This is a genomic window from Streptomyces sp. NPDC050121, from assembly GCF_044460385.1.
Classification (GTDB): domain Bacteria; phylum Actinomycetota; class Actinomycetes; order Streptomycetales; family Streptomycetaceae; genus Streptomyces; species Streptomyces soliscabiei.
In genome coordinates this window covers 57,672-173,014 of record NZ_JBITJV010000021.1, presented here as the reverse complement: position 1 = coordinate 173,014, position 115,343 = coordinate 57,672, and the positions used below count along the sequence as shown (strand labels likewise).

The 115,343-nt window shown below is 70.5% G+C and carries 87 protein-coding genes, 4 pseudogenes and 1 riboswitch; of the genes and pseudogenes, 34 read left to right on the top strand and 57 right to left on the bottom strand.

The genetic code is table 11. The annotated features are described in order from the left end of the window. Positions 1-170 precede the first annotated feature (170 nt). The 13 genes from ACIBTS_RS29090 to ACIBTS_RS29030 all read left to right on the top strand — a co-directional run bounded on the left by ACIBTS_RS29090 (position 171) and on the right by ACIBTS_RS29030 (position 14,145). Complete coding sequence (locus ACIBTS_RS29090) at positions 171-1,400, top strand: MFS transporter (protein WP_399323247.1); 1,230 nt, start codon at positions 171-173, stop codon at positions 1,398-1,400. A gap of 198 nt (positions 1,401-1,598) precedes the next feature. Continuing rightward, positions 1,599-1,967: a cupin domain-containing protein gene (locus ACIBTS_RS29085; RefSeq protein ID WP_361705623.1), complete on the top strand. Its 369-nt coding sequence runs from the start codon at positions 1,599-1,601 to the stop codon at positions 1,965-1,967. 54 nt (positions 1,968-2,021) lie between these two features. Continuing rightward, positions 2,022-3,557 carry an amino acid adenylation domain-containing protein gene (locus tag ACIBTS_RS29080; RefSeq protein WP_399323244.1) on the top strand — a complete coding sequence of 512 codons (1,536 nt, stop codon included), beginning with the start codon at positions 2,022-2,024 and terminating at the stop codon, positions 3,555-3,557. Between the two features lie 63 nt (positions 3,558-3,620). After that, entirely contained in the window at positions 3,621-4,091 is a 471-nt protein-coding gene (locus ACIBTS_RS29075) for a hypothetical protein (RefSeq protein WP_399323242.1), read from the top strand. Further along, positions 4,079-5,236: a cytochrome P450 gene (locus tag ACIBTS_RS29070; RefSeq protein WP_399323241.1), complete on the top strand. Its 1,158-nt coding sequence runs from the start codon at positions 4,079-4,081 to the stop codon at positions 5,234-5,236. Before ACIBTS_RS29075 ends, ACIBTS_RS29070 begins: the two co-directional genes overlap by 13 nt. Positions 5,237-5,251: 15 nt before the next feature. After that, on the top strand, positions 5,252-5,488 hold the full coding sequence (locus ACIBTS_RS29065) for a phosphopantetheine-binding protein (RefSeq protein WP_319677676.1): 237 nt from the start codon (positions 5,252-5,254) through the stop codon (positions 5,486-5,488). After that, positions 5,488-6,228 (top strand): SDR family NAD(P)-dependent oxidoreductase, encoded by a 741-nt coding sequence (locus ACIBTS_RS29060; protein ID WP_399323239.1) that lies wholly within the window; start codon positions 5,488-5,490, stop codon positions 6,226-6,228. The genes ACIBTS_RS29065 and ACIBTS_RS29060 overlap by 1 nt, the downstream gene beginning before the upstream one ends. A gap of 24 nt (positions 6,229-6,252) precedes the next feature. After that, a complete protein-coding gene (locus tag ACIBTS_RS29055) occupies positions 6,253-7,074 on the top strand; it encodes a PAS domain-containing protein (protein ID WP_399323237.1) in 822 nt (273 codons plus the stop codon). 144 nt (positions 7,075-7,218) lie between these two features. Beyond that, the gene (locus ACIBTS_RS29050) at positions 7,219-8,598 is read left to right on the top strand and encodes an MFS transporter (RefSeq protein WP_399323236.1); all 1,380 of its coding nucleotides are present in this window, start codon (positions 7,219-7,221) and stop codon (positions 8,596-8,598) included. Continuing rightward, positions 8,591-10,678: a molybdopterin oxidoreductase family protein gene (locus tag ACIBTS_RS29045; RefSeq protein WP_399323234.1), complete on the top strand. Its 2,088-nt coding sequence runs from the start codon at positions 8,591-8,593 to the stop codon at positions 10,676-10,678. The genes ACIBTS_RS29050 and ACIBTS_RS29045 overlap by 8 nt, the downstream gene beginning before the upstream one ends. A gap of 4 nt (positions 10,679-10,682) precedes the next feature. Next, on the top strand, positions 10,683-12,008 hold the full coding sequence (locus ACIBTS_RS29040; protein WP_399323232.1) for an FAD-dependent oxidoreductase: 1,326 nt from the start codon (positions 10,683-10,685) through the stop codon (positions 12,006-12,008). Then, complete coding sequence (locus ACIBTS_RS29035; protein ID WP_399323230.1) at positions 12,005-13,207, top strand: NAD(P)/FAD-dependent oxidoreductase; 1,203 nt, start codon at positions 12,005-12,007, stop codon at positions 13,205-13,207. Before ACIBTS_RS29040 ends, ACIBTS_RS29035 begins: the two co-directional genes overlap by 4 nt. Beyond that, on the top strand, positions 13,204-14,145 hold the full coding sequence (locus tag ACIBTS_RS29030; protein ID WP_399323273.1) for a 2-hydroxy-3-oxopropionate reductase: 942 nt from the start codon (positions 13,204-13,206) through the stop codon (positions 14,143-14,145). The genes ACIBTS_RS29035 and ACIBTS_RS29030 overlap by 4 nt, the downstream gene beginning before the upstream one ends. A gap of 8 nt (positions 14,146-14,153) precedes the next feature. On the opposite strand, the pseudogene ACIBTS_RS29025 reads toward ACIBTS_RS29030, so the two are convergent. Continuing rightward, positions 14,154-14,471: pseudogene (locus ACIBTS_RS29025) on the bottom strand (hypothetical protein); the annotation flags it as partial. Positions 14,472-14,693: 222 nt separating this feature from the next. Here ACIBTS_RS29025 and ACIBTS_RS29020 point away from each other — a divergent pair. After that, complete coding sequence (locus ACIBTS_RS29020; protein WP_399323228.1) at positions 14,694-17,285, top strand: NACHT domain-containing protein; 2,592 nt, start codon at positions 14,694-14,696, stop codon at positions 17,283-17,285. A 5-nt stretch (positions 17,286-17,290) separates the two neighbouring features. Here the strand turns inward: ACIBTS_RS29020 and ACIBTS_RS29015 are convergent, their stop codons facing one another. After that, the gene (locus tag ACIBTS_RS29015; RefSeq protein ID WP_399323227.1) at positions 17,291-19,492 is read right to left on the bottom strand and encodes a hypothetical protein; all 2,202 of its coding nucleotides are present in this window, start codon (positions 19,490-19,492) and stop codon (positions 17,291-17,293) included. A 170-nt stretch (positions 19,493-19,662) separates the two neighbouring features. Between ACIBTS_RS29015 and ACIBTS_RS29010 the strand changes: the two genes are divergently transcribed. Further along, a complete protein-coding gene (locus ACIBTS_RS29010; protein WP_399323225.1) occupies positions 19,663-20,580 on the top strand; it encodes a hypothetical protein in 918 nt (305 codons plus the stop codon). Between the two features lie 38 nt (positions 20,581-20,618). Here the strand turns inward: ACIBTS_RS29010 and ACIBTS_RS29005 are convergent, their stop codons facing one another. The 8 genes from ACIBTS_RS29005 to ACIBTS_RS28970 all read right to left on the bottom strand — a co-directional run bounded on the left by ACIBTS_RS29005 (position 20,619) and on the right by ACIBTS_RS28970 (position 31,342). Further along, entirely contained in the window at positions 20,619-22,868 is a 2,250-nt protein-coding gene (locus ACIBTS_RS29005; protein WP_399323223.1) for a hypothetical protein, read from the bottom strand. Between the two features lie 3 nt (positions 22,869-22,871). Beyond that, positions 22,872-24,308, bottom strand: a complete 1,437-nt coding sequence (locus ACIBTS_RS29000; protein ID WP_399323221.1) for a hypothetical protein — start codon at positions 24,306-24,308, stop codon at positions 22,872-22,874. Between the two features lie 5 nt (positions 24,309-24,313). Next, positions 24,314-25,393, bottom strand: a complete 1,080-nt coding sequence (locus tag ACIBTS_RS28995) for a hypothetical protein (RefSeq protein ID WP_399323270.1) — start codon at positions 25,391-25,393, stop codon at positions 24,314-24,316. 17 nt (positions 25,394-25,410) lie between these two features. Continuing rightward, positions 25,411-28,038, bottom strand: a complete 2,628-nt coding sequence (locus ACIBTS_RS28990; RefSeq protein WP_399323219.1) for a hypothetical protein — start codon at positions 28,036-28,038, stop codon at positions 25,411-25,413. 27 nt (positions 28,039-28,065) lie between these two features. Further along, positions 28,066-29,640: an Hsp70 family protein gene (locus ACIBTS_RS28985; protein ID WP_399323218.1), complete on the bottom strand. Its 1,575-nt coding sequence runs from the start codon at positions 29,638-29,640 to the stop codon at positions 28,066-28,068. A 108-nt stretch (positions 29,641-29,748) separates the two neighbouring features. Next, positions 29,749-30,243 carry a nucleotide exchange factor GrpE gene (locus ACIBTS_RS28980; RefSeq protein WP_399323216.1) on the bottom strand — a complete coding sequence of 165 codons (495 nt, stop codon included), beginning with the start codon at positions 30,241-30,243 and terminating at the stop codon, positions 29,749-29,751. Positions 30,244-30,373: 130 nt separating this feature from the next. After that, entirely contained in the window at positions 30,374-30,757 is a 384-nt protein-coding gene (locus ACIBTS_RS28975; protein WP_399323215.1) for a hypothetical protein, read from the bottom strand. 111 nt (positions 30,758-30,868) lie between these two features. Beyond that, a complete protein-coding gene (locus tag ACIBTS_RS28970; RefSeq protein ID WP_352379130.1) occupies positions 30,869-31,342 on the bottom strand; it encodes a hypothetical protein in 474 nt (157 codons plus the stop codon). Between the two features lie 102 nt (positions 31,343-31,444). Here ACIBTS_RS28970 and ACIBTS_RS28965 point away from each other — a divergent pair. Continuing rightward, positions 31,445-31,633 (top strand): annotated as a pseudogene (locus tag ACIBTS_RS28965) (IS5/IS1182 family transposase); the annotation flags it as partial. An 83-nt stretch (positions 31,634-31,716) separates the two neighbouring features. Further along, positions 31,717-32,421, top strand: a complete 705-nt coding sequence (locus ACIBTS_RS28960; protein ID WP_399323213.1) for a hypothetical protein — start codon at positions 31,717-31,719, stop codon at positions 32,419-32,421. Positions 32,422-32,475: 54 nt separating this feature from the next. Here ACIBTS_RS28960 and ACIBTS_RS28955 read toward each other — a convergent pair whose 3' ends face one another. After that, a complete protein-coding gene (locus ACIBTS_RS28955) occupies positions 32,476-33,006 on the bottom strand; it encodes a hypothetical protein (RefSeq protein WP_399323212.1) in 531 nt (176 codons plus the stop codon). A gap of 170 nt (positions 33,007-33,176) precedes the next feature. Between ACIBTS_RS28955 and ACIBTS_RS28950 the strand changes: the two genes are divergently transcribed. Continuing rightward, positions 33,177-34,427, top strand: a complete 1,251-nt coding sequence (locus tag ACIBTS_RS28950; RefSeq protein ID WP_399323269.1) for an IS701 family transposase — start codon at positions 33,177-33,179, stop codon at positions 34,425-34,427. On the opposite strand, the gene ACIBTS_RS28945 is transcribed toward ACIBTS_RS28950, so the two are convergent. The 6 genes from ACIBTS_RS28945 to ACIBTS_RS28920 form a co-directional block, all read right to left on the bottom strand. Next, on the bottom strand, positions 34,411-34,785 hold the full coding sequence (locus ACIBTS_RS28945) for a hypothetical protein (RefSeq protein ID WP_399323210.1): 375 nt from the start codon (positions 34,783-34,785) through the stop codon (positions 34,411-34,413). The two genes, ACIBTS_RS28950 and ACIBTS_RS28945, sit on opposite strands and share 17 nt — an antisense overlap. Positions 34,786-35,140: 355 nt before the next feature. Beyond that, on the bottom strand, positions 35,141-35,875 hold the full coding sequence (locus ACIBTS_RS28940; RefSeq protein ID WP_399323209.1) for an alpha/beta hydrolase: 735 nt from the start codon (positions 35,873-35,875) through the stop codon (positions 35,141-35,143). Between the two features lie 419 nt (positions 35,876-36,294). Further along, the gene (locus ACIBTS_RS28935) at positions 36,295-36,945 is read right to left on the bottom strand and encodes a thymidine kinase (protein ID WP_319672433.1); all 651 of its coding nucleotides are present in this window, start codon (positions 36,943-36,945) and stop codon (positions 36,295-36,297) included. 65 nt (positions 36,946-37,010) lie between these two features. Continuing rightward, positions 37,011-38,201, bottom strand: a complete 1,191-nt coding sequence (locus tag ACIBTS_RS28930; RefSeq protein ID WP_319672434.1) for an alkaline phosphatase family protein — start codon at positions 38,199-38,201, stop codon at positions 37,011-37,013. After that, positions 38,201-38,797, bottom strand: coding sequence for a DUF5998 family protein (locus ACIBTS_RS28925; RefSeq protein WP_079659033.1), 597 nt, complete (start codon positions 38,795-38,797; stop codon positions 38,201-38,203). Before ACIBTS_RS28925 ends, ACIBTS_RS28930 begins: the two co-directional genes overlap by 1 nt. 107 nt (positions 38,798-38,904) lie before the next feature. Beyond that, on the bottom strand, positions 38,905-41,718 hold the full coding sequence (locus ACIBTS_RS28920; protein WP_399323207.1) for a GNAT family N-acetyltransferase: 2,814 nt from the start codon (positions 41,716-41,718) through the stop codon (positions 38,905-38,907). Between the two features lie 177 nt (positions 41,719-41,895). On the opposite strand from ACIBTS_RS28920, the gene ACIBTS_RS28915 reads away from it, so the two are divergent. Next, positions 41,896-42,177: an HPr family phosphocarrier protein gene (locus ACIBTS_RS28915; protein WP_079659035.1), complete on the top strand. Its 282-nt coding sequence runs from the start codon at positions 41,896-41,898 to the stop codon at positions 42,175-42,177. Positions 42,178-42,303: 126 nt separating this feature from the next. Here the strand turns inward: ACIBTS_RS28915 and ACIBTS_RS28910 are convergent, their stop codons facing one another. From ACIBTS_RS28910 to ACIBTS_RS28895, 4 genes are all read right to left on the bottom strand, one after another. Further along, positions 42,304-42,999, bottom strand: a complete 696-nt coding sequence (locus tag ACIBTS_RS28910; protein WP_399323205.1) for a GntR family transcriptional regulator — start codon at positions 42,997-42,999, stop codon at positions 42,304-42,306. Between the two features lie 188 nt (positions 43,000-43,187). Continuing rightward, positions 43,188-43,931, bottom strand: coding sequence for a M23 family metallopeptidase (locus ACIBTS_RS28905; protein ID WP_399323203.1), 744 nt, complete (start codon positions 43,929-43,931; stop codon positions 43,188-43,190). A 14-nt stretch (positions 43,932-43,945) separates the two neighbouring features. Next, a riboswitch (cyclic di-AMP (ydaO/yuaA leader) is annotated at positions 43,946-44,111 on the bottom strand. A gap of 222 nt (positions 44,112-44,333) precedes the next feature. Next, positions 44,334-45,722 carry a M16 family metallopeptidase gene (locus ACIBTS_RS28900; RefSeq protein WP_399323202.1) on the bottom strand — a complete coding sequence of 463 codons (1,389 nt, stop codon included), beginning with the start codon at positions 45,720-45,722 and terminating at the stop codon, positions 44,334-44,336. After that, positions 45,719-47,068 carry a pitrilysin family protein gene (locus tag ACIBTS_RS28895; protein ID WP_319672439.1) on the bottom strand — a complete coding sequence of 450 codons (1,350 nt, stop codon included), beginning with the start codon at positions 47,066-47,068 and terminating at the stop codon, positions 45,719-45,721. The genes ACIBTS_RS28900 and ACIBTS_RS28895 overlap by 4 nt, the downstream gene beginning before the upstream one ends. Positions 47,069-47,338: 270 nt before the next feature. Between ACIBTS_RS28895 and ACIBTS_RS28890 the strand changes: the two genes are divergently transcribed. After that, entirely contained in the window at positions 47,339-49,804 is a 2,466-nt protein-coding gene (locus ACIBTS_RS28890) for a DNA topoisomerase (ATP-hydrolyzing) subunit A (RefSeq protein WP_399323200.1), read from the top strand. Positions 49,805-49,807: 3 nt separating this feature from the next. Here ACIBTS_RS28890 and ACIBTS_RS28885 read toward each other — a convergent pair whose 3' ends face one another. Next, complete coding sequence (locus tag ACIBTS_RS28885; protein ID WP_399323198.1) at positions 49,808-50,896, bottom strand: CobW family GTP-binding protein; 1,089 nt, start codon at positions 50,894-50,896, stop codon at positions 49,808-49,810. Positions 50,897-51,174: 278 nt separating this feature from the next. Here ACIBTS_RS28885 and ACIBTS_RS28880 point away from each other — a divergent pair, with 278 nt between their 5' ends. From ACIBTS_RS28880 to ACIBTS_RS28870, 3 genes are read left to right on the top strand one after another with little or no spacing between them, the layout of a single operon-like run. Further along, positions 51,175-52,131 carry a sucrase ferredoxin gene (locus ACIBTS_RS28880; RefSeq protein ID WP_399323196.1) on the top strand — a complete coding sequence of 319 codons (957 nt, stop codon included), beginning with the start codon at positions 51,175-51,177 and terminating at the stop codon, positions 52,129-52,131. A 56-nt stretch (positions 52,132-52,187) separates the two neighbouring features. Beyond that, positions 52,188-53,930, top strand: a complete 1,743-nt coding sequence (locus ACIBTS_RS28875; protein ID WP_399323195.1) for an ATP-binding protein — start codon at positions 52,188-52,190, stop codon at positions 53,928-53,930. Beyond that, a complete protein-coding gene (locus ACIBTS_RS28870; protein WP_079659044.1) occupies positions 53,927-54,607 on the top strand; it encodes a response regulator in 681 nt (226 codons plus the stop codon). The genes ACIBTS_RS28875 and ACIBTS_RS28870 overlap by 4 nt, the downstream gene beginning before the upstream one ends. Positions 54,608-54,684: 77 nt before the next feature. On the opposite strand, the gene ACIBTS_RS28865 is transcribed toward ACIBTS_RS28870, so the two are convergent. The 3 genes from ACIBTS_RS28865 to ACIBTS_RS28855 form a co-directional block, all read right to left on the bottom strand. Then, positions 54,685-55,746, bottom strand: coding sequence for an ABC transporter substrate-binding protein (locus ACIBTS_RS28865; RefSeq protein ID WP_399323267.1), 1,062 nt, complete (start codon positions 55,744-55,746; stop codon positions 54,685-54,687). A 132-nt stretch (positions 55,747-55,878) separates the two neighbouring features. Next, positions 55,879-56,742 carry an ABC transporter permease gene (locus ACIBTS_RS28860; RefSeq protein ID WP_319343500.1) on the bottom strand — a complete coding sequence of 288 codons (864 nt, stop codon included), beginning with the start codon at positions 56,740-56,742 and terminating at the stop codon, positions 55,879-55,881. Then, a complete protein-coding gene (locus ACIBTS_RS28855; protein WP_079659046.1) occupies positions 56,732-57,547 on the bottom strand; it encodes an ABC transporter ATP-binding protein in 816 nt (271 codons plus the stop codon). Before ACIBTS_RS28855 ends, ACIBTS_RS28860 begins: the two co-directional genes overlap by 11 nt. A gap of 161 nt (positions 57,548-57,708) precedes the next feature. Between ACIBTS_RS28855 and ACIBTS_RS28850 the strand changes: the two genes are divergently transcribed. After that, complete coding sequence (locus ACIBTS_RS28850) at positions 57,709-58,401, top strand: response regulator (protein ID WP_319343504.1); 693 nt, start codon at positions 57,709-57,711, stop codon at positions 58,399-58,401. Positions 58,402-58,541: 140 nt separating this feature from the next. On the opposite strand, the gene ACIBTS_RS28845 is transcribed toward ACIBTS_RS28850, so the two are convergent. The 6 genes from ACIBTS_RS28845 to ACIBTS_RS28820 all read right to left on the bottom strand — a co-directional run bounded on the left by ACIBTS_RS28845 (position 58,542) and on the right by ACIBTS_RS28820 (position 65,466). Next, complete coding sequence (locus ACIBTS_RS28845; RefSeq protein ID WP_399323192.1) at positions 58,542-60,134, bottom strand: cation acetate symporter; 1,593 nt, start codon at positions 60,132-60,134, stop codon at positions 58,542-58,544. Further along, positions 60,131-60,706, bottom strand: a complete 576-nt coding sequence (locus ACIBTS_RS28840) for a DUF485 domain-containing protein (RefSeq protein ID WP_399323190.1) — start codon at positions 60,704-60,706, stop codon at positions 60,131-60,133. The genes ACIBTS_RS28845 and ACIBTS_RS28840 overlap by 4 nt, the downstream gene beginning before the upstream one ends. Before the next feature lie 80 nt (positions 60,707-60,786). Next, positions 60,787-61,470: a response regulator gene (locus ACIBTS_RS28835; RefSeq protein WP_399323188.1), complete on the bottom strand. Its 684-nt coding sequence runs from the start codon at positions 61,468-61,470 to the stop codon at positions 60,787-60,789. Beyond that, positions 61,467-62,618 carry a sensor histidine kinase gene (locus ACIBTS_RS28830; RefSeq protein ID WP_399323186.1) on the bottom strand — a complete coding sequence of 384 codons (1,152 nt, stop codon included), beginning with the start codon at positions 62,616-62,618 and terminating at the stop codon, positions 61,467-61,469. Before ACIBTS_RS28830 ends, ACIBTS_RS28835 begins: the two co-directional genes overlap by 4 nt. Beyond that, the gene (locus ACIBTS_RS28825; RefSeq protein WP_399323184.1) at positions 62,615-63,136 is read right to left on the bottom strand and encodes a DUF1453 domain-containing protein; all 522 of its coding nucleotides are present in this window, start codon (positions 63,134-63,136) and stop codon (positions 62,615-62,617) included. The genes ACIBTS_RS28830 and ACIBTS_RS28825 overlap by 4 nt, the downstream gene beginning before the upstream one ends. 209 nt (positions 63,137-63,345) lie before the next feature. Next, entirely contained in the window at positions 63,346-65,466 is a 2,121-nt protein-coding gene (locus tag ACIBTS_RS28820; RefSeq protein WP_399323183.1) for a type IIA DNA topoisomerase subunit B, read from the bottom strand. A 445-nt stretch (positions 65,467-65,911) separates the two neighbouring features. Here ACIBTS_RS28820 and ACIBTS_RS28815 point away from each other — a divergent pair, with 445 nt between their 5' ends. Then, positions 65,912-66,142, top strand: a complete 231-nt coding sequence (locus ACIBTS_RS28815; protein ID WP_079659053.1) for a hypothetical protein — start codon at positions 65,912-65,914, stop codon at positions 66,140-66,142. Between the two features lie 123 nt (positions 66,143-66,265). On the opposite strand, the gene ACIBTS_RS28810 is transcribed toward ACIBTS_RS28815, so the two are convergent. The 7 genes from ACIBTS_RS28810 to ACIBTS_RS28780 form a co-directional block, all read right to left on the bottom strand. Next, complete coding sequence (locus tag ACIBTS_RS28810; RefSeq protein WP_399323180.1) at positions 66,266-67,132, bottom strand: serine protease; 867 nt, start codon at positions 67,130-67,132, stop codon at positions 66,266-66,268. A 132-nt stretch (positions 67,133-67,264) separates the two neighbouring features. After that, complete coding sequence (locus tag ACIBTS_RS28805) at positions 67,265-68,806, bottom strand: RNA polymerase sigma factor (RefSeq protein WP_079664729.1); 1,542 nt, start codon at positions 68,804-68,806, stop codon at positions 67,265-67,267. A gap of 429 nt (positions 68,807-69,235) precedes the next feature. Continuing rightward, positions 69,236-70,123 carry an FCD domain-containing protein gene (locus tag ACIBTS_RS28800; RefSeq protein WP_319677799.1) on the bottom strand — a complete coding sequence of 296 codons (888 nt, stop codon included), beginning with the start codon at positions 70,121-70,123 and terminating at the stop codon, positions 69,236-69,238. A gap of 162 nt (positions 70,124-70,285) precedes the next feature. Then, positions 70,286-72,415, bottom strand: a complete 2,130-nt coding sequence (locus ACIBTS_RS28795; RefSeq protein ID WP_399323179.1) for an ATP-binding cassette domain-containing protein — start codon at positions 72,413-72,415, stop codon at positions 70,286-70,288. A 115-nt stretch (positions 72,416-72,530) separates the two neighbouring features. Further along, on the bottom strand, positions 72,531-73,289 hold the full coding sequence (locus tag ACIBTS_RS28790; protein ID WP_079659056.1) for an NUDIX domain-containing protein: 759 nt from the start codon (positions 73,287-73,289) through the stop codon (positions 72,531-72,533). A 129-nt stretch (positions 73,290-73,418) separates the two neighbouring features. Beyond that, positions 73,419-75,338, bottom strand: coding sequence for a glycogen debranching N-terminal domain-containing protein (locus ACIBTS_RS28785; protein ID WP_399323265.1), 1,920 nt, complete (start codon positions 75,336-75,338; stop codon positions 73,419-73,421). A gap of 611 nt (positions 75,339-75,949) precedes the next feature. Next, positions 75,950-77,890, bottom strand: a complete 1,941-nt coding sequence (locus ACIBTS_RS28780; protein ID WP_399323177.1) for a DUF4192 domain-containing protein — start codon at positions 77,888-77,890, stop codon at positions 75,950-75,952. A 303-nt stretch (positions 77,891-78,193) separates the two neighbouring features. On the opposite strand from ACIBTS_RS28780, the gene ACIBTS_RS28775 reads away from it, so the two are divergent. Further along, the gene (locus ACIBTS_RS28775; protein WP_399323175.1) at positions 78,194-79,750 is read left to right on the top strand and encodes a M28 family peptidase; all 1,557 of its coding nucleotides are present in this window, start codon (positions 78,194-78,196) and stop codon (positions 79,748-79,750) included. A 100-nt stretch (positions 79,751-79,850) separates the two neighbouring features. Here the strand turns inward: ACIBTS_RS28775 and ACIBTS_RS28770 are convergent, their stop codons facing one another. Then, complete coding sequence (locus ACIBTS_RS28770) at positions 79,851-82,010, bottom strand: RecQ family ATP-dependent DNA helicase (RefSeq protein WP_399323173.1); 2,160 nt, start codon at positions 82,008-82,010, stop codon at positions 79,851-79,853. Between the two features lie 337 nt (positions 82,011-82,347). Here ACIBTS_RS28770 and ACIBTS_RS28765 point away from each other — a divergent pair, with 337 nt between their 5' ends. Next, complete coding sequence (locus tag ACIBTS_RS28765; protein WP_079659060.1) at positions 82,348-82,968, top strand: hypothetical protein; 621 nt, start codon at positions 82,348-82,350, stop codon at positions 82,966-82,968. A 382-nt stretch (positions 82,969-83,350) separates the two neighbouring features. On the opposite strand, the gene ACIBTS_RS28760 is transcribed toward ACIBTS_RS28765, so the two are convergent. From ACIBTS_RS28760 to ACIBTS_RS28750, 3 genes are all read right to left on the bottom strand, one after another. Next, entirely contained in the window at positions 83,351-83,989 is a 639-nt protein-coding gene (locus tag ACIBTS_RS28760; RefSeq protein ID WP_399323171.1) for a hypothetical protein, read from the bottom strand. A 68-nt stretch (positions 83,990-84,057) separates the two neighbouring features. Next, a complete protein-coding gene (locus ACIBTS_RS28755) occupies positions 84,058-84,759 on the bottom strand; it encodes a ribonuclease HII (RefSeq protein WP_079659062.1) in 702 nt (233 codons plus the stop codon). A 93-nt stretch (positions 84,760-84,852) separates the two neighbouring features. After that, positions 84,853-85,476 (bottom strand): TetR/AcrR family transcriptional regulator, encoded by a 624-nt coding sequence (locus ACIBTS_RS28750; RefSeq protein ID WP_399323169.1) that lies wholly within the window; start codon positions 85,474-85,476, stop codon positions 84,853-84,855. A gap of 187 nt (positions 85,477-85,663) precedes the next feature. Here ACIBTS_RS28750 and ACIBTS_RS28745 point away from each other — a divergent pair, with 187 nt between their 5' ends. Beyond that, entirely contained in the window at positions 85,664-87,211 is a 1,548-nt protein-coding gene (locus ACIBTS_RS28745; protein ID WP_399323168.1) for an MFS transporter, read from the top strand. Positions 87,212-87,516: 305 nt separating this feature from the next. On the opposite strand, the gene ACIBTS_RS28740 is transcribed toward ACIBTS_RS28745, so the two are convergent. The 3 genes from ACIBTS_RS28740 to ACIBTS_RS28730 all read right to left on the bottom strand — a co-directional run bounded on the left by ACIBTS_RS28740 (position 87,517) and on the right by ACIBTS_RS28730 (position 89,810). Continuing rightward, entirely contained in the window at positions 87,517-88,428 is a 912-nt protein-coding gene (locus ACIBTS_RS28740) for an ADP-ribosylglycohydrolase family protein (protein ID WP_399323167.1), read from the bottom strand. Beyond that, positions 88,425-89,099 (bottom strand): histidine phosphatase family protein, encoded by a 675-nt coding sequence (locus ACIBTS_RS28735; RefSeq protein ID WP_399323165.1) that lies wholly within the window; start codon positions 89,097-89,099, stop codon positions 88,425-88,427. The genes ACIBTS_RS28740 and ACIBTS_RS28735 overlap by 4 nt, the downstream gene beginning before the upstream one ends. A gap of 105 nt (positions 89,100-89,204) precedes the next feature. Continuing rightward, positions 89,205-89,810, bottom strand: a complete 606-nt coding sequence (locus ACIBTS_RS28730) for a YdbC family protein (RefSeq protein ID WP_079659067.1) — start codon at positions 89,808-89,810, stop codon at positions 89,205-89,207. A 154-nt stretch (positions 89,811-89,964) separates the two neighbouring features. Here ACIBTS_RS28730 and ACIBTS_RS28725 point away from each other — a divergent pair, with 154 nt between their 5' ends. Beyond that, positions 89,965-90,495, top strand: a complete 531-nt coding sequence (locus ACIBTS_RS28725) for a TerD family protein (protein WP_319676697.1) — start codon at positions 89,965-89,967, stop codon at positions 90,493-90,495. A 104-nt stretch (positions 90,496-90,599) separates the two neighbouring features. On the opposite strand, the gene ACIBTS_RS28720 is transcribed toward ACIBTS_RS28725, so the two are convergent. Together ACIBTS_RS28720 and nrdR are read right to left on the bottom strand one after the other, a co-directional pair. Further along, positions 90,600-93,500 (bottom strand): vitamin B12-dependent ribonucleotide reductase, encoded by a 2,901-nt coding sequence (locus tag ACIBTS_RS28720; RefSeq protein ID WP_399323164.1) that lies wholly within the window; start codon positions 93,498-93,500, stop codon positions 90,600-90,602. Between the two features lie 169 nt (positions 93,501-93,669). Next, positions 93,670-94,239 carry a transcriptional regulator NrdR gene (gene nrdR / locus ACIBTS_RS28715; protein ID WP_319676698.1) on the bottom strand — a complete coding sequence of 190 codons (570 nt, stop codon included), beginning with the start codon at positions 94,237-94,239 and terminating at the stop codon, positions 93,670-93,672. 582 nt (positions 94,240-94,821) lie between these two features. On the opposite strand from nrdR, the gene lexA reads away from it, so the two are divergent. Next, positions 94,822-95,601 carry a transcriptional repressor LexA gene (gene lexA / locus ACIBTS_RS28710; protein ID WP_079659071.1) on the top strand — a complete coding sequence of 260 codons (780 nt, stop codon included), beginning with the start codon at positions 94,822-94,824 and terminating at the stop codon, positions 95,599-95,601. A 192-nt stretch (positions 95,602-95,793) separates the two neighbouring features. Here lexA and ACIBTS_RS28705 read toward each other — a convergent pair whose 3' ends face one another. The 4 genes and pseudogenes from ACIBTS_RS28705 to ACIBTS_RS28690 form a co-directional block, all read right to left on the bottom strand. After that, positions 95,794-97,770, bottom strand: a complete 1,977-nt coding sequence (locus ACIBTS_RS28705; protein ID WP_399323162.1) for an ATP-dependent DNA helicase — start codon at positions 97,768-97,770, stop codon at positions 95,794-95,796. 190 nt (positions 97,771-97,960) lie between these two features. Continuing rightward, positions 97,961-98,515: pseudogene (locus tag ACIBTS_RS28700) on the bottom strand (GNAT family N-acetyltransferase); the annotation flags it as partial. Between the two features lie 72 nt (positions 98,516-98,587). Then, entirely contained in the window at positions 98,588-100,600 is a 2,013-nt protein-coding gene (locus ACIBTS_RS28695; protein WP_399323161.1) for an IucA/IucC family protein, read from the bottom strand. A 35-nt stretch (positions 100,601-100,635) separates the two neighbouring features. Continuing rightward, positions 100,636-102,240 (bottom strand): diaminobutyrate--2-oxoglutarate transaminase family protein, encoded by a 1,605-nt coding sequence (locus tag ACIBTS_RS28690; RefSeq protein WP_399323263.1) that lies wholly within the window; start codon positions 102,238-102,240, stop codon positions 100,636-100,638. A 357-nt stretch (positions 102,241-102,597) separates the two neighbouring features. Here ACIBTS_RS28690 and ACIBTS_RS28685 point away from each other — a divergent pair, with 357 nt between their 5' ends. Both ACIBTS_RS28685 and ACIBTS_RS28680 read left to right on the top strand, forming a co-directional pair. Further along, on the top strand, positions 102,598-103,821 hold the full coding sequence (locus ACIBTS_RS28685; RefSeq protein WP_399323159.1) for a trypsin-like serine peptidase: 1,224 nt from the start codon (positions 102,598-102,600) through the stop codon (positions 103,819-103,821). A gap of 228 nt (positions 103,822-104,049) precedes the next feature. Continuing rightward, positions 104,050-104,274, top strand: a complete 225-nt coding sequence (locus ACIBTS_RS28680) for a hypothetical protein (RefSeq protein ID WP_399323157.1) — start codon at positions 104,050-104,052, stop codon at positions 104,272-104,274. 48 nt (positions 104,275-104,322) lie between these two features. Here ACIBTS_RS28680 and ACIBTS_RS28675 read toward each other — a convergent pair whose 3' ends face one another. The 5 genes from ACIBTS_RS28675 to ACIBTS_RS28655 all read right to left on the bottom strand — a co-directional run bounded on the left by ACIBTS_RS28675 (position 104,323) and on the right by ACIBTS_RS28655 (position 109,463). Next, positions 104,323-104,919, bottom strand: coding sequence for a recombinase family protein (locus tag ACIBTS_RS28675; protein WP_399323155.1), 597 nt, complete (start codon positions 104,917-104,919; stop codon positions 104,323-104,325). A 422-nt stretch (positions 104,920-105,341) separates the two neighbouring features. Beyond that, positions 105,342-105,893: a hypothetical protein gene (locus tag ACIBTS_RS28670; protein WP_399323154.1), complete on the bottom strand. Its 552-nt coding sequence runs from the start codon at positions 105,891-105,893 to the stop codon at positions 105,342-105,344. Positions 105,894-105,959: 66 nt separating this feature from the next. Further along, the gene (locus ACIBTS_RS28665; protein ID WP_399323152.1) at positions 105,960-107,873 is read right to left on the bottom strand and encodes a trypsin-like serine peptidase; all 1,914 of its coding nucleotides are present in this window, start codon (positions 107,871-107,873) and stop codon (positions 105,960-105,962) included. Between the two features lie 1,141 nt (positions 107,874-109,014). Further along, on the bottom strand, positions 109,015-109,155 hold the full coding sequence (locus ACIBTS_RS28660) for a hypothetical protein (RefSeq protein WP_399323151.1): 141 nt from the start codon (positions 109,153-109,155) through the stop codon (positions 109,015-109,017). Between the two features lie 50 nt (positions 109,156-109,205). Beyond that, positions 109,206-109,463: a hypothetical protein gene (locus tag ACIBTS_RS28655; RefSeq protein ID WP_399323149.1), complete on the bottom strand. Its 258-nt coding sequence runs from the start codon at positions 109,461-109,463 to the stop codon at positions 109,206-109,208. 17 nt (positions 109,464-109,480) lie between these two features. Between ACIBTS_RS28655 and ACIBTS_RS28650 the strand changes: the two genes are divergently transcribed. Beyond that, the gene (locus tag ACIBTS_RS28650; protein WP_399323147.1) at positions 109,481-112,507 is read left to right on the top strand and encodes a Tn3 family transposase; all 3,027 of its coding nucleotides are present in this window, start codon (positions 109,481-109,483) and stop codon (positions 112,505-112,507) included. 256 nt (positions 112,508-112,763) lie between these two features. Next, positions 112,764-113,759: pseudogene (locus ACIBTS_RS28645) on the top strand (trypsin-like serine peptidase); the annotation flags it as partial. Positions 113,760-113,845: 86 nt separating this feature from the next. On the opposite strand, the gene hflX reads toward ACIBTS_RS28645, so the two are convergent. Beyond that, positions 113,846-115,339 (bottom strand): GTPase HflX, encoded by a 1,494-nt coding sequence (hflX, locus tag ACIBTS_RS28640; RefSeq protein WP_399323145.1) that lies wholly within the window; start codon positions 115,337-115,339, stop codon positions 113,846-113,848. Positions 115,340-115,343 lie beyond the last annotated feature (4 nt).

Here is a 115,343-nt window from a genome sequence, read left to right as displayed (position 1 = left end):
GTGTGTGAATGCCTCATCCGGCAGGACGAACTCCGAGGCCAACACCTTTGACGGGGCGGGGTTTTCGCGCCTCGCGGCACTCGGTAAGGTAACACCTCAGAGGACCTGAGGACCTGAGAACCTGATGATTATAGATCTTTACTCCCATGGAGAACAGGACAGACTTTTCAATGAAAAAAGGGCAACTCGGCTTTCTGACCGGCACGCACGCGGTCAATGACCTGTATCAGGGCGCGATCCCCGCGATGCTGCCGTTCCTGATGTCCGAGCGTCACTACAGCTATGCCGCGGTCTCCGGCCTGGCGTTCGCGGCGAGCGGCGTCTCCAGCCTGTTCCAGCCGCTGTTCGGCGTGCTCTCCGACCGCAGGCCGCAGAGCTGGCTGGTGCCGGCCGGGTTCGTCACGGCCGCCCTGGGCGTGGTCGCGGCCGGACTGGCCGGCAACTACGCGGTCACCTGGCTGTGTGTCGCGGTGGCCGGGATCGGCATCGCGGCCTACCACCCGCCCGCGACCAGCCAGGCCCGTGCCGCCGGCGGCTCCTCACAGAAGGCGATGAGCGTCTTCTCCGTCGGCGGGACGGTCGGCGGCGCCGTCGCGCCGTCGCTGGTCACCCTGGTAATCGGGTCGGCGGGGTTCGACGCGAGCTATCTGCTGGCCGTCCCCGCGGTGATCATGGCGATCCTGTGGGGGCTCAAGGGGCCGTGGATGCGCCGGCGGGGCTACACGGAGACGGCTTCCCTGGTGACCGCCGCATCGGCGACGAAGTCCGGGGCCGGCACGGCACAGGCTGACGACTGGCGCGCCTTCGGCCGCCTGGTGGTCGTCATCGTCGGCTGGTCCATCCCCTTCGTCACCGTCACCTCCCTGGTGTCCCTGCACGCCCAGCGCGATCTGGGGCAATCCGCGGCGGCGGGCGCCGCCGCGCTCACCGTCTACACCGCGGCCGGCGCCGTCGGCACCCTGCTGGGCGGCCTGGTCGGCGACCGGTACGGCCGGATGACCTCGCTGCGCGTCGGATACCTGACGGCGCTTCCGGCCCTGCTGGGCATCGCGTGGGCCCCGGCGTTCTGGGTGCTGGTCGCCAGTGCCGCACTGTTCGGCGCCGCCATGTTCCTGCCCTTCGCCGCCCAGGTGACGCTGGCACAGGACTACCTGCCCCACCGCCCCGGCACGGCCAGCGGGCTGACGCTGGGGCTGGCCATGGCGGCGGGCGGCCTGTGCTCTCCCGCGTTCGGCTGGTTGGCCGATTCCAGCGGTCTGCGCGCGACCTTCTACGCGCTGCTGTTCGTCTTCGCCGTCCCTGTCGCCCTGGCGATGCGCCTTCCCGATCGCGTCCTGGAGCGGCCCGACGCGCCGTCTGCGGAGTCCGTCGAGGCGGCGAAGACCGGCAGCGCGCAATAGACATCTCGGCCACTTTGCAACAGGGAATACTCTCCCCGCCCTCGGCCGGCTATCCGGAATGTGAGATGCCCATTGAAAGTAACTTCGCGGTTACGTACCGTCTGGTCTGGGTCGTAAAGCGTTCCACCAAAGCAACGACCCCCAGGGACCCAAAAGGTCCCGGGCCGTGCACCACGTGTATCAACCAGGAGAAATCCGATGAAGATAAACTGGGACGACCACGAGGAACTGAAGGCCGAAGGGATCGCACTGTCGCGTCGCTTCGCGTTCGGCCAGGAAATGTCCTGCCTCAAGGTGGTGGCCGATCAGTCCGGAGAACTGAACATGCCTCCGCACTGGCACGAGAACGAGCAGTGGGTCGTGGTCACGGAGGGGTCCATCCGCTTCGTCTGCGAGGGCACCGAGTACGAACTCAACGCCGGTGACGTGGCCTACATCCCCTCGCGCCAGCGCCACACGGCGACCTTCGTGGGAAAGGAAGGCGCCGTGCTCATGGAGTTCTCCGCTCCCCCGCGGCTCGACCTCGCACCCGGCTCGATCCTCCCCTCCTCGATGAAATTCGACTGACGCCCGCCGAAAGACTCGCCGCTTGTCAGCGACCGCGCCGATGGGGGATCAATCGTGCGTAGCACCATGTACGACAGGGCAGAATTCGAGTCAACCATTCATGAGGCATTCGAGCGGATCGCCCGGGAATTACCGGACCGCAATGCCATCGTCACCGCCGGGGAGGCGGTGACCTATGCGGAGCTGGCGGCCAGGTCCCGTCGAATCGCTCACCGGCTGATCGGGCACGGTGTGCGGCCCGGCAGCGTCGTTCCCGTGGTGGCCCGCAGGTCACCGGACCTGGCCGCAGTCCTGCTCGGCGTCCTGATGGCCGGCGGCGCCTACGGCGTCCTGGACGTGCGCTGGCCGACCCCCCGCATCGCCGAACTGCTGGGCACCATGCGCTCCCCCGTCGTCCTGGCGGATGCCGCGGGTTCCACCCGGCTCGACCAGGCAGGGACCGACCACACCACCTTCGACGACCTGCTGCGGACGGACCCGGCCGTCCCGGCGTTGGACGGCCTGCCGGACGTACCGCCGGACGCCTGCGCCACCCTGTTCTGGACGTCGGGGAGCACCGGCAGCCCCAAGGGGGTGCTGTCCCCGCACCGAGCCACCACGAGACTGTTCGCCCCGAAGGGCTTCATGGACTTCGGCGAGCACCCGGTGATGATCCACGCGGCGGCCGTCGCCTGGGACGCCTTCACTCTGGAGCTGTGGGGCACCCTGCTCAGCCGCGGCACCGTGGTCGTGCACGAGGACGACCTGCTGCTGCCCCCCGCGATCCGCTCCTACGTCCACGACCTGGGCGCCACCCATCTCTTCCTCACGCCCTCGCTCTTCGACGTGATCGCGGGCGGCGACATCGAGTGCCTGGGCGGTCTGCGGGCCGTACTCCTGGGCGGGGACAAACCGTCTCCGGCGAACTGCCGGAAACTGCTCGACACCCACCCCGGCATCGAGCTGTACAACGGTTACGGGCCCGTGGAGTCCTGCGTGTTCGCCACGGTCCATCGCATCACCGAGGACGACACCGCGGCGGCGCCCGGCATCCCGGCCGGCCTTCCCGTGCCCGGCACACAGCTGTACATCGTCCGCGACGGCGTCCCCGTCCGGCCGGGTGAGACGGGCGAGGTCGCCATCGGCGGGACGGGACTCGCTCTCGGCTATCTGAACGCCCCCGCCCAGACCGCCGCCGTGTTCCGGCACGTCACGGCCGGCGGGAAGCGGATCCCGGTCTATCTCACCGGTGACCAGGGCCGGCTGGACGAATCCGGCGTCCTGCATTTCGTGGGCCGCAAGGACGCCCAGATCAAAATCGCCGGTCATCGAATCGAACCGGCGGAAATCGAGTCGGCCGCCCGAACCCTGGGCAGTACGCGATCGGTCGTCATGCCGATCCCCGATCGCACCGGAACACCCCGCATCATCCTGTTCGCCGAGCAGCCCTACAAGGCCATGACCGAGCAGGAAATGCAGGGACACCTCAGGGAGCGGCTCCCGGCCTACATGGTGCCCTCCAAGGTGCACTTCGTCTCCTCGATGCCACTCCTGGAGAACACGAAAATCAACAAGCGGGAACTGTCGGCGCGCTTCGGCTACACCTCCTGAACGCCCGCACGAATTTCTGCTCCACAAGTGCCAGACCCCGTGCAACAGGCAAGGACTCGACACTTGAGTACACAGAACACCGAAGAAAAATTCTCCCTCGCCCTAGAATCCATCCAAGGCAAACGCCGAATAGAACGAGTGCTGGAAGCGGCGAACGCTCTCCTTGAGCGATATGCGACCCAGCACGATCCCAAAGAACGTCTCAGGCTCGTCTTCGAGCTCGTCCGGCGAAACTTCACACCGGAAACAGCCATCACCTTCGGCGACTTTTCCCTGGGCACCGACGGACTGGTCGGCGTAGCCGGACCGGAGGCCGTACCTCCCGCCCCTTCCGCCCCCAACGGGGATATTCGCGGCCGAACAGTTTTCCACTGCAAATTAGATGTACCTGGTGGAGAGACCGGATCGATCACCGCGTTCTACACGGAACCCGGGTCTCTGGGCCTGACCGACGCCGAATGGCTCGCGGCGATGCGACTGCTGGCCGGCATCGCCGGTCTGGGCATCGGGGGGCATGCGACATGCCCTTCGTAGCGACCGCGGAGTCTCCGGCGAGCCTGCTCGCACGGCCCTACTGGTACCGGCATCTCAGGGCGCAGGCGGACGTGCACCGGCTGGACGAGGGACTGTTCGCCGTGACCGGCAACGCGGCGGTGCAGGAGGCGCTCGCCCATCCCGCGATCGTGGCCGACCATCCGCTCAAGGCCAGCGCGCGCGCCTTCGGCCCCAACGTGCTCGACGCCGACGGGCCGAGTCACCGGGCCTTCCGTGCCCTGTTGGCGCCGATCCTGTCCGCCGGCCGTATCGCCGAGTACAAACAGGCGCTGATGCCGGGGCTGATCCACAGCCTGGTCGACAGCATCGCGGGCATCGAGACCGACGACTTCTACAACTCCTTCGCGCACCGGGTGCCGTACGGAATCGTGTGCACGATCCTCGGTGTCGACACCTCGCTGGAGAGTCGGTTCCACCGCCTGACCCGTCCGCTGGCTCGGCTTCTGGACTATCCCACCGAGGAAACCGACGAGACCCACGCCAATGTCAGCGAGTTGCTGCGGCTGATCGAGGAACAGCGGCCCGCCAGGGCCACCGGCGCGCGGTCCCTGCTGGAGACGATCGAGCGGACCCGGGACCGCAAGGGGATCTCACTGACCGACAGCGAGGTGCGCTCGACGGCACTGCTGTTCTTCCTGGCCGGCACGGAGACCAGCAGCGCGTTCATCACCTCGCTCGTGTACTGCATGGGACGCGGCGTCTTCGACCTGGACGAGCTTCGCGACGAGGCGGTCCGGGACGACTACATCGAAGAGACCCTCAGGCTGTACCCGCCCGTGCAGACCATCGTTCGGTTCGCCGCCGAGGACCTGACCGTTCAGGGCGTGCGGGTGCCGCGGCACTCGGCGGTGCTGGCCTCGGTCGCCGGAGCCAACCGTGACCCGCGGGTCTTCGACCACCCCGACCGGTTCGAGACCGGCAGGAGCCGCAAGGGCTCGATCCCGTTCGCGGTCGGAGCGCACGCCTGCCCGGGGGCCATGCTCGCCAAGACCGAGTTCTCACTGCTCATCGAGGAGATCGTCCGGCGCTGCTCGGACGTGGTCGTCACCCGCGACCGCCTCGGCATGGAGAGCCAGTCGTTCTCCCATCCCACCGACTTCTCCGTGGAGTTCAGGACAAAGTAAGAGGAAGAGGGCACAGTGGAAAGCAAGATAACCTCGCTGCGCAAGTGGCTCGACGGCCTCCACGAGAAGCCGCTCGACATCCAGGAAGACACCGACCTCATCCAGTCGGGCGCGGTGACAAGTCTCCAGTTCGTCCAGATGGTCATCGAGATCGAGCGCCTGCACGGTCAAAAGCTGGACCCGGGCGTCATCACCATCGAGTCGATGCGCACCCTGAAGGCCATCGACACGACCGTCTTCCAGGCCGCCTGATGGGGCAGGACGCTTCCCGGGTGGCGGTGGTCTCCGGCACCTCGTCCGGGATCGGCGCGGCCGTCGCGACGGAGTTCCTGCGCAGGCAGTACACCGTCGTCGGACTGTCCCGGCGTGGCAACCCCGCCCTCAACGAGGAGAGCGGCTACGTCGACCTCGTCGCCGATGTGCGGGACGGCGAGGCAGTGCGCGCCGCTCTCGCCTCGACGGGCGCCGCCCTCGCCGAGGGGGTCGGGGCGGTGGTGCTCAACGCCGGCCTCTCACCGGATCCGGTCGACCTCGTCAAGGTCGAGTGGCAGGTGGCGGCGGACACCTACGAGACGAACGTACGCACGGCGCTGAACCTCGTACAGGCGACGGCTCCGCTGCTCAAGCAGGCCGGCGGCGGCTCCCTGACGTTCGTCGGGGCGAGCCTGGCCAACGGCTACCGGCCCGAACGCTGGGCGTACGCGGCCAGCAAGGCCGCGATGACCACCCTGATGCGAGCGTGCTCGGTCGAGTTCGCCGACGACGGTGTCGTGGCGAACGAGGTACGTCCCGGCCCCGTGGCGACCGCCATGACGATGGCCGGGCTGGACGGCGAGATGAACGAGCAGATCCTTCGCGCCATCAACGCGGGATTCGGAACGGACTGGCTCAAGTCGCCGCGCACCGTGGCGGAGTGGATCGTCGCCATCGCCGAGTTCCCGTCGAACGGACCCACCGGTCAGGTCTTCAACTACAGCCGCAAGGTTCTGTAACCCAGAGAAAGGCAGACAGACACCATGTCGAAGCACCCTTCTTCCGAGCAGCTTCTCGACCTGTTCAACTGGGCCTCTCCCGGCATGCTGGTCACCGACGCCGACGGCACGGTGGTGCTGGCCAACAAGGCCGCCACGGAGCTTCTGCGGGACGGGGCCACGGCCGGCAGCAGGCTCGCCGACGTCCTGGGCATCGACGGCCACGACGCCTTGGTGAAGGCCCAGACGCCGGTGGAGAACCTGGAGGTGGCCTTCACCAACCCCGAGTTCCCCTCCGGGTACGCCAACGTCGGCTTCGGGACGGTCGACGGCGCCACCTACGGCTTCTGGGCCCTGCGCCCGGTCACCACCCACCCGAGCCCCTCCCCCGCGCCGGGCGAGGGCTCCTCCACCGCCCAGGCGTGGATCGACCAGGTCGACCGGTCCAGCGAGTCCTACACGCCGGCCGGTGAGGACGCCGTCGCGTTCATCCAGGCCTACTACGACAACTGCCCCGTCGCCATCCACCTCATCGAGGAGGACGGCACGGTCGCCCACGCGAACTGGAAGGACATCGCGATCGTCGGGGCGAGCGAACAGCCGGACACCTACGTCGGTCACCACATCCGGCACATCTACGCCGACCAGGACGTCGTGGACGACTTCCTGGGCCGCTGGGGCGAGGACGCACCGATCATCGACTTCCGCGCGGACTTCCTCAACAAGGGCGAGCGGGTCCCGGTGGTGATCTTCTCCACGGCCAAGGTCGAGAACAACAAGCTCAAGAACACCCGTTGCTTCGTCTTCCCCGACAGCCACCCGGACCGTGACCGGGACAAGGTGAAGGCGCTGGACCTCAGCTTCTGAGGTCTTTGACCCGTCGCGCGTCACCGCGTCACCGCGTCACCGCACCACCGCACCACCATGCAAGCCGAAACGCCGGGCCCCGGCGAGCAACCCTCGCCGGGGCCTGTCCGTGCCCACGAAGCCCGTCACGCACTCGGAGTGAACATGGCTCACACATCTGCCCGACAGGGCAGTTGGCTCATCGGCTGGGATCCCGAGGACGAGGACGCCTGGCAGGCGGGAGGCCGTCTGATCGCCCGCCGCAACCTCGTCCTGTCCGTCCTGTCCGAGCACGTCGGATTCTCGGTGTGGACCCTGTGGTCCGTCCTCGTCCTGTTCATGTCCCCGGAGATCGGTCTCGGTTTCGGCTCCGGCGAGAAGTTCCTCCTGGTGGCCACGCCGACCGTCGTCGGCGCCCTGCTGAGGCTGCCCTACAGCCGTGCCGTGACCCGGTTCGGCGGCCGGAACTGGACGGTGTTCGCGACGAGCATCCTGCTGGTGCCGGCGTTCTCGGCGCTGTACTTCGTGCAGCGGCCCGGCACCCCGCTGTGGGTGTTCCTGCTGGTCGGCGCCCTGGCAGGGGTGGGAGGCGGCAACTTCGCCTCCTCGATGACCAACATCACCGCCTTCTACCCGCGGCGCCACCAGGGCTGGGCGCTCGGCCTCAACGCGGGCGGCGGAAACCTCGGCGTGGCGGCGGTCCAGCTCATCGGACTCCTGGTGATCTCCGTCGCGGGCGACACCCACCCCTCCTATGTCGCCGCCGTGTACCTGCCGGTGATCGTGCTGGTCGCGCTGCTGGCAGCGTGGAAGATGGACAACGTCGACGCCGTACGCTCCGAGCCCGGCACCCGGCGCGAGGCGGCGCGGGACCGCGACACCTGGTTGATCTCGCTGCTCTACATCGGCACGTTCGGCTCGTTCATCGGCTACGGCTTCGCCTTCGGCCTGGTCCTGCAGAACGAGTTCGGCGCCTCGCCACGGGAAGCCGTCGGCTACACCTTCCTCGGGCCGCTGCTGGGATCCTTCACCCGTCCGCTGGGCGGCCTGCTGGCCGACCGCATGGGCGGCGCGCGGGTGACGTTCTGGAACTTCCTCGGCATGGGCGCCGCCACCGCCGTGCTCATCGTGGCAGCCGAGGCGAACTCCTTCGCACTGTTCGTCGCCGGCTTCACCGCCCTGTTCGTCCTCAGCGGCCTCGGCAACGGCTCGACGTACAAGATGATCCCGGCGCTGTTCGCGAAGAAGGCCGAGGACGAGGTCACCTCCGGCCGCGACGCCCGTGACGCCTTCGCCCGGGCGCGGCGCCTGTCCGGCGCGGTCATCGCCATCGCCGGCGCCGTCGGCGCGCTCGGCGGGGCCGCCATCAACCTCGCGTTCAAGCTGTCCTACACCGACGGATCCGGCTCCGGCATCCCCGCCTTCGTCGCCTTCCTCGCCTACTACGCGCTGTGCCTGGCCGTGCTCAGGTCCGTCTACCTCCGCCGCGTCCCGAGCGCACGCAGGCGGGCCACGGGCGCAGTGAAGGAAGCCAGCCGTGTCTGACCTGCCCGCGCCGATACCCGAGGCGAACACCCACTGCCCGTACTGCGCGCTGCAGTGCGCCACCCAACTGCACGGTGACCTCGACGTCGGGGTCAAGGTGCGGCCGCGGGACTTCCCGGTCAACCGGGGCCGGCTGTGCCAGAAGGGCTGGACGGCCCCCGAGGTCCTGCACACCGCCGACCGGCTGACCCGGCCCCTCGTGCGCGGCGCGGACGGCCGTCTTCGGGAGGCCTCCTGGGAGAGGGCGCTGGACACCGTGGCGCGGGGCCTGCGCGGCATCCGCGCCCAGCACGGCCCGGACGCCGTGGCGGTGTTCGGCGGCGGTGGCCTGACCAACGAGAAGGCGTACCTGCTGGGCAAGTTCGCCCGCCTCACCCTGCGCACCAGCCAGATCGACTACAACGGCCGCTTCTGCATGTCGTCCGCGGCGGCCGCCGGCAACGCGGCGTTCGGGCTGGACCGGGGCCTGCCCTTCCCCGTCGCCGACCTCAGGGGAGCGCAGACCGTGCTGCTGGCGGGGGCGAACGTCGCCGAGACCATGCCGCCCCTGATGCAGCACCTCGACCAGGCCCGACTGATCGTCATGGATCCCCGGCGTACCGCCACGGCCCGGCGCGCGGCACTGCACCTTCAGCCGACGCCCGGCACCGACCTCGCGCTCGCCCTCGGTCTCCTGCACGTCGCGGTGGCGGAGGGGCTGGTGGACCAGGACTACGTCCACGAGCGCACCCACGGCTTCGGCTCGGCGGCGCGACGGGCCATGGCATGGTGGCCGGAGCGGGTCGAGGAGGTCACCGGTGTGCCGGCGAGCGCGCAGCGCCGGGCGGTCCGGATGCTCGCCGAGGCCGACAGCGCCTACGTCCTGACCGGTCGGGGCGTCGAGCAGCACAGCAACGGCACCGACACCGTCGCGGGGTTCGTCAACCTCGCGCTCGCCCTCGGCCTGCCGGGGCGGCCAGGCAACGGTTACGGATGCCTGACCGGGCAGGGCAACGGCCAGGGCGGCCGGGAACACGGTCAGAAGGCCGACCAGTTGCCCGGCTACCGCGCCCTCACCGATCCGGCCGCGCGCGCCCATGTCGCCCGGGTGTGGGGGGTGTCGCCGGACGAGCTGCCGGGCCCCGGGCGCAGCGCCTACGAACTGCTGGACGCGCTGGGCGGCGAGCACGGGCCACGGGCACTGCTGGTCTTCGGCTCCAACCCGGCGGTCTCGGCCCCGCACGCCTCGCACGTGAGCGAACGGCTCGCGTCACTGGATCTCCTGGTCGTGGCCGACTTCGTCCCCTCGGAGACGGCCCGTATGGCCGATGTGGTGCTGCCGGTCACGCAGTGGGCCGAGGAGGAGGGAACCCTGACCAACCTCGAAGGCCGGGTACTGCGCCGCCGTTCGCTGCTGCCGCCCCCGCCGCAGGTGCGCAGTGACCTTCGGGTCCTGCACGATCTCGCCGTACGGCTGGGCGAACCGGCGGGCCGTTACCCGACCGAGCCCCGAGAGGTGTTCGAGGAGTTGCGTGCCGCGTCCCGTGGCGGCAGGGCCGACTACTCCGGCATCTCCTACGAGCGGCTGGACGCCGGGGAGAGCCTGCACTGGCCCTGCCCCGACACCGAGGGCGCTCACCCGGGGACGCCGCGGCTCTTCCTGGACCGGTTCGCACACCCCGACGGCAGGGCCCGGTTCGCGGACGTGGACCATCGGGGGCCGGCCGAGGAGATCAGTTCCGCCTACCCCCTCTACGCCACGACCGGCCGGGTTCTGGCGCACTATCAGTCGGGTTCCCAGACCCGTCGCGTCGCGGAGCTGCGCGAGGCGGTTCCCGAGCCGTTCCTCGAAGTCCACCCCGACACCGCGGCCCACTGCGGGCTGACCGAACACGGCCTCGCGATGGTCGTCTCCGCGCGCGGCAGCATGACGGCCCGGGTCCGGCTGGACGCGACGATGCGCCTGGACACCGTGTTCGTGCCCTTCCACTTTCCGGCCGCGGGCCGGGCCAACCTGTTCACCCACCCGGCTCTGGACCCGCGCAGCGGCATGCCCGAGTTCAAGGTGTGCGCCGTGCGGATAACCCCCCACCAGGAGTGACACGTTGAGCAATGTACTTGTCGTCGGCGACGGTCCGGCAGCCCAGCGGCTCGTGGACCGCCTGCGGCACCACGGTTTCGACGGCGCGGTCACCGTACTGGGGGCCGGACCGGCCACGGTGGTGACTTCCGTCGACCGGGCACGGCGCAGGGTCCTCGCGCAGGTGAACGGCGCGCCCGCCACATATTCCTACGACGCCCTCGTCCTCGCTGTCGAAGCCCGCCCCCTGATCCCCGGCATTCCCGGTCTGGTCGACTCCGCGGGACGCCTGACGGACGGCGTCGTCGCCCCGGGTCCGGCCTCGGGCACACCGCCGGTCACCGGAGAGAGCGCGGCCGTCCTCGGTGAGGGCCCCCTCGCGGTGGAGACCGCGGCCTCGCTCGCCGCTCGCGGCGTCGACGCCACCCTGGTCTGCGCCACCCCTCATCCCCTGTACACACGGCTGGGCGAGACGTGCAGCGGCATGCTCTCCGAGCGGCTGGAGCGGGCCGGGGTCACCGTGCTCGGCGGGAGAACGGCCGTGGGCCGTCTGCCGGGCCGACTCCGGCTGGACGACGGAACGACACTGCGCGCCGAGACGGTCGTCCTGTGCGCCGGGACCGCCCCCGACACACGGCTCGCCCGCGCCTGCGGTCTGGACGTCCGCGTCGGCACCGTGGTCGACGACCGGCTGCGCACCAGCGACCCCCACGTGCACGCCATCGGTGACAGCACCGCCCACGACGGCCGGCTCGCCGACGGTCCCCAGGTCGCCTGGGAGCAGGCCGAGGCCCTCGCCGAGATCCTCGCCGGACATGCTGTGACCTATCGGCCGCGCCCGTCCGCGCTGCGGCTGCGCACCGATGTCGCGGACGTGGCCGCCATCGGCTCGCCCGCCGATCTGCACCGGCCCGGCACCCGGCAGATCGGCCTCACCGACCGGGCCAACCGGAGGTACGTCCGTCTCGCCCTGCGGGACGAACGTGTCGTGGCCGCCGTGCTGTTCGGCCTGCCGCAGGCCATCGCGACCATCGGGTTCCTCCACAGACGCGGACAGCGGCTTCCCTCCGACCGGCTCGGGCTGCTGCTGGACCTGCCTGCCGGCCCGGCGTCGGGCAGTGCCGCGGGCGGCGGGAACGCTCCGGTCTGCCTGTGCGGCAACGTGTCGGAGCAGACGCTGCTGGCGGCGTGGCGGGCGGGCTCCCGCACCGTCACGGAACTCGCGAAGACGACCCGCGCCACCACGGGCTGCGGCGGCTGCACCGGGCCGGTGGAGGAACTGTGCCGCGTCTGGGCGCGCGCATCCCGGCAGGAAAGGGAGAAGGAAAGGGAAAGGGAGAAGGCATCATGACGCGGACACTCCTCGTCGTCGGACACGGCATGGTCGGCCACCGACTCGTCGAGCAGCTCAGGGTCCTGGACACCGAGCGGACCTGGCGCGTCGTCGTCGTGGCCGAAGAGCACCATCCCGCTTACGACCGGGTCAGCCTGTCCTCGTACCTGGACGGCAAGAGCAAGTCCGACCTCACTCTGGTGGCAGCGGACTTCCTGAGCGACCCTCGGACGGACCTTCTTCTGGGCTGCCCCGTCGTCTCGGTGGACCGGACCGCCCGCAGCGTCGAGACCGTCCACGGCGAGCGGATCTCCTACGACGCGCTGGTCCTGGCCACCGGTTCACGCCCGTTCGTCCCGCCGGTTCCCGGCCACGACCTGCCGGGTTGTTTCACATACCGCACCTTCGACGACCTCGACGCCCTGCGCGCCGCCGCCTCCCCCGGGCGGCCGGGCGTCGTCGTGGGGGGCGGGCTGCTCGGTCTGGAGGCGGCGAACGCCCTGCGCCTGCTGGGGATGCGCCCCCATGTCGTCGAGACGGCCCCGCATCTGATGCCGGCGCAGCTCGACGCGGGCGCCGCGCGCGTGCTGCACCGGCGGGTCGCCGAGCTCGGCCTGCGCGTGCACTGCGCCACGGCCACGGCGTCGATCGAGGCCGGGGCGGACGGGGCGGTGCGGGCGGTGACGCTCTCGGACGGGACGGTGCTGGAAGCCGACGTGGTGGTGTTCGCCGCGGGCGTGCGGCCGCGTGACGAACTGGCCGACGCCGCCGGGCTCGAGCGGGGCGAGCGGGGTGGCTTCGTCGTCGACGATCTCTGCCGCACCGCCGACGAGCGGGTGTGGGCCGTCGGCGAGTGCGCCTGCGTGCGAGGACGCTGCCACGGCCTGGTCGCTCCCGGGTACCGCATGGCCGACAGCGTCGCGCGCCAGCTGACGGGGCGGACCCCGGAGCCGTTCGACGGCACCGACACATCGACCGCGCTCAAGCTGCTCGGCGTGCGGATCGCCACCTTCGGCGCCACGCGTCTCGACCACGGACAGACGCTCGAAGCGGTCTTCGCCGAGGACACCGACCGCTACGCCAAGATCCTGCTCCGCCAGGACAGCGGTGATCTGCTGGGCGGGATCCTCGCCGGCGACACCGGCTCCTGGACGGCGCTGCGTTCCCTCGTGGGCCGCAGGCCGCCCGCCGACCTGGAGCGGCTGCTCCTGCCCTGAAACCCGCTCCGCCTGCGCTTTCACCCGCTGTCACCAAGGAGTTCACGTTGAAGACGATCGCTTTCCTCGGCCTTGGCACCATGGGCAGCCCGATGGCTGTCAACCTGTGCCGAGCCGGCCACACCGTGTACGGATGGAACCGCAGTGACGGCAGGGACGGGCCGCTGCGGGCGGCGGGCGGCCGGCCCATGGCGTCGATCCGCGAGGCGGTCCGCGAGGCCGACGTGGTGATCACCATGCTGCCGGACGCTCCGCAGGTCGAGGAGGTCGCTCTCGGCGCCGACGGCATCCTGGCCAACGCCCGCCCGGGGACGCTGCTGATCGACATGTCCACCATCGCCCCGCAGCACGCGATCACGCTGGCGGGCAAAGCCGCCGAGCACCGGATCCGGGTTCTGGACGCGCCCGTGGCGGGCGGGGAGCCCGGTGCGGTCGACGGCATCCTGTCGATCATGGTCGGCGGGGACGCGGAGGACTTCGCGGCGGCGAAGCCCGTCTTCGAGGCCCTCGGCAGGACCATCACGCACTGCGGTCCGAACGGCCGCGGCCAGACGGTGAAGGCCGCCGGCCAGCTGGTCCTCGCGATCAACCTGCAGGCGTGCGCGGAAGCGGTGGTCTTCCTCGAGAAGTCGGGGGTGGACCTCGAAGCCGCCCTCGACGTCATCGGCGGCGGCATGGCGGGCTCCACCGCCCTCGCCCGCAAGAAGGCCAACTTCCTCGAGCGCGACTACACACCCAGCTTCCGGATGGGCCTGCACCACAAGGACCTGGGCATCGTCACCGACACCGCCCGCGCGATCGGCGCCGCCATCCCCCTGGGCAGCCTCGCCGCCCAGTTCGTGGCATCGGCCGTGGCCCGTGGAGAGGCGGACCTCGACCACTCCGCCCTGCTCCGCGGCGTCGAACTCCTCAGCGGATACGACCACGAGGAGCGGTGACAGGTCACTCAACCCCCGTGTGGGCGGGGACAGTTCCGGGTTTCAGGTCTCCCGCGTGGGCTGAGTGCGCGCTCAGTCGGAGGCCATCGGCGCAGATGGTGCCGTCGGCACAACACCCCGTAGCCGACCTCCAGCTCGATCAGCCGCCGCGAGCCCGGCAAGAGCTCGGTGCGGAAGTCGGTGGTGATACCGAAGGCGAAGACATCAAGGTCCAGCTCGTCCACGACCCGCGCGGACCCGCGCCAACCGATCGAGCTGCTCCGGCGCCAGGAACTGCGCCTCGTCCACGATCAGTAGTCGACCTTGCCGCCCTGAGACACCCGGTCGGCAGAAGGCCGACCACCAGGACGGACCCGACGATCATCAAGACCCTCAGCACGGTACGCCTCCACGGGGACCCGAGCGGAATTCCGCGCCGGCAGCGGAAGTCCCCTGGCGAGGCGCCGTGTTCGCGGCGGGCCCGGCCGAACCGGAGCGTGTGGTTCTGGGCTCCGGCCGGGGGCGGCGGATGAGTACAGTGGGAAGGCCGACAACGGGGGCGGACATACATGACGAGGGACTCCGGCGGTGGGCCGCACATCACCAACACCGCGGTCGACTGCACAGCCGATTATCTGATCCAGATCGGGATCCTCGAAGGCGATCTCAATCTGACGCTGCGCATGGAGCCCCCGCCTCACGATGACGACGCTCCGCTGGCCGCGGCCGAGCGCAGGCTCGCACGGAGTCTCCTGTTCCGGTGGCGTGCCGAGGCCGACGCCTGGGACATGACCGATCCCGAGCCGCTGCCCGTGCGCTGGACGCCCAGCCGACGAGTCGCGTCCGCGGGGAACTACGTGCCCGTGGGCTCCGGGGCCGACACCATCGCCGGGACCTTCCTCAGGCTCCAGCCCCGGCGGCGGCTGGTCGTGCTGGGCAACGCCGGGTCAGGCAAGACCGTGCTCTCCGTACTGCTCACCCTCGAACTCCTCGCCCGGCGGCTCACTCAGGGCGAGGACGACGTGCCGATCCCGCTCGTGCTGTCGCTGGAGTCCTGGGACACCCGTCGGCAGCCGCTGGCCGAGTGGCTTGTGGACCGGCTGCGGCAGGACCACCCCGGTCTGCCGCCCGTGGACGGCGTCCATCCCGCCCGACGGCTCGTCCGGGAGCGGCGTGTGCTGCCCGTCCTCGACGGCCTCGACGAACTGCCCAGGCACCGCCGCGCCGAGGCCCTCGACGCCCTCAACGCCGGCCTCGGCAGTCAAGGGGACGTCGTACTGGTCTCCCGCACGGCCGAATACGCCGGCCTCGACCAGGAGGGCAAAGGGCTGCGGCACGCCACGGTCATCGAATCGCTGCCGCTGCGCCCCGACGAGGTCGCGGAATACCTGCGCCAGGCCAGGCCCCGGGCTCGCGCCGCCGCCTGGGCCCCTCTGCTGGAGACCCTTCGGAAGGAACCCTCCGCGCCGGTCGCGTGGGCTCTGAACAGTCCGCTGATGGTGTGGCTGGTGCGCCGCGCCTACGAGCGACATCCGGCCGATCCCGGTGAGTTGGCGGACCAGGAGCGGTTTCCGGACCGGGACGCGGTCGAGGCGCATCTGCTCGACCGCATCGTGCCCGCCGCGTTTCCGGCCCGTCCGCCCGACCCCGGCCGTCTGCACCCGCCCCGCGCCTGGGAGGCCGATCGGGCCGACGCCTGGCTGTCGTACCTCGCGCTGCTGCTGAGCCGCCGCGAGGAGTCCGAACTGGCCTGGTGGCGGCTGTACGCAGCACCGCTGCCCCTGCTGCTGGCGCTGCCCGCGCTCCTCACGACCGGCATTCTGATCTCCGTCGGTATCAGGGCGCTCATGTCCGGCTACGCCGAGAGCAATCCGCTGGGCGGTCTCGGCGTGACGTACGACGTGACGGGCGGCGTCATCCTCGCCGCCCTCGCCCGGACCGTGACCTATGGCTGGTTCGGCCAGCGGCTCGCCGAGCCGCGCCGCAGCGTGAACCCGCTGTTGTTCATCCATGCCCTGCGCTCCGTGGACCGGCATGCGCGGGTGGGCCCGCGGGCGCGCCTGGCGGCACTCGCCGGTGGGCCCGCCCTGGTCGTGCTGCTCCTCGTCCTGTACGTCTTCGTGACGCCTGACTTCCTCCTGATCACACTCGGGATCGGCGGTGTGCTGCCCGCCCTGCTCATGATCGTGTACGCGGCTCCCGCCGACACTGTCGACGCCGCCACCCCCGGCGAACTCCTGCGCGGCGAACAGAGCGCGCTCGTCACCACACTGACGCTGGTGGCCCCGCTGATCGGCCTCGGTGCCGGCGCGGACTTCGCGTTCGACGCACACGGGTCGGGCAGTTGGTGGCCGGCCATCGCCGCCTGGGCGGGCGCCTCGGCGATGTTCGTGCTGCTCAGTCCGTGGAGCCGCTGGATCCTCGCAAAATGCTCGCTGGCCGCGGCCGGACGGGTGCCCTGGTCGCTGATGAGGTTCCTCGGGGACGCCCGTACGGCGGGCCTGCTGCAGTTGTCCGGGGGCACTTACCGCTTCCGTAACCGGCGGCTCCAGGAGCATCTCGCCGCCCACAGCGCGCGGCGGCGGGGAAGCGCCATGCCCGTCTTCGTGAAGCCGCGCGTACCAGTACTCGCGGACTCCCGCGACTTCACCGTGGAACGGACCGCGGGCAGCTACCACGTCCGTGGCCGGTCCCGGAGGCTGCCGCTGGCGCACTGGGCGGCGGTGGGACCCATCACCGGCGTCTTCCTCGTCCGCTTCACCGTGAGCGGCCAATGGCAGGAGCCCGTGAACTGGCTGGTCGTGGTGTTCTGGCCGTTCGCCGGTGCTCTGGTCACCGTGGTCGGCTTCCTCATGCCGCGCCGGCCGGTGGAGCTGGAGCTGACACGGGACGCGATCACCTCGGTGATCGGGCGTAGACGCCGCTCCTACGCGTGGCACGGTATCGAGGAGATCACCGCACGCCGCGCCGTCATTCGGGGTCGGGACATGCGCTTCTACGCGCTCCAGGTACGTCTGCTGCCCACAGCTCCGCGCCCGCCACGCCGCGCCCGGATGGGCGAAGGCTGGTACTTCGTCCTGTCGCTCGGCACGACCTCGCAGGTCGGTCCCCAACTCGCCGCGGCACTCGAGGACTTCGCCGGCCCACGCTGGCGGCCGTGACGCGGTCAGCAGAGCGGCCGGGTCCGGCCGGCCGCTGTGAGCAGGGCCAGGCAGCGTGACGTGACCGTGTGACCGTCCTCGGTGGCATCGACGGCGTACGCGATCGGAGCCCGGCCCGAGGTCCCCTGCGGCGCCGTGATCCGCCAGCGGGCCTCGTACGTGTCGTGCGCCCCAAGCACCCGGGGCGGGTGCCCGACGAGGGTGGCGTGCCAGCCCGCGGGCAGCAGCGGTGCCCGCACGTCGATGGCGAGAGAGCGGCCCGTGACGTTCTCGATGCCGAGCCGGCCGCCGTCCGCCGGGTGCAGGCGCAGCGCGTCCGAGCTGATCCAGCGAACGTTGAACTCGCGCATGCGGAACTGCTTTTCGTCACCGCCCTCCACCAGAGGGCTGATGCCGATACGAAGGGAGTCGACGGTTGTGGCGAAGGGGAAGTCCAGGCCGCTGAACTGACCGTCCTCGTCCTTGTAGTGAGCGTATTCGAACGGAGCCGGGACCGCGCGGGTGCCGACCTGGCCGTCCACGCTGAGGCTCGGTGGGAAGAACCGCTTGACGCTGTCCGGGTCGAAGTCCACCGTGACCTCGCTCAGCGGCAGTGGAAGGCCGAAGTCCACGCGCAGCCAGTTGTAGTCTCGTGGAGATCCCTTGATCGACCAGTACCCCGGGTGGCCCGGGAGCGCCGCGGAGGGCGGGTGCCCCGGAGCCGAATAACCGGCGCCGAGCTTGGGCCAGTCCCAGGTGGTGGCGGCCATGAGGTCGACTTGACGGACCGAACCCCGCAGCGGATGCCGCCACTTGTCGTACGCGCCGGGCACGCCGAAGACTGCGTCCGACGGTACCTCGTCCGCCACCAGGAGGACCAGGACCAGCGGTATCACCAGGTATCCGGCGAGGTGGGTGAGCAGCAGGGTGCGGCGGGCGACGCGGTGGCGGGGGAAGCGGAGCAGGGCGTTCTCCGGACGGCGCACGGGCGGTGGCGTGATGCTCGCGCCGGGGCCCGGGAGCCCTCCGTCGCCGGCCAGCCACCACAGCGTTCCCGCGAGAACCGAGGCGGGGACGCAGCGCAGCGGGATGCCGGTGGCGTCGAGGGCACGCAGCAGATGACCGCCGCCGGCCGCCGCCAGCTCGGCGCGGACGGCGGTGTCGTCGCCCCGTGCGGCACGGGTGTGCAGCAGCGCGAGACGGCGCGGACGGCGGCGCGCGGGCAGGGCGGCCACGACGTGCAGGACACGGGTGACGGCGTGCACGGCGGCGCTGTGCACGGCGGGGTCGTCCACCACCAGCAGCAGTCCGTCGGCCTGGCGCAGGACGTCCAGTACGGCGACCGACTCCTGGCTGCCGTACGCATCCCCAGGCGGGTCGAACAGGAGCAGGGACCGCCCGTCGGCGCGCACGAGCGGCGGCTCGCTCCCGGGCGTGGCGCCCAGTTCGGCCAGTCCCTGCCGGTACACGCCGCCGCGCTGTGCGGCCGGGCTGCCGACGAGCACCACGACCCGCGCCCGGTCGTATCCGGCGGGCAGCGGTTTCGCGCAGTGCGGGCAGCGTGCGGCCAGGCGGCGGACGCCGATCACGGCGGGGAGGCGGGTGCCGCACCAGCAACGGCGGTACAGGGCGCCGTACCGGTCGGGTGCCAGCCGGTGGTGTGCGGCGCCGCAAGTGAGGCACAGGCGCACCGGACGGTCGATGACGCGCCCGCAATCTGTGTGCGGGCAGGGCGCGGGCCCGCGCAGCACCCTGCCCAACCCCGCGAGTGCGGCCCACACCGCCCACCACAGCGTCCACAGCGCACCGCACAACGCCCAGAACAGGAGGGAGAACAGCAGGGGAAGGATGCTCAGGGCCGCCGCGGTCAGTACGACGGCGACGGTCGCGAGCAGGAAGGCCGGGCGCAGGAAGAGCAGTATGCAGCCCCGTCCCCTGCGCACGTCGGGCCTCAGGAACTGCCCGGCCTCGCCCACCGGGTGTCGCTGCCCGACCAGACCGTCCCACCAGGCAGCACGCAGGTCTCTCGGCGCGATGCTGCGGACGTAGACAGGGACGGCCGGTTCTCCGCCGGGATCGGGCACCACGTGCGGGGCTCGGCCGAACGTCCGCCACACGGCGCGCAGCGGGGTCCACACGAGGCGGGGCAGGATCACGAAGACGCTGTGGCCGACGGTCACCACCACCAGCACGGCGATGCCCAGGAGCAGTTCGAGTGGGTTCACCACGGCCTGCTCCCTCCTGGCGCACGGCGCCGGACCACCGTAGCGTGAACAGGCTCTGTCGGCCGATGCCGCCTGTCAGGGCGACTGCCCAGCTTGTCCGGCAGCTTGGGAAACCCCGCGGCAACGGAAGAGCGTGAGCACAACCGCACTACCCCGGACTATGGTTTTCAGGCATGTGGTCAGGACAGCCGCCCGAGGACGAGCGGAACCTTCACAGCGAGGACCCGTACCAACGACCGCCGTGGCCGCAGCCGCCCGGCGGCGGAAACCGGGCAAAGGTGGTCGCGGTCGCCGCGGCCACGACCGTGGTCGCGGCCGTCGGCCTGAGCGGCTTCCTGCTCCTGGGCGGCGCCAAGGACGACCATGCCGGGGGCGGCGGAAACAGCAAAGCGCCGACGGCTGCCTCGAAGAGCGTGACAACCTCGGCGCCGGCGTCCCCCAAGCCGCACAGCACCGAGACCGAGCGGCCGACCGTCCCGGGCTGGAAGGTCGTCGTCAACCCAAAGTGGGGCACGGCCTTCGATGTACCGCCGGGCTGGGACGTCCGGCCACCGGACATGCTGATCGGCTTCGACGACAGCACGGTCGACTACAGCAACCCCGCCAACTGGGGCAAGACCGTCATCGTCATGAGCGCTCCTGCGATCCTCCGGGAGAACTGGTGCCTGTCCGACGACGACAAGGACGGGCGCATGGACAGCACCGGTCTGGCGATGGCGGGCACCAAGGGCTCAAAGGGCTCCAGGAGCACCGCGGAAGTCGCCCTGAGCCTGGCGGACCTGTGGGTGTACGGCGGTTACACGCAGCCGGACAGGAAGAGCATCGTCCGCGACAGGACGGCGCAGCCGTACACGACCAGGTCCGGCGTCAAGGGCAGCATCGCGTGGGCCCGGTCCAGGAACACGCCTCAGAAGGGCAGGTGCGCGGGCGACGGCAAGGCCGTCACGTTCGGCTTCAGGAACTCCGCGGGCGGCTTCGTCGCATGGAGCCTCGTCGGCGCCACAGGCGTCAAGGACGAACTGCCGGACTCGACGATCATGAAGATCCTGAGCACGGTACGCCTCCACGGGAAACCGACGGAGTCCTCCTGAGCCGGCCGCTCGGGCACCGATGAGCGCAGTGGGAAGGCTCAGCAGAGCGGTTCGGCGTCCAGGGCGGCCGTGAGGAGGGCCAGGCAGCGGGCCGTCACGGTCTGCCCCTTCTCGCCCGCGTCGACGGCGTAGGCGATGGGAGAACGCCCTGTGGTCCCCCGGGGAGCCGTGATCCGCCAGCGTGCCTGGTACGTGCCGTGTGCCGCGAGTGTCCGGGGCGGCCGTCCGACGAGGGTCGCCCGCCAGCCCGCCGGCAGCCGGGGCGGCCGTACGGTGATGGCGAGGTCACGTGCGGTGGCGTTCTCGATGGCCAGCCGGCCGTCGGCCGCCGGGTGCAGGCGCAGGGCGTCGGAGCTGCGCCAGCGTACGTTGAACTCGCGCAGCCGAAGCCGCTGCTCGTCGCTGGTCTTGCCGTCGAGGCCGGAGTTCAGACCGATCCGGATGGAGTCGACGGCCCGCGGGACGGAATCGTCGTAGCCGTACGTCTTGGTGAGGTAGGCGCCCTGCTTCTGCCGGTGGGGGTGGGTGTTGGTGAGCCAGTACGTCTGGGCGCCGTTCTGGCCCTCCACGTCGACTCCCGGGGACCACGACGTGACGCTGTCCGGATCGAAGTCCACCGAGACCTCGCTCAACGGCAACGGCATCCCGAAGTCGAGCCTCAGCCAGTTGTCCTTCTCCGGCGAACCCTTGACCGACCAGTAACCCGCGTGTCCCGGCAGAGCGGCGGACGCCGGATGTCCCGGCGCCGAGTAACTCTCGCTGAGCTTCGGCCAGTCCCGGGTGGCGGCCGCGGTGAGGTCGACCTGGTGGACCGAGTCGGCCAGCGGGCGCCGCCACTTGTCGTATCTCCCGGGCACTCCGAAGAGGGCGTGCGAGGGCAGCACGCCCGCCGCCAGCAGGACCAGGGCGACCGGCAGGACCAGGTACCCGGCGAGATGGGTGAGGAGCAGGGTGCGGCGAGCGGCGTGGTACCGGGCCGGGCGGGGCGTCGGGTTCTCCGGTCGGCGCGCACGGGGCGGCGCCGGGGTCTCCCCGGAGCCTGCGGTGCCGGCCGTACCGGCGAGCCACCGCACCGTCCCCGCGAGCTCGGCGGCCGGAACGCAGCGCACCGCAATGCCCGTGGCGTCGAGCGCGCGCAGCAGGTGACCGCCGCCGACCGCGTCCAGCCGCACCCGCACTTCGGCGCCGTCGCCCCGCAGGGCTCGGGTGTACAGCAGGGCCAACCGGCGCGGACGGCGGCGCGCGGGCAGTCCCGCCACGACGTGCAGAACCCGGGTCACGGCGTGCACGTCGACGCTGTGCGCGGCAGGGTCGTCCACCACCAGCAGCAGTCCGCGGGCCCGGCGCACCACCTCAAGACCGGCGGCCGAACCCTGACTGCCGTACGCGTCACCAGGCGGGTCGTACCAGAGCAGGGGTGTCTTGCCGATGCGTACGAGCGGCGGCTCGGCCCCGGGCGCGGCGCCCAGCTCGGCCAGTGCCTGCCGGTGCACTGCGGCGCGCTGTGCGGTCGAGCCCCCGACGAGCACGACGACCCGCGCCCATTCGTATCCGGCGGGCAGCGCCTTCCCGCAGTGCGGACAGCACGCGTCCAGGCGGCGCACTCCGAGCACGGCGGGCAGGCGGGTGCCGCAGCGGCAGCGGTGGCGGAAGGCGCCGTACCGGTTGGGCACCAGCCGCCGGTGTCCGGCCCGGCATGTCGGGCACTGCCTGACCGGGCGGTGGACGACGCGTCCACAACCCGGGTACGGGCAGGGCGCCGGCCCGCCGCGCAGCGCGCGCCCCGCCTGCGCGACCGTCGCCCACACCGCCCACCACAGAGCCCACAGAGCGCAGCACAGCACCCACACCAGCAGCGTGAGCAGGAGCGGAACGAGGCTGAAGGCCGTCGCGGTCAGTACGACGAAGACGGTCGTGAGCAGGAAGGGTGGGCGCAGCAGAAGCGTCAGGCAGCCCTGCCCGTCGCTCCCGCCCCGTCGCGGCCCGCGGAACACGTCCCTGACCAGGTCGGCCACGAACCGGTCGGCCTCGCTCACCAGCCGTTCGTGCCGATCGAGTCCGTCCCACCAGGTCGCGCGCAGGTCGCGTGCGGCGATGACCCGGGCGTAGACGGGCACGGCCGGCTCGCCGTCCGGGTCGGGTGGGGTGTGCGGTGCCCGGCCGAAGGTGCGCCAGACGGTGTGCAGTTGAGCCCACATCAGCTTGGGCAGGGTGACCAGGACGCCATGGCCGACGATCAGGACGACCAGCAGGGTGGTCGCCAGCAGCAGGACCACGGGATTGGACACGGCTCACTCCTTCTGCCGGGCCGCCCCGCGCCGCCACGGCAGCAGTGACGCCCGCTCCGCTTCCGGCTCCTCGGCCCGTACCAGATCCCGCAGCGCCGCATAGACCTCCTTCTCCTCCCAGAGCCCCTGCCGGAACAGCCGCAGGATCCGCAGCGCGGCCGACGATGGTTCCGCGGGAGCCCGGCGCAGGACGTGCAGCGCGGTGCCGGGGGCACCGGCAAGCACGTCCGGAGCCTCGTCCGCGAGAGAGACGAGGGACGCGCACGCCTGTGCATCCAGGGCGGCGGTCCGTAGTTCGGCGGAGGCTTCGAGGGCGGCGAACACCCCGGCGAGGACGGCCGGCCGGCAGGAGCCGGGCAACGGAGCGAGCACGGCCCGTACCTCGCCGAGGGGTGCCGTCCCGTGGGCGAGATGACGCGCGACGGCTCTCCCGAGGTGCTCGGGCGTCAGGCCCGCCTCCTGGAGCCGCAGTTCCACGACGGCGCGTACGAAACCCGCGAGCCCGGAGCCCTCCCCGCCGAAAGCCCCCGCGTCGCCGTCCGGCGCGAGCAACGCGCACCCGGTCCGCAGCCGCCGTACGTCCGCCTCGACGCCGTCCGCAGGTCCCGCGTCCCACACCTCAGCCACGGTGTCCAGGATGTCGAGGCGCCCGTTCCCCAACGCGTCCGCGAGGAAGCGTGCCATCGGGCCGGGCTCCGGACAGCCGTCCGCGGTCAGCCGGTCGAGGTCGAACACCGGACCCGGTGCCCGCTTCCCGGTCTCCGGCCGCGTCCCGATCAGATGGCGGTGGTCGTCCTTCGGCCGCGCGGTGTACGTCGTGAACGTCAGCTCGGCCGCCAGGCCCGCGGGCAGGGTGTACGAGACGGCGGCGATCCAGTCGAGGACACGGTCCGCGTCCGAGGAGACCAGGGTCGCGCCGAGGCCCTCGTCGGCCAGCGCCCGCAGGGCCGCGGTGAGCAGTCGTTCCAGGAGGCGGACGCCGGGGTCGCCGGTGCCGGCCAGCAGACGGCCCACGCGGTCGGGTCCGACGGCGCTGCCGGGGACGAGTTCGGCGAGGTCGGGCAGGTCGTGGCCGTCGCCGGGCGCGGGCGACGGAGACCACTGCGGGGTGTCCCACAGCTCGACGGGGCGCAGGCCCGCGAGTTCACCGGGGGTGGCGCACAGGACGTGGCAGAAGTGGTTGCCCCAGCGGCCGCTGTAGTCCTGGCCGGTGAAGCAGGTCCGGGTCAGCACGGCCACGTCGGCGGTCGGCCGGTCGTAGGCGAACGCCACGGGAAAGTCGTCCTGCCGGTTTGTGCCCGGCGGTCGCGCGTACCCTGTCAGCGGGCGCAGGACGTCGAGTGCGGGGCGGGCGGCCGGGGAGACCGCGGTGAAGCGGAAGCCGCCGTGGGGTGCGTCCGCCGAGGGCGGGGCGGACGTGTAGTGCGCCTGTCCGGCCATGTGTGTCACCCCCGTCCCCGGTCGAGGGCGCCGAAGCGGTGCAGCAGCCACATCAGGGGATCCTCCACTCGGTGCGGCCGTACCACGCCGCCGAGTCCGAGGTCACCGCCCTGCCGGGGCGCGGTACCCAGCGTGGACAGCGCGAACAGCTGGTAATCGGTGCAGAACTGCTGGAGCCGCGCGTCGAGCTGGTGTTCCTGCCAGTGTCGCAGCAGGGCCTGCAGTTCGGCGTGGACGGCGGCTCGGTCGTCGGCGTCGAAGACGGGGCCGGGGCGGCGGGTGCGGTGCAGCGGGGAGTTGTCCGGCAGGTGCGGCCACAGGAGGTCGGCCTTGGTGAGGGCGACCGCGACCGGCACGGTCACCTTGCCGCCGCCCAAGTGGCCCAGCACCCGGGCCAGTACGTCGCCCGACCTGCCCGGCACCCCGTCACCGCCCTTCACGGGTGCGCCGGGCAGGTCCTGGGGGTCGATGAGAACGACCACGGCGTCGGCCGCGGCGAAGTAGCGCAGCTGGGTCTCCATACGGTCGCGCGAGGCGAAGTGCTCGCCCGCCGTGTCGAGGAAGACGAGGGTCAGCACCCGTCGGCGGGTGCGCCCGAAACGGCCCCGCCGGGTGCGGCTGAGCCGGTGCACCAGGGGGCGCCCGGCGTCGTGCTCCGCGGTCTTGGGGACGGTGTGCTGCTCCTCGTACAGGTGCCGTTCGTACCGCTCGTGGTAGTCGGCCATCGTGTCGTCGTCGCAGGGCAGCAGAGCGGCGTCGAGTTCGGCTCCGAGGCGGTGCAGCAGCTCGTGCACGAGGACGCCGATGTAGGTGCTCTTGCCGGAGCTGACCGGTCCGGCGAGCGCCACCAGCCTGCCGGGGACCCGCAGATAGCCCTCCGGCAGCCGGCCCGCACAGGCGGTGCAGCGGAGCCGGGTGGTGGTACGGCCGCAGGTACCGCACACCGCCGAACCGGCCCGTGGGTCGGCGGACGCGAGGACCCGGTCCTCGGCGCAGCCGGCACCACTCGCGCAGACGTACGCGATCTGTGCCCGGGAGATGCTCCGGAAGCAGTGCGGGCACACCCAGCTGCGGCGCCACGGCATTCGCACGTCCACTCCCCTCAGGAGACCTTGAGCGTGTGCGGCGGCGGGTCACGCAGGACGAGCGACTCGCCCACGGCGAAGCAGCGCAGCCCGCCGCTCGGGCCGCGGGCCAGGCGCGCCGACAGTCGGACGTCGTGTCCCGGGCCGAGCGTCACGTCGGTGGCTGCCGCAAGGACCTCCCCGTCGGCGGGCTCCAGCGGCCGGACCGGACCGCGCGAACGGACCAGCAGCAGCCGCTCGGCTCGTACGGTGGCGCGTGCCGTGAACACGGCGGTGACCGTGCGGCGTCCGGGCAGGCCGTGCCGCTCCAGCCGGTAGTCGACGTCGATGCGCGGTGGCAGTGCCGCCGTGCTCGGCTCTCCGTAGGCGGCCAGCCCGCCGAGCAGGGCGATCGGCCGCACCTCGACGTCCACCCCGTCGCCGTCGGCGACCGGCAGCCGTACGCCCGCCTCATGCCGGTAGGCGGCCCGGGTGACCGTGCGTCGCCGACCGACCGCCGCGGCGGTGCTCCGCCAGACGACCTCGACCTCGTCGCCGCTGCCCGGCGGCCAGTCGAAGACGACGGTCACGCCCGTGCCGCCGTGCCGGGTGAGCGTGAGACTGCCCAGGGCCGGCGCGGCGGCCGCCGCATGTGCGCCGACGACGGCATGTTCCCCGGCGACCGTGACCGCGACCACCAGGGTGAGTCGGCCCGGCCGCGTGAACCGCAGCCCTTCCGGGGAAGGCTCCACGACGATCGGGCGCCCGGGGAGTTCCGTCGTGCGCAGCCGGGTGCCGGCCGGCCACGGGGGCGCGTCGTGGAACCCGTACAGGCGCACCTCGCCGTCCGGCAGCGGGTCGAGGCGGGCCAGGAGGCGGCCGTCGACGAGGCGGATGTCCAGGTCGGTGACCGGCTCGGGCGGCGCGAGCGGCGTGGCGGTGCGCCGGACGCCCTCCGTGCGTACGGGCGGTCCGTCGTCGGTGCGGTAGACGACTCGAATCCGGTAGCCGTACGTCGTCGCGTTCGAGACCCCGCCATCGGTGAAGCCGTCGCGGCGGGCGGCGACCGTCACGATCTCACCACCCGGCGCGGTGCGGACGACCTCGACGCCGTGCGCGCCCTCCGGGCAGGTCCAGTCGGCGACGATCTGACGGTCCCCGGGGCGCAGGCGGGCGCCCGCGACCTCGGGCCAGTGCACGACGGGTCCCGCCACCAGCAGCGGCGAGGGGGCGCTGCCGGGTTCGGCGGCCCGGCGCACGGCGACCGCGTAGTACAGCGGGACGCAGGCAGGGGGTCTGCCGTCGAGGTACGAGGTGGCACGCGGCTCGGTCAGCGGCAGCACGGTGCCGTCGGCCACATCGCGGGGCGGGCGCCGCTCACTGCGCAGCAGTACATACTCGGGCTCGCCCCGAGTGGACGGCGAGGGCCGCCAGCGGACGGTGACGCCCGCGCCGTCCCGGGTCGCGGTGAGACCGGACACCGGACGGACCGCGAGCCCTTGTCGCACGGTGTCGATCACCGGCAGGTCGCGGACTGCCGCCTCTGCCTGTTCCAGCAGGTCCCAGGCCCGGTCCGCGTCGGTCGGCGGCAGTCGGCGCGCCTGCTCCACGACCCCGCGTGCCTCGGCGAGTTTCTCGCGCACATGCTCGGCCAGTGGCCGTACGTCCTCGGCGAGCGAGCCCGGCGGCAACCGGTCCGCCACCGCCGCCGCCTCGGCGAGCCGCCCTTCCGCGGCCAGCCGGCGCAGCCGCTCCGAGAGCGGATCCCCGGCTGCCTCGTGCAGCACCGCGAACACCAGTCGCCGCGCGTCCTCCTCGGCGACGGCCAGCTCGTCCACCACGTATCGGAGGAGCGTCGACGGCGTCGCGCGGGCGGCGTACCGCGTCCGCAGCGGGGTCGCCAGTTCATGGCGCAGGATCTGGGCGAGCCCCTCCGGTCCCTGGTCGGTGAGCACTCCGCGGACGGCCGCGATCACGGCCTGGGCGGCTGTGTGCGCGGCGCCGTGCGGCAGGCGGCCCCAGCGGCGCGCCGCTGCCTCGACGACCGGCGCACCGACCGGGGGCCGGTCGAAGACGCGCACGGGCTGCTCGGTCCGCCCGCCGGGTGTGCCGGTCGCGAGGAAGTCGCCGAGGTGCCTGAGTCCGAGCACCTCCAGTTGGCGGCCGCAGCGCGCGTACGCGGGGTGCGGAACCGTCCGCGGCAGCGGGTCGGGTTCGGCGAGACGCAGCCCGAGCGCGGGCAGCAGGTCTCTCACCCGTTCCTCCCGGACCCGGTGGGCGGCGGCGATCTCCGCAACCGTGCGCTCGTCGAGCATGCCGAGCCCGCCCGTGGCCTCCTGCAGAGCGGCGCGCAGCCGGGTCCGCTCGGATTCCGCGCGCCGACTGTGTGCCTCGAGGGCGGCTCGCAGCCGTCCCGGGTCCCCCGCCGCGGCCGCGTCCAGAAGCGGCCGGTGGCTGAGGTACCCGGCCTCCAACTGCTCGATGACCGGCCGGTACTTGAGCCGAGCGCGGCTGCGGCGCCAGCAGGCGCGGACCGCAGTGACCGCCTCGGCGACGGCGGGCCCGTCGATGTGCTGCGGCAACTGGTAGCGCGTGCGCAGATCCTCGGTCACGGGCAACCCGGCGTCGAGCACCTCGCGCCGGTAGCGCGTCTCGTCGAAGACCACGGCCTGCTTCCCCCGTCCTGCCCGCGCTCAGCCGATCCGCTGGCGGCTCATCGCGACCCGGGCCTCGTCGACCGCCTCCTGGGACAGCCCTCCGATCTGGATGGAGATCTCGATCTGCTCGCGGGACTCCCGCTCGGTGGCGACGACGGTGAGCAGTCCGGAGGTGTCGAGCGTGAAGACGCATTGGAAGGGCCAGCGCGCGGGTTTGCCGGGCGGGATCTTCAACGTGCCTTCCGCGACCGGGGCGTTGTGCTCCAGTTCCTCCGACTCCACGGCGCCCGCCTGTTCCATGACCTGGATCCGGACCCGCCGCTGGCCGTCGCGCAGGGTGTAGAAGTCGTCGGTCACCGACACCGGCAGGGTGTCGTTGGCGTGCACGAGGTGGGTGACGTACTCCCGGCCGCCGTCGATGTCCGTGACCTGGATGCCGTAACCGCGCGAGGCGACGGTGGAGATGTCGTAGGGGTGGCGGGTGAGGCCGGTTTCCGGGACGTCCGGGGCCTGTCCGGCGGGGAGTTCGCCGCCGGCGAGGATGTACGTGGCCCGGTCGAGGGCGTAGAGCGCGGCGCCGCGGGCCACCGCGAGGTCCGGGTTGTGCAGCCTGGGCTCGAAGCCGAACTGGGTGCGCAGGGCGGCGGCGACGGCGGGCATCTTGGTGGCGCCGCCGACGAGCAGCACCTCGTCGAAGGACGACACGCCTCGCTCCGCGGCCAGTTCGACGGTGCGGCGGGTGATGTCGACGGTGCGGTCGAGCAGGTCGCGGGTCAGCTCCTCGACCAGTCCCCGGGTCAGCTCCACCGATTCGACCCTGCCCTGGTGCATGACGCGGACGGTGTAGCGCTCGCGGAAGGACAGCGCCTTCTTCGCCTCCTCGGCGTCCTTGCGCAGCTGTGTCTCGGACTGCAGGTCGGACAGCGGGTCGTCGACGTCCGGGAAGCGCTCGCGGAACCGCTCCACCAGGTGCACGACGATACGGTCGTCGAAGTCACTGCCGCCCAGTTCCTTCGCGCCGTCCGTGCAGAGCACGGTCAGCTCCCGCCCGCGCAGGGTGAGGACGGTGGTGTCGAAGGTGCCGCCGCCCAGGTCGTACACGAGGATGGCCCGGTCCGCGCGCTCCTCGTCCCCGTCCAGCGCGCTGTAATCGAGCGCGGCCGCGATGGGCTCGGCGACCACGTCGAGGACGCGCAGCCCGGCGATCTCGCCGGCCTTGCGGGTGGCGTCCCGTTCGGCGAGCCCGAAGTAGGCGGGCACGCTGATCACCGCGTCACGAACCTCCTCGCCGCCGGCGGCCTTGGCGTCCTCGACGAGTTTGCGCAGGATGCGGGCCGAGATCTCCTCGGGCATGTAGGTGCGGCCGTGGAACTCGCGCGGCACCACATCGCCCATGTCCCGCTTGATCAGCTGCACCACGTGCTCGGGGTCGAGGACGGTGGCGTCCTTCGCGCTCTGCCCCACGACGACGCTGTCGGCGCTCTCGAAGTAGACCACGGACGGTGTGGTGTCCGTCCCTTCGAGGTTGCGCAACACGGTCGGCCTGCCGACCTCGTCGATCCGTGCGATACACGAATAGGTGGTTCCCAGGTCGATGCCGTACACGGCCATACGGTCTCCCGCCACCGGGACGGCCGCGCGTCACGGCCGCCCCGTCTGTTGTCCCGCCAGTTGTCCTCGCAGGGCATGTCCTTCATGCCCCGCTGAGAGAGAAGAAGTTCAAGGGGCATCCGGTTCCCAACGGGAAACCACGACGTCGGCCTTGCGCACGACCCGCTCCCCCTGCACGAATCCGGCAGCCATGACGCGCGCCACCGTCCGGTCCGCCTCAGGCCCTCCGGCGGCGGCGCGGCCCACCGGACGCTGCAACGCCATGTCGAATGCCTCGCCGAGCCCGGGGACATACCGCTCGACGCCGGTCCCGGCCACGGTGTCCGCCGCCTCGTCGGCCAGCGCGGTCAGCAGGGACCGCAGTTCGTCGACGCCGAGCGGGGCGGTGACGTTCTCGGCCTGGCGCAGGATCTGGTCGTGCAGCCGGATCAGGGAGTGGCGCACCAGGTCGAGCGCCTTTTCCATCTCGCCCCGGCGCAGTCGCTCTACCTCGTCGTGCAGCCTGGTGACGATCTCCTCACGGCGCTCGGCGAGCTGTTGCTGACGAGCGAGTGCCGCGGTGAACTCGCTTGCAAGCGCACAGGGTTCGTCACGTTCCGACACGGCACTCACAGTAGACCAACAGGGGACGGCACGTCAGCAATGTCACGTTCGGGTGCCGGGCCGGCGCGACTGCGTCGTCCGGTTCACTCGGCCCTCTCCCGCGCCACCGACCCGGCCGCGCACGGCCTCGTCAGCCACCGAGGTTGATGGAACCGTGAACGTCCCGCGCCTGGATGACGGTGCTCTGAGTGCCCCCGGAGACCACGTTGCGTACGTCGCCCGCGCCGGTCCGCGCGCCCTCCAGCGCCTCGGCCTCCCGCCGCCAGGCCGCGAGCGCCTCGGCGAAGGCGGGGTCCTGCCGGGCGCGGAGAGCCAGTGCCTGCGCGAGCTCCACAGCCCGCTCCGAGCTGTCGGGCGCCTCGGCGAGGGCCGTCAACTCGCCCTCGTCGTACCGCTCTCCGTCCGACGGCCGTCGCCTGACCAGGTTTCGCAGGGACGTCCAGATCTGCTCCCCGGCCGCACCCGCGGTACCGCCGGCAAGGGCCATGAGCAGTTCAGGTGCAATCGGGACCACGATGCCCTCCGCATTCTCCAACGCACAGGTCGTAGGTCGAGCGTAGGGCACGGCGGGCACGCAGGGGCCCCGGGCCGGAGGACGGCATCTTGAAGCGGTCGAGAGATCCGTTCAGCCGATGGTGAAGCGCTGGTTCTGGGCGCCTCGGTCGCAGCGGGCAGTGCGGTAGTAGCCGTTGTCCTGCTGGTAGAGGCAGCGGCCCGTGCCGACGCTTTGGAGCATGATGGCGCTGCGGGCGGCGGGCTGGACGGTGCGCCACTTCTGGTATGAGCCGCCGTTACAGCGCAGGGGGTAGACGTCGCCCCGGTCATTGCTGTCGAGGCAGCGGCCCCAGAAGTTGTTCTTAAGAGTGGTGCTGGTGTTGAGGCGGCCGTTCCACTGCCACAGGAGGCTGCCGCGTCCGGTGGTGCAGCGGTCGCCCTTGAGGCCGGTTTCGGAGGTCTCGCGCAGGCAGTCACCGTAGCGGTAGTTCGCGAAGCGGCTGGTGGCGGTGGCAGCCGAGGCGGGTGTGGGGGTGAGGAGGGGGAGGGCGAGGCCGGCTGCGGCAATGAGGGCGGCGAAGGCTTTCCGGGTCGGACGGCGCACTGGGGGTCTCCATACAGTGGTTTTCAGAGGTACCTCGACAGCATCCCCGAACACCACCGCCTATGCCTGAAAAATGGGGAAAACCACCGGATCGGGCCGCTCATGCCGGCCGATCCGGTCCGGGGACGGCGCTGGGCCGATCACCGCGGCACGCTCGAGGCCATCGCGTGGCACCTCCCCGAGGAGCTCGGCTCGTTCCAGACGGCCCACAAGCGGCTGATCAGGTGGGCCGTCGACGACATCGGCTGGACCGCAGTGATCACTAATCGGACAGACACATCCGATCAACTGACCAACCCATCAAAGAGACACGCTCTAGCTCAGCTACTCCAGCCGTAGATCGTGATCTTCGCCGCCGCGCTGTCTTGCCGAGCATGCAGGCAGTGGACTGGGACGAGGTACGGGAACGGACCATCGTCCTCTACGCACGACAGGGAACGGACGCCAGCGGGCAAAGCGGTCTCCCACCAGCCTTGAGTGAGGCACAGGTACACCAGGTCGAGGAACAGTTCGGCGTGACGTTTCCCGACGACTGTCGTCAGTACCTGCTTCGTGTCAGCGCCGGTGGCCGGGTGCGCACGCTGCGGTTCGATGGGGCGCGCTGGGACTGGGACGGCGCCCGGCATGCGGACCACGCGAAGCTGCACGCCCCCTTCCCCGATCACGACACGGCGCTCGCGGCGAGTGAAGATCTTTGGGAGAAGGAGCCGAAGCGGGAGGACTATGCGTCGATCGCGGCGTACCAAGCTGATCACGATGCCTGGCGAGAAGCCGCCGATGCGGCCGAAGATGCTCGGGCTTGCGGGGCTGCCTTTCTCCACGACGACGGCTGCGGCTTCTCCACACTCCTGGTGATGAGCGGGCCCATGCGAGGAACCATGTGGTTCGATGGACGCGCGACCTGCGATCGCCTGAACCCGCTGTTGAACGATGCCCGCCAACCCGCGAGTTTTGTGACCGCAGGACACAGCGGGGATCCTGCCCGCTGGCTGGAGGCGTTCGAGGGGCTCATGGGCCGGATCGCTGGCCGGTTCTCCCGGGTCGATCGTGATCTTGCGTCTTGTGATGGCGAAGGCTGAGGGCGTGCCACCCGTCAACGGCAGTGCCTCGGCCTGGCCGGATGCGCTGTCGCGTTACATGTTCCGGCAGGCCCTGGACTTGAACTCGGCTATGGAGACGGTGACTACGGAATCGTCGCCGTTGCCCGAGATGCTGTCGTAGCGGATCTTTCCTGGGGTGAGCCGATCCCGGTCGGCCAGGGTGAAGGAGACCTCTTGCGATGACCACGAGTTGTCTTTGGTCCAGCCGTAGAGCACGTAGGCGGTCTTGGCGCTGAGCGGAGCCAGAGATGTGGTCGAGGTCCAACCGACGGCAGGAGAATCGAGGGTCCAGGTAGCGAGACCGGGCCTGAGGGAACGGTCGGCGGTCCATGAACCGACCGTCGCGGTCTTGTTGACGTCGTCGCTGTCCACGTAGAGGGTCGCGCCATCGATCTGATGTCCGCAGACCATCATGACGCCGAGCAGATGGCCGTCGCCGGTCACGGAGATACCGGCGACGGCATCGACGGGAACCGTGCATCCTGAGGTTGTGGCCAAGGCCGCGCCGGCCACGATGGCACCGGCGAATCGCCGAAACACCGGCCGTGAAGTGATCGACCACATGGTCAGCCCCCTGCCCAGCGCGCGTGGGCCCTCTGACCCCGGATGGCAGGGGGCAAGCGTCGCGGATGCGGCCACCCGTTGATCATCGGTGTGTGAAGACAGAAGATCAGGCGGTGGCCGCGGGGCACAGCATAGATCCCGCCCCCTGGCAGGACATGTTTGAGGCCCTGATGGGCCGCATCGCGGGACGGTTCACCTGCGTGGAGCCACGGCGGCGGGCACGGGAGTTCGTGCTCGGGCTCTTGTCGGACCTGCCACGCAAGAACTGCTGGACGCCGGCCGAGCACGCCGGCGACGCTACTCCGTACGGCCTGCGGCATCTGCTGTCGAGGGCGAAATGGGATGCAGATGCGGTCCGGGACGATCTGCGTAGCTTCGTCATCGAGCAACTGCATGATGATGCGGTGTTGGTGGTCGATGAGACCGGCGACCTGAAGAAGGGCACCGCCACGGTCGGCGTGCAGCGACAGTACACCGGCGCTGCTGGGCGCATCGAGAACAGCCAAGTCGCCGTCTACCTTGCCTATTCCAACCGACGCGGGCACGCGGCGATAGCCCGGGAACTGTATGTGCCGCGCTCGTGGATCACGGATGCGGACCGCTGCAGGTTGGCAGGGGTTCCCGAGGATGTCGGCTTCGCCACGAAGCCCGCGCTCGCCGTCCGTATGATCGACCGGACCCTGGACGCCGGGATCCGTGCAGCCTGGGTGACCGCGGACGAGGTCTACGGAGGCAATCCGCAGCTGCGGAGCGCGCTGGAACAGCGCCAGGTCGGCTACGTCCTCGCGGTGGCTTGCGATCACCAGATCGCCACCCGGGCGGGCAAGGTGCGGGCCGATGCTCTGGCCAAGAAGGTGCCGAAACGAGCCTGGCAGAAACTCTCCGCAGGCGCCGGAGCCAAGGGGCACCGCTTCTACGACCGGGCCCTGGCCGACGTTGCCGACGACCAGCCCGGTCACCGTCATCTGCTCGTTCGCCGCAACCGCAACAGCGGCGAACTCGCCTTCTACCGCTGCTACTCCGCTGCCCCGGTGCCGCTGGCCACGCCGGTGCGGGTGGCCGGCCGCAGGTGGACCGTCGAGGAGACATTCCAGGCCGCCAAGGGCCTGGCCGGGCTGGATGAGCACCAGGTCAGACGCTGGACGTCCTGGCTCCGCTGGGTCACCCTCGCGATGCTCGCCCATGCGTTCCTGGCCGCAGTCGCCGCAAACCAACACGACCACCGTCCGGCCGCGGGCGAGTTGATCCCGTTGACCTGCAACGAGATCCAGCACCTGTTCGCCGCGCTCATCACCATCGTCCGCCCAGCCGCACATCACCTCGGCTGGTCCGTCTGGCGACGACGCCATCAAGCCCGGTCCCGGGCGGAACGGAACGCCGCACCACTCCGGGCGCCGGAGCAGGTCACAGGCGGGTGGTGAACCGGCCGTCGGGCAGTTTGCGCAGCCAGCCGCGATCGACGAGTCTGACCAGCTTCCCGCGCAGTGGCTCCAGCTTGCCCCGCACGCTGACGTCGATTCCCAGCGCGTCGCCGACCTGCCGGGCCATGACCGGTCCGGCGGCCTGCCGCACGGCGGCGAGAATGCGCTGGTAGTCCGGCGGAAGGGCGGTCTCCTCCGCGCCTGACGTGCGGTGCGGGATCAGCATCACCGTTCGTCCGCCCACCTGCCCGGGTGCTGGCGCGACCGAGGTGCGTTCGTCGGCGAGCTGCTCGCTCATCCGCTCAAGGACTCGCTCAGCGACGGCGAGTTCATCCCGCTCGGCCCGTATCTCCGTCAACTGCTTGGCCAGTTGCTCTTCGAGTTCGTCCAGTTCCGCGCGCCGCGCGGTGATCCGTTCCAGCAGCTCGGGATCCAGCGTGCACAGATCGTAGAAGCCCGTTGATGGCGCTCTCCGGGAAAGGGTGTGATCGAGTGGCTTTGTTCACGAGCCGACAACACCTGGACATGAGTTCGGGCAGCACTCGAAGCTCTGCAGACGTCGAGCAATTCATGGCTTCGGGCACCACGGGCCCCTGCCAAGAGTCTGGCAGGGGCCCGTGGTGTAGTGAACGGAGGAGGGCCGTGACCTGTCCTAGATGAGCAGCCTCCTGGCCAACATGGCTACCGTCTGCTGGTGGCCTGACGGCCCGGCGTCACTTCAGGTGTCGGGTGAAGAACTGGGCCGCGGCGTCCCCTGCGAACTGCGGGACGCCGGCGTGCCCACCCATATTGGCGTGCAGCGTCTTCTCCTTGGAGCCGAAGGCGTCGAACAGGTCCAGGGCCGCCTGCCGGTCGTTCCCTTCGTCGTCCCACTGCAGCAGGACGTGCAGCGGAATGGTGACCTGGCGGGCCTCCTCGAACATGGCCCGGGGGACGAAACTCCCGGCGAACAGAACGGCGGCCGAGACGCGCGGTTCGACCACCGCCAGCCGGGTCCCGATGGAGATCACTCCCCCCGAGTACCCGACCGGGCCGCCGATCTCGGGCAGCGACAGGAGGGCGTCCAGGGCGGCCTGCCATTCCGGGACCGATTTGTCGACCAGCGGGAGGATGAGGGCATCGATGATCTCGTCGGTGACCGGCTCTCCGGCCTCCATCGCCCGGCGCAGATCGGCGAGGGCCTGCTCGGCGGCGGGCCAACGCGGCCGGTCGCCGCGTCCGGGGAGCTCGATGGTGGCCGTGGCGAAGCCGTCCGCCGCAGCGTGCCGGGCCCGGGCCACCAGCCGGGGGTACGTCTTGCGCAGCCCGAGAGGAGGGGGGCTGAGCAGGATCAGCGGCGCCGGTGCGGACGCGGATGCGGGCGTCCACAGGATGCCGGGGATCTCACCGAGGGTGAACTCACGCTCGAGGACAGCGTCGTCGAGACGCAGTTCAGAAGTGAATTGCATGGTCGTGCCTTTCGGGAGTGCCATTGAACGGCGCTCCCGGACGACCTATCGCCCGACCGTGACCCCGGAGGGGAGCACCCATGTCGATACGTTCACGGGTACCACCTCCTCGCTCTCCTGCACGGCCTCCGGAAACGTAGCAGTGGCTGCTGTGGTTCCGCCAACGGGTTTTTGCGGAAGCTCTGTGGCCGAACACCACGGCGTCGGAGTCACGCCTGTCACTGATCGGGAAGCGCACGCCCGCCACCGATTCGAGCACCGAAAAACCGGCAATCAACCGCTGACGGACGATCTACTGCGCAGACAGCCGCCCATGACCAGCGTGAGCACTCTGAGCACCGGTCACACCAGCCCTGCTGACCAGCGATGTTCAGGTTGGCGGGGGCTCAGTGAACCGCGGCGTATCGGGCCGACACCTTTCAATCTGAGGCAATGGGCAGGACGTCCGGTGAGAGCGCGCCGGCGCGGGCGGAAACGCTCGTCATGCGGCGACGGTGGTGACGTCGACACAGCACCTCGTAACCGACCTCCGCGGTGGGGCCGTTCACATCACCGACGACAACCTGCTCACCCTCCATGACCATCTCGCCACCCACCGTGCGGGCGTTGTGCGTGGCACGTGCCCCGCACCAGCACATCGCCTCGACCTGAAGGGTCTCGATCCGGTCCGCCAGCTCGATCAGCCGCTGCGAGCCCGGGAAGAGCCTGGTCCGAAAGTCGGTCGTGATACCGAAGGCGAAGACATCGAGGCCCAGGTCGTCCACGACCCGCGCCAGCTGATCTATCTGCTCCGACGCCAGGAACTGCGCCTCATCCACGATCAGATAGTCGACCTTGTCGCCCTGCGACATACGCCCCACGACATAGGCGTACAGATCCATCCCCGGCGCCGCCTCGACAGCATCCGTCACCAGGCCGAGCCGCGAGGACAGCTTCCCCTCTCCCGCCCGGTCATCACGCGTGAAGATCACGCCCTGTAGACCCCTTGCCGACCGATTGTAGATTCGCTGTAGAGCAAGCGTCGACTTCCCGCAGTCCATGGTTCCGGAGAAGAACACCAGCTCGGGCATGGGGAGTCGAGCGCCTTTCGGTGACGGGGAAGGTGAAGCTGGGCGGGAGAAACGGTTCCGGGGCTTCAGGAGCGTACTTCGAGCAGGGGGACCAACTGCTCGGCAGGGGTCATCGAGCCGTGGTTGCCGACCATCGCCGACTCCTTGGGCTCCCGTTCGGAGGCGATGATCAGGACGTCGTCCCGGGCGGCCGCGACCACATCGCCGAGGCGCGCGTACACCCGCTCGTCGATCCGCGGCCCGAACCAGCCCGCGGCGATCGCCTCCTCCCGGGAGGCCACCCAGAACTGCTCGCCGAGCACCTCGCGCCAGCAGGTCAGGACGTCGTCCTCGGCGCCCGGTACGGCGTAGACGTGGCGGGCGCGGCCCTCGCCGCCCAGCAGGGCGACCCCGGCGCGCAGCTCCCAGTCCGCGTCGAAGTCGATGCGGTGCTCCTCGTCGAAGGGCACGTCGACCATGCCGTGGTCGGCGGTGACGTAGAGCGCGCTGCGCGGCGGGAGTTGCTCGGCCAGGCGCTGGACGAGCCGGTCGACGTACATGAGCTGGCCGCGCCAGGTGTCGGAGGCGACGCCGTAGCGGTGCCCCGCGCCGTCCAGTTCGGCGTAGTACGTGTAGACGAGGGAGCGGTCGCCGGCGGCGAGTTGCTCGGCGGCGAGGTCCATCCGCTCCTCGCCGGTGAGACGCCCGTGAAACGTTCCGCCGCTGAGCGCGACCTTGGTCAGCGGGGTGTTCTGGAACGCCGGGGACGACACCTGGGCGGCGTGCACGCCCGCCTCGTGGGCGAGCTGGAAGACCGTGGGGTACGGCTGCCAGGCGGCCGGCGCGGTCCACGGCTGCCAGCGGAGCTGGTTCATCAGCTCGCCGGTGGCCGGGTTGCGCACGGTGTAGCCGGGCAGGCCGTGGGCGCCCGGCGGAAGGCCGGTGCCGACGGAGGCGAGGGAGGTCGCGGTGGTCGCCGGGTAGCCGGCGGTGAGCGGGCGTCCGGTGCCGCCGCGCGAGCCGGCGAGGAGCGCGTGCAGATAGGGCGCCTCGTCGGCGTGGTCCTTGATCTGCTCCCAGCCGAGGCCGTCGATCAGGAAGACGCAGTTGCGGTCGGCCGGGGTCAGTTCCGGGATCGCCGCGCTCGTGCCGGGTACGCCCATGCCCGCCGCCAGGGTGGGCAGCAGATCGGCGAGGGAGCCGGAGCCGTACTCGGGGACGGGGGCGGAGCCGACGGCGAGCGGTTCGGGGTAGTCCCAGGGGGCGAACTGAGCCATCAGCGGGTGACGTCCGCGGTGGCCTCGGAGAGCGACTGCGCGAAGGCGAGCGCCTGGCGCACCGTCTCCGGGCCGTCCCCGGCCTCGCTGACGCGCAGGCTCAGGTCGTCCGCCGTGGAGTTGCCGGTGTAGCCGTGGTCGGCGTCGCAGTTGGGGTCGCCGCAGGCGGCCGGTTCCAGGTCGATGCGGGAGACGGCGCCCCAGCCGATGGTCAGCACGACCTCGCGCGGCAGCGTGCCCGGCGCGTACGACTCCGGGTTGGCGACCACGCGGCTGAGCACGACCGAGGAGATCCGGCCGAGCTTCACGGACTCCGTCGACGTCGTGGCGTACGGCGTCGGGGAGGTGGTGTCGGCGGCCTGCTCGTCGGTGTGGCTGACGATGAAGCGGTTGCCGGTGAGCACCAGCACGGTCACGTGCCGGCGCACCTCGTTCTGGTCGAACGTGGTCTCCTGGTGGACCAGGAACGACCGGATCGGCTCGCCGCCCACAGCGGCCTCCACCGCCTCGGCCACGAGGGCCGGGTAGTAGCCGCTGCGCTCGATCGCCGCGCGCAGCCCCTGGGTCGTCGTACTGGTCTTGGCCATGCCCTCCATCCTACGGGGACCCACTGACTGCGAGGCACCGCGCGCGGCTGCTTCCGTCGGTCGGCGACGTCCGCCTGCGGCGCGCTCTCCTCAGTACGTCGAGTACGTCGGCGGGCTCAGTACGTCGGCAGGGTCCTGGGTCCGAGGTCGTCGCGCGCGGGCGCAGGCGCGAGGCGTACGGAGGCGCCGAGGACGCTCAGGCCGTGCGGGGCGACGACGACCGGCTCCAGGGTGACCGCGACGACCTCGGGGTGGTCGTCGACCAGCCGGGACACGCGCAGCAGCAGCTCCTCCAGGGCGGGGGTGTCGACGGGTGTCGAGCCGCGCCAGCCGAAGAGGAGGGGGGCGGTGCGGATGGAGCGGATCAGCGAGGTCGCGTCGCGGTCGGTGACCGGCACCAGCCGGTGCGCCATGTCGCCGAGCAGTTGCGAGGCTGCCCCGGCGAGTCCGAAGGACAGCACGGCGCCGGCCGCCGGGTCGATGACCGCGCGGACGACGGTGTCGACGCCGCGCGGGGCCATCGACTGCACGACCGGGCGGAGCTCCTCCGGCTTGCCGAAGAGTTCGGTCAACTCGGCGTACGCCCGGCGCAGTTGCTCCTCGTCGGCCAGGTCGAGGCGGACGCCGCCCAGGTCGGCGCGGTGGCGCAGATGCGGGGCGGTGGCCTTGAGGGCGACGGGGTAGCCGAGGGCGCCCGCGGCGCGTGCGGCCTCGTCCGGGGTGGGCGCGGGGATCGCCCGGCGGGTGCGGATGCCGTAGCGGCCGAGCAGCTCGCAGGTCTCGTCGGCGCCGAGGGTGAGGCCCTGTCCGCGCGCGAGGAGCCCGCCGATCAGTGCGGCGGCGCCCTTCTCGTCGATGTCCTCGTACTCGGGGACCTTGCCGGGGTCGGCCGCCTCGCGCCGCCACTGGGCGTACTTGACGGCCTCGGCGAGGGCGCGGACGGCGCGTTCGGCGGCGGGGAAGGCGGGGATCAGGTGTGCTCCCTCGGGCGCCTCCACGGGGGCCGGCCACCGGGTTCCGGTGGCTTCCGCCGCGGCCCGCGCGTGGGGGGTCGCTTCGGCGCGCGGCGCGGTGCTCGCCGCCGCGGACAGGGCCGCCGCGAGCCCGCCGAGTTCCACGTGGACGACGAGCACCGGCTTGGCGGGAGCGGCGGCCGCGGCCGAACGCAGGGCCTGCGCGAGTGCGGCGTCCCCGGGCGACGCCTCCCCGATCGCCGGGATCGCCGTCACGACCACCGCGTCGCAGGTCTCGTCGGCCAGCGCCCGCGCGAGGGCCGCGTGGAAGTCCTCCGCGGACGCCTCCGTCGTCAGGTCCAGCGGGGGCAGCGGGCGCAGGCCTTCGGAGAGGCAGGCGTCGTAGGTCAGCAGGCCCAGCGACTCGGAGTTGCCGAGGATCGCCACCCGCGGTCCCGTCGGCAGCGGTTGGCGGGCGAGCAGCAGACCCGCGTCGACCAGCTCGGTGATGGTGTCCACGCGGATCACGCCGGCCTGCCGCAGCAGCGCCGACACCGTCGCGTGGGGCAGCCGCGTCGCCCGCACGGCGTGCCCCTGGGGGGCGGAACCGGCGCCCTGGACGACGACCAGGGGCTTGGCGGCCGCCGTGCGCCGGGCGAGGCGGGTGAACTTGCGCGGGTTGCCGATGGACTCCAGGTACATCAGCGCGACGTCGGTGTCGGGGTCGTCGTACCAGTACTGCAGGACGTCGTTGCCGGAGACGTCCGCGCGGTTGCCGGAGGAGACGAAGGTGGACACGCCGGTGACGCCGGTGACGCCCGCGCCGCGCCGGTGGAGGCGGGACAGCAGGGCGATACCGATGGCGCCGGACTGGGCGAAGAGCCCGATCCGGCCGGGCCTCGGCATCTGAGGGGCGAGGGAGGCGTTGAGCCGCACCTGCGGGGAGGTGTTGATGACCCCGAAGGCGTTGGGGCCGATGATCCGCATGCCGTACGCGCGCGCGTGGCGGACGAGTTCGCGCTGGCGCTCGCGCCCGTCGGGACCGCTCTCGGCGTACCCGGCGGAGAGGACCACGAGTCCCTGCACGCCGTGCTCGCCGCACTCGGCGACGGCCTCGGGCACATGCTCGGCCGGGACGGCGAGGACCGCGAGGTCGACGGGCCCCGCTATGTCGCGCACGAAGCGGTGGGCGGGCACGCCGTCGAGCTCCTTCAGGTCCTCGGAGAAGGCCTTGTTCACGGCGTACAGGCGGCCGGTGAAGCCGGCCTCCCGGAGGTTGCCGAGGACGCTTCTGCCTACGCCGCCGGGTGTGCGGCCGGCGCCGACGACGGCGACCGAGCCGGGCGCGAGCAGCCGCCGTACGGAGTGCGCCTCCGCGCGTTGCTCCCGCGCGCGCTGCACGGCGAGGGAGCGCTCGGTGGGTTCGAGGTCGAACTCCAGGCGGACGACGCCGTCCTCGAAGCTGCGCTTCTGGGTGTAGCCGGCGTCCGTGAACACCTTGATCATCTTGGTGTTGGCGGGGAGCACCTCGGCGGCGAAGCGGCGGATGTCGCGCTCGCGCGCGACGGCCGCGATGTGTTCGAGGAGCGCGGAGGCGACACCGCGGCCCTGGTGGGCGTCCTGCACGAGGAAGGCGACCTCGGCCTCGTCGGCGGGCGCGGAGGCGGCCATGCCGTCGGCGCCAATGCGGTCATAGCGTACGGTTGCGATGAACTCGCCGCCGATGGTGGCCGCGAGTCCCACCCGGTCCACAAAGTCGTGGTGCGTGAAGCGGTGGACGTCCTTCGCGGACAGGCGCGGGTAGGGCGCGAAGAAGCGGTAGTACTTCGACTCGTCCGAAACCTGCTCGTAGAAGCTGACCAGGCGCTCGGCGTCATCGACGGTGATGGGGCGGATGCGTGCGGTGCCGCCGTCGCGCAGCACCACGTCGGCCTCCCAGTGGGCGGGGTACTCGTGCCGGTCCGACGCGCTCTGCATGGGGCCCAGAGTACGGCTCGCGTCCGACAACGGCGCGAGGCAGTCTGTGGAGGACGGATGCCGGATCGAGGCCGCGATCCGGCGACCGCGCGGGACGGGTCGTCGAGGACCCGTCCCTCACACGCTTCACGTGTGGAACACTGGTCTAGACAACCTGAACCTGAAGGGCAGCATCACATGGCTGAGCGCCGCGTCAACGTCGGCTGGGCCGAGGGCCTTCACGCCCGCCCCGCTTCCATCTTCGTCCGGGCCGCCACGGCCGCAGGTATCCCGGTGACGATCGCCAAGGCCGACGGCAACCCCGTCAACGCGGCCTCCATGCTGGCCGTGCTCGGCCTGGGCGCCCAGGGCGGCGAGGAGATCGTCCTCGCCTCCGAGGCCGAGGGGGCGGACGTCGCTCTCGACCGTCTCGCGAAGCTGGTCGCCGAGGGTCTCGAGGAACTCCCCGAGACCGTCTGATCAACCCCTGGTAATTGAGGTTGCGGGGCTCGTCCGAATTATCGGGCGAGCCCTTCGCATTTCCCGTCCGCGGGCAGCAGAAATAATCCCCCGCGAATTATCTCCTCTTTGTATACGGCTCTCGTGTTAATGCCGCACGCTTGTCATGTTTACGGGAGGTTGCGAAGTCCTCACACGGTCGATGCGCTCCGGTCCGCCGGAAAAGCGCAGTCGGTGCGCGGCCGTCGTGCGCTCGGTGTGCAGCGCCGTGATCGCCCGCGCGCGCTCATGGTCGCCGCGCGCCACCGCGTCCACGATCGCCCCGTGCTCGGCCCAGGACTCCACCGGGTTGGCCGGCGCCTCCACCGCGTACATCCAGGCGATCTTGTGGCGCAGCTGGGTGAGCATCGACGTCAGGGCATGGCTTCCGGAGGACTGGGCGAGCGTCTCGTGGAACCAGCCGCCCAGGGAGCGCAGATCCTCGCTGCTGCCCCTCCTGGCCCGCTCCTGGCCCAGCCGGACGAGGCCGCGCAGCACCTTCAGATGGGCCTCCGTGCGCCGCTGGGCGGCCCGGGCGGCGCCGAGCGGCTCCAGGAGCATGCGCATCTCCAGCACGTCCGCGGCCTCCTGCTCGGTCGGCTCCGCGACGCACGCGCCCGCGTGCCGCCGCGTCACGACGAAGCCCTCGGCCTCCAGCGTGCGCAGCGCCTCCCGGACGGGGACGCGGGAAACGCCGTAGCGGCGGGCGAGGAGTTCCTCGGTGAGGCGGCTGCCGCGCTCGTAGACACCCGAGACGATGTCGTCCCGGACGGCCGTGCACACCGAGTGCGCCGGAATACGCATGACGGACCTCCGCCTTAATCCCCGTGAAACGTCGACGATTGACGTGTGTTCCGTGACTCTATTGCAATGAGCGGGAATTTCCGATGGCGGGCCGGAATCCATGGATATTTTTTGGACAGCAGGGCATCGAAAACGGCGAAAGCCCCGGCCGGGAGGGCCGGGGCTGGACGATCTGTCGCCGTGCGCCGTCAGACGTTCACACCGTGCTGGCGGAGGTAGGCGACCGGGTCGATGTCCGAGCCGTACTCCGCCGTGGTGCGGGCCTCGAAGTGCAGATGCGGACCGGTGACGTTGCCGGTCGCGCCGGACAGGCCGATCTGCTGGCCGGGAGTGACCTGCTGGCCCACCGAGACGCCGATGGACGACAGGTGCCCGTACTGGGTGTACGTGCCGTCGTTCATCTTGATGACCACCTGGTTGCCGTACGACCCGCCCCAGCCGGCCTCGACGACGGTGCCCAGGCCGACCGCGTGCACCGTGGTGCCGGTCGCGGCGTGGAAGTCGATGCCGGTGTGACTGCCGGAGGACCACAGCGAACTGCTGGCGTGGTAGCCGGTGGAGACGTAGGAACCCGTGATCGGCAGCACGAAGGCGTTGAGCCGCTTGCGCTCGGCCTCACGGGCGGCACGCACGCGTGCCTCGCGCTCCTCGACGGCCTTCTTGGCGGCCGCCTCACGTGCGGCCTGCTCGTAGGCGGCCTTCTTCTGCACGGCGACCTGGTCGTCGATCTGGTCGGCGACGGCCTCGCCGGCGGTGACGACGGGGATCAGCCCGGTCTGCTCGGGGGTGGGCTCGGCGGCGAAGGCCGGGGCGGAGGCGACGGTGGCCATGACACCGGTGGTGGTGAGCGCCGCGACGCCCGCGGCGCGCGCGGTGGTGCGCTGCATCCGGCTGGGCCGACGGTGCTTCCCGGTGGCGCAGGTGAACGCCATGAAGTGGGGGGTGTCCTTTCCTTCCCTCTCGCCTACCGGGTTAGCTGACGGGTTCGGAGCAGGAAGGTCTCCTACGGACCCCCTCGCGGCTCGCGCGGGCGTCCGATTCACCCCAGGGACTTCACGTGGGTCCCCGGCTCCCCTGGCTCGCGCCGTACGGGGACTCGGCGATGACTGTCCGCTGCCGCGGCTGCGGCGCACTGCCTGACGAACAGCCCGGACGAAGCTAAGCGGGACGGGTTTCAATCCTCAAACGAATCCCGGTTTTTGTAGCGCATGCCACAGGGCAGACAGGCAACCTCCGCCTCAATTCGGACACGCAGAGGCCCTGATGACGTTTCCGTCGGCCAGGGCCCCTGCGTGCGCGTGCCGTTGGCGCGGCCACCGCGCCCGCCGGTCCGCCTACTCGGCGGACACGACCTTCACCGCGCCGATGCCGAGGGCCTCCACCGGCTCCTTGATCCGGGCCGCGTCACCGACCAGGACGGTCACCAGCCGGTCCACCGGGAAGGCGTTCACGGCCGCCGCGGTGGCCTCCACGGTGCCGGTCGCGGCGAGCTGCTGGTACAGCGTCGCCTGGTAGTCGTCGGGCAGGTGCTGCTCGACCTGGTCGGCCAGCGTGCCCGCGACGGCCGCGGCGGTCTCGAACTTCAGCGGCGCCACCCCGACCAGGTTCTGCACGGCGACGTCACGCTCGGCGTCGGTCAGGCCGCCCTCGGCGAGGGTGCGCAGCACCTTCCAGAGGTCCTCCAGGGCGGGACCGGTGTTCGGGGTGTCCACGGAGCCGCTGATGGCGAGCATCGCGGCGCCAGAGCCGTCCGGCGCGGACCGCAGGACCTGCCCGAAGGCGCGAACACCGTAGGTGTAGCCCTTCTCCTCGCGCAGGACGCGGTCCAGGCGGGAGGTGAGGGTGCCGCCGAGGCAGTACGTGCCGAGCACCTGCGCGGGCCACACGCGGTCGTGCCGGTCGGCGCCGATCCGGCCGATCAGCAGCTGCGTCTGGACGGCGCCGGGGCGGTCCACGATGACGACCCTGCCGGTGTCGTCGGCGGTGACCGGCGGCACCGGCCGCGGCTGGGCCGAGGAGCCCGTCCAGGCGCCCAGGGTGTCGCCGAGGAGGGCGTCCAGGTCCACGCCGGTGAGGTCGCCGACGACCACGGCGGTGGCCGTTGCGGGGCGCACATGCCTCTCGTAGAACGCGCGCACGGCGGCGGAGTCGATCTTCTCGACCGTCTCCACGGTGCCCTGGCGCGGGCGCGACATGCGCGCGGTGGCCGGGAACAGCTCCCTGGAGAGCTCCTTGGCGGCGCGCCGCGAGGGGTTGGCGAGCTCGTGCGGGATCTCGTCCAGGCGGTTGCGGACGAGACGCTCGACCTCGCTGTCGGCGAACGCGGGCGCCCTGAGGGCGTCGGCGAGCAGACCGAGGCCCTTGGGCAGGCGCGAGGCCGGCACTTCGAGGCTGAGGCGGACGCCGGGGTGGTCGGCGTGCGCGTCCAGGGTGGCGCCGCAGCGCTCCAGTTCGGCGGCGAACTCCTCGGCGGAGTGCTTGTCGGTGCCCTCGGAGAAGGCGCGCGCCATGATCGTGGCGACGCCGTCGAGGCCGGCCGGTTCGGCGTCCAGGGGCGCGTCGAGGAGGATCTCGACGGCGACGACCTGCTGGCCGGGGCGATGGCAGTGCAGCACGGTCAGGCCGTTGGCCAGCGCTGCGCGGTCGGGCGCCGGGAACGCCCACGGCTTGGCCTCGCCCGCCGCGGGCTGGGGGTGGAAGTCCATCGTGGCGAGCTCGGTCACCGGGCCGCCTCCTCGTTCTCGTCCTGGTCGGCGGGGGCTTCGGCGGCGGTCGGCTCGTAGACGAGCACCGCGCGGTTGTCGGGGCGCAGGCGGGCCTTGGCGACCTCCTGCACCTCCTCGGACGTCACGTCCAGCACCCGCTGGACGGCGGTCAGGGCGAGCTGCGGGTCGCCGAACAGGACGGCGTAGCGGCACAGTTCGTCGGCGCGGCCGGCGACCGTGCCGAGCCGGTCGAGCCACTCGCGCTCCAACTGGGCCTGGGCGCGCTCCATTTCCTCGGCCGTGGGGCCCTCCTCGGCGAACCGGGCGAGCTCCTCGTCGATGGCGGTCTCGATGACGGGCACCTCGACGTCACCGGACGTCTTCACGTCCAGCCAGCCCAGGGAGGGCGCGCCGGCGAGCCGCAGCAGGCCGAAGCCGGCCGCCACAGCCGTACGGTCGCGGCGCACGAGCCGGTTGTACAGGCGGGAGGACTCGCCGCCGCCCAGGATGGTGAGCGCCAGGTCGACGGCGTCGCACGCGCGCGTGCCGTCCTCGGGCAGGCGGTAGGCGGCCATCAGGGCGCGGGCCGGCACCTCCTCCTCGACGATCTCGCGCAACTGCTCGCCGATGACGTCGGGCAGCGAGCCGTCGCGGGGCTCGGGCTTGCCGTCGTGGCCGGGGATGGAGCCGAAGTACTTCTCGACCCAGGCGAGGGTCTCCTCGGGGTCGATGTCGCCGACCACGGACAGGACCGCGTTGTTGGGCGCGTAGTACGTCCGGAAGAACGCGCGCGCGTCCTCCAGGGTCGCCGCGTCCAGGTCGGCCATCGAACCGATCGGCGTGTGGTGGTAGGGGTGGCCGTCCGGGTAGGCGAGAGCCGTCAGCTTCTCGAAGGCCGTGCCGTAGGGGACGTTGTCGTAGCGCTGGCGGCGCTCGTTCTTGACGACGTCGCGCTGGTTCTCCATCGACTCGTCGTCGAGCGCCGCGAGCAGCGAGCCCATGCGGTCGGCCTCCAGCCAGAGGGCGAGCTCCAGCTGGTGGGCGGGCATGGTCTCGAAGTAGTTGGTGCGCTCGAAGCTGGTGGTGCCGTTGAGCGAGCCACCCGCTCCCTGGACCAGCTCGAAGTGGCCGTTGCCCTTGACCTGTCCGGAGCCCTGGAACATCAGGTGCTCGAAAAGGTGAGCAAGGCCGGTGCGACCCTTGACTTCGTGTCGTGAACCGACGTCGTACCAGAGGCACACCGCCGCGACGGGGGTCAGGTGGTCCTCCGAGAGCACCACGCGCAGGCCGTTGGCCAGGCGGTGCTCGGTCGCTGTCAGGCCCCCGGAGCCTGCCTGGGCTGTGGCCGTGTGACCCATGGGCATGTACGTCCCTTCCGATCGCGGACGCGGTCGTCGAAACCGCGGTTTTCCTGCCGGTCCTGCCACTGTATGCAAGCGTGTGGACGGTCGGCGAAGTTCCCGGGGACATACGCCGAGAGCGAGATCGCGTAGCCTGCGGACAGCCGTGGAGGAGGTGCCTCTGCGTGCGGGGCCCGACGGCCGACGCCGGGTCCTCGCCCGCGCTGTCAGTGGCACGGTCCACAATGGTCCGCGTCAGATCCCGTCACACGCCCCAGCAAGGAGCCGGCAGCGATGGCCCGCCGCAGCACGAAGACCCCGCCGCCCGACGACTCGTACGAGGAGCGGATCCTCGACATCGACGTCGTCGACGAGATGCAGGGCTCCTTCCTCGAGTACGCGTACTCGGTCATCTACTCCCGCGCCCTGCCGGACGCCCGCGACGGCCTGAAGCCGGTGCATCGCCGCATCGTCTACCAGATGAACGAGATGGGCCTGCGCCCCGAGCGCGGTTACGTCAAGTGCGCCCGGGTCGTCGGCGAGGTCATGGGCAAGCTGCACCCGCACGGCGACGCGTCGATCTACGACGCCCTGGTGCGCATGGCCCAGCCGTTCTCCATGCGCGTGCCGCTGGTCGACGGCCACGGCAACTTCGGCTCGCTGGGCAACGACGACCCGCCGGCCGCCATGCGGTACACCGAGTGCCGCCAGGCCGAGGCGACGAGCCTGATGACCGAGTCGATCGACGAGGACACGGTCGATTTCGCGCCGAACTACGACGGCCAGGAGCAGGAGCCGGTGGCGCTGCCCGCCGCGTTCCCGAACCTGCTGGTCAACGGCGCCTCCGGGATCGCCGTCGGCATGGCCACGAACATGCCGCCGCACAATCTGGGCGAGGTCATCGCGGCCGCCCGCCACCTGATCCGCTACCCGGGCGCCGACCTGGACGCCCTGATGAAGTACGTCCCGGGCCCCGACCTGCCCACCGGCGGCCGGATCGTCGGCCTCTCCGGCATCCGGGACGCCTACGAGAGCGGTCGCGGCACCTTCAAGATCCGCGCCACGGTCTCGGTGGAGACGGTGACGGCCCGCCGCAAGGGCCTGGTCATCACCGAACTGCCCTTCACCGTCGGCCCCGAGAAGGTCATCGCCAAGATCAAGGACCTGGTCGGCTCGAAGAAGATCCAGGGCATCGCCGACGTCAAGGACCTCACCGACCGCGCGCACGGCCTGCGTCTGGTCATCGAGATCAAGAACGGCTTCGTGCCGGAGGCGGTGCTGGAGCAGCTCTACAAGCTGACGCCGATGGAGGAGTCCTTCGGCATCAACAACGTGGCGCTGGTCGACGGCCAGCCGCTCACGCTCGGCCTCAAGGAACTCCTGGAGGTCTACCTCGACCACCGGTTCAACGTCGTGCGGCGGCGCAGCGAGTTCCGCCGCGGCAAGCGCCGTGACCGGCTGCACCTGGTGGAGGGCCTGCTCACCGCCCTCGTCGACATCGACGAGGTCATCCGGCTGATCCGCTCCAGCGAGAACAGCGCGGAGGCGAAGCAGCGCCTGATGGAGCGTTTCTCGCTCTCGGAGATCCAGACCCAGTACATCCTGGACACCCCGCTGCGCCGACTCACCAAGTTCGACCGCATCGAGCTGGAGGCGGAGAAGGAGAGGCTCAACGCGGAGATCGCCGAGCTGACCCGGATCCTGGACTCGGACGCGGAGCTGCGCAAGCTGGTCTCGGCCGAACTGGCCGCGGTGGCGAAGAAGTTCGGCACCGAGCGCCGTACGGTCCTGCTGGAGTCGTCGGGCACCACGGCCACCGCCGTACCGCTCCAGGTGGCGGACGACCCGTGCCGCGTCCTGCTGTCCTCCACGGGCCTGCTGGCCCGCACGGCGAACGGCGAGCCCTTCGGGGAGAACGCCGAGGACGCGGACGGCCGACGCACCAAGCACGACGTGATCGTCTCGGCGGTGCCGGCCACCGCGCGCGGGGAGATCGGCGCGGTCACCTCCTCGGGCCGGCTGTTGCGGATCAACGTCGTCGACCTGCCGCAGCTGCCGGACACGGCGACGGCGCCGAACCTGTCGGGCGGCGCCCCGCTCGCGGAGTTCGTCTCCCTGGAGGGCGACGAGACGGTGGTCTGTCTGACCACCCTCGACGAGTCGTCCCCGGGCCTGGCGATCGGCACGGAACAGGGCGTGGTCAAGCGGGTCGTGCCCGACTACCCGACCAACAAGGACGAGCTCGAGGTCATCACCCTGAAGGACGGCGACCGGATCGTCGGCGCCGTCGAGCTGACCACCGGCGAGGAGGACCTCGTCTTCATCACCGACGACGCCCAACTGCTGCGCTACCAGGCCTCGCAGGTGCGCCCGCAGGGCCGGGCGGCGGGCGGTATGGCGGGCATCAAGCTCACCGAGGGCGCGAAGGTGATCTCGTTCACGGCCGTGGACCCCGCGGCGGACGCGGTGGTCTTCACCATCGCGGGCTCGCGCGGCACGCTGGACGACTCCGTGCAGACGACCGCCAAGCTCACCCCCTTCGACCAGTATCCGCGCAAGGGCCGCGCCACCGGCGGTGTGCGCTGCCAGCGGTTCTTGAAGGGCGAGGACTGTCTGTCGCTGGCCTGGGCGGGCCCCGTCCCGGCCAAGGCGGCGCAGAAGAACGGCCTGCCCGCCGACCTGCCGGAGATGGACCCGCGCCGTGACGGCTCGGGCGTGTCCCTGTCGAAGACGGTGTCGGTGGTGGCGGGGCCGGTCTAGGCCTCAGCCACCGACCTCAGCTTCGGCCTCGTGGAAGGGCTCGTCGTCGGGGTCCTGGACGTAGCGGAGGACGCCCCACATGCCGTGCTCGTCGGCGTGTGGGGCGTCGTTCTGCGACGCCTCGAGCTCCTTGCCGAGGGCGGCGGTGTCGACGCCGGAACCGATGAGGACGAGTCGGGTGAGGCGGGCCTCCGCGGCGGGCCAGGGCTCCGGGTAGAAGCGGAGGAAGCGGCCGACTGCGTGCACGGCGTACCGGTTGGCCGGGTCGTTCGGGCCGAAGTCGACGTACCCCTTGATGCGGTACAGCCCCTCGGGCCGGCTGTCGAGGAACCCCATCAGGCGGCGCGGGTCGAGAGGGGCCTCGGAGGTGAAGGAGAGGCTGTCGTAGGCGGTGTGAAGGTGGCCGGCGTGATCGCTTCCGCCGTGGTCGTGCAGGTCGTGGTCGTGCAGGTCGTCGAAGGAGAGCTGTCCGACGCGCTCCTCGCTCGGCCGGCAGTCGAAGAGGAACTCCGGGTCGATGCGGCCGTAGGTGGCGGGGACGACGGCGGCACGGTCGGTGAGGGACCGGACGAGCCCCAGGACGCGGTCGGCGTCGGGCGCGCGGTCGAGTTTGTTCACCACGACCAGGTCGGCGAGGGCGAGATGCCGGTCGACCTCGGGATGCCTGGCCCGGGTCGTGTCGAACTCGGCGGCGTCGACGACCTCGACGAGCCCGCCGTAGACGATGCCGGGATGCTCGCTGGCCAGCACCATCCGCACGAGTTCCTGGGGCTCGGCAAGACCGCTGGCCTCGATGACGATGACGTCGATGCCGGCGGCCGGCGCGGCGAGCCGTTCGAGGTAGACGTCGAGCTCGCTGGCGTCGACGGCACAGCACAGGCAGCCGTTGCCGAGGGAGACGGTGGAGTCGCCGAGCGCTCCGGCCACGGCCATGGCGTCGATCTCGATGGCGCCGAAGTCGTTCACGATCGCGCCGATACGGCTGCCGCCGCTGCGATGCAGGAGGTGGTTGAGCAGGGTCGTCTTGCCGGAGCCGAGGAATCCGGCGAGCACGACGACCGGGATCTGCTGCGGACTGCGACTCTGCGACACCTGCGACTTCTCCGAACACTGCGCGTGCGCCGGCCCGCGGCCCGGCGCACGTCCGAGGACTGACTGCGGCCCCAGAATACGAGCCGGAAGAACCCCCACGCAGTGAAGGATCGTCAGCAGCGCCGGCCGGACAGTCGGCGGCGACCGCCCTCCAGGGGTGCGGCCCGATCATGAGCGGGCCCTCGGGCACGCGCACGCGTGCTCGCGCGGCTGGACACCCGCCCCGCTCGGGCGGGGCCGGAAGCCGCTCCGCGTCAAGTCAGGTTAGGCTCACCTCTGTGAGTACGTGCGCGACCGTCTCGCGGGACCTCGACGAGCCCATTTCCGGAACCGCGGCCACGGCGACAACCTGGCTCCTCCTGGAACAGCCCGGGCCCTGGGGCGCGAAAGCGCTGGTCTCGAGCCACCTGGACCCCGTCCTGGGCCGGGCCCTTGAGGCCGCCGCGCAGGACACGGGCGTACGCGTCGCGCTCATCCGGCGTCCTGGACGCCACGCGGACCTCGGCGCCGCACGCCTGCGGCAGGTGTACGCGGCGCACACCGTCCCCGGCAGGGTGTGGCTGCACAGCGCCACGACCCACGACCCCCGGCAGCTGCTCGGCCTCGACTTCGCCGCGCTCGGCCGGGGCGACCACCACACCTTCGACCGGGTGCTGCGGGGCCGGCCCCACACGGGCGACCCGCTCGCCCTCGTCTGCACCAACGGCAAGCGCGACCGCTGCTGCGCGCTCCTCGGCCGTCCGCTGGCCGCGGAACTCGCCGCCTCCGGGGTGCGGGGCGCCTGGGAGGTCACTCATCTGGGGGGTCACCGCTTCTCCCCCACCCTGCTCGTCCTGCCACACGGGTACGCGTACGGCCGCGCCGAGGCACACGCCGTCAAGGAGGTCCTGCACGGCGTCCAGGAGGGGCGGATCGTCGTGGAGGGGTGTCGTGGGAGCTCGGCCTGGGAGCGGCCCGGCCAGGCGGCGGAGCTGGCGGTGCGCGCGGCCACCGGCGAAGACGCGGCGGAGGCGCTGAGCGTCGTGCGGACCAGCGCCGTCCGGACCCTCGGCGGCGCGCCGCGCTGGGAGGTGACCGTCGCGCACACCGACGGACGCCTCTGGCAGGTCGAGGTGGCCCAGAGCCAGGCGGAGCCGCCCCGGCCGGAAAGCTGCGGCGCCTCGGTCCTCGGTTCACCTGCGCGGATGGACGTGGTCGCGGTGCGTGAACCGGTGGGGACGGCACTGGCCGTCTGAGATCCGCACCACCCACCCCTACGGCTGCACCGGCCCACCCACGTACCGTCTTGGGTATGAGCCCCACTCCCCCCGCCCGTCGCCTGCGCCTCGGAATGCCGCGGCGCATGTTCTCGCAGCTTCTGCTCATGCAGCTGGCGATCGCCGCGGGAGTCGTGGTGCTCGCCACCGGGCTGTTCCTCGCCCCGCTCAGCAATCAGCTGGACGACCAGGCGATGCGCCGCGCCCTCGCCATCGCACAGACCACCGCCGCGGTGCCGCAGATCGCCGAGGACCTGCAGCGCACGCGGCCGTCGGTCGACGGACCGGTGCAGCGGGAGGCCGAGCGGATCCGCAAGGCCAGCGGCGCCGAGTACGTCGTGGTGATGGACCTCAACGGCACACGCTGGTCGCACCCCGAGCCCGCGGAGGTCGGCGGCCATGTCTCGACGTCCCCGAGCAAGGCGCTGGCCGGCAGGACCGTCATGGAGATCGACAGCGGCACCCTGGGGCGCTCGGCCCGCGGCAAGGTGCCGCTGCGCGACAGCAACGGCCAGATCATCGGCGCGGTCTCGGTCGGCATCGAGTACGACAGTGTGCGGGCGCGTCTGATCCATGCGATCCCCGGGCTGTTCGCCTACGCCGGAGGTGCCCTCGCCGTGGGTGCGCTGGCCGCCTGGCTGATCTCCCGGCGGGTTCAGCGACAGACCCGTGACCTGGCCTTCTCGGACATCTCGGCGCTGCTCGCCGAACGTGAGGCGATGCTGCACGGCATCCGGGAGGGTGTCGTCGCCCTGGACCGCGCCGGACGCGTCCGGCTGCTCAACGACGAGGCCCAGCGCCTCCTCGGCATCGGGGACGAAGCGGTGGGCGCATCGCCCGACCAGGCGCTCGGCGAGGGACGTACGGCCGACGTGCTGTCCGGCCGGGTGACCGGCACGGACCTGATCTCCGTCCGCGGCCAGCGGGTCCTGGTCGTCAACCGCATGCCCACCGACGACGGCGGCGCGGTGGCCACCCTGCGCGACCGCACCGAGCTGGAGCAGCTCGGCCGCGAGCTGGACTCGACGCACGGCCTGATCGACGCGCTGCGCGCCCAGGACCACGAGCACGCCAACCGCATGCACACGCTGTTGGGACTGCTCGAACTGGAGATGTACGACGACGCCGTGGAGTTCGTCGGGGAGGTGGTCGGCGATCACCGGGCCACCGCGGAGCAGGTGACCGAGCGGATCAAGGATCCGCTGCTCGCCGCCCTGCTGGTCGGCAAGGCGACCGTCGCTGCCGAGCGCGGGGTCGCCCTGTGGGTCTCCGACCGCACCCGGCTGCCCGACCGGCTGATCGACCCGCGCGGGCTGGTCACGATCGTCGGCAACCTCGTGGACAACGCGCTGGACGCCGTCGCGGGCAAGCCGCACGCGCGCGTGGAGGTCGAATTGCGTGCGCAGGGCCGTGCCGCAGTGCTGCGGGTGCGGGACACCGGGCCCGGCATACCGGCCGAGCAGCGTGAGTTGATCTTCACCGAGGGTTGGTCCACGAAGAAGCCGCCGGCGCACGGCAAGCGCGGCATCGGGCTCTCCCTGGTGCGCAGGCTCGCCGAGCGGCAGGGCGGCAGCGCGGCGGCCGGCGAGGCGGCCGGCGGGGGCGCCGAGTTCACCGTCGTCCTGCCCGACGCGCTGACCGAGCCCGAACCGGCACCCGGCCCGGAACCCGGCCAGGACTTCGGCCTGGGCTCCGGCCCGGCGTCGGGCCCGGCGTCCGACCTGGAGCCCGCATGGGCCGCTCCGGCGAAGAGCGCTGTCGAGGAGGAGTCGCGATGATCGAGGTCCTGGTCGTGGACGACGACACCAGGGTCGCCCGGGTCAACGCCGCCTACGTCGGGAAGGTCCCCGGCTTCCATGTCGCCGGCGAGGCCCACAGCGCGGCCGACGCACTGCGCCAGCTGGAGCTGCTGCCCCGTCTGGACCTCGTCCTGCTGGACCACTACCTGCCCGACGAGACGGGTCTCGAGGTCGTGCAGGAGATGCGCCGGCGCGGCCACCAGACCGACGTGATCATGGTGACGGCCGCCCGGGACGTCTCGACGGTGCAGGCCGCGATGCGCCAGGGCGCCCTGCAGTACCTGGTGAAACCGTTCGCCTTCGCGGGCCTGCGCGCCAAGCTGGAGGCCTACGCCGACCTGCGTCGCACGCTCGACGGCGGGGGTGAGGCCGAACAGGCCGACGTCGACCGCATCTTCGGTGCGCTGTCCGCCCGATCGGAGCCCGGGCTGCCCAAAGGGCACTCCCCCACCACCGCCGAACTCGTACGCCAGTCCCTGATGAACGCCGAAGGGCCGCTGTCGGCGCAGGAGATCGCCGACCGGACCGGAGTGAGCCGCCAGACCGCCCAGCGCTATCTGAAGCTTCTGGAGCGCACGGGACGGGCCCGGCTGACCCTGAAGTACGGCGACGCGGGCCGCCCGGAACACCGTTACGTGTGGGCGACCCGCGCCTGAGGGCACGGCTCCTTGGGGGCGGGGAAGGAACCGTGCCCTCGTGGGATACGGATCCCGACCCGCCGCCTGCTCGACCGTCAGCCCGTCGCCTTGTCGACGAACTCGGTCGTGTAGGTCTTGCTCAGGTCGACGTCGGCGTTCTGGATGTTCGTGTTGAACGCCTTGAGGACCTTCTCGACCGTCTCCGGACCGTTCTTGGGCATCACGCCGTCCTTGGTGAACATGGGCAGCGAGTTCTGGATGGCCACCGAGTACAGCAGCTTGTTGCCCTGCGAGTAGTCGGCCGGCATCTTCTCGGCGATCTCGGCGGCACTGTGTGTGGACATCCACTTGAGCGTCTTGACGAACGCGTTGGCCAGCTTCTGGACGGTGTCCTTGTGGCCGTTGACCCAGTCCGTCTGCATGTACAGGCTCGACGACGGGTACGGTCCGCCGAGCGCCTCCTGCGAGCCCTGCGGGGTGCGCATGTCGAGGAGGATCTTCCCGACCTTCTTGTCCAGGACGTTCGCCACCGTCGGATCGGTCGTCATGCCGCCGTCGATGGCGCCCTGCTGGAGCGCCGAGATGAACGTCGGCCCCGCACCCACGGCGACCGGGGTGAACTCGCTGACCTTCACGCCGTTCTTGACGGCGAGGTACTTGGTGAGGAAGTCCGTCGAGGAGCCCAGGCCCGTGACACCGAGCTTCTTCCCCTTGAAGTCCTTGGGCGAGGCGATGTCGCCCTCCGCCTTGGTGGAGACGATCTCCACCTCGCCGGGGGCCTGCGAGAGCTGCACGACGGACTCCACCTCCTTGCCCTTCACCTGAAGGTCGAGGGTGTGGTCGTAGAAGCCGACGGCGCCCTGGACCTGGCCGGAGACGAGCGCGGTCTCGGCCTGCACACCGGCCGGCTCGCTCAGCAGTTCGACGTCGAGCCCCTCGGCGTCGAAGTAGCCCAGCCGCTGGGTGAGCATCGCGGGCAGGTAGATGACCTTGTCCAGGCCGCCGACCATGATCTTGACCTTCGTGCCCTTGCCGTCCCCCTTGCTGCCGGATCCGCTGGAGGCGGTACTGGCCGCGTCGTTGGCGCAGGCGGTGAGCGAGGAGAGGGCGAGCAGGCCGACGGCGGCCAGGGCCGCGTGTCTGGCGGTTGTGCGCATACGCATGGCGGGTTCACGTCCTTGTGAGAGGGCGGGGCGGGGGTGAGGATCGTTCAACGAGGGGATGAGGAGATGCGGGGATGAGGAGATGAGGATCGTTCGGCGAAGAGCCGGCTGCGGCCGACGGAGGGATCAGCTGTCGGAACCCGACGGCTTCCACCGGAAGATGCGGCGCTCGGCGAAGGTCAGCAGCCCCTCGGCGACCAGTGCTACGGCGGCGAGGATGACCATCGCGGCGTACACACCAGCGGCGTTGAACGTGCCCTGTGACTGCGCGACGAGCAGGCCGATGCCCTTGGTCGCGCCGATGTACTCGCCGACGATGGCGCCGATGAGGGCGAAGCCGAAGCTGACGTGGAGGCTGGTGAAGATCCACGAGGTGGCGGACGGGATGACCACCTGAAGCGTCACCCTGCGGTCGCTCGCGCCGAGGATGCGGGCGTTGGCGACAAGGTTGCGGTCGACCTCGCGGGCGCCCTGGAAGGCGTTGAAGAAGACCGGGAAGAACACCAGGACCACGGCCGAGGCGACCTTGGAGGCGGGGCCGAGGCCGAACCAGATCACGAAGATCGGGGCCAGGACGATCCTGGGTATGGAGTTGAGCACCTTGATGTAGGGACCGAGGACATCGGCGAGAAAGGTGATCCGCCCGAGCGCGATGCCGCACACGACACCGGTGACCACGCCGATGATCCAACCGAGCAGCGCCTCGTAGAGCGTGTACCAGATCTGCTCGCCGAGGGAGCCGAGGGCGGTCCCGTGCGTGATCCAGGTCCAGATCTGGTCCCAGATCTTGGAGGGCATCGAGAAGTTGAACGGGTCGATGGTCTTGGCCCGCGAGAGCGCCTCCCACAAGGCGAGGACGGCCACCAGGAGGAGGACCCGGGCGGCCGCGACGACGATCTTGCGTCTGCGGGCGGCACGCGCGCGTGAGTGCGCGCGGTCCGGCGCCTTGACTGTGTCGACGACCGGAGTGCTGAGCACGTCAGGCGACATGGGCGGCACCTCTTTCACGGGTGATGCGGACCTCTTCACCGAGGGACTCCCAGATCTCGCGGTAGATCTCGATGAACCGCGGCTCAAGACGCACCGACTCGACCTTGCGCGGCCGCGGCAGGTCGATGTCGAAGACGTGCTTCACGGTGGCCGGCCCCGCGGTCATGACCACGACCTTGTCGGCCAGCGCGATGGACTCCTCCAGGTCGTGGGTGACGAAGACCACGGACGCGCCGGTGCCCTCCCACAGCTCCAGGAGCTCGTCCGACATCAGCGCCCTTGTCTGCACGTCGAGCGCCGAGAACGGCTCGTCCATGAGCAGGATCTCGGGGTCGTTGACGAAGGTCGCGGCGAGGGCGACGCGTTTGCGCTGACCGCCGGAGAGCTGATGCGGGTAGCGGTCCTCGAAGGCGGCGAGCCCGACCCGGGCCAGCCACTCGCGCGCCTTCAGCTTCGCCTCCGCCTTGGGCACTCCGCGGAAGCGGGGGCCGGCCATGACGTTGGACAGGACCGTGCGCCACGGGAACGTGGCGTCCTGCTGGAAGACGAAGCCGACCTTGTCGCCGACGCCCCGCACGGGCTGCCCGGCGACCAGTACCTCGCCCTGAGTGGGCTCTTCCAATCCGCTGACCAGCGTCAACGTGGTCGACTTGCCGCAGCCGGTCGGCCCGACGACGGCCACGAACTCGCCGCGCCCGACAGTGAGGTCGAGGTCCCGCACGGCCGTGTGCGGGGCTCCCGACGGGGTCCTGAAGACCTTGCTCGCACCCCGCAGCTCGATGGCGGGGCTGGTGTGTGCGCTCATGGCCGGGGACGGTAGAGGTGACCGGCGAGTCAGCATCAGCCTTCTGGGCGCATGCGCTTCTTTTGCCTGCAGTAGCCTGTTGTGCTCCTTTTGCTCGCGCTACAACAGCGGAGCCGAAACATGGGCTTAACGCCCACCTGGCCTGCACGGAGAGAGGCCCGATGATTGACGTCCTGGTCGTGGACGACGACTTCCGTGTCGCCGAGATCAACGCCAAGTACGTGGGAAAGGTTCCCGGATTCCGGGTGGCCGCCCGCGCGCACAGTGCCGCCCAGGCACTGGCCGCCGTCGAGCGCGGCACCATCGACCTGGTGCTGCTCGACCACTACCTGCCCGACCAGACCGGCCTCCAGCTCGTCCACCGCATGCGGCAACAGGGCCACGGCACCGACGTCATCATGATCACGGCGGCCGGCGACGTCACGACGGTGCAGACCGCGATGCGTCTGGGCGCCCTGCACTATCTGGTCAAACCGTTCACGTTCGCCGCGCTGCGCACCCGCCTCGACTCCTACGCCGCCCTGCGCCGCACCGTGGACCGGGTGGGCGGGCACGGCATCGCCGGTCAGGAACAGGTCGACCGGATCTTCGGCGCCCTGCGCACCGCACCGGTGCCGTCCTCGCCCGGTCTGCCGAGCGGCCACTCGGAGCCGACCACGGACCTGATCTGCGCGGTCCTGCACCGCGCGAACCAGCCCTTGTCGGCCCACGAGGTCGCCGCCGAGACAGGCCTGAGCCGCTCCACCGCCCAGCGTTACCTCCGCCATCTGGAACAGGCCGGTCGCCTGCACCTCTCCCTGAAGTACGGCGACACCGGCCGCCCGGAACATCGATACGCGTGGGTGGCGCCGTAGCCGTGAGCTGAGCGGTCAGGGGTGAGCGGTGAAGGGTGAGCGGTGATCCCGTTGCGGTACTGCGGTGGAGCAGCCGCCCGCCCGTTTCGCTCAGTCCGCTGATCGCTGGTTCGAGCGTGCCGCAGGCTGAAAGAAACCGCCTACGCGGCGCCCGCTCCCGTCAGTGACCGCACCTCGGTCTCCGCGTGCTTGGCCTCGTCCGCGATCTCGGCCGAGGTGACCGTGCCCAGCCAGCCCGCCAGGAAGCCCAGTGGAATGGAGACCAGGCCGGGGTTCTGCAGGGGGAAGTACTGGAAGTCCACGGTCGGGAAGAGCGACTCGGGGCTGCCGGACACCACCGGCGACAGCACGACGAGCGCCAGGGCAGGCACCAGCCCGCCGTACACCGCCCACACGGCGCCCCGCGTGGTGAAGTCCCGCCAGAACAGCGAGTACAGCAGGACCGGCAGGTTCGCGGAGGCCGCGACGGCGAAGGCGAGCCCGACCAGGAAGGCCACGTTGAGATCGCGGGCCAGCAGGCTGAGGGCGATCGCGACGACGCCGATGCCCACGGCGGCGGCCCGTGCCACCGCGACCTCGCTGCGAGGTTCGGCGTGCCGACGGCGGAAGGAGGCGTACAGGTCGTGCGCCACCGACGCCGAGGAGGCGAGCGTGACCCCGGCGACGACGGCGAGGATCGTGGCGAAGGCGACGGCCGCCACGACCGCGAACAGGACCGTGCCGCCCGTGGAGTCGGCGCCGCCGCCCAGATCGAGGGCGAGGAGGGGAACGGCCGTGTTCCCGGATGCGTTCGAGCCGCGTACGGCCTCCGGGCCGACGATCGCCGCCGCGCCGAAGCCCAGAACGATCGTCATCAGGTAGAACCCGCCGATCAGCCCGATCGACCAGACCGCGGACCGCCGGGCGGCCTGCGCGGTCGGCACGGTGTAGAAGCGGGACAGGATGTGCGGCAGCCCCGCCGTGCCCAGCACCAGCGCGAGACCCAGGCTCATGAAGTCGAAGCGCGCGGTCCAGTCCCCGCCGTACTTCAGTCCGGGTGCCAGGTAGGCGGAACCGTGCCCGCTGCGCTCGGCCGCCGTACGCAACAACTGGTCGAAGTCACCGTGGAAACGCACCAGGACGAGCGCGGTGAGCACGACGGTGCCGCCCAGGAGCAGAACCGCCTTCACGATCTGAATCCACGTGGTGGCCCGCATCCCTCCCAACGACACATAGATCACCATGAGTGCACCGACCCCGATGACGGCCCAGGACCGGGCCGCCTCGCCGGTGTTCCCGAGGAGCAGCGCGACCAGGCTGCCCGCACCCACCATCTGCGCCACCAGATAGAGAACGGACACGATGACCGAGGAGGTTCCCGCCGCGATCCGCACCGGCCGCTCGCTCATGCGCGCGGCGACCACGTCGGCGAGCGTGAACCGCCCACAGTTGCGCACGAGTTCGGCGACGAGGAACAGCACCACCAGCCAGGCCACGAGGAAGCCCACCACGTACAGCAGACCGTCGTACCCGTACAGCGCGATCAGTCCGGTGGCGCCCAGGAAGGAGGCGGCCGACATGTAGTCGCCCGCGATGGCAAAACCATTCTCCATCGGGGAGAACAATCGGCCGCCCGTGTAGAACTCCTCCTGAGAACCCTGCCGGTTGCGGCCCACCCAGGTCGTGATCCCCAGCGTGACCGCGACGAAGGCGCTGAACAGCAGCAACGCCGGCGCTTGTTGGTTACCGGTCACGACGCACCGCCCCTTGCTTCACGCGTCAGTTCCTGAGTGTCCCAACGCAGTTCGAGCGCGGCGCGGTCCCTGTGCAGCCGTGCGTGCCGGGCGTAGGCCCAGGTGAGCAGGAACGTGCTGAGGAACTGTCCGAGCCCCGCGAGCAACGCCATGTTCACCGCGCCGGCCACCGGCCGCGCCATGAACGCGGGTGCGGTCGTCGCGGTCACGACGTACGCCACGTACCAGACGAAGAACCCGGCGGCCGCCGGCACCACGAACCGCCGGTACCTGCTGCGCACCTCCTGGAAGGCCGCGCTGCGCTGCACCTCGAGGTAGACCTGGGCCGCCGCGACGGCTCCGGTCCCCCGCTCCCGGCGTGCCCCCGGGACCTCGGTCACCTCCGTGACCGTGGCCGACTCGCCCCAGCCCGAGGCGAGCGCGTCATACCACGGGTCCTCGTAGCGCATTTCTCCTGGCGCTTCGACGAATGCCCGGGCTTGACGCTGATGGTGCTCGTCCCCGTATGGCGTGGGACCGCCGACCTCGGAGCCGTCCCCGTCGGAGCGTGCACGGCCGTTGCTTGACTGCATGCCCAAGGATGGACAGAACGGGAAGTTCCGCGACTCTTCTTCCCCGCACACTTCACCCCTTCAGGTGACCGACGGGCCGTTCACCCCGTCGGCGGCCGTACCAGCCCCATCCGGTACGCGTAACGAACCGCCTGCGCGCGGCCCTTGATGCCCGTCTTGGTGAACATGTTGTTGATGTGGGTCTTCACCGTCGCGGTGGACACGCTCAGCCTGCGCGCGATCTCCTGGTTGCTCAGCCCCTCGGCGATCAGCGCCAGCACCTCCGCCTCCCGTGTCGTCAGCCCGTCGGGCACGGCAGCGGGCTCCGCCGGCTCCGGTTCGGGCGCCGACAGGCGCTCCAGCAGCCTCCGCTGCACACTCGGCGACAGCCCCGCGTCCCCGGACAGCACGCTGTGCACCGCCCGGACGATCTCGTCCCCGCCGGCGTCCTTGGTGAGGTACCCCCGGGCTCCCGCTTTCAGCGCCGGGAACAGGGAGTCGTCGTCCGCGTAGGTCGTGAGCACCACGACCTGGGTTCCGGGATGCTCCGATCGGATCCGCCGGGTCGCCTCCACTCCGTCGCAGCGGGGCATGCGCAAGTCCATCAGCACCACGTCGGGAGCCAGTTCGGCGACGAGCCGCACCGCCTCGTCCCCGTCCCCGGCGGCGCCCACGACCTCGACCCCCGGCAACAGCCCCAGCAGCATCACGATGCCTTCCCGGACGACCGTCTGATCGTCCGCGACCACCACCCTGGCGGGCTTCTTCTCCGCCTCCGCCGTCATACCGGCACCTTCAGCGTCACCACGAAACCTTCCTCGTCCGGTCCGGCAGCGAGCGAGCCGCCCAGCAGTTCGGCGCGCTCCCGCATGCCCAGCAGACCGTACCCGCCTCCCGCCTGGGCGAGTTCGCCCGGCGAACCCCCCGAGTCCCGCACGTCCAGGGTGACTTCATGCGGTCCGTACTCCAGCCGCACCCGCACTTTCGCGCCCGGAGCGTGCTTGCGGACGTTCGTCAGAGCTTCCTGGGCGACCCTTCGCACCGCCTGTGACGCCTCGACCGGCAGGTGTCTGCGTTCACCCCCAACGGTGACCTCGGCACCGTCGGACGCGCGGACGAGGTCGGTCAGGAAGTTCTCCAGCGGCGTCAGATCACCGCGCAGCGCGGAGAGCGACTGTCTGGTCTCCTCGAGACCGTCGCGAGCCATCCCGCGTGCCGCCACCACGCGGTCGAGGATCTGCTCGCGGTCCGCGCCCCGCTCGATCAGCAGCCGGGCCGCTTCCAGGTGCACGAGCTGCGCCGAGAGACTGTGGGCCAGGACGTCGTGGATCTCCCGGGCGATGCGGGCCCGCTCCGCGAGTGCGGCCGACTCGGCCTCGGCCGCACGTGCCGCACGCTCCTGGGCGAGCAGTCGCTGGGCGTTGCCCCTGGCTTCGGCGTCCAGGCGCAGCGTGTACCCGGCGAGGGCCATCCCGCCGATCGTGGCGGCTGTGGTCAGCCACACGCCGTTGTTCACGGCCGCATACGAGGCGAGCGCGACCGAGGCGACGGGCAGCGCCGCCGCCAGGGGCATCCGTTCCAGTGCCGCGACGCCGCAGCCGCACCACAGAAGGAGGGCGGGTTCTCGGAAGCCCACGAACTGGGCGCCGACGGCCAGCGTGAGCAGGAGGAGGATGAGGGCCAGCGACGGCCAGAGCCGGTGCTGGAGCGTGGCCCGCCAGAAACACCGGGCCAGCCCGCCCGTCAGGAGGACTCCCGCGGCGCCCGCCGCCGTAACCCAGCCGTGGACCCGGCTGTCGTGGAAGGCACTCCACAGGAGAATGCCGAGAAGCGGCAACCGTACAGCCCACGCGATCAGGCGTCGGGAGCGCGTCGTCCCCTCGCGGCCCAGCGCCTCCCGAGAAGGCCAGCGTGTCCAGGCGTTCTCCGTCACACGCGCTCCTTCCACGCCGACCGGGGCAGGTGGTCACCGTATGCCGTGGCCGCAGTGGCCTGACTCAGGGACTGTGTGCGCCAGATCAGTATCCCGGAGCGGACCAGCAGGGTGCCCGCGAGCCCCAGCATCAGGGCCGAACTGTGCTGGTGGACGCCCACCAACGCACCGACGGCGAAGAGGCCCGCCCGCAGACCGATACCGACGGCCCAGACGGCCGCGCTCGCCTTGGTGCTCTTGCTCCACACCGCGCCGTCCGGCTCCACCCAGATGCGCGTGGTCCATGCCCAGGCGGCTCCCATGAACAGGCCGACGATCACTTCGGAGCCGAGCACCAGGGCCGACTCGGTGGGGTGACGGGCGTCGAGGAGGTCGGGCTCGCGCAGCGCTATGACGGCCAGGATCCCGGGCAGCAGCCACCATCGCCGGTCCGCGTCGATGCGGCTTGCGCGGAACTGCCGCACGATCACCAGCGCGGCCACGGCCACGGTCACCAGTGCGTTGACGAGCCCGGACATCACAGCCTCCGTGAGCGGGAAGGGGATGCCGGCAGCAAGTGCTGCCGACGCCTTCGACGCTACGGAATCGGGAAGCTCCGCAGATCGGAGCGGGGGTGGATCATGGGTGGATATGCGAAGGCCCGGGTTCTCCACCCGTGGGTGGAGAACCCGGGCCCGCTCGTCCCGGCTGGAGAGCCGCAGAGCCGAGGCCTAGCCGAGCCCGGCGGCTATGCGTCGATGCGGGACCGGTCCAGCGTCGCCGCCGAGCTGGAGATGAACTCCTTGCGCGGCGCCACGTCGTTGCCCATGAGCAGGTCGAACACCTGCTCGGCCGAATCCAGGTCGGAGAGGTTGATGCGCCGCAGGGTGCGGTGGCGGGGGTCCATCGTCGTCTCGGCCAGCTGGTCTGCGTCCATCTCGCCGAGACCCTTGTAGCGCTGGATGGAGTCCTTGTACCGGACGCCCTTGCTCTGGAACTCCATGAGCTTGTCGCGCAGCTCGCGGTCCGAGTACGTGTACACGTACTTGTCCTGGCCCTTCTTGGGCTGGATGAGTTCGATGCGGTGCAGCGGCGGCACCGCGGCGAACACCCGGCCGGCCTCGACCATGGGCCGCATGTAGCGGTGGAACAGGGTCAGGAGGAGGGTCCTGATGTGGGAGCCGTCGACATCGGCGTCGGTCATCATGATGATCTTGCCGTAGCGGGCCGCGTCGATGTCGAAGGTGCGCCCTGAGCCCGCTCCTATGACCTGGATGATCGCACCGCACTCCGCGTTCTTGAGCATGTCGGTCACGGACGACTTCTGAACGTTGAGGATCTTGCCCCGGATCGGCAGCAGCGCCTGGAACTCGGAGTTGCGGGCCAGCTTCGCCGTGCCGAGCGCGGAGTCTCCCTCGACGATGAACAGCTCGCTGCGCTCGACGTCGTCGCTGCGGCAGTCGGCCAGCTTCGCGGGCAGGGACGAGGACTCCAGTGCCGTCTTGCGGCGCTGTGCGTCCTTGTGCTGCCGGGCCGCGATACGCGTCCGGGCCGCGGCGACCGCCTTCTCCATGACGACCCGCGCCTGAGCTGCGGCATCGCGCTTGGTGGAGGTCAGGAACGCCTTGAGTTCCCTGGAGATCACGGTGTTCACGATGCGCCGGGCCGCCGAGGTGCCGAGGACCTCCTTGGTCTGGCCCTCGAACTGGGGCTCGGCCAGGCGGACGGTGACGACCGCGGTCAGGCCCTCCAGGGCGTCGTCCTTGACGATGTCGTCCTCGGCGACACGCAGCAGCTTCTTGGCCCGCAGCACCTCGTTCATCGTCTTGGCGACCGCCTGCTCGAAGCCGGCGACGTGGGTGCCGCCCTTGGGCGTGGCGATGATGTTGACGAACGACCGGAGCATCGTGTCGTAGCCGGTGCCCCAGCGCAGCGCCACGTCGACGCCGAGCTCGCGGGTGACCTCCGTCGGGGTCATCTGCCCGTGCTCGTCCAGGACCGGGACCGTCTCCTTGAACGTGCCCTGCCCCGTGAAGCGCAGGACGTCGCAGACAGGCTTGTCGGTGGCCAGGTAGTCGCAGAACTCACTGATGCCGCCGTCGAAACGGAAGGACTCCTCGCCCTTGCTGCCGCCCTCGCCGAGGCCGTACTCGTCGCGCACGACGATGGTCAGGCCGGGCACCAGGAACGCGGTCTGGCGGGCCCGCTGGTGGAGGTTCTCCAGGGAGAGCCTGGCGTCCTTGAGGAAGATCTGGCGGTCGGCCCAGTACCGCACCCGCGTGCCGGTGCGGTTCTTGGCGATCCTCTTGACCTTGCGCAGGCCGCCCGTCTCGAACTTGGCTTCGGGGCCGTCCGCGGCGAAGGCGCCCGGGACTCCTCGCCGGAAGCTGATGGCGTGCGTGTGGCCGCTTCGGTCCACCTCGACGTCGAGTCGGGCGGACAGGGCGTTGACCACGGAGGCGCCGACGCCGTGCAGACCGCCGGAGGCGGCGTAGGAGCCGCCGCCGAACTTGCCGCCGGCGTGCAGCTTGGTCATGACGACCTCGACGCCGGACAGGCCGGTCTTGGGCTCGACGTCGACCGGGATGCCACGGCCGTTGTCACGGACCTCGACCGAGGCGTCGTCGTGAAGGATCACCTCGATGTTGTCGCAGTATCCGCCCAGGGCTTCGTCGACGGAGTTGTCGATGATCTCCCACAGGCAGTGCATCAGACCACGGCTGTCGGTCGAGCCGATGTACATACCCGGGCGCTTCCGCACGGCCTCGAGGCCCTCGAGGACGAGCAGGTGCCGCGCGGTGTAGTTGGAACCGTCCCGGTCTGCTCCTGCCAGCAGCGCTGTGGACGGCACGGACGTTTCGGCGGTCACGCGGTTCGCTCCTCGCTGAATTTCAGTTGGGGCCCTTCTGGGTAAGGGCGCGGCTTGGTTCACCGCCAAGAGGGTACCGAGGCCTGGTAGAGCCGTTGTCACGCCACCCTCGTCTCAAACTCAGACTAGTCCAGCGTCGCATACGTGTTCGATCCCTCGATGGAGTGAAGTACATATCACGTTCCCTTCGAGGCATGAACCATTTAGGCTCCGGGCACGTCCTCATGAACAAACCGGCAAGCCAGCCGGGAGGATCGAACCATGACCGACAGCGCGAAACCGTAAGCACCACAGACCACGCAATACGGCACATTCGCCGCCAAACCGGCAGCAGACGGCCACCTCGGAAAGATTTTTTCGAGGAGAAGCCACGAGCGGGAACGTTTTGGGGCTGGTTGGATGTTGACCCTGGTACGACAGCTCGTCGAGCTAGAGAAGAGGCGACGTGACTACTGTTCTGACCCCCGCGAGCCCGCTGACGGCCGCTGACCGCTGCGACCGCTGCGGCGCCCAGGCGTACGTGCGCGTCGTCCTGCTCAGCGGCGGAGAACTGCTCTTCTGCGCCCACCACGGCCGCAAGTTCGAGCCGGAACTCAAGAAGATCGCCGCCGAGATACAGGATGAGACGGAGCGGCTGACGACCGTTCCGGCGTCCGTCTCCGAAGAAGAGCGCTGATCCTGCGCGTCCACGACGAGCGAGAACCGGCACAGGCCGGTGTGCGGGCGGCCGTCCCTGCTCCCAGGGGCGGCCGCCCGTTCTCGTGTCGCGAAGCCCCGGCCTCGCCGCGGGGAGGCCCGCTCAGGCGTGCTCAGGAGCTTTGTGGGGCCTCCGGGTGGCCGCGTCCCAGCCCAGTGTCCGTACGACATCGGACACCCGGGTGTAGACGCCCGGGCTTCCGGGCCTCCCACAGCCGTCGCCCCACGACACGAGGCCGATGAGCCGGCCACCCGCGACCAGCGGACCTCCGCTGTCCCCCTGGCAGGCGTCGCGGCCGCCCCGCACCTCTCCGGCGCAGACCATGCTCCGCGCCATGTACGTGCCGTCGGCCGACCCCGGATACGCCAGTTCGCAGAGTGTGTCGGACAGCACATGCAGGCTGGCCGCCCGCAGCCTGTGCGCGTACGCGCCGAACCCCGTGAGGTCACCCCAGCCGTAGACGACGGCGTCCGTGCCGGGCGCGTACGCCGGGTCGCCCTCGCCCGCCATGGCGATGACCGACGCCGCCGGAAGGGGCTCGGCCAGGGTGAGCACGGCGAAGTCCCCGGCGTTGCTGGAACTGTCGTAGCCCGGGTTCACCCAGACGCCGCGCACGGAGACCTCCCGCCCCGTGTCCGCGTACAGGTCGGTACGGCCCGCGACGACCTTCAGGTCGGTCGCCTTGGCCGGCGGCACTCCCAGGACATCCTCGCCCATGCAGTGGGCCGCGGTGAGAACGGTCGACGGGCCGACCGCCACGCCTCCGCAGAACTGCCCCGAGCGCGTACCTCCGAACCGGTCACGGCTGGACAGCGCGACCGTCCACGGACTCTGGGAGACGTCGATCGGAAAGCCTCCCAGCACGACGCCGTCGGAGGCCGCCGGGGCGGCGGAGGCCAACGGTATGGCCATGGCCATGGCCGCCAGGATCAACGGCCGGGCCAGGGCCCGGACAAGGGGACGACGCATGCGCGCTCCTCACTCTGGAGTGGACGATGAACACCCAGAGTCATTCAGGGCGCGGCGCCTCGCACCCGCGCGCCGACGACGAAGGCCCGGCTCCCCGAGGAGAACCGGGCCTTCGTGCCGTACGGCTACGACCTAGTCGAGGTAGTCGCGCAGCACCTGCGAACGGGACGGGTGGCGCAGCTTCGACATGGTCTTGGACTCGATCTGGCGGATGCGCTCGCGCGTGACGCCATACACCTTGCCGATCTCGTCGAGGGTCTTCGGCTGACCGTCGGTGAGACCGAACCGCATGGAGACGACGCCCGCCTCGCGCTCCGACAGGGTGTCGAGGACGGAGTGCAGCTGCTCCTGCAGGAGGGTGAAGCTGACGGCGTCGGCCGGGACGACGGCCTCGGAGTCCTCGATGAGGTCACCGAACTCGCTGTCGCCGTCCTCGCCCAGCGGGGTGTGCAGCGAAATGGGCTCGCGGCCGTACTTCTGGACCTCGATGACCTTCTCGGGGGTCATGTCGAGTTCCTTGGCCAGCTCCTCCGGGGTGGGCTCGCGGCCCAGGTCCTGGAGCATCTGGCGCTGCACGCGCGCGAGCTTGTTGATGACCTCGACCATGTGCACCGGGATACGGATGGTGCGGGCCTGGTCGGCCATCGCGCGGGTGATCGCCTGACGGATCCACCAGGTGGCGTACGTGGAGAACTTGTAGCCCTTGGTGTAGTCGAACTTCTCGACCGCGCGGATCAGACCGAGGTTGCCCTCCTGGATGAGGTCCAGGAAGAGCATGCCGCGGCCGGTGTAGCGCTTGGCCAGGGAGACCACCAGGCGGAGGTTGGCCTCCAGGAGGTGGTTCTTGGCGCGCCGGCCGTCCTCGGCGATGATCTCCAGCTCGCGCTTGAGCTTGGGGGCGAGCTTGTCGGCGTTGGCCAGCTTGTCCTCGGCGAACAGACCGGCCTCGATGCGCTTGGCGAGCTCGACCTCCTGCTCGGCGTTGAGGAGGGGGACCTTGCCGATCTGCTTGAGGTAGTCCTTGACCGGGTCGGCGGTGGCGCCGGCCGCGGCGACCTGCTGGGCGGGGGCGTCGTCCTCGTCCTCGTCGGAGAGTACGAAGCCGGCGCTCTCGGTGCCCTCGGGCTCGTCGCCGGTCTTGGGAGCGTCCTCGAGGACCTCTTCCTCGACCAGCTCGGCGTCGTCCTTCTTGGCGGTGGTCTTCTTGGCCGCCGTCTTCTTGGCGACGGTCTTCTTCGCGACCGTCTTCTTGGCGGGCGTCGTCTTCTTGGCGGCCGCCTTCTTGGCAGGGGCGGCTTCTTCTGCGGGGTCGTCCACAGCGGGTGCGACCGGGGCGGCCGCGGTGGTGGCGGTGGCCTTCCTGGTGGTCACCGTCTTCGCCGCGACCGTCTTGGTGGCGGTGCGCTTGGCCGGACTCTTCGCTGCGACGCTCTTTCGGGTGCGCTTGGGCTCCGCGGCACTGACCATCAGCGTCACACCCTCTTCCTCGAGGATCTGGTTGAGGCTGCGCAGTACGTTCTTCCACTGAGTGGCCGGAATCTGGTCAGCTTCGAAGGCCCGACGCACATCGTCGCCGGCGATCTGCCCCTCAGCCTTTCCCCGCTCAATGAGCGCCATGACAGAGACGGACTCGGCGATCTCCGGCGGGAGCGTACGGGATGTGCTGGCCGACACGAACAACCTCTCGGAACGTTGGAAAACGGCTTCCGGCCCCGTCCACGATGGACAGGAGCCGACCACCGGCCTGGGGGTGGGCCGACGGCGCGGGCGGGGGCCGGGAGGATGCACAGCGCCTTCAACGGCGTCCGTATTCCCTCCGCGGCTGTCACCTCTTAGGTCATCGCGTTGTTTCCACAAGCGTTACGCCCTATCTTCGTGGCCCGAGTCACACCCCGTAAGCGTGCATAAACGGTCAGACATGTACAGAAGAGGTCACCTGTGGTGTCTACCCGAGCCGCCGTGACCGAATCCCACCACATCGACCGTCGGACCCCGCAGCCCCCGTTTCGGGTTCTGCGGGGTCCGACGGCAATGCGGGTGAACCGGCCGGGGACGACGCGGGAGGGGAAGACCTCCCCGACCGCTCCCACCCGTCGGGTACGGTCAGTGCTCGCGTGGCGCCGGCACGACGCGCTCCACCTCGGGATGAACGGTGAGCAGCTGCCGCATGGCCGTCTCGGCCGCGGCACCGTCGCCCGCGGCGAGGGCGTCGACGATCCTGCCGTGACACCCGAGCGACGCATCGTTCGGCCGGTCACAGCCTGTGACCGGGCCGCCGGAGACCTGGAGGGCGGACGACACGATCCCGGAAAGGTGCTCCAGCATGCGGTTGCCCGCGACCTGGATGAGCAGCGAGTGGAACTCGGCGTCGGCCCGGGAGTAGGTGAGCGCGTCGCCCTGCCCCATGGCGTGCGCCATGATCTCGACCATGTCGGACAGGCGCTGCTGGACGTCGGCGCGCCCGTGCCCGGCGGCGAGGCGGGCGGCGAGCGGCTCGATCGTCCAGCGCAGTTCGCTGAGCTCGCGCCGCTGGTCGTCACGCTGGGGACCGAAGGCCCGCCACTCGATGATGTCCGGGTCGAGGAGATTCCAGTCGCTCACGGGACGCACGCGCGTGCCGACGTTCGGCCGGGCGCTGACCAGGCCCTTGGCCTCGAGGACACGCAGCGACTCTCGGACGACGGTGCGGGACACCTCGAACCGCTGGCCGATCTCCTCGGGCACCAGCGGACGGTCGGCACCCAGGTCGCCCGAGACGATCATCTGGCCCAGCTGCTGGACGAGTTGGCCGTGCAGTCCGCGTCCGCGGCTGCCCGCGGTGCGGCGGCCCACGCGGCCCAGCTCGGGGTCCGCGGTCTCCCAGACGGGAGCTCCGACGCGGTCGGCGGACGGGGCCTCGGCGTAGGGGTAGCGGTCGAGTTCGCCCGGGCCGGCCAGACCGGAGTCGGCGGAGCGGGCGGCGGTCATCATGGTGTGCGCAAGGGTACTCACGGATCCTTTGTCGGCGCTGCCTCCAACTCCCTTGAGGTCTTTGGTGAAAAGCACACGAAAGGGTGATCGCTCACCCCGTCGCAATTGACGCCTTATCGGAAAGAAATGGGCTTTCTCCGGGGAGTTGCGCACAGGCCCGGGCGGGATGGGCCCGTAGGGGCGTCATCGGACCCTGCTGCGCAGGGTCATGAACACATACGCGCACAGCAGAGCCGTCAGGGACAACGTCAGGGCCCCGCCGACGGGTTGGGCGAGCACGCGCGCCACGGCGAACAGATAGCGCTCTCCCCCGAAGGGCCATTGCACCAAAAGCGTCTCGCGCAACCGCATCAAGAGTCCGGCCGCCGCCCGCACCGACGTGCTCTCCACGGCCCTCTGTACGACGGGTACGACGACGACGGGCACGGCGACCACTGCCGCCAGCCCGGCCGTGGTGGAACGGAAGACGCCCGCGGCCAGAACACCGGCCCAGGCGCAGCCGACCACAAGACCGAGCCAACTCGCGCTCAGCGCAAGCCACTCCGCGGGAACCTGCGTGAGTTCCCGTCCGTAGACGAGATAGAGCGCTTCGGCATCGCAGCCCACGGTGAGGAAGGCCAGCATCAGGGCGGTGAGAGCGGCGACGAGGAGCTTGGCGGTGAGTACCCCCAGCCTGCGGGGCACGGTGCCGCGGTCCGCCGCCAGGGCGGGGTGGCGGAACTCGTCTCCGAAGGCCAGCGCACCGAGCAGTCCCGCGCCGAGCGCGGCGGGCGGCAGCGGCAGTTGCACGGGCCACGCGGCCAGCAGCCGCGCCTGCGAGGTATGGCCCACCCGGGCCAGGAGTACGGCGGCGAGGGCGGAGACGACCAGTACCGCTGCGCCGGTGAGGAATCCGGTGCTGATCCCGGCGGCTCGGCGGAGTTCGTAGCGGAGGGGCCGCAGGGGGCTGGGGGCGGAGCGCACGGAGATGGGGGGTGGCAGGGCGGGCAGGGTGTCGAAAGTACGGGAGGCGGAGGGACGCCGGGAATGCCGAGCGGGGGGCACGGCGGCCGGCTCGGCGTTGGGGGGGCACTCGTCCACGACGGTTGCCTCGGTCGCCGTCGCGGTCGCGGTCACGCCCGGGACGGTTTCGGTCGTGCCGCCGACAGCCGTAGCGGCGGCACCGGGCCCGGAACCGCCGCCAGACGCCGGAAGGGCACCACGAGGGGGCACATCGGTCGGCCGGCCTGGCGCGGGGGATGCCGCCGGCTCGTCCTCGGGCGTGCGCGGCGCTTCAGCGGTGTCGGCCTCCTGGGCACCGTTCTCCGCCCGCGCGTCCCCGGAGGCCTTCGGGCCTGCCATGGCCGGCAGAGGGACTCCGACGGCGGCCGGCTCCTCCGCCGAGGAGGCCGACCCTGTTTCGGGGCGCGTCCGACGCGGGACCTGCACTCCGGCCCCCGGCCCCATGTCACCTGTCTCGTCGGCGAGTTGGTGGACGAGGATGCCGTGCCGGAACGCGGCCTCGCCGACATGGGCGCAACTGCTGCCGTACACCGAGAGCCGGTTGCCGTCCTCCTGCACGACTTCGAGGGAGCGGCGCGCGGCCCGGGCCTCCTTGGCGAGCAGGTCGGCCAGGCGGACGGCGTGTGGGCTGCGGACGGCCACCCGGGGGCGCAGCCGGGTGCGGGCGAAGTCGGCGGCCTCCTGGTCGGCGACGAGTCTGCCCTGGTCCAGGGTGACGACGCGGTCGGCGGTGCGGGCGGCCTCCTTGGGATCGGCCGTGGTCATCAGAACGGTGCCGCCCTGGTCCGCGTGCGCGCGCAGCATGCCGTGCAGCCAACGGTGCTCGCGCCCGGCGAGCCCGTCGGCCGGGTCGTCGAGGACGAGGGTGTGCGGGTCCGCGAGGAGAGCGCAGGCCAGGCCGAGCCGACGGTCCATGCCGCGGGAGAGGGTGCCGAGGCGTTCGTCGCGCAGGCTGACCAGGCCGACCACCTCGAGCACTTCGTCGGCCCGCCGGACCGGAACACCGGCGGCCGCGCACAGCATGCGCAGATGGCCGCGGACCGTGCGGGCCGGGTGCCCGGGCACATCTCCCAGGAGCACGCCGACCTCACGGCAGGGGTGGGCGATGCGATGCAGGGGGCGGCCTCTGAAGTAGGCGAGCCCGCGGCCCTGTTGGAGTTCGAGCAGGAGTCTCAACGCCGTGGTCTTGCCCGCGCCCGGCGCTCCGAGCAGTACGGTGACGCGGCCCGCGCGCGCCTCGAAGGAGACGTCGTCGACGGCGGGCGGAAGCGCCTTACGGGAGTTGCTGGTCAGTCCGAAGGCCTGGATCACCCGCAGCAAGATAGCGCGTTATGTCTGCTTTGCCCGAGTGCCGCACGGTCGTCCGCGCAGGCGATCGACGCGTTCGGGTTCCTGTCCTCACTTCGACGGCCACGGCAGGCCGGCGTCACACCTCGGGGCGCAGCATCGGCGGGTTGAGCAAGGTCGCACCGCCCGCGCGGAAGAGCTGCGCAGGCCTGCCACCCTGCCGGGTGGTGGTGCCGCCGGTGGGCACCAGGAAGCCGGGCGTGCCCGTCACCTTGCGGTGGAAGTTGCGCGGGTCGAGCGCCACCCCCCACACCGCCTCGTACACCCGGCGCAGTTCGCCGACCGTGAACTCGGTGGGGCAGAACGCGGTCGCCAGGGACGAGTACTCGATCTTGGAGCGGGCCCGTTCCACGCCGTCCGCGAGGATCTGCGCGTGGTCGAAGGCCAGCGGCGCGACCGGTTCCCCGTCCCGGCCGTAACCGCCGTGCTGGAGGAGTTCCTCGACGGGCGCCCAGCGCGCGTTGCTGGCGTCGCCGCCCGCTCGCGGAGCCGGCAGGTCCGGGGCCAGCGCCAGGTGCGCGACGCTCACTACACGCATCCGGGGGTCACGCTTGGGATCGCCGTACGTGGCGAGCTGCTCCAGGTGGGCGCCGTTGTCCTGGGCGGGGACCGAAGGGTCGTGGGCGCGCAGTCCGGTCTCCTCGGCCAGTTCGCGGGCCGCCGCCTGGGTGAGGTCCTCGTCGGCCCGCACGAAGCCGCCCGGAAGCGCCCACCGCCCCTGAAACGGCGCCTCACCCCTGCGCACCGCCAGCGCGCACAGGGCATGGCGGCGCACGGTCAGCACGACCAGGTCCACGGTGACGGCAAAGGGCGGAAACGCTGACGGGTCGTAGGGCATGCGGCGATCATAGTCGTCTTCCTGACGATAAACACTCCCTTCGTCGGCCGCCCGGATGGCTGATCCCCTACGGTTGCGCGCGGCCGTCAGCATGCGCCCGGCGTCCGTCCAGCGCCGCGTCGCACGAGGTCACACCCCCAATTGCAGCCCGTCGGCCGCCTCCTCCACCATGGCGAGTCCGAGCCGACTGACCCGTACCGAGAAGGGGGCGCCCGCCACCCGTAGGCCGGTCAGGGAGATCTCACCCAGAGGCACGCTGGGCACAGGGCGCAGTGTGACGGTTCCGGCCGGGGCGTCGGGCCGGATGCCGGCCAGGGCGGTCAGCAGCAGGACCCCGGCCGCCGCAGCGGTGGCGGCGGGACGGCAGGCGGCCGGATGGGGGAGGGGAGCGCTGCCGTCTCCGCGCTGCTCCCCCGCGTACATCTCGGGGAGGCGATGGCCGAAGGACTCGGCCGCCGCCAGTACGCCTCGCAGCAGCCCGGCGCTCTCCTTCTCGTAGCCGGCGGCGGCCAGGCCCGCGACAGCGATCGCCGTTTCGTGGACCCGTACGGCTCCGCTGCGGTGGCCGAAGGGGTTGTAGCCGGCTTCCTTCATGCCGAGACCTCGCAGCCCCCAGCCCGAGTCCATGACGGGGCTGCCGAGCAGCCGGGCGAGTTGTTCGGTCTGCACCTTGTCCAGCACCCCGGGGGCGAGGGCGCCGCCGCCCAGCAGTCCGGTGTCGAGGAGGTGGACGGCGGTCGCGCCGAGGTGGGGCAGCGGCCGCCCGTCCGGGGTGCGGGCGGCCGCGGGTCGTCCGCCTCCCCGGTCGTCGATCCAGAAGTCCCGCCGAAACACGGCACGCACGGCCCGCGCCCACTCCCGCAGGCCGCCCGCGCCCGGTCTGGCGCAGGCGTCGAGCAGATCGGCGCCGAGCAGTGCCGCTCGGTGGGCATGGGCCTGTGTCTCGCAGCGCACGGGCCCGCCGGGCTGGGGGTCTCTCAGGTAGGGCCCGTCGCCGACCGTGGCGCGCAGCCAGGTCAGGCAGCGCTCGGCCGTCGGCAGCAGTTCCTCCGTCTCCTGGTCCGGCAGACCCCATCGGCGGGCCTCCGCGAGGAGTACCGGGAAGAGCAGCGTGGCCTCCGTCCCCGTACACCCCGGCGGCAGATGGGCGCCCGCGTCGCGCCGGGGGCCGGGGATCATGCCGTAGCGCGGACCTGGGTCCATGACCTGGGTGCGCGCCAGGGTGCGCAGGGTGCCCGCGGCGAGGCGGGTGCCGAGGGGCAGCGTCATGCGGGCCGCGGCAAGCGCCTCGGCCGGCGCCATACCGCAGCGCCACGGCACCCCTGCGGCGAGGTGGATGTCGGCGGGGTGCGCGGGGTCGCGCACCAGCAGGGCCTGCAGATCCTCGAGGCTCGTCGTCAGGAGCGCCCGGACGCGTGGGTCGTCGCCCGTCGCGTGTGCCGCAGCCAAGGGGCTCGTAGCCGTCCGGCCCACGGCCCGGACCGGGCCCGCCCCGTCCAGGCGAACTCTCAGCTCCACGCGGACGCTGCCGCCGGGAGGGACCTCGAAGTCCCAGCGCAGCAGCCCGGCGGAGGCGATGGCGTCGGCGGGCGGTGGGTCGGCCGTGACGTATGAGGTTCCGGTTGCGCAGGACCAACGCAGGCCGGAGTCGTGGACGCTGGCCGGCAGTTCGGGGCCCACGGCGCCGGAGGCGATCGCCCCCAGGTCGGCCAGGTCGGCGCCGAGGCTCACCTCGACCGGAAGCCGCAGCGGCCGTGCGGCGGCGCTGTGCAGGGTGATCCGCTCCGTGCCGTCCGCGCAGCGCGTCCGCTCCACGACGACGTCCGGGTCCGGGCCGCCGTGCGGGGTGACGCGCAGGGTGCCGACGAAACGGGCCCGGTCGGCCGACGTCATCCTCGCCTGGACCACCAGCGGTTCGCGTCCCGCCACCCGCACCTGGCAACGAGAGAGGATGCGCCGGCCCGCCCGGTAGAACCCCTCCAGTCCACGCCCGGTCAGCTGACCCTGTTCCGTCGAGATCGCAAGGCCCGGCAGGGCGACGCAGATCATCGCCGTGTGGGCGGGCGGCAGGCCGGTGGCACGAGGTGGGGCGGGCGACCGGGGCGGTGGCGTCACCCCTCGGGACGAGGGTGCTGACGACAAGCGGGATGGCTGCGGGCGACGGGGCGCACCGGTGGGCTCGGGGATGGGCGTGCCCCGGATCCGCCCGTCCGCGGACAGGCCGGGGACGCCCCCGGACCCGGCGACCGGCCGACGGCGCCGATCATCTTCGGAGGGTCTGGCCTCTTGCGGAACGGGCCTGCCCGAAGGTGATCGGCCGGCGTCCGCGCCATGGGCCGGCCCGGGGTTGTCGAGGGTGAAGCGGTCGTCGGCGGCGGAGGGCGGAGTCGGCTGATGCATGCGGTGACTTCCTCTGCTCTCTGTGCGCCTCGGGCAGGTGCGAGGCCGGGTGGAAGGCTCCGACAGGGCGGGTGCGCTGCGGCGGCACGACCGTGCCGGTGTTCCGCCACTCAGGTGAACGGGGCGGGACTCCCCCAGGTCACGCCCCCACGGCTCAGGCCCCACCGAATGGCCTCCGGAACCGCGGGTCCCGAACACGCCGGGTCGGACACGCCGTCGCTCACCGGCAGACGGCCGTCGTGCACCGGGACGCGGGGGCGTCACGCCTTCCCCGTGGCTTCGTCGCCGTCGGGCCGCGCACCTTCCGCGCCGCTGCCACGACGTCGTGGGGAGGCCTTGCCGGCGGGGCGTGGGCGGGATCCTCCTCGGCTCGGCGGGGTGGGGTGCGTGGTGTGAGGGGTGTGCGGGCTCGGGGTGTGCGGGCTCGGGGTGTGCGGGCTCGGCGTGTGCGGGCTCGGCGTGTGCGAGCGAAGGCCGTTCTTGCCCTGCGCTCGGCGTGGCGGTTCCTGCCCTTCCACTGCGCCTGCCGCAGCCGGCTCATGGGCGACGCCCACACCGGGGGCCCGGGTGCGGCGACGCCTGCGGGCGGTCGTGAGCGGTGGCGTCGACGCGGGCCCTGATGCGCATGCGGCCGGGCCGTGAGGGCCCGAGTCCCGGGCCTCCTCGACCTCATCGGGACGGTCCAGGTCCCTGGCTTCGCCGGAACGGTCCATATCGACGTCCATGTTCATGTCCATGGCCCCGTCCACGTCCCAGGGCGTGCCCTCGGCGGCTTGCGGATCCTCCGTGCCCTCAAGCCCGTCGGGGTCCTCAGCATCCCTGACGCCCTTGACGTCCTTGACGTCCTTGGAGCGTTCGGAGCTCTCGGGCCCCTCGGCCGTCGCCGCCTTGCCCGGACTCTGCGCTGCCGTGTCCCGTCCGCGTTCCTCGCGCTCGGCGCGCAGACAGCGTCGTACCGACTCGGGGTCGAGGCCTTCGTTGCAGGCCTGGTGGAGGAGGCGGGCGAACAGATATGCCGGGTCCGCGCCCAGGGCCATGGCAAGGGCCTCCCTCGCCTCGAGCTCGTCACCGCTGGACCAGGCGACCCAGCCGGCAAGGGTGAGGGGTGCCGCCGCGTGTTCGCCGTAGGGCCCGACGCAGCGGCGTGCCAGGGCCCGCCACAGACGCAGGGCGGGAGCCGCCTCGTCGCCCTCCATCCACGCGGCGGCCCGGTCGCGTGTCACCCGGTCCTGAAGGCCGAGGATCAAAGCTGCCGCTTCGTCGAATCCGAGCAGTTCGTCGTCGCGGTGGTCCGCCATGAGCATCCCCGACACGACGGGCGACTCGGCGAAGCGCCGCATGACCCGTCCGGCGAGTTCGAGCGTCTCCTCGCCCACCGCCGCGCGAGTCGACTCGTCCAGGATCCTCGGGATGAGCGCCATGCCGGCGGTGTCCAGGGCGACTTCCTGCTCCACTGCGGCAGCGGTCTCCAGAGGTAGCAGTCGGGCTCGCAGTTCGCGCAAGGTCCCACGGACCTGGATCCCGGCATAGGTCGCGGCAGCGGCCAGTACCGAGGTCCCGGGCAGGCCCATCGGGACGCCCTCGACCGGGCAGCAGCCCTTGCCGCCGCAGCAGTACGACCAGAAATGGCCGTCGGAGATGCAGAGTGCCTCGATCACGGGGATGTCGAGGCGGCCGCATTCGACACGGAGTTGGTGGGCCAGCGACTGCAGCCGTTCCATGACCTGTCGGCCCGTCTCACCCTTCGCCGGCTCCTGGCAGAGGTAGGCGACCATCTGCGCGGGACGGTTGCCGCGGCGTTCGCTGCCTGCCACGAGACCCTGCGCCAACTGCCGGGCGACCGCTCCCCAGTCGTCCGGGTTCGCGGGAATGCCCAGACGGGCCCGGCCCCCGAACCGGCCCCGTCCGCCCAGGTCGTGCAGGGCGACCAGGACGATGCTGTCCTCCGGCCGGTACCCGAGCAGGTAGGGCAGCGCGTCGGCCAGTTCGCCCGGGGTGCGCAGGGTCACCTGGTGGGCGGCGGGGCTCGCGCCGTACTCGGCGTTTCCTTCGTACCTCGTGTGGCTCACGTACGCCGTGTGTCCGTCGATGTGCCCGTCGATGTGTCCGTCCGTGTGCCCGTCCGAATGTCCCTCATCTCCCTCGCGTCCGGTGATGTCGCCGTTTTCGGAGGATCCAGTGGTTTCGCTGTGATTCGTCATGCGGAGACGATCTCGCGGATCCCAAGACTCCGCTTGGCCTGTGGATAAGTCCGATCAGGGGCACGTCATTGGGACGATTACAGGGACGCGCATCCCGCCGAACACCGCGGCGCGCCCGGGCTTCGCGGGACGTCCACCGGGTCGGGATCGCCTGCACGAGCCCTGGACAGCCGCATCGAGCCCCTACAGCGGAATGATGATCAATAGCACGACAAAAGACGTAGTTATGACACATCTGTTCACAGGACGGACTGATGATCGCTAGCTTCCTCTCGACCTTGTGCCCACGGGGAAGGACCTTCTGTGAACGCATCCCGTCGAAGAGCCGCGGCCACCCTGGCCGCAACCGCACTCTCGATCCCGCTGCTGCTCGCCTCCACCTCGCCGGCCGCCGCCCACAAGGACGACCCGGGCAAGGCGGCCGCCAGGCTCTCGAAGACTCTCGTTCGTGAAGCCTCCGCCAAAGACGCCTACAAGCACCTTCAGAAGTTCCAGCAGTTAGCCGACTCGGCGGGCGGCGATCGCGTCGCCGGCACACCGGGACACGACGCGTCGGCCGCCTACGTCTACAAGCTGCTACGAAAGGCCGGCTACCACGTCTCATACCAGAAGTTCGAGTTCGTCTACACGCAGACGCAGGCCGAGAAGATCTCGGTCCTCTCGCCCACACCCGGCGACGTTCAGATCAAGGCGCTGACGTACACCAAGTCGACGCCGGTGGGCGGCATCGCGGCCGACCTGGCCGCTGTCCCGGTCGACGCCGACGGCACCACCGGCTGTGACCCCGGCGACTACGCCGCCGGCGTGTACACCGGCAAGATCGCCCTGATCAGGCGGGGCGGCTGCTCATTCGCGGCCAAGCAGGAACAGGCCGCCGCGGCGGGCGCGATCGGCGCCGTCATCTACAACAACATCGACGCGGGGTACGGCCCGCTGTCGGGCACCCTCAGTGACCCGGCCGCCGCCAGGATCCCCACCGGCGGGATCAGCAAGGCCGACGGCGAGAGGCTCGCCGCGGCCGCCGCCGAGGGCCCTGTGACCATCTCCTTCGAGATCCGCCAGTTCCAGGAGCGGCGCACCACCGACAACGTCATCGCCGAGACGCGCGGCGGCGACGCCACCGACACCGTGATGCTCGGCGCTCAGCTGGACACGGTGCCGGCGAGTCCGGGCATCAACGACGACGGCTCGGGCTCCGCCGGGCTGCTCGACGTCGCGCTGAAGCTGGCCGAGAAGGAGAAGCACCCACGCAACAAGGTGCGCTTCGCCTGGTGGTCGGCCACGGAGAGCGGCCTGGTCGGGTCCGACTACTACGTCGCGCACCTCACGCCGCTCGCAAAGCAGCAGCTCAAGCTCTACCTCCACTTCGAAATGATCGCCTCACCGAACTACGGCCTGTTCGTGTTGGACGGCGACGGCTCGGACGGCGCCAACACGCAGGACGTACCGCAGGGTTCGGCTCCGCTCGAGCGCGACATCACCGAGTTCCTCGGCCGTCGGGGGCTGCCGCACGCGGGCACGCCGTTCGTCAGCCGCTTCGACTACCGCGCCTTCGTCGACGCGGGCATCCCCTCCGGTGGCACGTTCAGCGGCGCGGAGGCCATCAAGTCCCCTGCCGAGGCGGCCAAGTTCGGAGGGACGGCGGGGGTCGCGTTCGACGTGAACTATCAAACGGCCGGCGACACCATCAAGAACGTCAACATGACGGCGTTCGGCATCAACATCGACGTCATCGCCAACGCCGTGGGCACGTACGCGCACGACCTCGGCTCCCTGAGGAACCCGGCCCCCACGGTGCGGACGGGCAGCGGTCACGGCGGCGCGAAGGCGTCGGTGGCAGGTCCAACAGCCACGATGTGACCGAGTAGCCCGGCTCAGGCCCCCGGTGCCGGCGTCCCGGTCGACGGACCCTGCACCGGGGGTCGCGCCCGCGCTCCCCCTCCCCGCACGCGAGGGACGCTCACCCTGCCGCGGCGAGGACCAGCGGGAGGACCTCCTCGCAACCTGCCTGGCGGAGCAGGCGGGCAGCGACTGCGAGGGTCCACCCGGACTCGGTGCAGTCGTCCACGAGCAGAACGGGGCCGGGCGAGTTGGCCAGAGCTTCGGCCAGTTCCTCGGAGACCGTGAAGGCCCCGGACAGCGCCCTGAGGCGTTGGGCGGAGTTGCTGCGGCGCGCGACGTGGGCGCCGCTCGGCCCGGTGTACGTCAGCGTGCCCAGGAAGGGGAGGTGGCCGACGGCCGCGATTCCCTCGGCAAGCGAACCGACCAGCCGTGGGCGGGAAACGGATGGCACAGCGACGACTCCCACCGGTCGGGTGGAGGCGTCCGGGGCATGGGACGCCCATCCGCCCGGGGAGCGCGCCCAGTCGGCGAGGACCGCCACCGCGGCCCGCAGGACGTCGTCGGGGACCGGCTCGTCGGGCGCGTTCTCCGCAAGCATCGGGCGCAGTCGGTTGCCCCAGCCGATGTCCGAGAGACGCCCCAGGGCACGCCCGGTGGAACACTGCTCCTTGGCCGGGATACGGCCCTTGAGGTCGATGCCCAGTGCGGGCATCCCCGTCGGCCACATGCGGCGCGGCTCGATCTCCACGCCGGGGCGGTCCAGTTCCTTCGCCGCGCCGGTCAGCGTCTCCGCCGAAACAGAGGAATCGACCCAGGCCCCGGCGCAGTTGTCGCAACGTCCGCACGGAGCCGCGCCCTCGTCGTCCAGTTGACGGCGCAGGAACTCCATCCGGCACTGGGATGTGCTCGCGTACTCACGCATGGCCTGCTGCTCGGCCGCTCGCTGCTTGGCGACCCAGGTGTAGCGCTCGGCCTCGTACACCCACTCCGCTCCCGTGGCCGTCCAGCCGCCCTTCACCCGCTTCACCGCGCCGTCGACGTCCAGCACCTTCAGCATCGACTCCAGCCGGCTGCGCCGAAGATCCACCGCCGCCTCCAGCGCCGGCACGGACAGCGGCCGTCCCGCACCGGCGAGAGCGGAGAGGGTCTGTCGGACCTGCGCCTCGGGCGGGAAAGCGGTATCGGCGAAGTAGCGCCAGATGGCCTCGTCCTCCTTGCCCGGCAGCAGCAGCACATCGGCGTGGGCCACCCCGCGGCCCGCACGGCCCACCTGCTGGTAGTAGGCGATGGGCGAGGACGGCGAGCCGAGATGGACGACGAAGCCCAGGTCCGGCTTGTCGTAGCCCATGCCCAGCGCCGAGGTCGCGACCAGCGCCTTTACCCGGTTCTCCCGCAGGTCCTCCTCGGCCTGCAGCCGGTCGGCGTTCTCCGTCTTCCCCGTGTAGGAGGCCACTCGAAAGCCGCGCTGCCGCAGAAAGGCGGTGGCCTCCTCGGCCGCGGCCACCGTCAGCGTGTAGATGATCCCGGAGCCCGGCAGCTCGTCCAGGTGCTCGGCGAGCCAGGCCAGGCGGTGCGCGGCGTCCGGCAGCCGGACCACGCCCAGCCGCAGGCTCTCCCGCTCCAGCGGGCCGCGGAGCACCAGGGCCTCACCGGCGCCGGTGCCCAACTGCTCGGCCACATCGGCGGTGACCCGCGCGTTGGCGGTCGCGGTGGTGGCCAGTACCGGCACACCGGCGGGGAGCTCGGTGAGCATCGCCCGCAGCCGACGGTAGTCGGGGCGGAAATCGTGGCCCCAGTCGGAAATGCAGTGCGCCTCGTCCACCACCAGCAGTCCGGTCGTGGCCGCGAGCCTGGGCAGCACCTGATCGCGAAAATCCACGGCGTTGAGGCGTTCCGGACTGACGAGGAGAACATCGGTCTCGCCGCGCTGGACCTCCTCGTAGACGGTCTCCCACTCCTCCGGGTTGGCCGAGTTGATCGTGTGCGCCCGGATGCCGGCGCGGGCCGCCGACTCGACCTGGTTGCGCATCAGCGCCAGCAACGGCGAGATGATCACCGTGGGGCCGGAGCCACGCCGACGCAGCAGAGCGGTGGCGACGAAGTACACCGCCGACTTGCCCCAGCCGGTGCGCTGCACCACCAGTGCCCGCCGACGCTCCCGCACCAGCGCCGCCACCGCATGCCACTGGTCCTCCCGAAGCCGCGCCGACCCTCCAGGGGCGCCGACGAGCTCGGCGAGGATGGCATCGGCTTCGGCGCGCAGCTCCAGATCGTCCATGCCCCCATGCAACAGGACGGCACGGACAATCGGCCAATTCGATCAACCCGACGACAGGCTCACGAACGGTCGTCGAACCCCTGCCTCAGAGTGACGGGCAGGACGTGAACTGTGGACGCACGCGTCGTCCCAGGAATCATGGGGTAGGGATATAAGACACTCACCGCCATATAACGGTCGGTGGCCCCAATTGCTCGTTGCCGCATCCAAGTTCGACAGGAAGAATTGAGGTCCGCTCCCCGCACGGCTCGTCCGTAGTCCGGTAGGGCTCTGTTGCGGTGCGCGCTCCCCCGAATCCGACCCGCCCGCTGTGTGGGCCGTAGCCGAAGGGAGGATCGTGACCTTCGGATTCGCTCCGTCCTCGGCGGCATCGTTGTCGACGTCCACGTCCGCCACCTCCGCCAGCCGACTGCTCGAGCCTGCCGAATGGGCCGCGGCCGGCATACCGCTGCTGCGCAACCCTCGGGAAGTGGTCAGCGGGCTGCACTCGCGGCACCGGCCACGGCCGGCCACCGCGATCGTGGCCGTGCTCGACCCCGACGAGCGGGTGCGGGCCAGCGCCTCGTTCACCCGGCGCCAGGCCTCGAGCGACGGCTGGATGTTCCGCAACGCCCTGCTCGCCCAGTTGCGTCGGGTCATCCCGCACGACCTGCGGCTGCGCACGCCGGTGCGCACCGCCGTGCTGCTCTACTGCCGTGAGGGCGACGCCCGTTGGACGGAGGAGGACGGGGCCTGGATGTGGGGCCTGCGTGACGCGTGCACGCTGCACGGGTTGCGTTGCGGGGCCTACATCACCCTGACCCGGGACGGCTGGCAGGTCCTCGGTGAGGGGCGCGGAGGCCGTCGGCCGCACGCGGATTCGACTCCGGAGCCGTTCGCCCTGTCCGAGGCCCCGCCCCTGCTGCCCCGGACCGGTGGCGCCGCCTCGGACGTACTGCGGCGCGCGGCCGCCCGCTGAGGCGTCCGGCCCCGCGAACGCCGGCCCTGAACGCCCTAGCGCCGCGCAGAAGCGCGGAACCCCGGCCCCGACGACGCGGGAAGCGGCCGGAGTACCGCCGCGCGGGGCCCGACGCACGTCGGCCCAACGAAGCTCGAGCCGAGGCGCGTCGACCCGATGTACAGCGTCACGCGGTGTACCGAACAGCCCTCACCGATACGTACGTCATGGCTGCCGACAGGGGCCGTGACACGGTCCCTGTACCCGCCGCCGAGGGCGCTTCTCCCGGGGCGGCGGGCCTTGTCGGACGGAGCCTGTGGCGCCGCCCCGGGGCACACCGCAGAGGCGTCGCAACAGCGACGCCTCTGTCGGCTCCGGAGCCTCCCGGCCTACCGGAACCCGCTCAGACGCCCGCGCCCAGCACCGCGTTGATCTGCTGCGGGTCGCCGCAGACGATCAGCAGCGCGGCGGCCCGAGTGAGGGCCAGCGGCAGAGCGGTGGCGGCCACGGTGTCGGCACCGCCGTTGACGGCGACCACTACGACGGGACGCACGCCCGCTCGGGCCGCCACGGCGGCATCGGCGTAGAAGACGTCGTCTCCCGCGTCGTGCTGCGCCCAGTAGGGCGCCTCGCCGAAGGACAGCTCGTGGGCGGCCCAGGGGTGCTGTTCGCCGGTGGTGATCACCAGCACGTCCCCCGGCGCACGGCCCGATTCCAGGAGAAGGTCCACGGCCTCCTCGGCGGCGTCCAGCGCGCCCTCGGCCGAGGCCGGGATCAACTGGACCTGAGCGGTCGCCGAAGCGGGCGCGGCGGCGGCACGAGCGGCCGGGGCCGAGGGCCCGGGCTGGGCGGCCACGTCACGCGGTGCGCGTTGCACCGGCGGCGTGGGCCGGAGGGGTCCGGGACGACCGGGACGCGACGGAGCCGCGGGACGGGGTCCGGGTACAGGTCGAGGGGTCGGCGCGGTGCGGCCGCTGGCCGGAGTGGCGCGGGGACCCTGGGCACTCTCGTGAATCTGAGGCTCCTCGGGAATGAGAGGCATGAGCTGTTATTTATCAAACGTTGGTGCGGCACGCGCCAGCGGGTGGCACATCGGTGCGGCCGGAATCGTCAGAAGTCGAAGCCGAGCTGACCTTCGATCTCCGCAGTGCTTCCGTTCGCCCAGCTGCGGGCCTTCTTGAGGTGCCGCCACTGGGGCAGCGCATCAAGATACGCCCACGACAACCGGTGGTACGGGGTGGGGCCCCGCTCCTCCAGTGCGGCCTTGTGCACGGGCGACGGATACCCGGCATTGTCCGCAAAACCGAAGTCTGCATGGTCGATACCCAGTTCGGCCATCATTTTGTCGCGCCGGACCTTGGCGATCACCGAGGCCGCCGCGACCGCCACGCACGAACGGTCGCCCTTGATCACCGTGCGGACCTGCCACGGCGCTCCGAGATAGTCGTGCTTCCCGTCGAGGATCACCGCGTCCGGGCGGATCGGGAGGGCCTCCAGCGCCCGCCCGGCGGCGAGCCGCAGCGCGGCGGTCATCCCGAGGTCGTCGATCTCCTCCGGCGAGGCGTGCCCGAGGGCGTACGACGTCACCCACTTCAGCAGTTCCTCGGCAAGCTCGGTGCGCCGCTTGACGGTGAGCAGCTTGGAGTCGGTGAGGCCCATGGGGGGTCGGCGGAGTCCGGTGACCGCCGCACAGACGGTGACAGGTCCGGCCCACGCACCGCGGCCCACCTCGTCGACACCGGCGATGACCTTCGCTCCGGTCGTGGCGCGCAGGGAGCGCTCGACAGTGTGGGTAGGCGGTTCGTACGGCATGGCGCCCTTAGATTACGCCGACGGGATCCCCTCGCGACACCCCGGTCGGCGCCGACCCCTCATGGGCCGATGACCCGGGCATCGCCAAGTCACTCAAAGGGCGTCCGGTCGGAGCAGCGGCAGCATGAATCCGTCGATCATCTCCTCGAGATCGCGATCATTCCATTCGCATGCGCACATCTTCGATCGATACATCATCATGGCTGGAATGGCATCGAAGACGAAGCCGTTCGCCGCGTCGGGCCGCACCTCACCCCTCTCGATTCCCCGGCTGATGACCTCGTGAAGGAGCTTGACGGTCGGCTCCACCACTCCCTCGAAGATGACGGCATGGAAGCGCTCCGTCTGGACTGGATCGCATTCGTGAATAACCGAACGCAGTGCGGAACCGGGCCGGGAGAACATCGCGTCACGCGCCTCGCGGCACAGCGCCACCAGGTCCTCACGCACGCTCCCCAGATCGGGCGCGGCATCCAGCCGGGGCAGCCCGGCCCGCAAGGCGTCCGCTACCAGATCCTCCTTGGACGGCCAGCGGCGATAGACGGCGGCCTTGCCGGTCTGGGCACCGGCCGCGACGCCTTCCATCGTGAGCGCGTTCCAGCCGACGGTGCCCAACTGCTCCAGTGCGGCATCGAGGATCGCACGTTCGAGCACGGCGCCGCGCCGACGGGGGGAGGTCGCCTGAGCAGGGGCGGCCGTCCAGCGCGAAGTAACCATCTGAGTGTCTCCAGCGAGCAGAGGGAGCGGGGATTACGGGGCAGAGCGGGGCAGTGCGCGGCCGCGACGGGGGACACGCCGAAAGGCGACGCCGCGAGTGAACGCTTGCGTTCACTATGAGGAACTCACTACGGTTGACGGGCCAGTGAACGCCAGCGTTCACTAACGCTCTTGTGGGGGACCCATCGTGACAACCTCTCAGTTGATCCAAGACCAGAAACCGGGCGCGGCCCGCAGGGAGGGCCATCCCGGCATCGCGCTCACCGTCATCGCGGCCTGCCAACTCATGGTGGTACTCGACGCGACGATTGTGAACATCGCGCTCCCGCACATTCAAGAGGCGCTCAAGTTCAGCACCACCGACCTCACCTGGGTGGTCAGCGCCTACACGCTCACCTTCGGCGGTCTGCTGCTGCTCGGCGCCCGAGCCGGCGACATCCTCGGCCGACGCCGGGTGTTCATGGCCGGCATCCTGCTCTTCACCTTCGCCTCGCTGCTGGGCGGACTGGCCCAGGAACCCTGGCAGTTGCTGGCCGCGCGCGCCCTGCAGGGGGTGGGAGGCGCCATCGCGTCGCCCACCTCGCTGGCGCTCATCACCACCACGTTCCCCGAGGGTCCGGAGCGGAACCGGGCCTTCGGCGTCTTCGCAGCCGTCTCCGCGGGCGGCGGCGCCATCGGCCTGCTCGCGGGCGGCATGCTCACCGAGTGGCTCGACTGGCGCTGGGTGCTGTTCGTCAACGTGCCCATCGGAGTGCTCATCGCGGCCCTCGCGCCGCTGTACATCAGCGAGTCCGAACGGCACCCCGGGCGCTTCGACATCGCCGGCGCGCTGACCTCGACGACCGGCATGGCCTCCCTGGTCTACGCCTTCATCCGGGCCGCGGAGGAAGGCTGGCGCGACAGCCTCACGCTCGGCGCCTTCGGTGCCGCGCTGGTCCTGCTCGTCGCCTTCGCGTTCACGGAGATGCGGGCCAAGGAACCGATCACCCCGCTGAAGATGTTCGCCGACCGCAACCGCTCCGGTACGTACGTGATCATGCTGAGCCTCGCTGCGGCCATGTTCGGCATGTTCTTCTACATCGTCCTGTTCGTGCAGAACGTACTGGGCTACAGCCCGATCAAGGCCGGTCTCGCCTTCCTCCCCGTCACGGTCGCCATCGCGACGGGCGCGGGTCTGTCGCAGCGGTTCCTGCCGGTCCTGGGCCCCAAGCCGTTCATGGTCACCGGGGCGTCGCTGGTGGTCGTCGGCCTCACCTGGCAGGCCTTCATCAGCCCGGACAGCACGTACGTCGGCGGGGTGCTCGGACCGATGGTGATCTTCGGCTTCGGCATGGGCCTGAACTTCGTGACGGTGACGGTCACCGCGGTCGCGGGTGTCGCCCAGCACGAAGCGGGCGCGGCATCCGGCCTGCTCAACGCCACGCAGCAGGTGGGCGGATCGCTCGGGCTGTCCATCCTGACGACCGTCTTCGGCACGGCCAGCAAGGACGAGGCGGAGAAGCAAGTGCCGAAGTTCCTCGCCGACGGATCCGCGGAGCAGAAGGCCGAGTTCGCCAAGACGCACCAACTGCCCGCCCCCTGGGGGCACGACGTACTCGCCCAAGGCATCTCCACCGCGTTCGTCCCGGCCGCCGCGATGGCCGCGCTCGCCCTTGTGACGGCCTGGTTCGTGATCCGCGTGCGCAAGAGCGACCTGGAAGCGCTGTCTGGTACAGCGGGCCCCACGGTCGGCTGACGGGCGGGCGCCACGGGCCGACCTCGGAGTGAATCCGCCTGCCACGACACAGGCGCGTCCACCGCTCCCCGGTCGGCCCGGTCGGCCTACCCGGCACCTCTGCAGCACCAGCATGATCACGAACAAGACGAACAACATGCCCATGCCCTACACCCCCTATGTCGCTCCCACCGTCACCCGCCCTCCGCACGCACACTTCGCACAGCGGATGTCGGAAGAACGCACGAGCGGTCACTCAGAGTTCCCGCCAAACACCGAGAGTCACAGAGGAAATACACCACACTCCGCGTCCCGCGTCCCACGCGTCACACGGACGCCGGCACCCACCCCGGCAGCGCTTCCACCTGCTGCGCCCAGGCCGCCGGAGGCGTCCCCGTCCTGCCGGAGGCCAGCACGCCGCCCACGATGGCGCAGGTCGTATCCACATCCCCACCGACCTGCGCAGTCGTCCAGAACGCGGCCTCGTAGTCACCAAGGGCCCGGGCGGCCGACCAGATGGCGAAGGGGACGGTGTCATGGGCCGACGTGCGCCTCCCGCAGCCCAGCACCGCCGCGACGGTGGACGCGTCGGCGTAGTCGAGCATGTCCCTGGCGCGCCTGAGGCCCGCGCCGACGGCGCTCTTCGGGACGAGGGCGATCACACCGTCCAACAGCGCCTCGGCGCCGGGCGGACCTCCGGGGGCACCGGCCAGCGAGGCGGCAGCGGCGACGGCCATGGCCCCGACCACGGCCTCCCGGTGCTGATGGGTGGGGTAGGCGGAGATCTCCGCCTGATGAGTCGCCTGCTCGGGATCGTCCGCGTACCAGGCGCCCAAGGGGGCGATCCGCATCGCGGCGCCGTTGCCCCAGGATCCCTGCCCGTTGAACAGGGCCGCGGACAGTTCGCGCCAGTCGGCGCCCTCCCTGACCAGTCTCAGCAGCCGGTTGACAGCCGGACCGTACCCGCGGTCGAAGTCATGGTGCTCTGCGAAGGCGTGGGCCAGAGCGTCCTGATCGATGCGGTGGTGGGCGGCCAGGACGGCCACGACGGAGCAGGCCATCTCGGTGTCGTCGGTCCACTGCCACGGGCCGGGAGGCAGCTCACGGCGCTGCAGCAGGGGGTAGTTCACCGGCACGAAGAACTGTGAGCCCAGCGCGTCGCCCACGGCGAGGCCGCGCAGGCTGGCCAGGGCGCGCCCCAGGCGCCCGTCGGAATCGGAAGAGGAGTCAGCGGTCATCGCTCTGCCACTCTATCCGTGATGCCGTACGGTTCCGGGTCTCTCCAGCGGTTGAAGGGCCGGTCGAGCGTGTACCTGCCGTCGTCCCCGAGAACGAGCATCCGCATCTCGGCGTTCCCCGGATTGGCGAGGGACTCGAACTCGGCGACCGTCCAGTGGAACCAGCGCATGCAGAACAGCCGCATCGCCAGGCCATGGGTCACCAGGAGCACGTTCGGCGGGTGGTCGGGGGCCTCGAAGCTGCGGAACAGGCTCTCCAGGAAGCCGCCGACCCGGTCGTAGACGTCGGCTCCGCTCTCGCCCTGGGCGAAGCGGTAGAAGAAGTGCCCGTAGGCGTCCCGGTACGTCTTCTGCAGCCGTACATCGTCGCGGTCCTGCCAGTTTCCCCAGTCCTGCTCGCGCAGCCGCGGCTCCTCGCGTACCCGTATGAGCTCGGGATCGAGGTGGAAGGCACGGAGCGTCTCGTGCGTGCGCCGGTACGGGGAGACGTACACGCTGACCCGCTCGCGGCCGAACACCTCCCGCAGGTTCTTTCCCGTCTCCTCCGCCTGCCGCCGGCCCTGCTCGGTCAGGGCCAGTGCATGGTCGGGTTCACGCTCGTAGACGGTGTCATCAACATTGCCCGTTGACTCCCCGTGCCGGACAAGGACGATGCGCCGTGGTCGTGCCATGCCAAAACCCTAGATCGGATCACGGTCGATCGAGCACTCGTACGGCCTCCATACAGCGCAGGTCACACAGATCCCGCACCAGAAGGCACAAAACACCGCACGATTTCAAACCGTCCAGGTCGACTCGAGCTCCACGATGTCACCGGTGAGGGAGGAGATGTCCGCCTCCGTCTGGGCGCGCAGCGCGAGCCGCTCCACTCGCTCGGTGCGGTACTTTCCGTGTTCGGCCTCCGAGCGCCACATCGACAGCACCAGGAACTCGTGCCCGGGCGCCTCGGCGAACAGCCCTCGGATCATGCCGGGCGAGCCGGCCATGGCGGGGTTCCACACCTTCTCCTGCATCAGGGTGAAGTGCTCGGCGCGTTCCTCGTGGACCCGGCACAGGGCCACCCGCAGCAGGTCGGAGTCGGTGAATCGGGGCTCGAAGCCGGTCTTCACGTCGAAGCGGTAGTCGAACAGCCGCACCTGGGCGTCCTTGAAGGTGCCCGACTGCGTCGCCGCCAGCCGGTCGTGGGAGCGCGCCATGAAGGAGTCGTAGAAGGCGCGGCTCTCCCAGAAGGCGAAGACATGCGCGACCGAGGGCCGCCCCCTGCTCCAGCCCCCGCCCTGTCCCCGAAACCCCGGCTCCCCCAGAAGCCCCGCCCACTTTCGCTGTCCCCGTTCGAAACCGCGGCGGTCCACCACGGTGCAGCGAATCCACTTGACCAGCACCGCGCCATGGTAAGGCCAGCGGGCGTGGCGTCGGTCACGCTTGGGGTAGGTACAGCGCTGCGACGGCGCACGCGCGCGTGGCAGGATGGACAACCGGCCCTGATGGTCCGGCAGTTCGGGGCGACGGCAGACGGGGAAACGGGGAGGGGAGTCCGTGAGCGGCCTCAACAAGGGAATCCGCAAGATCGAGATGGCGCTGAAGTGGGACCCGAGTCCGGCGGGGCAGCCCCCCACGGACCTGGACATCGTGGCCGCGACGTACCTGGCGAGCGATTCCAGTGGCGCCCCTGCCTATGTCGTGCACTTCGACAGCCGTTCGCCCGACGGAACGATCTACCTCAACCGGGACAGCAAGGACGGCAAGGGCTTCGGCTGGGACGAGGTCATGACGCTGGAACTCGACCGGCTGGACGCGCGGTACGCGCGCGTGGTCGTCGGCGTCGTCATCCAGCAGAACCCGGAGCACCGCACCTTCGTCAGCGTGCTCAACCCCGCCTTCCGGATTCGAGAGGGCTACAACGTCCTGGACGAGGACGACTTCGCCGGTGTTCTCGGGGCGACCGCGGCGACGGTCGGGGAGTTCGTGCGGGAGACCGACGGGTGGTCGTTCCACGCCGGCGTCCAGGGCTTCGAGGACGACCCGGCGACGTTCACGAGGATCATGGGCCAGGTACGCCAGTCCTGACGGCAGCGTCCGCAGAAGCACGCCGGGAGACGCCGAGGGCGGTGGAGCCGACAACCGGTTCCACCGCCCTCGCCCACTGGGTCACCCCCAGCAGGTGTCCGGCATCAGCTGCAGCCGCTGGTCGAACCGCAGCCCTCGCAGATGTAGCAGGAACCGGCCCGCTGCATCTTCGTGCCGCAGGAGAAGCACAGCGGGGCGTCGGCCTGGATGCCCAGCTGCATCTCCACCAGTTCGGCGCTGGTGTGGGCCTGCTTCGGGGCGGGCTTGGCCGCCTCGACCTCGGCCTTCGGGGTGGCGACGGCCTTCAGGTCCGTCGGGCGCGGGGCGGACTGGGCGAGGCCCTCCACGTCCACGTCCTCCTCCTCGAGGGTCGGCTCGTACGAACCGGTCTCCAGGTGACGCTGACGCTCCTCGGCGGAGTGGATGCCGAGCGCGGAACGCGTCTCGAAAGGCAGGAAGTCGAGCGCCAGGCGGCGGAAGATGTAGTCGACGATCGACTGCGCCATCCGCACGTCCGGGTCGTCGGTCATGCCGGCCGGCTCGAAGCGCATGTTGGTGAACTTCGAGACGTACGTCTCCAGCGGCACGCCGTACTGGAGGCCGACGGAGACCGCGATGGAGAAGGCGTCCATCATCCCGGCGAGGGTCGAGCCCTGCTTGGACATCTTCAGGAAGACCTCGCCGAGACCGTCGTCCGGGTAGGAATTGGCGGTCATGTAGCCCTCGGCGCCGCCGACCGTGAACGAGGTCGTGATGCCGGGACGGCCCTTGGGCAGGCGCTTGCGGACCGGGCGGTACTCGATGACCTTCTCGACCGCGGCGCGGATCGTGTCCTCGGCCTTCTCGGTGATCTCGGTCTTCTCCTTCTCCTTGGTCTTCGCGGAGAGGGGCTGGCCGACCTTGCAGTTGTCGCGGTAGATCGCGAGCGCCTTGACGCCGAGCTTCCAGGCCTCGAAGTAGATCTCCTCGACCTCCTCGACGGTCGCCGTCTCCGGCATGTTGACCGTCTTGGAGATGGCGCCGGAGATCCAGGGCTGGATCGCGGCCATCATGCGGACGTGGCCCATCGGGGAGATGGCGCGCTCGCCCATGGCGCAGTCGAACACCTCGTAGTGCTCGGGCTTGAGGCCGGGGGCGTCGATCACGTTGCCGTTGTCGGCGATGTGTGCGACGACCGCCTCGATCTGCTCCTCCTGGTAGCCCAGGCGGCGCAGGGCCTGCGGGACGGTGCCGTTGACGATCTGCATCGAGCCGCCGCCGACCAGCTTCTTGAACTTGACCAGGGCGAGGTCGGGCTCGACGCCGGTGGTGTCGCAGGACATCGCCAGACCGATGGTGCCGGTCGGGGCGAGCACGGACGCCTGGGAGTTACGGAAACCGTTCTTCTCGCCGAGGCGCAGCACGTCCTGCCAAGCCTCCGTGGCGGCGGCCCAGACCGGGGTGTCCAGGTCGTCCATGCGCACGGCCGTGCCGTTGGCGTCGGAGTGCTGCTTCATGACGCGGTTGTGGGCGTCGGCGTTGCGGGCGTAGCCGTCGTACGGGCCGACGACCGCGGCGAGCTCGGCGGAGCGGCGGTAGGCCGTGCCGGTCATCAGGGAGGTGATGGCGCCGGCCAGGGCGCGGCCGCCGTCGGAGTCGTAGGCGTGGCCGGTGGCCATCAGCAGGGCGCCGAGGTTGGCGTAGCCGATGCCGAGCTGGCGGAACGCGCGCGTGTTCTCGCCGATCTTCTGGGTCGGGAAATCCGCGAAGCAGATGGAGATGTCCATCGCGGTGATGACGAGCTCGACGACCTTCTGGAAACGGTCGGCCTCGAAGGACTGGTTGCCCTTGCTGTCGTCCTTGAGGAACTTCATCAGGTTCAGCGAGGCGAGGTTGCAGGACGTGTTGTCCAGGTGCATGTACTCGCTGCACGGGTTCGACGCGGTGATCCGGCCGGACTCGGGGCAGGTGTGCCAGTTGTTGATCACACCGTCGTACTGGATGCCCGGGTCGGCACAGGCCCACGCGGCCTCGGCGAGCTTGCGGAACAGCGCCTTGGCGTCGACCTTCTCGATGATCTCGCCGGTCATCCGGGCGCGCAGGCCGAACTCGGTGCCGTTCTCGACGGCCGTCATGAACTCGTCGTTCACCCGGACGCTGTTGTTGGCGTTCTGGTACTGGACGGACGTGATGTCGTCACCGCCCAGGTCCATGTCGAAGCCCGCGTCGCGCAGAGCGCGGATCTTCTCCTCTTCCTTCACCTTGGTGGCGATGAAGTCCTCGACGTCCGGGTGGTCCACGTCGAGCACGACCATCTTGGCGGCCCGACGGGTGGCGCCACCGGACTTGATGGTGCCGGCGGAGGCATCGGCGCCACGCATGAACGAGACCGGGCCGGAGGCGTTGCCGCCGGAGGAGAGGAGCTCCTTGGAGGAGCGGATGCGGGACAGGTTCAGACCGGCGCCCGAGCCGCCCTTGAAGATCATGCCCTCTTCCTTGTACCAGTCGAGGATCGACTCCATGGAGTCGTCGACGGCCAGGATGAAGCAGGCGGAGACCTGCTGGGGCTGCGGGGTGCCGACGTTGAACCAGACGGGGCTGTTGAAGCTGAAGATCTGGTGCAGGAGGGCGTACGCCAGCTCGTGCTCGAAGATCTCGGCGTCGGCGGGCGAGGCGAAGTACTTGTGGTCCTCCCCGGCCTGCCGATACGTCTTCACGATGCGGTCGATCAGCTGCTTGAGGCCGGTCTCGCGCTGCGGGGTGCCTACGGCACCGCGGAAGTACTTGCTGGTGACGATGTTGACCGCGTTCACCGACCAGAAGTCGGGGAACTCGACGCCACGCTGCTCGAAATTGACCGAGCCGTCGCGCCAGTTGGTCATGACGACGTCACGGCGCTCCCAGGCCACCTCGTCGTACGGGTGCACGCCGGGGGTGGTGTGGATGCGCTCGATACGCAGGCCCTTGGTGGTCTTGGCGCCCTTGGCGCGGGAACCTCGTGCCGGACCGCTCGCCGTCTCTGTCATGCCGCCTCCCTGGTACGGGCATAAACGCCCTGAAATGCCACGTTGTTCCCGTGACACGGTGTTCTGTCTTGTGCTGTGGGCACCCACGCGCTACCGCCCACAACAGGTCTTGGTCCGCCGCCCCGCCCGGCCGTGCCCGGATCCTGTGGTCCGGGTTCGGCCCGTCGGGTCAGTCGGCGGCGTGGGCGGGCTCGGGGACCTGTACGGTCCCTCCGCGTCCGCCGTCGTCTTCCCGGCTCCCCGCGGCAGCCTCTGTGTCGCCCTCGCGGTCGTCGTCGTCCGCGGTGGGGCGTGCCGTCTGGTCCCTGAGTTCCGTGATCGCGGCCTCGAAGTCCTCGAGCGAGTCGAACGCCCGGTAGACGGAGGCGAATCGCAGATAGGCGACGAGGTCGAGCTCCTGCAACGGGCCGAGTATGGCCAGCCCCACGTCGTGGGTGGTCAACTCGGCGCTTCCGGTGGCCCGCACCGCCTCCTCGACCCGCTGGCCGAGTTGAGCCAGCGCGTCCTCGGTGACCGGCCGCCCCTGGCACGCCTTGCGCACGCCGTTGATGACCTTGGTGCGGCTGAACGGCTCCGTCACTCCGGACCGCTTCACCACCATGAGCGAGCACGTCTCCACGGTCGTGAACCGACGGGAGCAGTCAGGGCACTGGCGGCGCCTGCGGATCGACGTGCCGTCGTCCGTCGTACGGCTGTCGACGACACGGCTGTCGGGGTGCCTGCAGAAGGGGCAGTGCATGAACTCCAACCCTCCTCACAGCAGACTCAATGGCCTCGCCAGGCCTCATGGGCCCCTCGAAGCAGCCCCCAGCATAGGCGATCCATGAGCATCCGAAGACACCGGGGACCACAACTTCTGGGCTATCGATGCAATCCAACCACTAGATGTGGGGCTTGGCTCATACATCCAGGCTGTATCGCGTGTCGCTCCCGTCGAGCTCACCCCACGCGATCCCGCCGTCACGCCGAGCACGCGTAAATCCACCCCTGCACGCGCGCGTACGGCCGTATCGCCCCGGCAGTTACGGCGATACCGTGGGCACCGCAAGGAGGAGAGGTGCGACTCTCGCGCAGAGCGGGGCCGGTTCCCGGCCGGCGGAAGACCGGGTGGCAGACTGGGCCCCACCTCACAAGGTCATCGACCTCGGCGGTGAAGAGTACAACGACGAGCCTTTTCGTCTGCCAGGGACCGCGTCAGCCATACACCCAGACACATGATCAAGTCAGGCCATCCAGGCTTTTTCACTCGAACGTGTGTTTGGCGCAACCTTTCGAAAGCAACTACCGTTGTGCAGCAGGGAGACAACCGAGAGGGGCCGACGTGACCACCACCGCAGACAGTGCCACCATCACTGCCCAGGACCGCTCCCAGGGCCGACTCGAGCCGGTGCATGCGATGAACGAAGCCATGAATCCCGAGGCGCACAAGCGCTCGCTGCCGGGGCGACCTCCAGGCATCCGCGCTGACAGCTCGGGGCTCACGGACCGCCAGCGCCGAGTGATCGAGGTCATCAGGGACTCCGTGCAGCGGCGCGGCTACCCGCCGTCGATGCGGGAGATCGGTCAGGCGGTCGGCCTGTCCAGCACCTCCTCGGTCGCGCACCAGTTGATGGCACTGGAGCGGAAGGGCTTCCTGCGCCGCGACCCGCACCGCCCGCGCGCGTACGAGGTGCGCGGCTCCGACCAGGCCGCCTCCGTGCAACCCACGGACACCGCCGGCAAGCCCGCCGCTTCGTACGTCCCGCTGGTCGGCCGGATCGCAGCGGGTGGCCCGATCCTCGCCGAGGAGTCGGTCGAGGACGTCTTCCCGCTCCCCAGGCAACTGGTCGGTGACGGCGAACTTTTCGTACTGAAGGTCGTCGGCGACTCCATGATCGAGGCCGCGATCTGCGACGGCGACTGGGTCACCGTCCGCCGCCAGCCCGTCGCCGAGAACGGCGACATCGTGGCCGCGATGCTCGACGGCGAGGCCACCGTCAAGCGCTTCAAGCGCGAGGACGGCCATGTGTGGCTGCTCCCGCACAACGCGGCGTACGAACCGATTCCTGGTGACGACGCGACCATCCTCGGCAAGGTGGTGGCCGTACTCCGCCGCGTCTGAGTGCGACGGTGGACGGGCCTGCCCCGTCCACCCCCTGTGACTGGGCCCCGGGATCCCTGCGCCGGTTCCGGGGCCCTGTGTTGCGGTTGGGGACCTGTGAGGAGGCGGGTGCCGTCCCTTTGACCGGGAGGACACCCGCCTTCGCCGCGTCTACACCCTCACTGCTGCCTTGCCGTCACTGCGGCCCTGCCTTCACTGCGCCTCCGTCTGCTTGGCCGTCGCATCGATCGCCGCGAGCGACCTGCGGACCTGGTTGCGGTCCGTGGTGTACCAGAAGTCCGGCAGGGACGCCTTCAGGTAGCTCCCGTAACGGGCCGTCGCCAGTCGCTGGTCCAGTACGGCGACCACGCCTCGGTCCCCCGACGCCCGTACGAGGCGGCCCGCGCCCTGTGCCATGAGAAGCGCCGCGTGCGTGGCGGCGACGGCCATGAAGCCGTTGCCGCCGGCGTCCTCCACCGCCTTCTGACGGGCGCTCATCAGGGGGTCGTCCGGGCGCGGGAACGGGATCTTGTCCATCACCACCAGCTGGCAGCTGGGGCCGGGGACGTCGACGCCCTGCCACAGCGACAGCGTGCCGAACAGGCAGGTCTTCGGATCCGCCGAGAAGTTCTTGATCAGCTCACCGAGGGTCTCCTCGCCCTGGAGGAGGATCGGGAACTCGGGGATGCGCGTGCGCAGTTCCTCGGCGGCGAGCTGCGCGGCCCGCATGGAGGAGAAGAGCCCGAGAGTGCGCCCGCCGGCCGACTGGATCAGTTCGGTCAGCTCGTCCAGCATGTCGGCGCGGTCGCCGTCCCGCGCGGGACGCGAAAGGTGTTTGGCCACGTAGAGGATGCCCTGCTTGCGGTAGTCGAAGGGCGAGCCGACGTCGATGCCCTTCCACTGCGGGACGTCCTCGCCCTGTGTGCCCTCCGGGGCCAGCCCCATCGAGGCGCCCACACCGTTGAAGTCCCCGCCCAGCTTCAGGGTCGCCGAGGCCAAAGTCACGGAGCGGTCCGTGAAGAGCTTCTCCCGCAGCAGGCCCGACACGGACATGGGGGCGACGCGCAGGGAGGCGCCGAAGCGGTCGTGCCGCTCGTACCAAACCACGTCCCACTCGGAGCCGTTCGTGATCCGTTCCGCCACGTCGTGCACCGTCTCCACCGAGGCCAGTGCCTGCTTGCGGACCGCGTCCTCGTCCTGGACGGACTTGTCGCGGGTCGCGCCGATGGCCGAGATCACCGTCCGCGCGGCGTCGCGCAGCGCCATCAGGGCGTAGGCGAGGTCCTCGGGAATCTCCTCCAGGCGGCCGGGCAGCGCCAGCTCCATGAGCCGCTCGAAGCCCTCGGCCGCGGTCTGCAGCTGGTCCGCCGCCTTCTCGTTGACCAGCTTCGCCGCCCGGCGCACGGCACGATTGACCTGGCCGGGCGTGAGCTCGCCGGTGGCGACGCCGGTGACCCGCGAGACCAGTTCGTGCGCCTCGTCGACGATCAGCACCTCGTGCTGCGGGAGGACGGGAGCACCCTCGATGGCGTCGATGGCGAGCAGCGCGTGGTTGGTGACGACGACCTCGGCCAGCTTGGCGCGCTCACGGGCCATCTCGGCGAAGCACTCGGCCCCGTAGGCGCACTTGGTGGCGCCCAGACACTCCCGGGAGGACACCGACACCTGGGCCCAGGCCCGGTCCGACACGCCGGGCGTGAGGTCGTCGCGGTCACCGGACTCGGTCTCGTCCGCCCAGTCGCGCAGCCGTAGCAGGTCCTGGCCGAGTTTGCTGGTGGGGGCGGCCGCCTCGAACTGGTCGAAGAGGCCCTCCTCCTCGTCCTGCGGGACGCCTTCGTGCAGTCGGTGCAGACACAGGTAGTTCGACCTGCCCTTGAGCATCGCGAACTCCGGGCGCCGGCGCAGCAGCGGATGCAGCGCGTCGACCGTACGGGGCAGGTCCCGCTCCACGAGCTGGCGCTGCAGGGCCAGCGTGGCGGTCGCCACCACCACGCGCTCCCCGTGCGCGAGAGCGGGCACGAGGTAGCCGAGCGACTTACCGGTGCCGGTGCCGGCCTGGACCAGCAGGTGGGAGCCTTCGTCGATCGCCTCGGCGACGGCTTCGGCCATGGTCACCTGGCCGGGGCGCTCCGTGCCGCCGACGGCGGTGACGGCGGCATGCAGGAGTTCGGGGAGAGAGGGCTTCGTCATAGCGCGACCACCCTACGGCGCGGCACTGACAAACGTGTCGTCGAGGCGGACGGGAGAGCAGGGATCAAGTCGGTGGGTTCCTCGCTAGAGGTGAAAGCGGAGGTGAAAGCGGGGGTGAAAGAGCTGGACGTGCGCGGGAACCGGAGAGGCGCGAGCGACGTTCCTGCAGTGAGGGAACGATTACGGAGTGTCACGAAAGCTCGGGAGGTTCTCGGTCCCGGACCATGAGGGCGGCCCGTTTGGTGGGCAGGTCGACCTCGGCGAAGTATCGGAAGCCCGCGCTCAGGAAGGTGGCGATGGACGGAATGTTGCGAAGGTCGGGTTCGGCGACGACGCGGGCACACGCGGGTCTCCTGTCGAGGACGAGGTCGGCGACGGCTCTGAGCAGAAGGCTGCCGAGCCCTCGCCCGCGGTCGGCGACGCCGCCGATGAGGAGGTGGATCCCGGTGTCGTGCGGCCGGGCCGGGTAGTGCCGCGCCAGCGGGTCGAGGTCGGCCCGGTAGATCTCCCAGTAGCTCATCGGCCGACCCTCCAGCACACCGAGGCACGGGACACTGCGCCCGGCGTCGGCGAGCTGGCGGCGCAGGTGTCGCCGGGTCACGGGCTCGGGTCCGGCCAGTTCCCAGAACGCCGCGACAGCGGGGTCGTTCATCCACCGGCCGACGAGGGAGAGGTCCCGCTCGATCCGGACGGGGACGAGTCGGAACGCCCCCACGGGGGTGGCGGTGGGCCCCCAGTCGCCGATGCCGAGGGCAGGGGCCGGGCGGGGGTCGGCGTCGGTCTGGACGGGAGGCACGGCGGGCTCCTCTCGGACGGCTCAGGTACGCAGGGGGTTGGCGATGGTGACGTAGACGGACTGGGTGTCCACCGGGCCGACGAGTTCGTCGAGGCCGTGCAGGCGGGTCAGCAGGTTGGCCTTGCAGCGCAGGGAGGGCGAGTCGAGGAGCCGGGCCGGCAGCGAACTGTGCAGCGGTTCGGGGCCGGAGGCGGCTTCGGCGAGGAATCTCCGGAAGGCGGCGAGCAGCAGTTGCTCGTCGGCGAGGCGCTGGGAGCCGAACGCGCCGATGAGTCCGAACACGTTGTTGATTCCGAGGTAGTAGGCGAACCGCTCGTCGGTGACCTCGTCGGAGACGAAGGTGTCGCTGCGCTCGCCGATGCCGGGCAACAGGGCGTCGAGGTCCGCGCGGCCGGACTCCCGGAAGTAGTAGCCCTGGTTGTCCCGGTAGCGGCCGCCCATGGGCCAGCCGTCGGGGTCCAGGAGGAGAAGCGTGTTCTGCTGGTGCGCCTCCAGGGCGATACCCGCCTCGCCGTCGAGCCAGAGGACGGGACGGACGACCTGCTCCAGGTAGCGCAGGAACCACTCGGCGGCGACCGCTCCCAGCGGTCGACCGGTCCGTACGGCGAGTTGGGTGACGATCGAGGCCAGCCGGGAGCGGTGGGCGTGAGCCCGCTCGGGGGAAGCCGGACGGGCCTCGGGCGTCGAAGCGTCCCATTCCGCGGTGCCGCGGGCATACGGCCGAGGTGCGACGAGTCCGGCGACGCAGGACACGTCGTCCGCCGGGGCGAACGGGTTGTGGCGGATCATCACATCGAGGCCCGTCAGCGGAAGGCCGTCCGTGCCGTCAACCGCGAGCCAGGCCGGGTCCCGGACGATGTCGAAGCCGGGGTGGGCCGCCAGCCACCGCTTGGACAGGCCGGCGCGCAGGAGGCGGTGCACCTCGACCCCGCGGTGGAGTTCCTTACGGAGGTTCTCGCGACGGGAGTTGGTGATGCGCAGGCCCAGCGACAGTTTGAGCATCGCGGGGGCGTCGGACCGGTGGACGGTGCGTACGGAGGAGGTCGGATGCCACGGAAGGCCGTGCGCGCCGAGGTCCCGGAGCAGTCCGGCGGCGAACAGAGCCTCGACCTCGGGACGGTCGCGGACCTCGCGCAGTTGCCAGGGGTGCACCGGCAGCACGGCGAAGCCCTCGGGCAGCGACGGCAGTCCGGCCCCCGCGAGTCGGGCCGTCAGCCGGGCGGCGAGGACGGGACGGCCGGCTTCGGTCCAGGCGGAGTCGGTGGCGAGCGCGGTCGGAGCGACAGCGAGCCAGTGAAGGGGGAAGGAGCCTCGCGACTCGGGCGAGTATCGGTGCGCATCGCCGTCCGAGAGGCCTTCGCGGCTCTTCGGAGTCGGGTGCAGCGGATGCCCGAGCACCAGCGCCTGTTCCCCGGTCAGGAACAGGTGGGGGCCGTCGGCGGGGCGGTGCCGGCGCTCGCCGATGAAGACCGCGGTGCGGCGCACGGAGTCGGCCACACGCGCGACGAGGTCGTCGCCTGCACCGCTGGTGGTGGAGGGAGCGGGTGCCGGGAGATCGCCTTCGTGGACCTGGTGGGCCGTCGCGGCTTCGGCGGTTGCGGCGGGCGGGCCGCCCCCGGTGGGTGTCTCGCGGGCCAGGAGGGCCGCGAGAGTCACGGCGTCCGCGGGCGGGGACTGCTCGGGTGCGGCGGCCAGGCGCGGGAGGCCGAAGCGATGCCAGCCCGTCGGGGACCAGTAGTGGACGGCGGCGACCAGGGTGACGCCGCTGGCGGGCAGCGGCACACGGAGGGTGCCGTCTTCGGGTGCGGTCAGGCCCGCCTCGCGTACCCAGCAGCGCACCAGATTCTCCACGGCCGCGGCCTGGGCCGCCGTACGGGGATCGGGGTGTTCCAGGAGATCGGCCGGAAGATCGGCCGGAAGATCGGCGGCGGAGTGGCGCGGCGGTTCGGCGCGGGGGGTCTCCTCCTGCGGCCGGGGGACCGGGACCGAAGGTGTGGAGGAGTCGGAGTCGACGGGCTGCGGGGAGGTGGTCAAGGTCGTTCCTCGTGAAGTGGTGGGGCCGGCCGCGGTCAGGCACTGTGCGCGGATTCGGCTGGGTCGCCCTGGCGGGGGACCTGGCCGGGATGCCGCCGGGGCCGGTTTTGCCGGTGCGCCTGAGCGTGGTCGCCGGGACCCGTATCGCGGATCTGGCCATGGGCCTGACCGCGGGAGACCGCCGCCATCGCGTCCGCCAGCCGGTCGAGTACCGCCGCGGCCTGCTCATCGGTGATGGTCAAGGGGGGAAGCAGCCGTACGACACTGGCGTGCCGCCCACCCAGTTCGACGATCAGGCCGCGCCGCAGGCACTCTCGCCGCACTGCGAGGGCCAGCGCGGGAGCGGCAGGACAGGCGGCCTGCGCAGAGATCGAGCGCGATGGCGTGCTGGGCATGGCAGCACCCGCACCGGCACCCGCACCCACCCCGGCACCGTCGACTTCGGCGTACGCGTCGAGTCCGTCATCGGCGCCAGCGGCGACCAGCGGTGAGCCGATCCCTCCGGGCCCGCTTTCCGCCTCGGGGTCCACCATCTCGACCCCGATCATCAGCCCCCGGCCGCGCACGTCGCCCATACCGGGGAACTCCCGGGCCAGGCTCCGGAGCCCGTCGAGCATGCGGGCGCCCAGGGTGGCCGCGCGTTCGGCGAGGCCGTTCTCGCGGACGTAGGCGAGGGTGGCCGTGCCGGCGGCCATGGCGAGTTGGTTGCCGCGAAACGTGCCCGCGTGGGCGCCAGGTTCCCAGACGTCGAGGTCGTCGCGGTAGACGATGACGGCGAGCGGCAGGCTGCCGCCGATGGCTTTGGACAGGACCATCACGTCAGGGGTGACCCCGCTGTGCTCCACCGCCCAGAAGGCGCCGGTCCGCCCGACGCCCGTCTGGACCTCGTCGGCGATCAACGGGATCGAGCGGTCGGCCGTGATATGTCGCATACGGCGCATCCAGGCGTCCGGCGCGGGAATCACGCCACCCTCGCCCTGGACGGGTTCGAGGATCATCCCGGCGGGCAGCCGTACGCCCGACTTGGGATCGTCGAGGACGGACTCGGTCCAGCGGGCGGCGAGTTCGGCGCCGCGTTCGCCGCCGACGCCGAACGGACAGCGATAGTCCTGCGGATAGGGCAGCCGGGCCACCCGTACGTCGAAGGCGCCCCCGGACGCTTCGAGGGAGCCGGCGGTCATCCCGTGGTAGGCGCCGGTGAAGGCGAGGACGCCGGTGCGGCCGGTGGCGGCGCGGACCAGTTTGAGCGCGGCCTCCACGGCGTCCGTGCCGGCCGGTCCGCAGAACTGCACGCGCGCGTGGTCGGCGAGACCGGCCGGCAGAGTGCGGAACAGCTCGGTGATGAAAGCGTCCTTGACGGGCGTGGCGAGGTCGAGGACGTGCAGGGGCGCGCCCGAGTCGAGGACCTTGCGGATGGCCTCCAGCACGACGGGGTGGTTGTGGCCGAGCGCGAGGGTGCCGGCGCCCGAGAGGCAGTCGAGGTAGCGGCGGCCGTCCGCGCCTTCGATGGTCAGCCCGCGTGCCCGCACCGGAACGATGGGCAGAGCCCGCGCATACGTGCGCGCCGCCGACTCGCGTGCCGACTGGCGCCGCAGGATGCCCTCGTACGCCGGTCGTGCGCCGGACGGCGCGGCGACAATGGCCGTCCCGGCGGGGGACGCTCCGGTGGAACGTCCCGAGGGGACCTCCTCGGGCACTGGCTCGGTCACGGCCACGGCTCCCTGTCCTCGCGCAGTTCAGAGGGCCGGGCGCGGACAGCGGACCCCCCACCGCTACCAACCCCGGACGGCCCTCCTGGTTACGGGGTGCCTCAAGATCCTTGCTGTGACCGAACAGTTGCCGCTCCGTCGGATGTCCCCCACAGCGACCGCATATCGTGTGGTGGCATCGCACCTGGCCGTGAGACCCGCCTGAACTCGTCATGAGATCACCATGAGTTCCGCCCCGGGGGGAACGGCCGGTGTTTCAAGTTCGTTGACAGCAGGGGGAGTCAGACCATGCGATCCATACGGCCGTCGTTCACCGCTCGTCGGAGGAGGAACGCGCGCCGCAGAACCTCCCCCGTACTGGGTGCCGTGGCCCTCGCCTCGGTGCTCGCGCTCACGGCGACCGCCTGCGACTCGGGCGACACCGACGCGGACGGCCAAGCCGGTGCGACCGCGTCGGCCGCCGGCGACGGAAAGATCACGATCCCGGACGACATCAAGGACAAGCTCAAAGAGCACGGGATCGACCTCGACAAGTGGAAGAACGGCGCCTGGAAGAACTGGGACAAGGACGACTGGCTGCGGGAGGCGCAGGACTACATCAACCCGATCATCAAGGGGCTGTGGGACCCGGACCGGATGCGGAAGGCCGAGGACCCGGACCGGGCCGTCGACGACGGCGACCTCTCCGGTGACCAGGGCGTGACCGACCCGACGCCGGCGGCGGTGGACGCGAAGGCCGTGCCGACGACGTACCACGCCAACGCCCCCGAGGCGGGCAAGGTGTTCTTCGACTCCCCCGAGGGCACGATGGTGTGCTCGGCGACGGTCGTCCAGGACCCGGCGCACCCAGGCAAGTCCAACCTGGTGTGGACGGCGGGCCACTGCGTGCACGCCGGAAAGGGCGGCGGCTGGTACCGCAACCTCGTGTTCGTGCCGTCGTACAACGACAAGGGCCTGTCGGCCGAGCAACTGCAGACGGCCACCAAGGAGCAGGCCGCTCCGTACGGCGTCTGGTGGGGCGACTGGACGAAGACCTCGGACCAGTGGATCGCGCAGGGCGGACAGACCGGCGGCGACGGCGCCTCGTACGACTACGCCGTCATCCATGTGACGCCGGAGGAAGGCGGTTCCGGCAAGTCCCTGGAGGAGACGGTCGGTTCGGCGCTGCCGGTGGACTTCAAGGCCCCAGCGGTGCCGAAGATCGACAGCATCACGGCGACCGGCTATCCGGCGGCGGCGCCCTACGACGGGCAGAAGCTGTACCAGTGCCAGGACAAGCCGGGGCGGTTCTCGATCAGCTCCTCGGACCCGACGATGTACCGCATCGGCTGCACGATGACCGGCGGCTCGTCGGGCGGCGGCTGGGTCGCGGCCGGATCGAATGGCAAGCCCGCGCTGGTGTCCAACACCTCGATCGGCCCGGTGAAGGCCGGTTGGCTCGCAGGACCGCGGCTGGGTGACGTGGCCAAGGGTGTGTACGACTCGGTGAGCGACAAGTTCGCCGGTCAGTAGCCGGATCGGCGGTGGGGTGCCTGTCGGGAACCTTCACCATCCCACCGCCGTTCGTCCCGAATTCCCCGGGCATAGTGGGGTGTCGCCTGCGCGCGGTCGCCGTACGGACTCGGCCGACCGCATGACAGGCGCATGACATGGCAGGGCCCATGGACCCTGCCGATTCCCACGCTCCGACGATCCACACGCTTCAACGGATCCACATGCTTCAACGGGGGACATCGCACCATGCGTTCCACACGTACGCCCATCGCGCACCGGCACGGCCGGCGGCGCCCTCTGCTCGCCGCCGGGCTCGTCACCGCCCTGGCACTGACGGCGACCGCCTGCAACGGCTCGGACGAGGACAAGGCCGGCGCCGGAGCCTCCCGGACCGCCGACGCCGGCTCCGGTGACGGCAAGGTCAAGGTTCCCGCCGACATCGCCGGCAAGCTCAAGCAGGGGTGCTGTTAACGAGCGGCAAACCAGGTGACAAGTAACCCGCCGGTGGTTTTCAGGGCTTCATGACTGCCGTCTTCGCTTCGGCTGGCGGGGCACGGTCCTGGTCTTGTCGAGGTGCCCGTACACCGTCGACCTCGGCACGCTGAACATGTCTGCGATCTGTTGGACCGTCTTCTCCCGTTCGTCGTAGAGCCGTTGGGCGAGCGCGGCTTGGTCCGCGGTGAGCTTCGGCCGGCGTCCGCCCACCCGGCCGCGGGCCCGCGCGGAGGCGAGCCCGTCGTTCGTGTTCGCCACGATCAGCTCCCGCTGGAGCTCTGCCAGTACGGACAGCATCCCGAACATCGCTCGCCCCTCCATGGTGGCGGTGTCGATGCCCTGCTCGATGACGTGCAGTCCGATACTGCGCTCGCGCAGCTCGGCGCCGAGGGTCACCAGGTGCAGCACGGAGCGGGAGAGCCGGTCGAGCCGGGTCACCTTCAACGTGTCGCCCTCGCGCAGCAGCTGCATGACGAGATCGAGTTTCGGGCGGAACGCCTTCGCGCCGCTGGCGACGTCGACGTGGATGTTGTCGCGGTCGACGCCGTGGCGGAGTAGTGCGTCGATCTGATGGTCGGGGTTCTGGTCGGCCGTCGATGTGCGGGCGTAGCCAATGAGCATCGTCGGAAACTACCCGAAGAACCGTTCTCCGACGTTGATTTTCGACGCGAGTTACCGACGCTGCCCACCTGCGGGTTCGTGATCGCTGCGCCGAGTGTCGGCAGACGGTCGTTTATCGACACGTCCCGAGGGGCGATTGTGCATTCCGTCATTTGCGAGAGGCTCGAAACAGAACCACTGCTACCGCTAACCGCTGTTCCCCGAGGCCGCTGTACACCACCGGCCACACCACCACTCGTACGCCGGTACGCCGATGGATAAATAGGGTGCGATATACCCCTGCTGCCGGTGACAACGTCCTGGCACTACCAGGAGACCGAGCCCTCCCTGCGACCGCCGCAACGTCCAGAAGCAGCAGCGCGCGGAGGGCGCGGCCACCATGCACACAAGCTGGGATCAGATCCTTCGCTTGACGATGACGTTCAGTTCTCGCACCCCGTGATGTCGTCCTCGCAGTCCTGCACGTCCTTGGTGGCGATGGTGTTGAGTCGCCAGCTGATGAGACCGTCGGCGTCCCGGTTCGGCGGTGTGATCCGAGCGGTGACGGGGGTGCCGGCCGGGATGTTGAACTGGTCCGCCTCGCGGTCGCCGCACTCCACCTCCCATTCGTTCGCCACCTCGCCCCTTACCAGGGTCAGTGTGAGCGTGTGCGGCGCGGGGGCCTGGCAGGCGATGTCGAAGGTATAGGGCCTATCACCTTTCGTCGCGAACGTCGTGTTCAGGCCCTTAGCCAGGGCTGCCGTGCCAGTGTCCTCGAGGGAGGCGCTTTCGGGTTCGACTGCGTTCAGGGCGCGCGTGGCGCGCTCCATTGCCTCCTCCTGGTCTTCCTTGCCGTCCCAGGTGGGGGCCTGCGATACGGATGGGGTCTCTCCATTCCCGAGTTCCTCCGGCTCTTGCTTCTGCGCCGTGCAGGCTCCGGTAAGGGCCGCGAGAGAGAGGAGAAGGGCGAGGATGAGAGGGTGGCGTGCGCGCATGGGGCTCCAGTTGAGTGTGCCGTGTGGCGCTGCCTCCGGAGAAGCAGCGCCACACGCTGGTGAGTGCTAGCGAATGCCGCGGCGGTACAGTTCGGGGCCACAGACCCGGGCGCACGGATCGTCCGAACGTACACTTGCGGCGGCGAAGGCAGTCGGTGGCGGGACCAGCTGGTACTCGCGACCGAGCGCGTCGGCCTGCGTGTTGCCATACATGGACACTTCCCCGTCCGACCAGCGTACGAAGAGGTCGTCCTCCCAGTTGTTGGCACCGAACTCACCTGCCGCGACGACGCGGGCATGGGTCCAGGTGCTGTTCGCGGCGAGCACCTCGGACTCGCCGCCCAAGCCTCGGGTGCCGATGTCCTGATAGATGGTCAGTTCGCCGTCGGACCACTTCACGAAGAGGTCGTAGTTGGGGTTGGCGTCGCTGGTGTCGCCGTCGAAGTCGCCTCCGGTGATGAGGTCGGCGCTGTTTGCCCACAGGCTGTTCTTGGCGAGCAGTTGCGTCTCCGTGTGGAAGCCGTTGCCATCTACGTCGGTGTACTTGGTGACCTCGCCGTCGACCCAGCGGACGACGAGATCGTCGGGCCATTTGTTGCCGCCGTACTTCCCCGTCGCGATGCCCTTGGCGTACTTCCAGACGGATCCGCCCTGCGCGATCTTGATCTCGTTCGCCGGGTGCTCGTCCGACGATGTGGGCAGTTTGCTGTTCTGGTCGATGTCCTTGTAGATCGTCACTTCACCGTCCGCCCATTTCACCATCAGGTCGTAGGCGTTGGATCCGGTGTAGTCCCCCGCGGTGACGACATCGGCGTACTGGCTCCACAGGTCGTTGGGCTTGGCCAACTGCACCTCGCAGGGCTGCCCGGCCTTGCACCCGGTGTAAAGGCCCTGGTTCTGGTCCCCCGGGTAGAGGGTCACCTCGCCGTCGCTCCACTTGACGATCAGGTCGGAGTCGCCGTACTTCTGCGACTCGGTGTGGAATGTGCCGGAGACCGCGGCCATGGCGTGCCGCCACAACTTGGCGTCCCCCATGCCGTCGGCGCCCTTTGGGGTGTCCGGCGGATAGTCGTTGACCGCCTGGTTGTAGAGGCGGACCACGTCGGCGTCGAACTGAGAGGAGTAAGAGACGTCGTCCCGAGTCCCGCCCGTCTTGTAGCCGCCGATGACGCCGATGACGTCACCCCGCTTGCCGTCGAAGTTGCGGAGGAAGGGACCGCCGGAGACACCCGGAGCGAAGCCGTCGCAGGCTATCTCGAGGAACCGGTCGTCATAGCCCTTGGTCGTGGTCGAAGGACAGACAAGCGGTGCCTTGGACCCGCCCGGAAAACCGATGAGGGTGACGTTGCGCTGGGCGAGCTGCGCGGAATGTAGGGTGACGAGTTCGTTGCCCATGCCCGTCGCGTTCTCCAGAAATTCCCCCTTGGAGTTCGGGCCGGACCTCAGGATTGCGAAGTCCAGGTCATCGGCCTTGGCCGGCCCCTGGGCCAGATAGCGTCCGTCGATCCAGACCTTTCCCTTTTTGATGGGGAAGATTCCGTACGGGGCGACACCGCGGCCTCGATGCGCCGGGTCCGGCTTCCATCCAGGCGCGAACGCCAGGGACTTGAAGCGGTCGTTGTCGTTGAGGCAGTGAGCCGCGGTGATTATGAGCGACTTCGTCGGAGAGGCGACAGACGAGGCGGAACAGAACTGGTCCCGGCTTCCGGGGTCCGACTGGGGGTCGTCATCGTCACTGATGAGGAAGACACCAGCGGTGGCCACGCCCTTGTTGTCGAACGCGGAGGACGCTCGCAGCGTCTTGCCGAGCGACGGGGCGCCCCCGGCGTCCCCTTCGCCGCCATTGCTGTCGCCGTCCCCTCCCTTACCCGACTCCACCGGGACGGCGTCGGCGATACGCTCGGGTGTCCAGTAAGCCTCCGCGGCCCTGGCCTCGGCGATCTCCTCGGGCGTCGCCTTCAGTTCCTCCGGTGGTGGCATCGGAACGTCCGTCGGCTCGGTCACCGAGGCCGGCCCCGAGGGCGAAGGAGTCTCAAGGGTCGGTTCCGTGGATTCCGAGGCCTCGGTGCTGGTCGGTGCCGGGTGCGGCGTGGGCGGCGTGGGTGTGCTGGTCCCGGTTGGCATAGGGAACTGTGTGCTGACGTCGGCGCCGGGGGAGGACGTCGGTAAGGCCGTCGCCGCAGGTGCAGCCATAAGGATCACAGCGGTCGCCAAGCCCAGCGCGCCGGATCTCCGTCTCAGGCGCATTGCGTACTTGTTCACAGGTCGATTACCTTTCACGGTTGGTCAGGCCGTCAGGTGGCGTGACGAAGCTTCAGGTCACTTCGCCAGTCGTGCACTTGTGCGAATGAATCGGCTGAACAATATACGAGCCCCTTGAATCCGACGATCACTTATCCCTCCGGGCCGCCCAAGACGGACAGAACGCGCCACCAGGGGAATTCGCCATTCCGCGCCAACCGCCTTGCGGCGACCCCGCACAGCGCCAGACGAGTCGATTCCAAGACCTGTGCGCCGCCCTTTGTCTTCGGGGGCTGCGACACATGAAACAGACGCTCCGAGAGACACGGCTCGCCCCTGCGTGCAACATCAGGCACCTTCTGACCGCAAGCGCTGGCTACGAATCGCTAAGAAATCTTGGCGACTAATCGCCTCAGTTGGAGCGCTGCCCAGGCCCGGGGGAACCGGCACATCTGGAGATCATCTGGGCGCCCCTGCACTGTGGAGGCACACCACCCCGTTCGGTCGGTTGCGCTCGGCGCCGCCAAGGACAGACGAGGAGCTGGACGACGTTGCACAGAAGTACGGCGACACCATCGCACCAGCCACTCAAGATCCGCTCTTTGTGTCTTCTGGGCTATCGCGGCGGCACCCCCAGGCCCGTCTCCTCCGGGCTCGCGCCGCGGTGCGGCACGAGCCCTGGTTCACGTGCCGGCTGCGAGAACAGCGTCGAGACCTTCGCCGTTGGACGCCTGCGCCGCTACATCGAGCAGGCCGTCCAGGGTGCCGATGAACAGCCCGACCTCCCCCGAGCAGATCGACAAATCCCAAACAAGACAGTCGAGACGTCGGTCAGTCCGTGAGTCAGACCCGTCGGAGAAGCCACGTCACATCCTCGCTGTCAGTCCTGTTCGTCATCGTCGAGGTCGACGGCGTCCGGGTCGTGCAGCAGACGCAAGCTTTCGACCGGCCGGGAGGCGGTGAAGTTGTAGCGGCCGAGGACGTTGAGGTTCCGGTGCTTGAGCGGGGACAGCTGGGCCACGTCCTCGTCTTTGATCTCGTGGCCGTGTCGGCTGCACCGAACTGCCAGGGTCAGGGATCCGCTACGGGCGCCAGGTTGAGCCGCTTGTCCGTGTCGAGCCGGAAGGTCCCGTACCGGTTGACGTTCGACCAGAACAGCACGGTCAGGCCGCGCCGGTCTTCGCCTGCACCGGCGACGTGTACGCCGTCCTGCGGCAAAGCCGGTAGCTGTACCAGGTCACCCTGTCCCTCCCGGGCACTTCGCCGATACCCGCGCCCGCCGTACACCAGCGCCCCTACCGTCCGGCCCGAAAGCTGATTACGGGGCATGCGGAAGGGGCTGAACAGTGGGGCGGGATCTGGGTCTGGACGGAGTGGTGGACCACTTCACCCTGTCCAGCGACGAGGCGGGCTGGTTACGGAACAAGACTGGCGCCACAAGGCTGGGCTTCGCCGTTCAGCTCAAGTTCTTGACCTGGCGCGGCCGGTTTCCCCGGATACGCCTGGAGCTGCCGCCCGACGCGGTCGAGCACGTCGCCAAGCAGGCCGGCGTCGCCGCGTCCGAGCTGGCCTTCTACGACTTCACCTCCCGCGCGGCCAAGCGGCACCGCAGCGAGCTGCGGGATCTGACCGGCTGGCACGAGTGCACCAAGACCGACCTCGTCAAGCTCGTCTCGCACCTGGTGGACGTGATCTGGCACGACGAACGCCGCGAGGAACAGGTGCGGGCCGAGCTGCTGCGGCAGATGCGCGCGGAGATGATCGAGCCGCCGACCGCAGCCCAGGTCGACACGATCATCCGCTCCGCACTGCACCAGGCCGACGAACGCGCCGTCGCCGAGGCCGCAGCCCGCCTGGCACGGGCGCAGGGCTGTGCCCGCCGCCTGGACGCGCTGGTCTTCACCGGCCTGACCGGCGACGGCCCCGCCCAGGATGACGCGACCGCGCAGGACGATGAAGACGACGTGGAGTCGGTGCTCGCGGACATCAAGGCCCACCCGGGCAACGTCAGCCTCAACTCGCTGCTGGACGAGATATCCAAGCTCAAGCAGGTCCGCGCCGTCGGCATCCCGGAGAAGGTGTTCACCGGGATCGGCGTACAGGTCATCAACGCCTGGCGGGCGAGAGCATCGGCGTCCTCTCCCAGCCACCTGCGCCGCTTCGCCCCCGAGGTGCGGCACGTCCTGCTCGCCGCCTTGCTCTTCCAGCGGCAGCGGGAGATCACCGACACGCTGGTGGAACTGCTGAACTCCACCGTGCACCGCATCAACGCGCGGGCGGAGAAGAAGGTGACCGAGGCGTTCGTCGCCGAGTTCACCAAGGTGAGGGGCAAGGCCGGGCTGCTCGGGCGGATCGCCGCAGCCTCGCTCGGCGCCCCCGAGGGCAGCGTGCGCGAGGTGGTCTATCCGGCGGCCGGCGGAGAGAAGACGCTCAAGGACCTGGTCGCCGAGATGAAAGCGACCAACGCCGCCTTCGCCCGCTCCAAGCGGGAGGTGTTCAAGTCCTCCTACAGCAACCACTACCGCGCCGGGCTGATGAAACTGCTGGAGGTGCTCGACTTCCGCTCCTCCAACGACCGTCACAAGCCCGTCGTCGAGGCCCTGGCCCTCATCGAGCGGCACAAGGACTCCTCCACCACCTACCTGCCGCTCGGCGAGACCGTCCCGCTGCAAGGCGTGGTCCGCAAAGACTGGATGGAGTTTGCCCTCCACACCCCCGACAAGGGGGCCCAGCGCGTCATGCGCACCGTGTACGAGGCGTGCGTCTTCCAGACCCTGCGCGACCGGCTGCGCTGCAAGGAGATCTGGGTGGTCGGCGCCGACAAGTGGCGCAACCCCGACGACGACCTCCCCGACGACTTCGAGACCCGCCGCGCGGAGTACTACGAGAAGCTGAACAAGCCGCGAGAGGCGAAGGTGTTCACCGCCCAGCTCCAGACCGAGATGCGCAGGGCACTCGGCGCCCTGGACACGAAACTGCCGAAGCTGCCGTGGGTGACGGTCAGCGGCAAGCACCGCAACGGTGCGATCAAGTTCACCGAGCCCGAGTCGCAGAAGGAGCCGAAGAACCTGCGCAAGCTCAAGAAGGCGATCCGCAAGAAGTGGGGCACCGTCGCCCTCATCGACATCCTGAAAGAAGCCGCCCTGCGCACCGGGATGCTCAAGGCCCTGGCCCCGGTCGGCACCCGCGAGGCCATCGACGAGGCGAAGCTCCTCGAACGCCTGCTCCTGATCGCGTACGCGTACGGCACGAACTCGGGGATCAGCTCGGTCGCGGCCGGCGAGCACGGGCACAGCGAGGAGGAACTGCGCTATACCGCCCGCCGCTACCTGACCGCCGTCGGCCTCAAAGCCGCCGGGGTAGAGATCGCCAACGCCACCTTCGCCGCCCGCCAGGAAACCGTGTGGGGGCAGGGCACCACCACCGTCGCCTCCGACTCGACACACTTCAAAGCCTGGGACCGCAACATCTTCACCGAGTGGCACTCCCGCTATGGGGGCCGCGGAGTCCTCGTGTACTGGCACATCGAGAAAGGCTCGATGGCCATTCACAGCCAGCTTCTCAACTGCACCGCCTCCGAGGTCGCCGCCGCGATCGAGGGCATGATGCGGCACGCCACCGCCATGAAAGCCGAGGGCAACTACGTCGACTCGCACGGCCAGTCGGAAATCGGCTTCGGGCTGACGAGGCTCCTGGGTTACGACCTGCTGCCCCGGATCAAGCAGATCAACAAGGTCAAGCTCTACCGGCCCGGACGCGAGGACGAGGACACCTACGACAACCTCGCCGACTCGATGACCCGCCCAATCCGCTGGGACGTCATCGAGAACAACTACGACCAGCTCATCAAGTACGCCACCGCGATCCGCGTCGGCACCGCCTCCACCGAGGCCATCCTGCGGCGCTTCACCCGCACCGCCTCCCACCCCGTCTACCAGGCCATGCTGGAGGTCGGCAAAGCACAGAAGACCATCTTCGTCGCCCGCTACTTGCGCGACCGCGACCTCCAGCGCGAGATCCAGGAGGGCCTGAACGTCGTCGAGGGCTGGAACGGCGCCAACGACATCATCTTCTTCGGCAAGAGCGGCGAACTCTCCTCCAACCGCCGTGACCAGCAAGAACTCTCGGTTCTCGCGCTCCATCTCCTGCAAACGGCGCTCGTCTTCGTGAACACCCTGATGATCCAGGACATGCTCGCCGACCCCGAATGGGCCGACGTCCTCACCGACGAGGACAAACGCGCCCTGACCCCGCTGTTCTGGATGCACATCCAGCCCTACGGCGAGGTGCGGCTGAACATGGGCAGCCGCCTCCAGCTCGCCCACCCCGTCCCCCAGGAACCGGACCCCGAGCCGGAGCCCGCCGCGGCCTGACGCGATGTCAGCGCCCCGCGCCACACTCGCCTCCTCGCCGACCAGCAGGGAGCCAGCGTGGCGTTCAGGGCCGTGCACGCCGAGTGGGGAACCGTCTTCGCCACCTGTCCGACCTCGGATGCGGGCGCGGCTGGGAAGCAGTGTGGAAGACCCGGCCACCCGCGCCGCTGGCCTGCGACGAGTGCGGCCACGCGATGCACGGGAAACTACTGGCGGGTTACTTGTCACCTGGTTTGCCGCTCGTTAACGGCACCCCAAGCAGCACGGCATCGACGTCGACAAGTGGGCCGACGGCGGCTGGCAGGACTGGGACAAGGACAAGTGGCTCAGCGCCGCCAAGGACTTCGTCAACCCCGTGATCGAGGGCCTGTGGAAGCCGGAGCGGATGCAGTCCGCGAAGGAGGCGAACAAGACGGTCACGACCAAGGACGCCGCCGCCGACCAGGGCGTCAGCGACCCGGAGCCGGCGGCCGTCCAGGCGGCGGCCGAGAAGACGCCGTATCACGAGAACGCAGCCCCGGTCGGCAAGGTCTTCTTCGACTCGCCCGAGGGGGCGATGGTCTGCTCGGGCACGGTCATCAAGGACGTGAACCACCCGGGCAAGTCCAACCTCGTCTGGACGGCCGGTCACTGCGTGCACGCCGGCGGCGCCGGCGGCTGGTACCGCAACCTCGTGTTCGTCCCCGCCTACAACGACCTCGGCAAGAGCGAGGCGCAGCTCGGCAACGCCACCGCGGCGGAGATCTCCCCCTACGGCAACTGGTGGGCGGACTGGGCGTCGACCTCGAACGAGTGGATCGCCGGCGGCTCGGAGACAGGCGGCGCGGGTGCCGCCTACGACTACGCCGTCTTGCATGTGACGCCGGAGCAGGGCTCCAAGTCGCTGGAGGAGACGGTCGGCGGGGCGCTGAACGTGGACTTCTCCGCGCCGTCCGCGACCGACGTGAACACGATGGGCGCCTGGGGCTACCCGGCGGCGCCGCCCTACAACGGGCTGAAGATGTTCAAGTGCCTCGACCGGCCCGGGCGGTTCTCGCTGAGCACCTCGCTGCCGGCGATGTACCGCATCGGCTGCACGATGACCGGCGGTTCCTCCGGCGGCGGCTGGTTCCGGGTGGTCAACGGCAAGACCGAGCTGGTCTCCAACACCTCGATCGGCCCGGCCGACAACACCTGGCTGGCGGGCCCGCAGCTCGGCCGGGAGGCCGAGGCGCTCTACCAGAACATGAGCAAGACCTACGGCGGCGAGTGAGCCGTGCACGCCGAAGGCCCGCCCTCTGCGATCAGCAGGGGGCGGGCCTTCGGGCGTTGGGCCTGCGGGCGGCCGGCCGTGACGGCTCAGGCGACCGGCGCCGGAACGTACGGCGCGAGGTCCGCCGCCAGTTCCTCATGCACCCGTACCTTCAGCAGGGTGCCCTCCGCCGTGTGCTCCGCGGAGATCACCTCGCCCTCGGTGTGGGCGCGGGCGACCAGCTTGCCGTGGGTGTACGGCACGAGCGCCTCGATCTCGACCGAGGGCCGCGGCAGCTCGTTGTCGATCAGCGCGAGCAGCTCGTCGATGCCTTGGCCGGTGCGGGCCGAGACGGCGATGGAACGCTTCTCGATCCGCATCAGCCGCTGGAGCGTCAGCGGGTCGGCCGCGTCCGCCTTGTTGATGACGACGATCTCGGGCACCCCGGTGGCGCCGACGTCCCGGACCACCTCGCGCACGGCGGCCAGCTGCTCCTCCGGGTTGGGGTGCGAGCCGTCCACCACGTGCAGGATCAGGTCGGACTCGCCGACCTCCTCCATGGTGGAGCGGAACGCCTCGACCAGGTGGTGCGGCAGGTGCCGGACGAAGCCGACCGTGTCCGCCAGCGTGTACAGCCGGCCGCTGGGCGTCTCCGCCCGGCGCACGGTCGGGTCCAGGGTCGCGAACAGGGCGTTCTCGACCAGGACGCCCGCGCCCGTGAGGCGATTGAGCAGGGACGACTTACCGGCGTTGGTGTAGCCCGCGATGGCGACGGACGGCACCTTGTGGCGCTTGCGCTCCTGGCGCTTGATCTCGCGGCCGGTCTTCATGTCCGCGATCTCCCGGCGCATCTTCGCCATCTTCTCGCGGATCCGCCGCCGGTCCGTCTCGATCTTGGTCTCACCGGGGCCACGGGTGGCGAGGCCGCCGCCCTTGCCGCCGCCCATCTGACGGGACAGCGACTGACCCCAGCCGCGCAGCCTAGGCAGCATGTACTGCATCTGCGCGAGCGCGACCTGCGCCTTGCCCTCTCGGGACTTGGCGTGCTGGGCGAAGATGTCGAGGATCAGGGCCGTACGGTCGATGACCTTGACCTTGACGACGTCCTCGAGGTGGATCAGCTGCCCCGGGCTGAGCTCACCGTCGCAGATGACGGTGTCCGCGCCCGTTTCGAGGACGATGTCACGCAGCTCGTCGGCCTTGCCGGAACCGATGTAGGTGGCCGCGTCGGGCTTGTCGCGGCGCTGGATGACGCCGTCGAGGACGAGGGCGCCCGCGGTCTCCGCGAGGGCGGCCAGCTCCGCGAGGGAGTTGTCCGCGTCCTGTGCGGTCCCCGTGGTCCAGACGCCCACGAGTACGACCCGCTCCAGGCGGAGCTGGCGGTACTCGACCTCGGTGACGTCCTCGAGCTCGGTGGAGAGGCCGGCCACGCGGCGCAGGGCCGCGCGCTCGGTACGGTCGAACTGGTCGCCGTCCCGGTCTCCGTCGATCTCGTGGCTCCAGGCGACGTCCTCTTCCATCAGGGCATCGGCCCGAAGACCTTCGGGGTAGGCGTGCGCCATGCGCTTGGTGTCCTGGGAAGGGGAAGAAGAGGAGGTCATTGGG

Bases quoted from the DNA above. Each gene is read 5' to 3' on its own strand.
- ACIBTS_RS28675 (WP_399323155.1), bottom strand. From the start codon at position 104,919: ATGCTCATTGGCTACGCCCGCACATCGACGGCCGACCAGAACCCCGAC.
- nrdR (WP_319676698.1), bottom strand. From the start codon at position 94,239: ATGCACTGCCCCTTCTGCAGGCACCCCGACAGCCGTGTCGTCGACAGC.
- ACIBTS_RS28960 (WP_399323213.1), top strand. From the start codon at position 31,717: ATGCAGGCAGTGGACTGGGACGAGGTACGGGAACGGACCATCGTCCTC.
- ACIBTS_RS28870 (WP_079659044.1), top strand. From the start codon at position 53,927: ATGATCGAGGTCCTGGTCGTGGACGACGACACCAGGGTCGCCCGGGTC.
- ACIBTS_RS28890 (WP_399323200.1), top strand. From the start codon at position 47,339: ATGGCCCGCCGCAGCACGAAGACCCCGCCGCCCGACGACTCGTACGAG.
- ACIBTS_RS28865 (WP_399323267.1), bottom strand. From the start codon at position 55,746: ATGCGCACAACCGCCAGACACGCGGCCCTGGCCGCCGTCGGCCTGCTC.
- ACIBTS_RS28750 (WP_399323169.1), bottom strand. From the start codon at position 85,476: ATGGTTACTTCGCGCTGGACGGCCGCCCCTGCTCAGGCGACCTCCCCC.
- ACIBTS_RS28740 (WP_399323167.1), bottom strand. From the start codon at position 88,428: ATGACCGCTGACTCCTCTTCCGATTCCGACGGGCGCCTGGGGCGCGCC.
- ACIBTS_RS28840 (WP_399323190.1), bottom strand. From the start codon at position 60,706: ATGCAGTCAAGCAACGGCCGTGCACGCTCCGACGGGGACGGCTCCGAG.
- ACIBTS_RS28680 (WP_399323157.1), top strand. From the start codon at position 104,050: ATGCGTTCCACACGTACGCCCATCGCGCACCGGCACGGCCGGCGGCGC.
- ACIBTS_RS28910 (WP_399323205.1), bottom strand. From the start codon at position 42,999: ATGCGTATTCCGGCGCACTCGGTGTGCACGGCCGTCCGGGACGACATC.
- ACIBTS_RS28935 (WP_319672433.1), bottom strand. From the start codon at position 36,945: ATGCCCGAGCTGGTGTTCTTCTCCGGAACCATGGACTGCGGGAAGTCG.
- ACIBTS_RS28770 (WP_399323173.1), bottom strand. From the start codon at position 82,010: ATGGACGATCTGGAGCTGCGCGCCGAAGCCGATGCCATCCTCGCCGAG.
- hflX (WP_399323145.1), bottom strand. From the start codon at position 115,339: ATGACCTCCTCTTCTTCCCCTTCCCAGGACACCAAGCGCATGGCGCAC.
- ACIBTS_RS28930 (WP_319672434.1), bottom strand. From the start codon at position 38,201: ATGGCTCAGTTCGCCCCCTGGGACTACCCCGAACCGCTCGCCGTCGGC.
- ACIBTS_RS28655 (WP_399323149.1), bottom strand. From the start codon at position 109,463: ATGCCCCGTAATCAGCTTTCGGGCCGGACGGTAGGGGCGCTGGTGTAC.
- ACIBTS_RS29055 (WP_399323237.1), top strand. From the start codon at position 6,253: ATGTCGAAGCACCCTTCTTCCGAGCAGCTTCTCGACCTGTTCAACTGG.
- ACIBTS_RS28685 (WP_399323159.1), top strand. From the start codon at position 102,598: ATGCGATCCATACGGCCGTCGTTCACCGCTCGTCGGAGGAGGAACGCG.
- ACIBTS_RS28875 (WP_399323195.1), top strand. From the start codon at position 52,188: ATGAGCCCCACTCCCCCCGCCCGTCGCCTGCGCCTCGGAATGCCGCGG.
- ACIBTS_RS29090 (WP_399323247.1), top strand. From the start codon at position 171: ATGAAAAAAGGGCAACTCGGCTTTCTGACCGGCACGCACGCGGTCAAT.
- ACIBTS_RS28810 (WP_399323180.1), bottom strand. From the start codon at position 67,132: ATGCGTCGTCCCCTTGTCCGGGCCCTGGCCCGGCCGTTGATCCTGGCG.
- ACIBTS_RS28705 (WP_399323162.1), bottom strand. From the start codon at position 97,770: ATGACGAAGCCCTCTCTCCCCGAACTCCTGCATGCCGCCGTCACCGCC.
- ACIBTS_RS28905 (WP_399323203.1), bottom strand. From the start codon at position 43,931: ATGGCGTTCACCTGCGCCACCGGGAAGCACCGTCGGCCCAGCCGGATG.
- ACIBTS_RS28835 (WP_399323188.1), bottom strand. From the start codon at position 61,470: ATGACGGCGGAGGCGGAGAAGAAGCCCGCCAGGGTGGTGGTCGCGGAC.
- ACIBTS_RS28785 (WP_399323265.1), bottom strand. From the start codon at position 75,338: ATGATCTGCGTCGCCCTGCCGGGCCTTGCGATCTCGACGGAACAGGGT.
- ACIBTS_RS28925 (WP_079659033.1), bottom strand. From the start codon at position 38,797: ATGGAGGGCATGGCCAAGACCAGTACGACGACCCAGGGGCTGCGCGCG.
- ACIBTS_RS29050 (WP_399323236.1), top strand. From the start codon at position 7,219: ATGGCTCACACATCTGCCCGACAGGGCAGTTGGCTCATCGGCTGGGAT.
- ACIBTS_RS28915 (WP_079659035.1), top strand. From the start codon at position 41,896: ATGGCTGAGCGCCGCGTCAACGTCGGCTGGGCCGAGGGCCTTCACGCC.
- ACIBTS_RS28735 (WP_399323165.1), bottom strand. From the start codon at position 89,099: ATGGCACGACCACGGCGCATCGTCCTTGTCCGGCACGGGGAGTCAACG.
- ACIBTS_RS28995 (WP_399323270.1), bottom strand. From the start codon at position 25,393: ATGCCGTGGCGCCGCAGCTGGGTGTGCCCGCACTGCTTCCGGAGCATC.
- ACIBTS_RS28950 (WP_399323269.1), top strand. From the start codon at position 33,177: ATGGGCCGCATCGCGGGACGGTTCACCTGCGTGGAGCCACGGCGGCGG.
- ACIBTS_RS28940 (WP_399323209.1), bottom strand. From the start codon at position 35,875: ATGCAATTCACTTCTGAACTGCGTCTCGACGACGCTGTCCTCGAGCGT.
- ACIBTS_RS28985 (WP_399323218.1), bottom strand. From the start codon at position 29,640: ATGGCCGTGTACGGCATCGACCTGGGAACCACCTATTCGTGTATCGCA.
- ACIBTS_RS29060 (WP_399323239.1), top strand. From the start codon at position 5,488: ATGGGGCAGGACGCTTCCCGGGTGGCGGTGGTCTCCGGCACCTCGTCC.
- ACIBTS_RS28955 (WP_399323212.1), bottom strand. From the start codon at position 33,006: ATGTGGTCGATCACTTCACGGCCGGTGTTTCGGCGATTCGCCGGTGCC.
- ACIBTS_RS28850 (WP_319343504.1), top strand. From the start codon at position 57,709: ATGATTGACGTCCTGGTCGTGGACGACGACTTCCGTGTCGCCGAGATC.
- ACIBTS_RS29020 (WP_399323228.1), top strand. From the start codon at position 14,694: ATGACGAGGGACTCCGGCGGTGGGCCGCACATCACCAACACCGCGGTC.
- ACIBTS_RS28755 (WP_079659062.1), bottom strand. From the start codon at position 84,759: ATGCCGTACGAACCGCCTACCCACACTGTCGAGCGCTCCCTGCGCGCC.
- ACIBTS_RS29070 (WP_399323241.1), top strand. From the start codon at position 4,079: ATGCCCTTCGTAGCGACCGCGGAGTCTCCGGCGAGCCTGCTCGCACGG.
- ACIBTS_RS28855 (WP_079659046.1), bottom strand. From the start codon at position 57,547: ATGAGCGCACACACCAGCCCCGCCATCGAGCTGCGGGGTGCGAGCAAG.
- ACIBTS_RS29085 (WP_361705623.1), top strand. From the start codon at position 1,599: ATGAAGATAAACTGGGACGACCACGAGGAACTGAAGGCCGAAGGGATC.
- ACIBTS_RS28780 (WP_399323177.1), bottom strand. From the start codon at position 77,890: ATGACGAATCACAGCGAAACCACTGGATCCTCCGAAAACGGCGACATC.
- ACIBTS_RS29035 (WP_399323230.1), top strand. From the start codon at position 12,005: ATGACGCGGACACTCCTCGTCGTCGGACACGGCATGGTCGGCCACCGA.
- ACIBTS_RS28720 (WP_399323164.1), bottom strand. From the start codon at position 93,500: ATGACAGAGACGGCGAGCGGTCCGGCACGAGGTTCCCGCGCCAAGGGC.
- ACIBTS_RS28825 (WP_399323184.1), bottom strand. From the start codon at position 63,136: ATGTCCGGGCTCGTCAACGCACTGGTGACCGTGGCCGTGGCCGCGCTG.
- ACIBTS_RS28895 (WP_319672439.1), bottom strand. From the start codon at position 47,068: ATGCCCATGGGTCACACGGCCACAGCCCAGGCAGGCTCCGGGGGCCTG.
- ACIBTS_RS29000 (WP_399323221.1), bottom strand. From the start codon at position 24,308: ATGGCCGGACAGGCGCACTACACGTCCGCCCCGCCCTCGGCGGACGCA.
- ACIBTS_RS28860 (WP_319343500.1), bottom strand. From the start codon at position 56,742: ATGTCGCCTGACGTGCTCAGCACTCCGGTCGTCGACACAGTCAAGGCG.
- ACIBTS_RS28760 (WP_399323171.1), bottom strand. From the start codon at position 83,989: ATGCCTCTCATTCCCGAGGAGCCTCAGATTCACGAGAGTGCCCAGGGT.
- ACIBTS_RS29010 (WP_399323225.1), top strand. From the start codon at position 19,663: ATGTGGTCAGGACAGCCGCCCGAGGACGAGCGGAACCTTCACAGCGAG.
- ACIBTS_RS28790 (WP_079659056.1), bottom strand. From the start codon at position 73,289: ATGCCCTACGACCCGTCAGCGTTTCCGCCCTTTGCCGTCACCGTGGAC.
- ACIBTS_RS28665 (WP_399323152.1), bottom strand. From the start codon at position 107,873: ATGCCACCACCGGAGGAACTGAAGGCGACGCCCGAGGAGATCGCCGAG.
- ACIBTS_RS28670 (WP_399323154.1), bottom strand. From the start codon at position 105,893: ATGCGCGCACGCCACCCTCTCATCCTCGCCCTTCTCCTCTCTCTCGCG.
- ACIBTS_RS28920 (WP_399323207.1), bottom strand. From the start codon at position 41,718: ATGCAGAGCGCGTCGGACCGGCACGAGTACCCCGCCCACTGGGAGGCC.